The organism is Bradyrhizobium paxllaeri, assembly GCF_001693515.2.
Classification (GTDB): Bacteria; Pseudomonadota; Alphaproteobacteria; order Rhizobiales; family Xanthobacteraceae; genus Bradyrhizobium; species Bradyrhizobium paxllaeri.
Genome location: NZ_CP042968.1, coordinates 2,152,452 through 2,267,451, shown reverse-complemented (window position 1 = coordinate 2,267,451; position 115,000 = coordinate 2,152,452). Strand labels below are relative to the sequence as shown.

At 63.3% G+C, this 115,000-nt stretch carries 103 protein-coding genes (2 of these 103 only partly in view); 40 read left to right on the top strand and 63 right to left on the bottom strand.

Annotation, left to right across the window (positions count from 1 at the left end; genetic code table 11):
- From LMTR21_RS10690 to LMTR21_RS10670, 5 genes are all read left to right on the top strand, one after another.
- On the top strand, nt 1-163 hold the 3' portion of the coding sequence (locus LMTR21_RS10690) for a Zn-dependent hydrolase (protein ID WP_065756537.1). Its footprint begins 1,088 nt before the window's first position; 163 of the gene's 1,251 nt are visible here — the last part of the coding sequence; its start codon lies beyond the left edge, outside the window; the stop codon is at nt 161-163.
- Nucleotides 164-192: 29 nt separating this feature from the next.
- Nucleotides 193-1,107, top strand: coding sequence for an NAD(P)-dependent oxidoreductase (locus LMTR21_RS10685; protein ID WP_065756685.1), 915 nt, complete (start codon nt 193-195; stop codon nt 1,105-1,107).
- A 314-nt stretch (nt 1,108-1,421) separates the two neighbouring features.
- A complete protein-coding gene (locus tag LMTR21_RS10680; RefSeq protein WP_065756686.1) occupies nt 1,422-3,143 on the top strand; it encodes a PHA/PHB synthase family protein in 1,722 nt (573 codons plus the stop codon).
- Between the two features lie 46 nt (nt 3,144-3,189).
- Nucleotides 3,190-3,669: a CBS domain-containing protein gene (locus LMTR21_RS10675; protein WP_187399338.1), complete on the top strand. Its 480-nt coding sequence runs from the start codon at nt 3,190-3,192 to the stop codon at nt 3,667-3,669.
- Between the two features lie 46 nt (nt 3,670-3,715).
- A complete protein-coding gene (locus LMTR21_RS10670) occupies nt 3,716-5,101 on the top strand; it encodes a GntP family permease (protein WP_065756539.1) in 1,386 nt (461 codons plus the stop codon).
- Between the two features lie 290 nt (nt 5,102-5,391).
- On the opposite strand, the gene LMTR21_RS10665 is transcribed toward LMTR21_RS10670, so the two are convergent.
- Nucleotides 5,392-6,471, bottom strand: coding sequence for a tartrate dehydrogenase (locus LMTR21_RS10665; protein WP_065756540.1), 1,080 nt, complete (start codon nt 6,469-6,471; stop codon nt 5,392-5,394).
- Between the two features lie 178 nt (nt 6,472-6,649).
- Between LMTR21_RS10665 and LMTR21_RS10660 the strand changes: the two genes are divergently transcribed.
- Nucleotides 6,650-7,426 (top strand): SDR family oxidoreductase, encoded by a 777-nt coding sequence (locus LMTR21_RS10660; protein WP_065756541.1) that lies wholly within the window; start codon nt 6,650-6,652, stop codon nt 7,424-7,426.
- A gap of 106 nt (nt 7,427-7,532) precedes the next feature.
- Here LMTR21_RS10660 and LMTR21_RS10655 read toward each other — a convergent pair whose 3' ends face one another.
- Entirely contained in the window at nt 7,533-8,384 is an 852-nt protein-coding gene (locus LMTR21_RS10655; protein ID WP_065756542.1) for an alpha/beta hydrolase, read from the bottom strand.
- A 104-nt stretch (nt 8,385-8,488) separates the two neighbouring features.
- On the opposite strand from LMTR21_RS10655, the gene LMTR21_RS10650 reads away from it, so the two are divergent.
- From LMTR21_RS10650 to LMTR21_RS10635, 4 genes are all read left to right on the top strand, one after another.
- The gene (locus LMTR21_RS10650; protein WP_065756543.1) at nt 8,489-9,910 is read left to right on the top strand and encodes an amidase; all 1,422 of its coding nucleotides are present in this window, start codon (nt 8,489-8,491) and stop codon (nt 9,908-9,910) included.
- A 149-nt stretch (nt 9,911-10,059) separates the two neighbouring features.
- Nucleotides 10,060-11,382 (top strand): MFS transporter, encoded by a 1,323-nt coding sequence (locus LMTR21_RS10645; protein WP_065756544.1) that lies wholly within the window; start codon nt 10,060-10,062, stop codon nt 11,380-11,382.
- 24 nt (nt 11,383-11,406) lie between these two features.
- Nucleotides 11,407-12,072 carry a sulfite oxidase-like oxidoreductase gene (locus LMTR21_RS10640; protein ID WP_065756545.1) on the top strand — a complete coding sequence of 222 codons (666 nt, stop codon included), beginning with the start codon at nt 11,407-11,409 and terminating at the stop codon, nt 12,070-12,072.
- A gap of 28 nt (nt 12,073-12,100) precedes the next feature.
- Complete coding sequence (locus LMTR21_RS10635) at nt 12,101-13,324, top strand: bifunctional alpha/beta hydrolase/OsmC family protein (protein ID WP_065756546.1); 1,224 nt, start codon at nt 12,101-12,103, stop codon at nt 13,322-13,324.
- Here LMTR21_RS10635 and LMTR21_RS10630 read toward each other — a convergent pair.
- The 18 genes from LMTR21_RS10630 to LMTR21_RS10550 form a co-directional block, all read right to left on the bottom strand.
- Nucleotides 13,321-14,379, bottom strand: a complete 1,059-nt coding sequence (locus tag LMTR21_RS10630; protein WP_187399337.1) for a YeeE/YedE family protein — start codon at nt 14,377-14,379, stop codon at nt 13,321-13,323. The genes LMTR21_RS10635 and LMTR21_RS10630 overlap by 4 nt on opposite strands.
- 236 nt (nt 14,380-14,615) lie before the next feature.
- Nucleotides 14,616-15,635 carry a quinone oxidoreductase family protein gene (locus tag LMTR21_RS10625; RefSeq protein ID WP_065756547.1) on the bottom strand — a complete coding sequence of 340 codons (1,020 nt, stop codon included), beginning with the start codon at nt 15,633-15,635 and terminating at the stop codon, nt 14,616-14,618.
- Between the two features lie 33 nt (nt 15,636-15,668).
- On the bottom strand, nt 15,669-17,000 hold the full coding sequence (gene paaK / locus LMTR21_RS10620; RefSeq protein ID WP_065756548.1) for a phenylacetate--CoA ligase PaaK: 1,332 nt from the start codon (nt 16,998-17,000) through the stop codon (nt 15,669-15,671).
- Between the two features lie 25 nt (nt 17,001-17,025).
- Nucleotides 17,026-17,478 carry a hydroxyphenylacetyl-CoA thioesterase PaaI gene (paaI, locus tag LMTR21_RS10615; protein ID WP_065756549.1) on the bottom strand — a complete coding sequence of 151 codons (453 nt, stop codon included), beginning with the start codon at nt 17,476-17,478 and terminating at the stop codon, nt 17,026-17,028.
- 222 nt (nt 17,479-17,700) lie between these two features.
- On the bottom strand, nt 17,701-18,780 hold the full coding sequence (paaE, locus tag LMTR21_RS10610; RefSeq protein WP_065756550.1) for a 1,2-phenylacetyl-CoA epoxidase subunit PaaE: 1,080 nt from the start codon (nt 18,778-18,780) through the stop codon (nt 17,701-17,703).
- Nucleotides 18,781-18,922: 142 nt separating this feature from the next.
- Entirely contained in the window at nt 18,923-19,426 is a 504-nt protein-coding gene (gene paaD, locus LMTR21_RS10605; RefSeq protein WP_065756551.1) for a 1,2-phenylacetyl-CoA epoxidase subunit PaaD, read from the bottom strand.
- Entirely contained in the window at nt 19,420-20,196 is a 777-nt protein-coding gene (gene paaC, locus LMTR21_RS10600; protein ID WP_065756552.1) for a 1,2-phenylacetyl-CoA epoxidase subunit PaaC, read from the bottom strand. The genes paaD and paaC overlap by 7 nt, the downstream gene beginning before the upstream one ends.
- A gap of 137 nt (nt 20,197-20,333) precedes the next feature.
- Nucleotides 20,334-20,621 (bottom strand): 1,2-phenylacetyl-CoA epoxidase subunit PaaB, encoded by a 288-nt coding sequence (gene paaB, locus LMTR21_RS10595; protein ID WP_065756553.1) that lies wholly within the window; start codon nt 20,619-20,621, stop codon nt 20,334-20,336.
- Nucleotides 20,622-20,632: 11 nt separating this feature from the next.
- Nucleotides 20,633-21,625: a 1,2-phenylacetyl-CoA epoxidase subunit PaaA gene (paaA, locus tag LMTR21_RS10590; RefSeq protein WP_065756554.1), complete on the bottom strand. Its 993-nt coding sequence runs from the start codon at nt 21,623-21,625 to the stop codon at nt 20,633-20,635.
- Nucleotides 21,626-21,700: 75 nt separating this feature from the next.
- Nucleotides 21,701-22,570, bottom strand: coding sequence for a phenylacetic acid degradation operon negative regulatory protein PaaX (gene paaX / locus LMTR21_RS10585; protein WP_065756555.1), 870 nt, complete (start codon nt 22,568-22,570; stop codon nt 21,701-21,703).
- A gap of 199 nt (nt 22,571-22,769) precedes the next feature.
- Nucleotides 22,770-22,934 carry a hypothetical protein gene (locus LMTR21_RS39980; protein WP_187399336.1) on the bottom strand — a complete coding sequence of 55 codons (165 nt, stop codon included), beginning with the start codon at nt 22,932-22,934 and terminating at the stop codon, nt 22,770-22,772.
- Between the two features lie 45 nt (nt 22,935-22,979).
- Complete coding sequence (locus LMTR21_RS10580) at nt 22,980-23,489, bottom strand: hypothetical protein (RefSeq protein ID WP_065756556.1); 510 nt, start codon at nt 23,487-23,489, stop codon at nt 22,980-22,982.
- A gap of 180 nt (nt 23,490-23,669) precedes the next feature.
- The gene (locus tag LMTR21_RS10575) at nt 23,670-24,440 is read right to left on the bottom strand and encodes an esterase/lipase family protein (RefSeq protein ID WP_065756557.1); all 771 of its coding nucleotides are present in this window, start codon (nt 24,438-24,440) and stop codon (nt 23,670-23,672) included.
- Nucleotides 24,441-24,624: 184 nt separating this feature from the next.
- Nucleotides 24,625-25,911, bottom strand: a complete 1,287-nt coding sequence (locus LMTR21_RS10570) for a DUF445 domain-containing protein (protein ID WP_065756558.1) — start codon at nt 25,909-25,911, stop codon at nt 24,625-24,627.
- 224 nt (nt 25,912-26,135) lie between these two features.
- Nucleotides 26,136-26,612: a phasin gene (locus LMTR21_RS10565; protein WP_065756559.1), complete on the bottom strand. Its 477-nt coding sequence runs from the start codon at nt 26,610-26,612 to the stop codon at nt 26,136-26,138.
- 258 nt (nt 26,613-26,870) lie between these two features.
- The gene (locus tag LMTR21_RS10560; protein WP_065756560.1) at nt 26,871-27,464 is read right to left on the bottom strand and encodes a GNAT family N-acetyltransferase; all 594 of its coding nucleotides are present in this window, start codon (nt 27,462-27,464) and stop codon (nt 26,871-26,873) included.
- Nucleotides 27,461-28,543: an alpha/beta fold hydrolase gene (locus tag LMTR21_RS10555; protein WP_057839519.1), complete on the bottom strand. Its 1,083-nt coding sequence runs from the start codon at nt 28,541-28,543 to the stop codon at nt 27,461-27,463. The genes LMTR21_RS10560 and LMTR21_RS10555 overlap by 4 nt, the downstream gene beginning before the upstream one ends.
- A complete protein-coding gene (locus LMTR21_RS10550; RefSeq protein WP_065756561.1) occupies nt 28,540-28,920 on the bottom strand; it encodes a hypothetical protein in 381 nt (126 codons plus the stop codon). The genes LMTR21_RS10555 and LMTR21_RS10550 overlap by 4 nt, the downstream gene beginning before the upstream one ends.
- A 166-nt stretch (nt 28,921-29,086) precedes the next feature.
- Here LMTR21_RS10550 and LMTR21_RS10545 point away from each other — a divergent pair, with 166 nt between their 5' ends.
- Nucleotides 29,087-30,001: an alpha/beta fold hydrolase gene (locus tag LMTR21_RS10545; RefSeq protein WP_065756562.1), complete on the top strand. Its 915-nt coding sequence runs from the start codon at nt 29,087-29,089 to the stop codon at nt 29,999-30,001.
- Nucleotides 30,002-30,144: 143 nt separating this feature from the next.
- On the opposite strand, the gene LMTR21_RS10540 is transcribed toward LMTR21_RS10545, so the two are convergent.
- From LMTR21_RS10540 to LMTR21_RS10505, 7 genes are all read right to left on the bottom strand, one after another.
- On the bottom strand, nt 30,145-30,819 hold the full coding sequence (locus LMTR21_RS10540; RefSeq protein WP_065756563.1) for a spermidine synthase: 675 nt from the start codon (nt 30,817-30,819) through the stop codon (nt 30,145-30,147).
- 120 nt (nt 30,820-30,939) lie between these two features.
- Complete coding sequence (locus LMTR21_RS10530; protein WP_065756564.1) at nt 30,940-34,179, bottom strand: bifunctional cytochrome P450/NADPH--P450 reductase; 3,240 nt, start codon at nt 34,177-34,179, stop codon at nt 30,940-30,942.
- Nucleotides 34,180-34,307: 128 nt separating this feature from the next.
- Nucleotides 34,308-35,303, bottom strand: a complete 996-nt coding sequence (locus tag LMTR21_RS10525) for an alpha/beta fold hydrolase (RefSeq protein WP_065756565.1) — start codon at nt 35,301-35,303, stop codon at nt 34,308-34,310.
- A 9-nt stretch (nt 35,304-35,312) separates the two neighbouring features.
- Entirely contained in the window at nt 35,313-36,857 is a 1,545-nt protein-coding gene (locus tag LMTR21_RS10520; protein WP_065756566.1) for a WS/DGAT/MGAT family O-acyltransferase, read from the bottom strand.
- 157 nt (nt 36,858-37,014) lie between these two features.
- A complete protein-coding gene (locus tag LMTR21_RS10515) occupies nt 37,015-37,749 on the bottom strand; it encodes an esterase/lipase family protein (protein ID WP_246175693.1) in 735 nt (244 codons plus the stop codon).
- A gap of 66 nt (nt 37,750-37,815) precedes the next feature.
- Complete coding sequence (locus LMTR21_RS10510) at nt 37,816-38,067, bottom strand: DUF6489 family protein (protein WP_057839511.1); 252 nt, start codon at nt 38,065-38,067, stop codon at nt 37,816-37,818.
- 97 nt (nt 38,068-38,164) lie between these two features.
- Entirely contained in the window at nt 38,165-39,418 is a 1,254-nt protein-coding gene (locus LMTR21_RS10505) for an NAD(P)/FAD-dependent oxidoreductase (RefSeq protein WP_065756568.1), read from the bottom strand.
- A gap of 196 nt (nt 39,419-39,614) precedes the next feature.
- Here LMTR21_RS10505 and LMTR21_RS10500 point away from each other — a divergent pair, with 196 nt between their 5' ends.
- The 12 genes from LMTR21_RS10500 (at nt 39,615) to LMTR21_RS10445 (ending at nt 53,380) form a co-directional block, all read left to right on the top strand.
- A complete protein-coding gene (locus LMTR21_RS10500) occupies nt 39,615-41,210 on the top strand; it encodes an ABC transporter substrate-binding protein (protein ID WP_065756569.1) in 1,596 nt (531 codons plus the stop codon).
- A 102-nt stretch (nt 41,211-41,312) separates the two neighbouring features.
- Nucleotides 41,313-42,293 carry an ABC transporter permease gene (locus LMTR21_RS10495; RefSeq protein WP_057854029.1) on the top strand — a complete coding sequence of 327 codons (981 nt, stop codon included), beginning with the start codon at nt 41,313-41,315 and terminating at the stop codon, nt 42,291-42,293.
- 12 nt (nt 42,294-42,305) lie between these two features.
- Nucleotides 42,306-43,277 carry an ABC transporter permease gene (locus tag LMTR21_RS10490; RefSeq protein WP_065756570.1) on the top strand — a complete coding sequence of 324 codons (972 nt, stop codon included), beginning with the start codon at nt 42,306-42,308 and terminating at the stop codon, nt 43,275-43,277.
- Nucleotides 43,274-44,272 (top strand): ABC transporter ATP-binding protein, encoded by a 999-nt coding sequence (locus LMTR21_RS10485; RefSeq protein ID WP_057863415.1) that lies wholly within the window; start codon nt 43,274-43,276, stop codon nt 44,270-44,272. The genes LMTR21_RS10490 and LMTR21_RS10485 overlap by 4 nt, the downstream gene beginning before the upstream one ends.
- The gene (locus LMTR21_RS10480; RefSeq protein ID WP_065756571.1) at nt 44,269-45,267 is read left to right on the top strand and encodes an ABC transporter ATP-binding protein; all 999 of its coding nucleotides are present in this window, start codon (nt 44,269-44,271) and stop codon (nt 45,265-45,267) included. Before LMTR21_RS10485 ends, LMTR21_RS10480 begins: the two co-directional genes overlap by 4 nt.
- A gap of 103 nt (nt 45,268-45,370) precedes the next feature.
- The gene (locus tag LMTR21_RS10475) at nt 45,371-47,176 is read left to right on the top strand and encodes a gamma-glutamyltransferase family protein (RefSeq protein WP_065756572.1); all 1,806 of its coding nucleotides are present in this window, start codon (nt 45,371-45,373) and stop codon (nt 47,174-47,176) included.
- A gap of 16 nt (nt 47,177-47,192) precedes the next feature.
- Nucleotides 47,193-47,903: a DUF1028 domain-containing protein gene (locus LMTR21_RS10470; RefSeq protein ID WP_065756573.1), complete on the top strand. Its 711-nt coding sequence runs from the start codon at nt 47,193-47,195 to the stop codon at nt 47,901-47,903.
- Complete coding sequence (locus LMTR21_RS10465) at nt 47,900-48,889, top strand: ABC transporter ATP-binding protein (RefSeq protein WP_065756574.1); 990 nt, start codon at nt 47,900-47,902, stop codon at nt 48,887-48,889. Before LMTR21_RS10470 ends, LMTR21_RS10465 begins: the two co-directional genes overlap by 4 nt.
- Nucleotides 48,886-49,980 carry an ABC transporter ATP-binding protein gene (locus LMTR21_RS10460; protein WP_148635951.1) on the top strand — a complete coding sequence of 365 codons (1,095 nt, stop codon included), beginning with the start codon at nt 48,886-48,888 and terminating at the stop codon, nt 49,978-49,980. The genes LMTR21_RS10465 and LMTR21_RS10460 overlap by 4 nt, the downstream gene beginning before the upstream one ends.
- Before the next feature lie 30 nt (nt 49,981-50,010).
- On the top strand, nt 50,011-51,522 hold the full coding sequence (locus LMTR21_RS10455) for an ABC transporter substrate-binding protein (RefSeq protein WP_065756576.1): 1,512 nt from the start codon (nt 50,011-50,013) through the stop codon (nt 51,520-51,522).
- Nucleotides 51,523-51,547: 25 nt separating this feature from the next.
- Nucleotides 51,548-52,489 carry an ABC transporter permease gene (locus LMTR21_RS10450; protein ID WP_057839499.1) on the top strand — a complete coding sequence of 314 codons (942 nt, stop codon included), beginning with the start codon at nt 51,548-51,550 and terminating at the stop codon, nt 52,487-52,489.
- Between the two features lie 3 nt (nt 52,490-52,492).
- Nucleotides 52,493-53,380 (top strand): ABC transporter permease, encoded by an 888-nt coding sequence (locus LMTR21_RS10445; protein ID WP_065756577.1) that lies wholly within the window; start codon nt 52,493-52,495, stop codon nt 53,378-53,380.
- Between the two features lie 102 nt (nt 53,381-53,482).
- On the opposite strand, the gene cnbZ is transcribed toward LMTR21_RS10445, so the two are convergent.
- The 4 genes from cnbZ to LMTR21_RS10425 all read right to left on the bottom strand — a co-directional run bounded on the left by cnbZ (nt 53,483) and on the right by LMTR21_RS10425 (nt 59,467).
- A complete protein-coding gene (gene cnbZ / locus LMTR21_RS10440) occupies nt 53,483-54,226 on the bottom strand; it encodes a 2-amino-5-chloromuconate deaminase CnbZ (protein WP_065756578.1) in 744 nt (247 codons plus the stop codon).
- Nucleotides 54,227-54,357: 131 nt separating this feature from the next.
- A complete protein-coding gene (locus tag LMTR21_RS10435; protein WP_065756579.1) occupies nt 54,358-57,453 on the bottom strand; it encodes a MexW/MexI family multidrug efflux RND transporter permease subunit in 3,096 nt (1,031 codons plus the stop codon).
- Nucleotides 57,454-57,570: 117 nt separating this feature from the next.
- Complete coding sequence (locus LMTR21_RS10430; RefSeq protein ID WP_065756580.1) at nt 57,571-58,764, bottom strand: efflux RND transporter periplasmic adaptor subunit; 1,194 nt, start codon at nt 58,762-58,764, stop codon at nt 57,571-57,573.
- A gap of 1 nt (nt 58,765) precedes the next feature.
- On the bottom strand, nt 58,766-59,467 hold the full coding sequence (locus LMTR21_RS10425) for a TetR/AcrR family transcriptional regulator (protein ID WP_065756581.1): 702 nt from the start codon (nt 59,465-59,467) through the stop codon (nt 58,766-58,768).
- 301 nt (nt 59,468-59,768) lie between these two features.
- On the opposite strand from LMTR21_RS10425, the gene LMTR21_RS10420 reads away from it, so the two are divergent.
- From LMTR21_RS10420 to LMTR21_RS10410, 3 genes are all read left to right on the top strand, one after another.
- Complete coding sequence (locus LMTR21_RS10420; RefSeq protein ID WP_065756582.1) at nt 59,769-60,989, top strand: cytochrome P450; 1,221 nt, start codon at nt 59,769-59,771, stop codon at nt 60,987-60,989.
- 573 nt (nt 60,990-61,562) lie between these two features.
- Nucleotides 61,563-62,972 carry a Spy/CpxP family protein refolding chaperone gene (locus LMTR21_RS10415; RefSeq protein ID WP_246175429.1) on the top strand — a complete coding sequence of 470 codons (1,410 nt, stop codon included), beginning with the start codon at nt 61,563-61,565 and terminating at the stop codon, nt 62,970-62,972.
- Nucleotides 62,973-63,130: 158 nt separating this feature from the next.
- Complete coding sequence (locus LMTR21_RS10410; protein WP_246175692.1) at nt 63,131-63,481, top strand: c-type cytochrome; 351 nt, start codon at nt 63,131-63,133, stop codon at nt 63,479-63,481.
- Nucleotides 63,482-63,532: 51 nt separating this feature from the next.
- Here LMTR21_RS10410 and LMTR21_RS10405 read toward each other — a convergent pair whose 3' ends face one another.
- The 12 genes from LMTR21_RS10405 to LMTR21_RS10350 form a co-directional block, all read right to left on the bottom strand.
- Entirely contained in the window at nt 63,533-63,886 is a 354-nt protein-coding gene (locus LMTR21_RS10405; RefSeq protein ID WP_065756584.1) for a hypothetical protein, read from the bottom strand.
- 196 nt (nt 63,887-64,082) lie between these two features.
- Nucleotides 64,083-64,373, bottom strand: coding sequence for a hypothetical protein (locus LMTR21_RS10400; RefSeq protein WP_141688652.1), 291 nt, complete (start codon nt 64,371-64,373; stop codon nt 64,083-64,085).
- A 234-nt stretch (nt 64,374-64,607) separates the two neighbouring features.
- Nucleotides 64,608-65,471, bottom strand: a complete 864-nt coding sequence (locus LMTR21_RS10395; RefSeq protein ID WP_065756586.1) for a sugar phosphate isomerase/epimerase family protein — start codon at nt 65,469-65,471, stop codon at nt 64,608-64,610.
- Complete coding sequence (locus LMTR21_RS10390) at nt 65,471-66,664, bottom strand: dihydrodipicolinate synthase family protein (protein ID WP_065756587.1); 1,194 nt, start codon at nt 66,662-66,664, stop codon at nt 65,471-65,473. Before LMTR21_RS10390 ends, LMTR21_RS10395 begins: the two co-directional genes overlap by 1 nt.
- 12 nt (nt 66,665-66,676) lie before the next feature.
- Nucleotides 66,677-67,828: a Gfo/Idh/MocA family protein gene (locus LMTR21_RS10385; RefSeq protein ID WP_065756588.1), complete on the bottom strand. Its 1,152-nt coding sequence runs from the start codon at nt 67,826-67,828 to the stop codon at nt 66,677-66,679.
- Complete coding sequence (locus LMTR21_RS10380) at nt 67,825-69,228, bottom strand: hypothetical protein (RefSeq protein ID WP_065756589.1); 1,404 nt, start codon at nt 69,226-69,228, stop codon at nt 67,825-67,827. The genes LMTR21_RS10385 and LMTR21_RS10380 overlap by 4 nt, the downstream gene beginning before the upstream one ends.
- 12 nt (nt 69,229-69,240) lie before the next feature.
- On the bottom strand, nt 69,241-70,089 hold the full coding sequence (locus tag LMTR21_RS10375) for an ABC transporter ATP-binding protein (RefSeq protein ID WP_148635950.1): 849 nt from the start codon (nt 70,087-70,089) through the stop codon (nt 69,241-69,243).
- Between the two features lie 168 nt (nt 70,090-70,257).
- On the bottom strand, nt 70,258-71,256 hold the full coding sequence (locus LMTR21_RS10370; protein WP_065756689.1) for an ABC transporter substrate-binding protein: 999 nt from the start codon (nt 71,254-71,256) through the stop codon (nt 70,258-70,260).
- A 57-nt stretch (nt 71,257-71,313) separates the two neighbouring features.
- A complete protein-coding gene (locus LMTR21_RS10365) occupies nt 71,314-72,123 on the bottom strand; it encodes an ABC transporter permease (RefSeq protein WP_065756591.1) in 810 nt (269 codons plus the stop codon).
- A 240-nt stretch (nt 72,124-72,363) separates the two neighbouring features.
- Nucleotides 72,364-73,023 carry a TetR/AcrR family transcriptional regulator gene (locus tag LMTR21_RS10360; protein ID WP_065756592.1) on the bottom strand — a complete coding sequence of 220 codons (660 nt, stop codon included), beginning with the start codon at nt 73,021-73,023 and terminating at the stop codon, nt 72,364-72,366.
- Nucleotides 73,024-73,242: 219 nt separating this feature from the next.
- Complete coding sequence (locus LMTR21_RS10355; protein WP_065756593.1) at nt 73,243-74,100, bottom strand: VOC family protein; 858 nt, start codon at nt 74,098-74,100, stop codon at nt 73,243-73,245.
- The gene (locus LMTR21_RS10350; protein ID WP_065756690.1) at nt 74,097-75,356 is read right to left on the bottom strand and encodes a Glu/Leu/Phe/Val family dehydrogenase; all 1,260 of its coding nucleotides are present in this window, start codon (nt 75,354-75,356) and stop codon (nt 74,097-74,099) included. Before LMTR21_RS10350 ends, LMTR21_RS10355 begins: the two co-directional genes overlap by 4 nt.
- A gap of 221 nt (nt 75,357-75,577) precedes the next feature.
- On the opposite strand from LMTR21_RS10350, the gene LMTR21_RS10345 reads away from it, so the two are divergent.
- Together LMTR21_RS10345 and LMTR21_RS10340 are read left to right on the top strand one after the other, a co-directional pair.
- Complete coding sequence (locus LMTR21_RS10345) at nt 75,578-76,489, top strand: sugar kinase (protein ID WP_065756594.1); 912 nt, start codon at nt 75,578-75,580, stop codon at nt 76,487-76,489.
- Nucleotides 76,490-76,508: 19 nt separating this feature from the next.
- Nucleotides 76,509-77,429, top strand: coding sequence for a ribokinase (locus tag LMTR21_RS10340; RefSeq protein WP_065756595.1), 921 nt, complete (start codon nt 76,509-76,511; stop codon nt 77,427-77,429).
- A 101-nt stretch (nt 77,430-77,530) separates the two neighbouring features.
- Here the strand turns inward: LMTR21_RS10340 and LMTR21_RS10335 are convergent, their stop codons facing one another.
- Nucleotides 77,531-78,751, bottom strand: a complete 1,221-nt coding sequence (locus LMTR21_RS10335; RefSeq protein ID WP_065756596.1) for an NAD(P)/FAD-dependent oxidoreductase — start codon at nt 78,749-78,751, stop codon at nt 77,531-77,533.
- 273 nt (nt 78,752-79,024) lie between these two features.
- On the opposite strand from LMTR21_RS10335, the gene LMTR21_RS10330 reads away from it, so the two are divergent.
- Entirely contained in the window at nt 79,025-79,816 is a 792-nt protein-coding gene (locus tag LMTR21_RS10330; protein ID WP_065756597.1) for an enoyl-CoA hydratase/isomerase family protein, read from the top strand.
- 175 nt (nt 79,817-79,991) lie between these two features.
- Here LMTR21_RS10330 and LMTR21_RS10325 read toward each other — a convergent pair whose 3' ends face one another.
- Complete coding sequence (locus LMTR21_RS10325; RefSeq protein WP_065756598.1) at nt 79,992-81,698, bottom strand: IlvD/Edd family dehydratase; 1,707 nt, start codon at nt 81,696-81,698, stop codon at nt 79,992-79,994.
- A gap of 164 nt (nt 81,699-81,862) precedes the next feature.
- Between LMTR21_RS10325 and LMTR21_RS10320 the strand changes: the two genes are divergently transcribed.
- Both LMTR21_RS10320 and LMTR21_RS10315 read left to right on the top strand, forming a co-directional pair.
- Nucleotides 81,863-82,120: a Gfo/Idh/MocA family oxidoreductase gene (locus tag LMTR21_RS10320; RefSeq protein WP_065756599.1), complete on the top strand. Its 258-nt coding sequence runs from the start codon at nt 81,863-81,865 to the stop codon at nt 82,118-82,120.
- The gene (locus LMTR21_RS10315; RefSeq protein ID WP_065756600.1) at nt 82,117-82,809 is read left to right on the top strand and encodes a GntR family transcriptional regulator; all 693 of its coding nucleotides are present in this window, start codon (nt 82,117-82,119) and stop codon (nt 82,807-82,809) included. Before LMTR21_RS10320 ends, LMTR21_RS10315 begins: the two co-directional genes overlap by 4 nt.
- A gap of 128 nt (nt 82,810-82,937) precedes the next feature.
- Here LMTR21_RS10315 and LMTR21_RS10305 read toward each other — a convergent pair whose 3' ends face one another.
- Entirely contained in the window at nt 82,938-83,759 is an 822-nt protein-coding gene (locus LMTR21_RS10305) for an NAD-dependent epimerase/dehydratase family protein (RefSeq protein ID WP_065756601.1), read from the bottom strand.
- Between the two features lie 94 nt (nt 83,760-83,853).
- Between LMTR21_RS10305 and LMTR21_RS10300 the strand changes: the two genes are divergently transcribed.
- Nucleotides 83,854-84,822 carry an SMP-30/gluconolactonase/LRE family protein gene (locus LMTR21_RS10300; RefSeq protein WP_065756602.1) on the top strand — a complete coding sequence of 323 codons (969 nt, stop codon included), beginning with the start codon at nt 83,854-83,856 and terminating at the stop codon, nt 84,820-84,822.
- 24 nt (nt 84,823-84,846) lie between these two features.
- Here the strand turns inward: LMTR21_RS10300 and bla are convergent, their stop codons facing one another.
- The 3 genes from bla to LMTR21_RS10285 form a co-directional block, all read right to left on the bottom strand.
- Complete coding sequence (gene bla / locus LMTR21_RS10295) at nt 84,847-85,734, bottom strand: subclass B3 metallo-beta-lactamase (protein WP_065756691.1); 888 nt, start codon at nt 85,732-85,734, stop codon at nt 84,847-84,849.
- A 150-nt stretch (nt 85,735-85,884) separates the two neighbouring features.
- Nucleotides 85,885-87,315 (bottom strand): aldehyde dehydrogenase family protein, encoded by a 1,431-nt coding sequence (locus LMTR21_RS10290; RefSeq protein WP_065756603.1) that lies wholly within the window; start codon nt 87,313-87,315, stop codon nt 85,885-85,887.
- Nucleotides 87,316-87,599: 284 nt separating this feature from the next.
- Entirely contained in the window at nt 87,600-89,966 is a 2,367-nt protein-coding gene (locus tag LMTR21_RS10285; RefSeq protein ID WP_065756692.1) for a transketolase, read from the bottom strand.
- A 137-nt stretch (nt 89,967-90,103) separates the two neighbouring features.
- Between LMTR21_RS10285 and LMTR21_RS10280 the strand changes: the two genes are divergently transcribed.
- Together LMTR21_RS10280 and LMTR21_RS10275 are read left to right on the top strand one after the other, a co-directional pair.
- Nucleotides 90,104-90,565, top strand: coding sequence for an Lrp/AsnC family transcriptional regulator (locus tag LMTR21_RS10280; RefSeq protein WP_065756604.1), 462 nt, complete (start codon nt 90,104-90,106; stop codon nt 90,563-90,565).
- Nucleotides 90,566-91,544: 979 nt separating this feature from the next.
- The gene (locus tag LMTR21_RS10275; protein WP_065756693.1) at nt 91,545-92,684 is read left to right on the top strand and encodes a DJ-1/PfpI family protein; all 1,140 of its coding nucleotides are present in this window, start codon (nt 91,545-91,547) and stop codon (nt 92,682-92,684) included.
- Nucleotides 92,685-92,783: 99 nt separating this feature from the next.
- Here LMTR21_RS10275 and LMTR21_RS10270 read toward each other — a convergent pair whose 3' ends face one another.
- The 5 genes from LMTR21_RS10270 to LMTR21_RS10250 all read right to left on the bottom strand — a co-directional run bounded on the left by LMTR21_RS10270 (nt 92,784) and on the right by LMTR21_RS10250 (nt 99,458).
- The gene (locus LMTR21_RS10270) at nt 92,784-93,866 is read right to left on the bottom strand and encodes a zinc-binding dehydrogenase (protein WP_065756605.1); all 1,083 of its coding nucleotides are present in this window, start codon (nt 93,864-93,866) and stop codon (nt 92,784-92,786) included.
- Nucleotides 93,867-93,947: 81 nt separating this feature from the next.
- Nucleotides 93,948-96,599 carry an autotransporter outer membrane beta-barrel domain-containing protein gene (locus LMTR21_RS10265; protein ID WP_246175428.1) on the bottom strand — a complete coding sequence of 884 codons (2,652 nt, stop codon included), beginning with the start codon at nt 96,597-96,599 and terminating at the stop codon, nt 93,948-93,950.
- Between the two features lie 253 nt (nt 96,600-96,852).
- A complete protein-coding gene (locus LMTR21_RS10260) occupies nt 96,853-97,797 on the bottom strand; it encodes a DMT family transporter (RefSeq protein WP_065756694.1) in 945 nt (314 codons plus the stop codon).
- A 184-nt stretch (nt 97,798-97,981) separates the two neighbouring features.
- Nucleotides 97,982-98,824, bottom strand: coding sequence for an aldo/keto reductase (locus LMTR21_RS10255; protein ID WP_065756695.1), 843 nt, complete (start codon nt 98,822-98,824; stop codon nt 97,982-97,984).
- 7 nt (nt 98,825-98,831) lie between these two features.
- Nucleotides 98,832-99,458, bottom strand: coding sequence for a LysR family transcriptional regulator (locus tag LMTR21_RS10250; protein WP_065756696.1), 627 nt, complete (start codon nt 99,456-99,458; stop codon nt 98,832-98,834).
- A 140-nt stretch (nt 99,459-99,598) separates the two neighbouring features.
- Between LMTR21_RS10250 and LMTR21_RS10245 the strand changes: the two genes are divergently transcribed.
- Both LMTR21_RS10245 and LMTR21_RS10240 read left to right on the top strand, forming a co-directional pair.
- Nucleotides 99,599-100,279 carry an L-2-amino-thiazoline-4-carboxylic acid hydrolase gene (locus LMTR21_RS10245; RefSeq protein WP_148635949.1) on the top strand — a complete coding sequence of 227 codons (681 nt, stop codon included), beginning with the start codon at nt 99,599-99,601 and terminating at the stop codon, nt 100,277-100,279.
- A 1-nt stretch (nt 100,280) separates the two neighbouring features.
- On the top strand, nt 100,281-100,667 hold the full coding sequence (locus LMTR21_RS10240) for a RidA family protein (protein WP_065756608.1): 387 nt from the start codon (nt 100,281-100,283) through the stop codon (nt 100,665-100,667).
- An 8-nt stretch (nt 100,668-100,675) separates the two neighbouring features.
- On the opposite strand, the gene LMTR21_RS10235 is transcribed toward LMTR21_RS10240, so the two are convergent.
- The 4 genes from LMTR21_RS10235 to LMTR21_RS10220 all read right to left on the bottom strand — a co-directional run bounded on the left by LMTR21_RS10235 (nt 100,676) and on the right by LMTR21_RS10220 (nt 105,036).
- Nucleotides 100,676-101,470 carry an ABC transporter ATP-binding protein gene (locus LMTR21_RS10235; protein ID WP_065756609.1) on the bottom strand — a complete coding sequence of 265 codons (795 nt, stop codon included), beginning with the start codon at nt 101,468-101,470 and terminating at the stop codon, nt 100,676-100,678.
- 11 nt (nt 101,471-101,481) lie between these two features.
- Entirely contained in the window at nt 101,482-102,390 is a 909-nt protein-coding gene (gene ntrB / locus LMTR21_RS10230; protein ID WP_065756610.1) for a nitrate ABC transporter permease, read from the bottom strand.
- Nucleotides 102,391-102,453: 63 nt separating this feature from the next.
- Complete coding sequence (locus tag LMTR21_RS10225) at nt 102,454-103,773, bottom strand: CmpA/NrtA family ABC transporter substrate-binding protein (RefSeq protein ID WP_057833573.1); 1,320 nt, start codon at nt 103,771-103,773, stop codon at nt 102,454-102,456.
- 348 nt (nt 103,774-104,121) lie between these two features.
- Nucleotides 104,122-105,036, bottom strand: a complete 915-nt coding sequence (locus LMTR21_RS10220; protein ID WP_065756611.1) for an intradiol ring-cleavage dioxygenase — start codon at nt 105,034-105,036, stop codon at nt 104,122-104,124.
- A 137-nt stretch (nt 105,037-105,173) separates the two neighbouring features.
- Between LMTR21_RS10220 and LMTR21_RS10215 the strand changes: the two genes are divergently transcribed.
- Both LMTR21_RS10215 and LMTR21_RS10210 read left to right on the top strand, forming a co-directional pair.
- On the top strand, nt 105,174-106,448 hold the full coding sequence (locus LMTR21_RS10215; protein ID WP_065756612.1) for a serine hydrolase domain-containing protein: 1,275 nt from the start codon (nt 105,174-105,176) through the stop codon (nt 106,446-106,448).
- A gap of 159 nt (nt 106,449-106,607) precedes the next feature.
- Nucleotides 106,608-108,116 (top strand): sensor histidine kinase, encoded by a 1,509-nt coding sequence (locus LMTR21_RS10210; protein ID WP_065756697.1) that lies wholly within the window; start codon nt 106,608-106,610, stop codon nt 108,114-108,116.
- Between the two features lie 4 nt (nt 108,117-108,120).
- Here the strand turns inward: LMTR21_RS10210 and LMTR21_RS10205 are convergent, their stop codons facing one another.
- The 3 genes from LMTR21_RS10205 to LMTR21_RS10195 form a co-directional block, all read right to left on the bottom strand.
- Nucleotides 108,121-109,440, bottom strand: a complete 1,320-nt coding sequence (locus tag LMTR21_RS10205) for a TRAP transporter large permease (protein WP_065756613.1) — start codon at nt 109,438-109,440, stop codon at nt 108,121-108,123.
- A complete protein-coding gene (locus tag LMTR21_RS10200; protein WP_065756614.1) occupies nt 109,437-109,952 on the bottom strand; it encodes a TRAP transporter small permease in 516 nt (171 codons plus the stop codon). Before LMTR21_RS10200 ends, LMTR21_RS10205 begins: the two co-directional genes overlap by 4 nt.
- A gap of 151 nt (nt 109,953-110,103) precedes the next feature.
- The gene (locus tag LMTR21_RS10195; protein WP_065756615.1) at nt 110,104-111,102 is read right to left on the bottom strand and encodes a TRAP transporter substrate-binding protein; all 999 of its coding nucleotides are present in this window, start codon (nt 111,100-111,102) and stop codon (nt 110,104-110,106) included.
- 944 nt (nt 111,103-112,046) lie between these two features.
- Between LMTR21_RS10195 and LMTR21_RS10190 the strand changes: the two genes are divergently transcribed.
- Nucleotides 112,047-112,418, top strand: coding sequence for a helix-turn-helix domain-containing protein (locus LMTR21_RS10190; protein WP_065756698.1), 372 nt, complete (start codon nt 112,047-112,049; stop codon nt 112,416-112,418).
- Nucleotides 112,419-112,795: 377 nt separating this feature from the next.
- On the top strand, nt 112,796-113,617 hold the full coding sequence (locus tag LMTR21_RS10185) for an enoyl-CoA hydratase (RefSeq protein ID WP_065756616.1): 822 nt from the start codon (nt 112,796-112,798) through the stop codon (nt 113,615-113,617).
- 78 nt (nt 113,618-113,695) lie between these two features.
- Here LMTR21_RS10185 and LMTR21_RS10180 read toward each other — a convergent pair whose 3' ends face one another.
- Nucleotides 113,696-114,778 (bottom strand): isocitrate/isopropylmalate dehydrogenase family protein, encoded by a 1,083-nt coding sequence (locus LMTR21_RS10180; protein WP_065756617.1) that lies wholly within the window; start codon nt 114,776-114,778, stop codon nt 113,696-113,698.
- A gap of 147 nt (nt 114,779-114,925) precedes the next feature.
- Nucleotides 114,926-115,000 carry the 3' portion of an alcohol dehydrogenase gene (locus tag LMTR21_RS10175; protein WP_065756618.1) on the bottom strand. 996 nt of this gene lie beyond the right edge of the window, so the window shows 75 of its 1,071 coding nt (coding positions 997-1,071); its start codon lies off the right edge, out of view — the gene reads right to left on this strand; the stop codon is at nt 114,926-114,928.

Here is a 115,000-nt window from a genome sequence, read left to right as displayed (position 1 = left end):
TGCCTGTAACCTGAATACCGTCATGCCGGCGGCGATGGTGTTCGTGCCCTGCAAGGACGGCATCAGCCACAACGAACTCGAAGACGCCACCCAGCCCGATTGCGCGGCGGGCGCCAACGTGCTGATGCATACCGTGCTGGCGCTGGCCGGCGTCGCGTCCTGATATCAAAACAAGAAATGGGGGGAATGCCCATGCGCGGAGTTTTTGTCGACGCCAATGAATCGCTGGCCGTGATCTTCGAGCGGCTGGAACAACCCGGCGATCCCAAGGTCCGGATCAACCGCGATCCTGATATCCGCCCCGAGCAATATCCTGAGGTCCTCGACGGCGCCGAAATCGCCATTGTCGATCATACGGCGCTACCGACCGATATCGCGAAGAAATGCGCGGGCCTGAAGCACGTCGTTTTTCTCGGCACCGGCGCGCGCAGCTACATGAATCCCGACGAACTCGCCGAGACCGGCATCCACGTGCACCTGATCAAGGGCTACGGTGACACGGCGGTGGCCGAATGCGCCATCGCGCTGATGTGGGAAGGCGCGCGCGGCCTCGCCAAGATGGATCGCGGCATCCGCGCCGGCAACTGGCTGCGCGACGACGGCATGCAGCTCACCGGCAAGACGCTCGGCCTGATCGGCTTTGGCGGCATCGCCGCCGAAGTCGCGCGGATCGCGCTCGGCGCAGGCATGCGCGTCATTGCCTGGAACCGGTCGCCGAAGAAATATCCGAAGGTCGAGTTCCTCGATTTCGACGAAGTGCTGACCGAGAGCGACGTGGTCTCGATCCATCTGCTCCTGAACGACGAGACGCGCGGCATGATCTCGCGCGCCTGCATCGAGGGGATGAAGCCCGGCGCGATCCTGGTCAATACCGCCCGCGGTGCGATCGTCGACGAGGAAGCGATGATCGACGCGCTGAAATCGGGCCATATCCGCCACGCCGGGCTCGACGTCTTCAACATCGAGCCGCTGCCGGCGGATCATCCGCTGACGACGCTGCCCAACGTGACGCTGTCGGCGCATTCGGCCTTCCGCACGCCCGAGGCGAGCGAGAATTTGATGAGCGCGGCCTGGGAGCATTGCCGGCGGATTGCGCAGGGAAAATAGCCGCAAGCCCCCTGCGGGGTTGAACCGGATCGCGCGCCTTCGCGACCACAGGGAGCGGTCGCCCTGCCGGTGCGCGCAGCCGAGGTTCACATGCTGTCACGTTTCATGAATTCGCGCCCGCAAACTCCATTGATCTAAGTCAAGCCTGAGCAACTTGACCTGCTAGAGCGTAGGTATCAGGGGAAGCAACTAACGCGAGCGACAACGCCAACGTTAGCCAGCACCCTTGCCGTGCTACCGGAAATTTGCTGATCGCATCGCTCATTCTATCGCTCTGGGAACAGGACGATGTGGATGCGTCGCAGGAGGTTCAGATGAGCAGCCCGTCATCGCCGAACAACCCCCTGGCTCCCATTGAAGAACTGATGAGGGCCGGCCAGCAATCGATGAAGCAGTTTGATGATGCGATTGCCGCGGCCATGGGCGTAGGCGCCAGCCGTCCGACGAGTCAGGGAATGTCGCCGTTTGCGATGTATCCCGATTATGTGACACAGGCCTGGCGGCTCTGGAATGCCAGTATCGTCAATGCGTTCGCAGCAGGCATGATGCCAAGCGTTCAACCCTCGCGAGGCGACAAACGTTTCAAGGACGACGCCTGGCAGCACTCACCTTATTACGATCTTCTCAAGCAATCCTACCTGCTCACCTCGAAACAACTGTCCGACCTGGTCGATCAGGCCCAGGTCGATGACAAATCCAGGTTACAACTTCGCTTCTATGCGCGGCAATTCATCGATGCGATGAGCCCGTCCAATTTCCCCGCGACGAACCCGGAGGTCATTCGAACCGCAATCCAGACGCGCGCGGCGAGCCTGGCGACCGGGATGCAGAACCTGATCGAGGATCTCAAAAAAGGGCGCATCACCCGGGTTGACGAATCCGCCTTTGAGGTCGGGCGAAACCTTGCAGCAACGCCCGGATCGGTGGTTTTTGAAAACGAGTTGATCCAGCTCATCGAATATGCGCCGCAGACAGCGGAGATCGAGATGACACCGCTTCTCATCGTGCCGCCCTGCATCAACAAATACTACCTGCTGGATCTCGGCGCGGGAAATTCGTTCGTTGAATATGCCGTCGCTCAAGGCCATCGCGTCTTCCTGATCTCATGGCGGAGCGCGGTTTCCGAAACGCAGTATCTGACCTGGGACGACTATCTGAATCTTGGGCCGCTCAAGGCCATCGACGTCGTGCGCGACATCGCCTCCGCCGACAAGATTCATGTGCTGGGCTTTTGCGTCGGAGGCACGATTCTGAGCTGCGCGGCCGGAGTACTGGCCGCTCGCGGAGAGCACAAGCTTGCCACCATGACGCTGCTGACCACGATGGTCGACTTTGCCGATACCGGCGAGATTGGCCTCCTGATCGACGAGAATGCAATCGCCTTGCGGGAGGCAATGATCGGAAGAGGCGGCATCCTGCCGGGCAAGGAACTCGCCTTTACCTTCGGGACCCTCCGCGCCAATGACCTGATCTGGCGCTATGTCGTCGAAAGCTACCTGAAAGGTGCGACGCCTGAGGCGTTCGACCTGCTGTACTGGGATTCCGATAGTGTCAGCCTGCCTGGCCCGATGTACTGCTGGTACACGCGCAACACCTATCTCGAAAACAAAATCAAGGAGCCGGGCAAGACGACGCAATGTGGCTTGCCGATCGATCTCTCGCAGGTAAGCGTGCCACTGTATCTGCTGGCTTCTCGCGAGGATCATATTGTGCCCTGGCAGAGCGCATACCGATCGAAGGATCTAATGGGAAAAGATCCTCGTTTCGTGCTGGCGGCCAGTGGTCACGTTGCTGGCGTAATCAATCCACCCGCCCGCAAGAAACGCAGCTATTGGCTTAATGACAACATCAATCGCGATGCAACGACCTGGCTGGAGGAAGCCCAGGAGAAGCCGGGAAGCTGGTGGCCCGATTGGGATGATTGGCTGAAGCGTCATTCGAGTGGCAAGAAGCGCGCGCCGGCTCAGCCGGGAAACGCCAACTTCAAGGTCATTGAGCCCGCGCCTGGAAGATACGTGAAGCAAAAGTCGAATTGACGATCTCGTCCTGCCGTTAATGTCCTCAAAGCAAAGGCGACGCACGATGGACCATCCGCTCAGACGCCCGGAAGAAATTCTGGCTTATCGGTCGATGAAACAGATGCTCAAGCCGAGAGCCCTTTGGAGTGTGGGCCCGGCAGACACCATCCTGTCAGCGGCGCAGCTAATGGCCGAAAAGAACATCGGCTTTCTGGTGGTTCTGGAAAATGGAAAGATTGTCGGCGTTCTTTCCGAACGCGATTGCATGCGGCGCGTTGTACTGGCCCGCAAATATCCTGAAGTGACGCTGGTGGTGGACGTCATGGTTCGAGATGTCGTCACAGCCAATCTCGAGAGTACGTTTGCTGACTGTTTGAGATTGATGCACACGCACGGCATTCGTCACCTGCCGGTTGTCGATAACGAGAAGGCGGTGGGCGTCATCTCGGTCCGCGACCTGCTGCGCGAGGCGGTAGAACACCACACCAAGGTCATCAGCGAGCTTGAGCGCGAACGAATGACGATGCTGACGTCAACAGCTTGAGAATAGCCGGGTCCGCTGACCTGCGGCTTTGAAGTGGAGTGTCGCCATGAATCTCCTGATCGTGCTGGCCGCTCTTTTCTTCCTGATGTTTGTCGCCTATCGCGGCTACAGCGTGATCCTGTTTGCTCCGGTCGCCGCTTTGGGCGCCGTGTTGCTGACCGATCCCTCACTGGTCCCGCCGATGTTCTCCAGCGTTTTCATGGAGAAGATGGTCGGCTTCATTAAAAACTACTTTCCTGTGTTTATGCTCGGCGCCGTCTTTGGCAAAGTCATCGAACTCTCGGGTTTCTCGAAGTCGATCGTGGCCGCGGTGATCGGGGTACTTGGCCGAGAGCGCGCTATCCTGTCCATCGTCGTGGTCTGCGCGATCCTGACCTATGGCGGCGTGTCGCTGTTCGTCGTGGTGTTCGCAGTCTATCCGTTCGCAGCCGAGATGTTCCGCCAGGGCGATATTCCCAAGCGGCTCATTCCGTGCACGATTGCGCTCGGCGCTTTCAGCTTCACGATGGACGCCCTGCCGGGAACGCCGCAGATCCAGAACATCATTCCGACCACGTTTTTCAACACGACGACGTGGGCAGCACCCATACTTGGGCTGGTCGGCAGTGTTTTCGTTTTCGGCGTCGGTCTTGCCTATATCGAAAACCGCCGCCGTGCCGCGCAAAAACGCGGAGAAGGCTACGGCACCGAGCTGGTGAACGAGCCCGAGCCGTTCGAAGAAAAGGAGCTGCCGAACCCGTGGATCGCCCTTACGCCGCTGGTCGTGGTGGGCGTCATGAACTTCGTATTCACGCAGTTGGTGCCTCGCGCCTATGGCGCAGTTCATGAGGTCACGCTCGGCGGCCACGCGATCGTGACGAAGGTCGGTCCGCTGGCGGCCATCTGGGCCGTCGAGGGCGCGCTGCTGCTCGGCATCCTGACGGTGTTCATCTTTGCCTGGCGTCCCGTGTTGGCGAAGTTCGCCGATGGCAGCAAGGCTGCGGTCGCCGGCGCCCTGCTGGCCGCGCTCAATACTGCCTCCGAATACGGGTTCGGCGGCGTGATCGCGCTGTTGCCGGGCTTCGAGATGGTGGCCGCCGCGCTCCGGGCAATTCCCAATCCGCTCGTGAACGAGGCCGTTACGGTCACGGTGCTCGCCGGCATCACCGGCTCGGCATCCGGAGGCATGAGCATTGCCCTCGCCGCAATGTCCGATGAATTCATTGCCGCCGCGCAGGCCGCCAACATCCCCCTCGAAGTTTTCCATCGGATCGCGGCGATGGCGAGCGGTGGCATGGACACGTTGCCCCATAATGGCGCCGTCATCACGCTACTTGCCGTGACGGGTCTTACCCACAGGCAGGCCTACGGAGACGTGTTCGTGATCACGATGACGAAAACCGTCGCGGTGTTTGTTGCGATCGGGTTCTTTTATCTTACCGGGTTGTATTGAACTTGCCACAAGCACTGACCTCATCCTGAGAGATTGTGAAGCTATCTCCCCGTCATTGCGAGCGCAGCGAAGCAATCCATCTATCCCTGCGCCGAGATGTGGATTGCTTCGCTTCGCTCGCAATGACGAGGAGGAGCTAGCTTCACTCTCCCCCGTCATCCTGAGGAGACCGCGCAGCGGTCGTCTCGAAGGATGGCCGCGGGTGAGATCGAGGCCTCATGGTTCTCCGAGCGATGCGAAGCATCGTCCGGAGACGCGCGAAGACGCGCTCCTCACCATGAAGGTTTCAGTCAATCCACCATATCAGCCACAGCCTTGCCGCAGGCGGTGGTGTCCGCGTTGCCGCCGAGATCGCGCGTGCGGAGCGTTCGTTCGCCGAGGGTGCGCTCGATGGCGCCGACGATGGATTCGGCTGCAGCCTTCTCGCCGAGATGTTCCATCATCATCGCACCCGACCAGATCATGCCGATCGGATTGGCGATGCCCTGCCCCGCAATGTCAGGCGCCGAGCCGTGCACCGGCTCGAACACGGAAGGGAAATTGCCTTCCGGATTGATGTTGCCCGACGGCGCGATGCCGATGGTGCCGGTGCAGGCCGGCCCGAGATCGGAAAGGATGTCCCCGAACAAATTGGAGCCGACCACGACGTCGAACCAGTCCGGATGCAGCACGAAGTTCGCGGTGAGGATGTCGATGTGGTACTTGTCCCACTTCACGCCCGGATACTTCTTCGCCATCGCCTCCACGCGCTCGTCCCAATAGGGCATCGTGATCGAGATGCCGTTGGACTTGGTCGCCGAGGTCAGGTGCTTCTTCGGCCGCGACTGTGCGAGCTCAAATGCGAATTTCAGGATGCGATCGACGCCGGTGCGCGTCATCACCGTTTGCTGCGTGACGAATTCGCGGTCGGTATCGGGGAACATGCGGCCACCGACGGAGGAATACTCGCCTTCGGTATTCTCGCGCACCACCCAGAAATCGATATCGCCGGGCTTGCGGTTGGCGAGCGGCGACGGCACGCCGGGCATCAGCCGCACCGGGCGCAAATTGACGTATTGGTCGAACTCGCGGCGGAACTTGATCAAGGAGCCCCACAGCGAGACGTGATCGGGAATTTTCGCCGGCCAGCCGACCGCACCGAAATAGATCGCGTCGTGCTTGCCGATCTGTGCCTTCCAGTCCTCCGGCATCATCTCGCCGTGCTTTTCGTAATAGTCCCAGGAGGCGAAATCGAAATGATCGAATTGCACGGAGACGCCGTGCTTTTTCCCCGCCGCCTCCAGCACGCGCAGCCCCTCCGGCATCACTTCCTTGCCGATGCCGTCGCCGGGAATGACGGCGATCCGATATTGCTTTTTGGCGCTGCTCATCGAGAGTTTCCTTGTTACCTTTGCTGAGCCGGCTAATGCCGCTTATTTGATCGTCTTGCAATGGACCAATCCCGCCGCCTGCGCAACGCTGCACTGCAATGTTGACCGTCATGGCGCCCCAAGCCTAACAATTTACCGACCCCCTCTTCCTCCCTCCCTCACCGAAGCGAGAATTCCTATGGATCTGCACCTGCTCGGCAAGCGCGTCCTGATCACCGGCGCCTCCAAGGGCATTGGCGCGGCCGCGGCCGAAGCCTTTGCCGAGGAAGGGGCCGACGTCATGCTGGCCGCCCGCAACGGCGATGCCTTGAAAGCACTGGCCGAACGGCTGCGCTCGGCGCACCAGATCGGCGCAACCGCCCATGTCGTCGACCTGCGCAAGGGCGAGGACATTGCAAGGCTCGCCAAGGAAGCCGCCGATATCGACATCCTCGTCAACAATGCCGGCGACATTCCCGGCGGCTCGATCGACAAGATCGACGAGGCGACCTGGCGGCACGCCTGGGAGTTGAAGGTGTTCGGCTACATCAACCTTACCCGGGCGATCTACGCGCAGATGAAGGCGCGCGGGCACGGCGTCATCGTCAACGACATCGGCGCCGCCGGCGAAAAGTTCGATGCCAATTATATCTGCGGCAGCGCCGGCAATGCCGCACTGATGGCATTCACCCGCGCACTCGGGGGCAAAAGCCTCGCCGACAACATCCGCGTGGTCGGCATCAATCCCGGCCCGGTCGGCACCGACCGCCATGTGACGCTGCTGAAGACGCGGGCCAGGAACCAGTTCGGCGACGAAAACCGCTACCGGGAATTCCAGAAGGGCATGCCGCTCGGCCGTCCTGCCCATGCGCGCGAGATCGGCGATCTCATGGCGTTTTTGGCGTCGGACCGGTCGGGGTATACGTCAGGGGTGATCTTTACCGTCGACGGTGGGCATACGTCGGGCTGGAGTTAGGCGCAGCAGCCTCCACCGTCATTGCGAGCGAAGCGAAGCAATCCATAGCGCCGCAAGTGCGACATGGATTGCTTCGTCGCTTCGCTCCTCGCAATGACGGGGTCCGCTAACCCGTCGTCCGCTCGAACAGTTGCCTTATCAGCGTCGTGATCCTGCCCTTCGGCGACATCATCTCGTACATGATGGTGAAATGATCAGCGCCAGGGATTTCCTCATACGTCACCGGCAAGCCATATCTCGCGCGGTGACCGGCGAAGTCGGCGGTCTGCTTGCGCAGCAGCGGCAATTCGGCGCTGCCCACCACCAGTGACAGCGGCTTTGGTGAGCCGCCCTCCTGCATCATCGGCGAGTTGCGACGCGAGGTCGCCTCGTCGGCGCGCAGTTTCTCGTTGAGATAGGAATGACGGATCGGTTCGAGGTCGTAGATCCCTGATATGGCCATGCCCGCCCTCACCTTCGGGTGCGACAACACCATCGAGGTCAGGTGGCCGCCGGCAGACCACCCCGATACCACGATGCTTCCAGCAGCGGCGCCGAGCGTCGGCAATTGCCCGGTAAGGTAATCGATACCGGCGTGGATTTCGGCGACGATCTCGTCGAGCGCAGCCTCCGGCGCCAGCGTGTAGCCGATCAGCGCGACATTGATGCCATGCGCCATCGGCCCTTCCGCCACGACAGTGAAGACTTCCTTCGCCCGCGCCTGCCAATAGCCGCCATGAATGAACAACAGCGTCGGCGCGTTGTCGGCGGCTTTCAGGAAATCGATCCGGTTGCGCTCGCGCGGACCATATCGCAGGTCGATATGCCCGGGAAAACGCTTGCGCATGTCGGCAGAGCGCTGCTCCCAGCCGGCCACCATCTCGACGCTGCCGGATACCGCGACGCCGTTATTGAGGCCGAGATCCCGCGCCTCCTGGCTCATCGCGCGCCAGTCCGTGTCAGAAAACAGTGTCGTCATGCAATATCTCCGGTCGGCCACAACGTGGGTGCGATTCCACTTTGCCGGAAAATGTTCTACAGCACCATCTGCGGTCAAGAGAAACCGAAACGGGAGATATCGAAGTGGCAGATCAGGGGCTGGTGCGAGAAACGGCGGTTGCCATTGTCGGCAAATTGAAATCGGGTGAGGTCACGCCCCTCGACCTGCTCGACGTGCTGGAAAAGCGGATTGCCGAAGTCGACGGCAAGGTCAACGCGCTGCCGACACTGTGCTTCGATCGCGCCCGCAAGCACGCCACCGCGCTGATGCAAAAGCCGGCGGCCGACCGTGGCCTGCTCGCTGGGCTTCCGATCCCGATCAAGGACCTGACCAATGTCGCTGGCGTGCTGACCACGCAGGGCTCGCCGATCTACAAGGATGCGATCCCCACCAAGTCGGACATTCTGGTCGAGCATCTCGAAAATAGCGGCGGGGTGATCTACGCCAAGTCGAACACGCCGGAATTCGGCGCCGGCGCCAACACCTTCAACGAAGTGTTCGGCGCAACCCGCAATCCCTGGGACACGTCGCGCTCCGCCGCCGGCTCATCGGGCGGCGCGGCGGCGGCGCTTGCGACCGGCACGGCTTGGCTGGCACATGGTTCCGACATGGGCGGCAGCTTGCGCAACCCCGCGAGCTTCTGCGGCATCGTCGGGCTGCGCCCGAGCATCGGCCGCGTCGCGCATAGCCTGGCGGCCGCGGTCGACCGCAATCTCGGCGTTCAGGGCCCGATGGCGCGCAATGTCGAAGACCTCGCGCTGCTGCTCGATGCCATGAGCGGCGAGCATCGCGCCGATCCGCTGTCGCTGCCGGTGCTGCCGACCTCGTTTCTCTCCGCCGCGCGCTCCGGCAGCAAGCCGAAGCGCATCGCCTATTCGCCTGACCTCGGCATCACGCCGGTCGATCCTGAGGTCGCCGCCGTCACCCGCAAGGCGGCGCAGCGCTTTGCGGAAGCCGGCGTCATCGTCGAGGAGGCCCATCCGGACCTGCGCGAGGCCCATGAGTGCTTCCACGTGCTGCGGGCGTTCGACTTCGCGCTCTCCAAGGCGGCGCTCTTGCGCTCGAAGCGCGACCTGCTCAAGCCGGAAGTGATCTGGAATATCGAGGAAGGCCTCAAGCTGACCGTCGAGCAGCTCGAACGCGCCGAAGCGCAGCGCGTCGCCATGACCGCGCGCACGCTGGAATTTTTCGACAAATACGATCTGTTGCTGGCGCCCGCGACCATCGTGCCGCCCTTCCCGGTCGAGAACCGCTACGTCGCCGAATGCGCCGGCAAGAAGTTCGACAATTATGTCGAATGGCTCGGCATCGTCTATGCGATCACTTTGGTGTGTTGTCCCGCGCTGTCGCTGCCCTGCGGCTTCACCGCCTCCGGCCTGCCGATCGGTTTGCAGGTGGTGGCGCCGCCACGCGGCGAAGCGCAATTGCTCGCGGGCAGCAAGGTGCTGGAGGATATTCTGGGCGTGCGCGGCACGACGCCGATCGATCCAAGGGCGCCGAAGTAAGCGCGATCGTCAAAACAACGTCTCCATGCGGCCCAACGCTCGCCGTTTCGTGATCGGGGAACCCGGCATAGCTCGTCGTCGTTTCCCGCCATTGTGCGGCGAATTGATCCGGGACAAAGGGATCGTCCATCGCCCTTTGGAGACGGATCATGACCGATCAAGCCATCAAATCCGCCGACGATCATTTCGACCTCCAGGATGTGGAGCGGCGGATCAAGGCGATCTTCATCGGCTCGATCGGCAATCTCGTCGAGTGGTACGACTTCTACGCCTACACGGCGTTCGCGCTGTATTTCGCGCCGGCCTTCTTTCCGAACAGCGATCCTGTTGTGCAGCAGCTCAATGCCGCGGTGCTGTTCGCGGCGACTTTCCTGATGCGGCCGCTCGGTGGCTGGCTGTTCGGCTTCATCGCCGACCGCTATGGCCGCCGGCTGTCGCTGACGCTTTCCGTCGTCTGCATGTGTTTTGGCTCGCTGATCATCGCGGTGACGCCGACCTACGCCACCATCGGCTTCGCCGCCCCCGCCATTCTGGCGCTGGCGCGCATCATTGAGGGCTTGAGCCTCGGCGGCGAGTACGGCGCCAGCGCGACTTACCTGACCGAGGTTGCCAATCCCAGGCACCGCGGATTCTATTCGAGCTTTCAGTATGTGACGCTGATCGGCGGGCAACTCACCGCAATCATGGTGCTGTTGCTGCTGCAGAAGGTGTTCCTCACGCCGGAGCAATTGAAGGACTGGGGCTGGCGGATCCCCTTCGTGATCGGCGCGCTGCTTGCGATCTTTGCTGCCGTCATGCGCCGCAATCTGCACGAGACCGAGGCATTCGAGGAGGCGAAGAAGCTGACAAAACCAACGGGCTCGATCCGTGGACTTCTGAAATACCCGCGCGAGCTGTTGCTGGTGGTCGGCCTTACCGCCGGCGGCACGGCCGCGTTCTATACCTTCACCACCTACATGCAGACTTTTGTAAAACTCTCGGTCGGCCTCACCGAGGACCAGACCACGACTGTTATCTTCGGCTCGCTGATCTTCGCGACCCTGCTGCAGCCGATCTATGGCGCCCTCTCCGATCGCATCGGCCGCAAGCCGCTGCTGATCTTCTTCGGGGCGGCCGGCACGCTGGCGACAGTCCCCATTCTGACCACGCTGAAAGAGACAAAATCGCCGTTCACCGCCTTCCTGCTGATCTGCGCCGCCTGGATCTTCGTTGCCGGCTATACCTCGATCAACGCGGTGGTGAAGGCCGAACTATTCCCGACCAACGTCCGCGCACTCGGCGTCGGCCTTCCCTATGCCATCACGGTGTCGCTGTTCGGCGGCACCGCGCCCGCGGTTGCGCTTTATTTCAAGACAATAGGGCATGAGGACTGGTTCTATTATTATCTCAGCGGCATGATCTTCCTCTCGCTCCTCATCTATGCGACCATGCGCGACACCAAACATGCGTCCGCAATGCATCGCCACGAGTGACTGTTTCAGGTGACTGTTTCAGATATGGACGACGAGAACGAACCACCGCCGGAAAGCAAGCTGACGCGCAGCAAGGCGCGCTGGGCGCGCGAGGGCAAATTTCTCACGGGCAGGATTTCGCGGCCTGAGGAAATGCGTCTGCCGCCGGGCCAGCACCTGACCCGAGACTGGCCGACGCTCGATCTGGGGCTGACGCCGAACATCTCGCGCCAGCGCTGGCGGCTCGATGTCTACGGCGCGGTCGAACATCCGATCTTCTGGGATTTTGCCCAGTTCACCGCGCAGCCGCAGAGCAACTTCGTATCCGACATTCACTGCGTCACGACCTGGTCGCGCTACGACAATCAATGGGAGGGATTGGCGACGCGCGATCTCCTCGAGGCCTGCCGGCCGCGCCAGGAAGCCCATTTCGTCGTGCTGCACTCGCATGACGGCTACACCACCAATCTGCCGCTGGAAGATTTCGCCGCCGAGGACGCGCTGCTGGCCCATAGCTGGTCCGGCGCGCCGCTGGAGCAGGAGCATGGCGGCCCGGTGCGTCTTGTCGTGCCGCATCTTTATTTCTGGAAGAGCGCAAAGTGGCTGCAGAGCATCGAGTTTCTCGAATACGACGCGCCCGGCTATTGGGAAGTCCGCGGCTATCACAACCGCGGCGACCCGTGGCAGGAACAGCGATATTCCAGCGACTGACGCAACAACACCAAGCGAGGAGGACGCCGTGCCGACGGAACGCTTCCAATTCACCGGCGAAGGTGGTCATCAGCTTGCCGCCGCGCTGGATACGCCGGATGGACCGGTGCACGCCTACGCGCTGTTCGCGCATTGCTTCACCTGCGGCAAGGATGTTCTGGCTGCAAAACGCATTGCGACGGCGCTGGCCGCAAAAGGAATTGCGGTGCTGCGGTTTGATTTCACGGGCCTCGGCTCCAGCGAGGGCGATTTCGCCAACTCGACCTTCTCTTCGAACGTCGCCGACCTCGTCCGCGCCGCCGCCCATCTGCGGGAAACCCGTGGCGCCGCCACGCTGCTGATCGGCCACAGTCTGGGCGGCGCGGCGATCCTCGCCGCTGCGGGGCAAATCCCGGAGGCAAAAGCGGTCGTGACGATCGCCGCGCCTTCCGATCCCGTGCACGTCACGCATCTGTTCAGGGATCGCATCGAGGACATCCGCGCGCATGGCAAGGTGGAAGTTCAGCTCGCCGGGCGACCGTTTCACATCAAGCGCGAATTCCTCGATGACATCGCCGAACATAGCCTGGCGGCGCATGTCGCCAAGCTGCACAAGGCGCTGCTGGTGATGCATTCACCCACCGACGATACGGTCGGCATCGACAACGCCACCAAGATTTTCGTCACCGCCAAACATCCCAAGAGCTTTGTCTCGCTGTCGGGCTCCGATCATCTGTTGAGCGGCAAGCGCGACGGCGCCTATGTTGCCGGCATCATCGCTGCCTGGGCCGAGCGCTATATTGAGCCCATTGCCGCTCAGCCTGCGGCGGCCGCAAGCGAGGCGCCGCGCCACGTCGTGGTGCGGGAAACCCGAAACAGCAAACTCCAGCAGATCGTCACCACAGGTCCGCATGAGATGCTGGCGGACGAGCCCGTTGCCCTCGGCGGTCAGGATAGCGGACCGGGACCCTATGACTTCCTGCTCACCGGCCTTGGCGCCTGCACGTCGATGACCATGCGGATGTATGCCGACCGCAAATCGCTGCCGCTGGAGCGCGTCACCGTGACGCTGAAGCACAGCAAGATCCACGCAAGGGATTGCGAGGAATGCGAAACGCGGGAGGGCATGCTGGATCAGATCGACCGCGTAATTTCGATCGAAGGCGCGCTCGACGCCGACCAGCGCGCGCGGCTGATGGAGATCGCCGACAAGTGCCCGGTGCACCGGACGCTGACATCGGAAATCCGGATCGTGACGAAGGCGGCGGATTAAGCCGCCGCCAGCGGGCGGACACGCAGTGCGCCGCGCAAGCCCGCGGCAGTGCCGACGAGGATGCCGGCGAAGGCAATCAGCGAGGCCAGCGCCAGCGTCGAAAATCCCGTCAGGCCCTGCCCGATCGAGCAGCCGAACGCCATCACGCCGCCTGCGCCCATCAGCGCGGCACCGCCGCCCGAACGCAGCATGTGGCGCGGCGACTGAAAGCCTTCGAGCTGGAAGCGACCAGTCAGCAGCGCGGTCGCGAGACTGCCGGCGAACACGCCGAACACCGTGACAATGCCGAAATTGAGCGTCGAGCCCGTCGACAGCATGACATATTGCAAGGCGTCCGCGATCGGCGCGATGAAGGTGAGCGAGGTCACCGGCACCGGGTTGAAATCGTCGGCGCCGAGATAGCCGGTGGCGAACCAGCCCGCGGCCACCAGCAGGCCGATCACGAGGCCCGCGGCGATCTGTCCCGGCGACCGCCGGAACGCCGGATGCGCAAAGGCAAAGATGATCAACGCCGCGGAGATGATCGACGCGGCCAGCATGCGCGCGGCTGTGGCACTCAGGCCTGCACCGGCGAGCAAGGCAGGCACCGAATTCTCGGTGGTCGTGGTCTGTGACGCGCCGACCATCGCGATGCGCGACGGTGCGATCAGCCCCTTCAGCGTCATCTGGGCGAAAATCGCCAGCACGACCACCACCACGAAGGAACGGAGATTGCCGCGCCCGAGCAGCACCAGCGCGCGCGAGCCGCAGCCGTTCGACAGCACCATGCCGTAGCCGAACAGCAGCCCGCCGAAGAACATCACCGGCGCGGAGAAGGAAGACTGCAGATAGATCGATTTGCCGATATCGACAAACCCGCCCGCGGCCAGCAACTGCGTCAGGGCAACCGCCACGCCGATCGCCAGCGCATAGCTGCGCACCAATCGTCCGTCGCCTTCGGCCCAGAAACCCCTGAGGCTGCTGAGCAGGCAGAACCCGCTCAACAATCCCACCGATCCATAGACGAGGCCGATCAGCAATCCGCTGATCACGACGATATTGGCACTGTCCAGCACTGGCGTTTCCCGTTCCCTCGCGGCCGATCCAGCCGTCACCGCTCACATAGGACGCAATTTCAGCAGTTGCTAATATGTTGGAAAGATACGCGCGTCCACGGACTAACGATCTGGAGAATGAATTGATCATCGGGATCGCCGATGGCAGAACAAAACCATTGCGCTCAACTTGAGCACGGCAGGTTTATTCCCCATGAAAAAATGGCGGAATCCCACGCTTGCAGCGAATGCCTGCCTTAAGGCCGCAGGATGACCCGGTCCCGTGACGAGCCAGCCACCGCGATGAAGGCCGCCTTCGCCTGTTCCAGCGGATAGATCGCACTCGGCTTGATCGGGAACGGCTTGAGATGGCCGCCGGCGAAGCCGGGCGCGAGTTCGCGCAACACCGCACCCGTCGCGACCGACGACAGACCGAGCGTATCGATGCCGACATAGGTGTGCTGGCCGCGATAGAACTCCAGGATGTTGAACTGCACGATGCGATCGACCGCCGCGATCAGAATCTGCCGGCCGCGCAACGCCAGCGATTGGTGCGCGGCCTGGAAGTAGGGATCGCCCACCGTATTGAACACGATGTCGGCGCCCTTGCCGCCGCTGAGTTCACGCACGCGCGCCGCGACATCGGTCGCGGAGGCGTCGATGACTTCCACCTTCGAATTGGCGTGGCCTTCGTAAGCCTCTGCCCTGCGCACGACGCCGATCACCCGCGCGCCGTGCCAGGTCGCGATCTGCACCGCCGCCTGCCCGACCTTGCCGTTGACGCCCATCACCAGCACGGTCTCACCCGCTTTCGGGATGCCGGCACGACGCAAGCCTTCCATCGCGGTGACAAAGGGCACGCCGATGCCGGCGGCCTCCTCCCATGAAATGCTTTTGGGTTTCTCCACCACGGCGTCGGCTTCGACCACGAGATGCAATGCATGCGTGCCGTCCCGGCGAATGCCGAGATCGCCGGAAGAGCCGAACACCTCGCGGCCAATCCACCCCTGCGGCCCATCGATCACGACACCGGCATAGTCGCGGCCAGACGTGCGCGGAAAGACGGCGTAAGGCATCAGCCCGGTCGCCGCCTTTACGTCCGATGGGTTGACGGCCGCGGCTTTGATCTCGATCAGCAGATCGTTTTCGCCGCGGGACAATGCCCTCGTTTCGATCACGGGCGCGAGCGACGCGGCGTCGGCGGCTTTCGCCGGCAGGCGGACGCAGCGGGCCTGAACCGAGACAGGTCGAGCATCGGACTTTTCGGTAGCAGACATCAGGCGTTCCCGCTGGCTTCCAGGCAGCAGGAGTTACCCTTTCGGCCGCTTGTCGTAAACCCGTTTCGCCTTGCCGAGCGAACGCTCCAGGGTGTTGGGCGCCACGGCCTTGATGCGGGCGGTGATGCCGATGGTGTTCTTGATGAAGAGCGCGACCTTTTCGGCGTGCGGCAGCAGCCCGCTGCCGTCCCAGCTTTCGGGGCGGGCTTCGGCGAGCACGGTCATCTCGTCCATCCGCCCCTCGCGCGTCAGCTCGATGATGAAATGGCCGCCGCACCAGTCGGTGGCGAGCAGCGCTTCCTCGATCTGGGTCGGGAACACGTTGACGCCGCGCAGGATGATCATGTCGTCGGAGCGCCCGGTCACCTTTTCCATGCGCCGCATGCCGGGGCGCGCGGTGCCCGGCAGCAATCGCGTCAGGTCGCGGGTGCGGTAGCGGATGATCGGGAAGCCCTGCTTGGTGAGTGAGGTGAAAACCAGTTCGCCCTTCTCGCCGTCCGGCAGCACGGCGCCGGTCTCGGGATCGATGATTTCAGGGTAGAAGTGATCCTCCCAGATATGCAGGCCGTCCTTGGTCTCCACGCATTCCTGCGCGACGCCTGGGCCGATCACTTCCGACAGCCCGTAGATGTCGGTCGCGTCCATGTCAAAAGTCTGTTCGATCTCGGCGCGCATCGCATTGGTCCAGGGCTCGGCGCCGAAGATGCCGAACTTCAGCGACGATTTTCGGGGGTCGAGGCCCTGCCGCTTGAACTCATCTGATATGGCCAGCATGTAGCTCGGCGTCACCGTGATGATGTCGGGCCTGAAATCGTTGATGAGTTGCACCTGACGCTCGGTCATGCCGCCGGAAACCGGCACCACGGTGCAGCCGAGCTTTTCAGCGCCGTAATGCGCGCCAAGGCCACCAGTGAACAGGCCATAGCCGTAGGCATTGTGGATGATCATGCCGGTGCGGCCGCCGGCGGCGCGGATCGAGCGCGCCATCACCTCCGACCAGATGTCGATGTCGCCCTGCGTGTAGCCGACCACGATCGGCTTGCCGGTCGTGCCGGAGGACGCGTGAACGCGGACCAGTTTTTCCCGAGGCACCGCGAACATGTTGAAGGGATAGTTATCGCGCAGATCGGTCTTCACCGTGAACGGGAATTTGGCGAGATCGGAAAGCTCTCTGAAATCGGATGGATGCACGCCGGCGGCATCGAATGCCTTCCTGTAATGCGCAACATTGTCGTAGGCGTGCTGGAGCGACCAGGCGAGGCGCCTGGTCTGCAGCGCCATGATCTCATCGCGCGAAGCGCGCTCGGCCTCGTCCAGTTCAGCGCTGTAACCGCTTCCGCTCGACTTCAATCTTGCCATGGCCATGGTGCGTTCCCCTTGGTCTGTGTTCTCAGCCGGCCTCGTTGCCCGCCACCGGCAGCCATGTGCCGGCGATCGTGCGGGAATGGCCGCGGAATTCGGCGATCACGACATCGCCAGCGGTGACGCGAACGTCGTAGATGCCGGACCGGCCGTTGCGCGAGATTTCGCGTGCGGTGGCGACCAGCACGTCGCCGAGCTTGCCCGGCCGGATGAAGGCGATGTCGCATTGCGCGGCGACGGCGCGCTCATTGCGCGAGTTGCAGGCAAAGGCGAAGGTGGAATCGGCCAGCAGGAAGATGAAGCCGCCATGGGCAATGCGCTGGCCGTTGACCATGTGCGGCTGCACCGTCATCGTCAGCGTCGCGAAGCCGGGTTTTACCTCGACAATCTTCATGCCGAGGCCCTTGCTGGCGTCGTCTTCCCTCCACATCGCATCCGCGCAGGCGCGGGCGATCTCGTCGGGCGAAAGCGCGACGTTCATAGCGGGATACCCGCGCGAGACGGTTTCACGACGTTCTCTCCCTGTTGCCGGGCTTGTTATCAAGCCTCGTTACATAGTCCTTCAGTCTGGGGACGAAGCACCCGAGGTGTCAACGATCCCCCAATTCACCCGCTCCGTCATTCCGGGGCGCGCACAGCGCGAACCCGGAATCTCGAGATTCCGGGTTCGATGCTGCGCATCGCCCCGGAATGACGACTTCACTCACACATGGTCGTAGTCCACCACGACCTTGTCCGAACACGGCCGCGCCTGACAGGTCAGGATGAAGCCTGCCTTCAGCTCCCATGGTTCCAGCGAATAATTGAGCTCCATCTGCGCATCGCCCTCGACCAGCTTGGCGCGGCAGGTCGAGCACATGCCGCCCTTGCAGGCGAACGGCAGATCCATGCCGGCGCGCAGCGCGGCATCGAGGATGGATTCTTCCTCGGCGACCGGCACCTCGCGGCGCTTGCCGTCGATAATCAGCGACGCCATCGCCTTGGGCGGCGCTGATGCTTCGATCACCTTCTTCGGACGCGGCTTGCCGCCGAACTCCGAGACGAAGCGCTCGACGTGAATGCGCTCCTCAGCGATCCCGATCTCGCGGCAGGTCGCCTCGATGTCCTCGCTCATGCCCAAGGGGCCACAGATGAAGACGTGATCGACGCTTGCGGCCGGCACCAGCGAGCGCAGCAGCACGCGTACCTTCTCGCCGTCGAGTCGGCCGTGCAGGATCGGGATGTCCTGCTCCTCGCCCGAAATGACGTGGAACAGCGACAGCCGCTGCATGAAGCGGTCCTTCAATTCCTCCAGCTCTTCGAGAAACAGCATGCTCGTCGTCGAACGGTTGCCATAGAACAGGAAGAACCGGCTGTTCGGCTCGCGCGCCAGCACGCCCTTGACGATCGACAGGATCGGCGTGATGCCGCTTCCTGCAGCGAAGCCGACATACACCCGCGCCTCCTCGGGCGCATGCGCGATGCCGAAACGGCCGGTCGGGGTCATGACGTCGAGCTCGTCGCCGGCCTTCAATTCGTCCGCCGCCCTGTTCGAGAACGCGCCGCCATCGACCTTCTTCACGGCGATGCGGAGCTCGCCGTCGTCGGGGCCGGAGCAGATCGAATAGGAACGGCGCACTTCCTCGCCGTCCATCGTCGTGCGCAGGGTGAGGTATTGGCCGGGGGTGAAGCTGTAGTCGCCCTCCAGTTCTTTCGGAATGACGAATGTCATCGATACGGCGTCAGCGGCTTCGCGGCGCAGATCGTTGACAGCGAGACGATGAAAACGCGGGGCGTGGGACATCAGTTGTCTCCACCGTCATTGCGAGGAGCGAAGCGACGAAGCAATCCATCTCTCGTCACGCGGCGGCATGGATTGCTTCCGCCTTCGCTCGTTGAGCTACGGCGGACAGGTCGCTTCGCTCGCAATGACGGCATAGAGGGCCTCAATGGCACTTGAAATAATCAAAGGGTTCACGGCAGGCCTTGCAACGCCACAGCGCCTTGCAGGAGGTCGAGCCGAATTCGGACAGCAGCTCCGTATTCCCGGAACCGCATTGCGGGCACGCCACCTGCTGCTCCCCAAACAGCGCGCGGCGCGAATTCGACGCGTGCGGCGGCGCGATGCCGTAGGCGCGCAGCTTGTTGCGGCCGTCCTCGCTCATCCAGTCGGTGGTCCAGGCCGGCGACAGCACGGTGCGAATGATCGGCCGCGCGAGGCCGGCGCGCTCCAGCGCCAGTTCGATTTCCAGCGCAATCATGTTCATGGCGGGACAGCCGGAATAGGTCGGCGTTATCGCGACCTCGACGCGGCCGTCACGAACCTCGACATCGCGCAGCACGCCGAGATCGGCGATGGTGAGCACAGGGATTTCGGGATCGACGACCTGCGCAGCCGCCTCCCAGGCGCGGCGGCGCAAATCGGTATCGTTGAGAACCGCCGTCACCATGTCGCCCCCGGAAAGGTTCGCTGCATCGATTGCAGCTCGCTGAGGAGATGGCCGAGATGCTCGCTGTGCCGGCCGCTGCGGCCGCCCTGCTGCATCCAGTCGTTCTTCGGCAAGGCGAGCGTCGCTTCGCCGACGACGCCGGTGATTGTCTCCAGCCATTGCGCGCGCAGCGGCGCCGGATCGATCGCGATGCCGGCATCTATCAGACCGCGCTCGCTGTCGTCGACGGCGAACATCTCGCCGGTGAAGGCCCAGAGTTCGTCGATGGCCGCTTGCGCCCGTCGGTGGCTTTCCTCGGTGCCGTCGCCGAGGCGGACGATCCATTCCGAGGAATGGCGGACGTGATAGGCGCTTTCCTTTTCCGATTTCGCCGCGATCGCCGCCAGCGTCGGATCGCTGGAGCGCATCATCGCGCGCCAGTAGAGGTCGGCGAAAGTGGCGTAGAAGAACTGACGCACCATGGTGCGCGCGAAATCACCGTTCGGCTGTTCCAGCAGCAACAGATTGCGATACTGCCGGACGTCGCGGAGATACGCGAACTTGTCCTCGTCGTTGTCCCTGCCCTCGACCTTGGCCGCATAGGAATAGAGTTCGCGGGCCTGTCCCAGCAAATCGAGGCCCATATTGGCGAGCGCCATGTCCTCTTCCAGCATCGGCGCGTGGCCGCACCATTCCGACAGGCGGTGGCCGAGGATCAACGCATCGTCAGCGCGGCGCAAGGTGTAGAGCACCAGCGGCGTTTCGGAGACGGAGATGTTGGCGACGGTCATTTCAATCACCTGCTAGATCGTCATTGCGAAAAATGATGCGACGACTTGTCCGCCGTAGCTCGAAGAGCGAAGGCGGAAGCAATCCATTCTTCCGTTGCGGCGCGATGGATTGCTTCGCTGCGCTCGCAATGACGGCGTCACATATGCCCGACTTCCTCGGGCACGTCGTAGAACGTCGGATGCCGGTAGATCTTCGATTCCGCCGGCTCGAACATCATGCCCTTCTCGGATGGATCGGACGCCGTGATCGCATTCGATGGCACCACCCAGATCGAGAGACCCTCGCCGCGGCGGGTGTAGATGTCGCGCGCAGCCTGCAGCGCCAGCGTGGCGTCGGTGGCGTGCAGCGAGCCGACATGCTTGTGCGCCAGTCCGTTGCGGCTGCGAATGAAAACTTCCCAGAGCGGAATGTTCGGCGTTGCCATTGATTGCCTCCCTACTCTGCGGCCTGCAAGGCGGCGCGCCGCTTGCGCTTCTCCGCATAAGCCATCGCAGCCTCGCGCACCCAGGCGCCGTCGTCGTGCGCCTTGCGCCGCGCCGCGAGGCGGTCGCGATTGCAGGGACCATTGCCGGCCAGCACCTGCTTGAATTCCTCCCAGTCGATCGCACTGTATTCCCAATTGCCGGCTTCGTTCTGCTTCATGCCTGGATCGGGAAAGGTCAGCCCCAGGAATTGCGCCTGCGGCACCGTGGCATCGACGAATTTCTGGCGCAGCTCGTCATTGGAGAAGCGCTTGATCTTCCATTTGGTCGAGGTGTCCGAGTGCTGGCTGACCTGGTCGGGCGGACCGAACATCATCAGCACCGGCCACCACCAGCGGTTCAGCGCATCCTGCGCCATCGCCTTCTGCTCGGCGGTGCCGCGGCACAGCGTCAGCATGATCTCAAAGCCCTGGCGCTGGTGGAAGGATTCCTCCTTGCAGACGCGGATCATCGCGCGTGCATAGGGGCCATAGGAGCAGCGGCACAGCGGGATCTGGTTCATGATCGCCGCGCCGTCGACCAGCCAGCCGATGGTGCCGATATCGGCCCAGGTCAGCGTCGGATAGTTGAAGATCGAGGAATATTTTGCCTTGCCCGCCAGCATCGCATCGACCAGCTCTTCGCGCGAGGAGCCGAGGGTTTCGGCGGCGGCATAGAGATAGAGGCCGTGGCCGCATTCGTCCTGCACTTTTGCGAGCAGCGCCGCCTTGCGGCGCAGCGACGGCGCGCGCGTGATCCAGTTGCCCTCGGGCAGCATGCCGACGATTTCGGAATGGGCGTGCTGGGAAATCTGCCGCGTCAGCGTCTTGCGATAGGCCGCCGGCATCCAGTCGTTCGGCTCGATGCGCTCGTCGGCGTCGATGCGCGCCTGAAACTGCGTGGCCCGTTCGGCGTCCTCAATGTGGCGATCGTCGCCGTCGGACGTATTGAGCGCCTGCGTGTACATGGCGGACCTCCCGGTATTTGTTGGGAAGCAATATATAACATAAATTACGATATGCAATATAATTCTGTAACATATTTATGGATCGCCGAAACGCCTCGAAAGTTCCGCGCCGGGCTTCGGCAAGGGACCGCTTTCATTGGTGGCATGCCGGTCAAGCCATTGTTCGGACGCCGGAAGCAGCGCGCGATAGATCTCGCCGCAGAGCGTGCGGGCGGCCCTGCCCGGCCAGTCCGCGGGCAGCAGCGCGGTCGGCAATAGCGGATCGCGCAGCACGACGCGGCGGTAATGGTGGATCAGCAGCACGCGCGCGGTGAAGGCATCGGCTTCCGCCAGCCGCTCGCCACGGCCGATCCACTCCCGCAGCGGTGCGAAGGTCTTCATGAATTTCTGATAGGCGTCCGCGGTGCGATCGAGCGGCCAGCTTTCGCTGAGCAGGCGCCGGCCGCTGTCGTCTTCAGCAGACACTTCGAGACGGATGGCGCCCGCGGCTTCTTCCGGCACCGGCACGCCCGACGGTGCGACCCACACGCCCGGCAGCGGACTGCCGAAGCCAGCGTTCTTCAGCGCGTCGCGGGAAGCGTCGCGGTCTTCGCCATTGCCAATCAGCAGCAGTTCAAACCGCCCGGTCCAGTCAGAGGCCGGCGGGCCGTAGATGTGTTTCGTTGCGATATCAAAAGTTTGCCGCCCACTCTGCACCAGGCGATAGAAGCTGTTGCGACCGATTTTATTGCGCTCGAACCAGCCATCGGCAGTGAGCCGCGACATCGCGGTGCGCACCACGCTGGCGTCGATGTCCAGTTGCTCGAAGAATTCCAGCAGTGTGCCGAGCCAGACCGAACCGCCGCGCGGCACGATGGCATCCCCGAATACCGTGATGACGATGGAGCCGGTGCGCGACGGTTCGCGCTTTAGCTGCTGGATGATGCGGGTAAGCGGCGGCGGCATGCGTCAAGGCATAGCGCGTTTTTCGGCAGAGCGACAATGGCGGCCGTTACTCTCTCTCTCCCTTCCTTCACGGGGAGAGGGGCAGCCTCGGCAAATTCGATAGACAGGAGTATGCGGCGGAGACTCTTCTCACCCGCATAAAAAAGGTTGCGCGCAGGCAGCCTCTATCGTCCCCCCCGATTTAAATAAACAGGCGACCTCAGGCCCTCTTACGCTCCCGATCGATCGGGGCGGATTTGGCTTTTGCACGCTTCAGTTCAGCCAGGCGCTGCATGTGCTTGACACTCACCGGCTTGCCTGACTTTGGGTCGGCCGCCTTGCGAGCACCTTCTTTGCTGACCTTCTTGATCTGGTCACGCGTCATAGCATCAACTCCTGCTACCATAGATATAGCACGCTTCCGGTGGTCTTAAACCCGCTTTGTAAACAACCAGTAGTCCTTTTGTGACTCCTCGTCGCGAAACTGATCTCCGAGGAGATACCCACATCCGTACACGGTAGTACAGATAAGGGCATATTTGTGCAGGGCCTTTTGCTCCAGACCGGCGTAGTAGGTCTCCATGGTTATGTTGTCTGGCTTAACCTTATCAACCAGCGTCCGTACGGCTCGTCGAACCTGCATGAGGACGAAAGCGCGCCATTCCTGGGGAATGTACTTTTCGACGCATTCCTTGGTGTAGTCCAAACCGCCCACTTTCCACTCCTTGGACAGGCTGTTTTCGCGAATGCCGAACCTCAAATCGTGCGCTTCGGGGTCGTGTACGGGCACGAGCATCACCAACATGACGACAACGACGTCGGCATCCACGTCGTAACCCAGCGCGAACTCCACTATTTCCAAACCCAGATTGTCGGTGAACGGCGGGTCGGGGTCGACCTCGATATCGAATTCGTATGCCATGAGGAGGGCATACTGCATTCCAGCACGAAAGCGAAGTATGACTGCGCCACAACCTAAGGGTTGGCACCACCACCAGAGATTCTGGCCGGACAAGTACCTAAAGTACTAGCAAAGCCATTCGAAAGTCCCCGACAGGATCTACAAGCCGCCATACGCTCTCCCCGCAGGAGGGCAAGTCTGTCGGAGTTTGCCGCGTCCTCAGCGATGCGGATTCGGATAAACCACGCTTCGCCAGCCGCTCCGATCGAACGGCGCCCACTCGCCTTCCGGCTGCGCCAGGCGATCGGCGACTGCGTAGACGACGGCGGGGTGATGGCCCATGCCGCAATGGCTGCTCTCGACTTCGATGCTTTCGGAAGTCGCCGAGGTCTTCTCCATGCAGCCCTGCCAGGCGCAGATGCCGTCGGTGCGGCTGAAGATGGCGGTGGTCGGCACCGGTGGCGTCGAAGACAGCGCGCCGCCGAAACGGGCGTCCTCTTCATCGGCGCGGCGGCCGCTCGCGATCTCGTAGACGCGCCAGGCGTTGGTCGCCTTCGGGCCCGACGCAAACGGGCTGCCGAGCGTGATCACCGAGCGCACGCGCTCCGGCATCATCTTGGCGAGCTGGCGCGCATAGAGGCCGCCAAGGCTCCAGCCGACCAGCGAGACCTTGCGGCCATGCGTGTCGTTCAGCTCCTGCACCAGATCGACCATCGCGTCCTGCACGCCATGACGCAGACCGAGATTGCGGCCCTGCCGCCAGCCGCTGACGGCGTAGCCGCGATTGCGCAGGAAGGTTCGCAGCGGCCGTGTCGATGTATCGGAAGCAACGAGCCCGGGCAGCACCAGCACCGGATGGCCGTCACCGCGCGGCGCGAGGCTCAGCAGCGGCAGCGCGCCGAGAAACGCGCCCAATTCGGAAATGGCACGGCCCTCCAGAAACATCAGGGTCCTGGACGGCGGCGCAAGCGTCTGTGTAGCAACGGACATCGTGTCTCCTCTCGGGCTGGCCCCTTACGTCTCGGCAGCCAAGCCGCTGGTTCAGTTAGACGCAACGCAGCAGAATCGTTCGCTACGCAACATTATTCCATAAAAAGCTAGGGAACCGGTTTTCCTCTTGCAAGCGGCCCAGATCACACTTGGGAAAAGTAAAAGCGTTGACGTGATGAATTAGTCACAGCAGCCGCAGCAGATATTCGAGGGTGTAGAGCGCCAGCCCTGCAAGCCCGCCGATCAGCGAGCCGTTGAATCGGATGTATTGCAGGTCGCGGCCGATATTGATCTCGATGAGCGAGATTAACTGCCCCATGTCCCACGACTTGACCTGATCGGAGATGAAGGTCGAGACGCCGCTCTTCTGTTCGGCGACGACGGTTCGCAGCACCGCCACGAGACCCTGGTTGATTTCGGCGCGCAGTTCGGCGTCACCCGCCAAGGCCTCGCCTGCGGTTACGAACATGCGCACGAGATACTGCTCCAGCACCTGCGTCTCGCCTGAGGCGCTGCGCTCGAAGAAGGAGCGCACGTTCGCCCAGATGTGGCGCGCAAGGCCGGCCAGTTCGGGCCGCGCCAGCAGATCGCGCTTCAGGCCGGCGATCTTCTCGGCATACACCGGATCGGTGCCGAGACGATCGACGAAGGTCAGCACCATCCGGTCGAACTCGCCGCGGAACGGATGCGCAGGATCGCTGCGGACTTCCTCGAAGAACGCGGTGGCGGAAGCCACGATCTTGTTCACCAGAAACTTGTCGGCGCGATAGAGTTTCAAGAGCGTCGGCAATTCGGCGCGGATCTTCTCCCGGATCATCGCCATGGTCTCGGCCTGCGTCATCGTCTCGTGCACGCCGCGCAGGAGATCGTCGAGCAGGCCCTGGTGGCGGCCTTCCTTCACGAACGTACGCAAGGTGCCGGCGGCGAGCGGCGCCAGATCGATCGCCATCAGTTGCGCCGTGATGCGGCGGCTGACGAAGGTCATCAGGCCGGAATTCTCGGTCGCCGCCACCGCCTCGGGCAACAGCCGCAGCGCAAAGCGCGCGAGATCCTCGCTGCGTTTGCGGTCGCGGAGCCAGTCGGCAATGAACGAGCCGAAATCGATCTGCCGCAGTTTTGCTTCGACGGGCGCGGCTTCGAGGAAATGCTGTTCGATGAATTCGCCGAGCTTGTCGGCGATGCGGTGCTGGTTGCTCTGGATGATCGCGGTGTGCGGGATCGGCAGGCCCAGCGGCCGTTTGAACAGCGCGACCACGGCGTACCAGTCGGCGAGACCGCCGATGGTAGCGGCCTCGGCAAAGGCCGCGATGAAGCCGAATACCGGATGTACCGGCACCAGCGCCTTCGCGCCAAGGAAAACGACAAACGTCGCCGCCAACACTCCTGTCGCCAGCAACTTCACGCGCCGCAACTCGGCGGCGCGCGCGGCGTCGCCGGGCGTGTCGATGACGAAGGTGGCGGGAAGCGTCATGACGGCTTTCGAAGAGATACACCCACTTCGATCATAGCGCGATGCACCCACTGCCGTCATTCCGGGGCGTGCGAAGCACGAACTATGGGGCGCCCCTTGCGCCCCTGAGAATCTCGAGATTCCGGATCGCCGCTTCGCGTCGTCCGGAATGACAGCGCATACCCGACAAAAAGAAGGCCCGCCTAAGCGGGCCTTCGAATTGGGCAGTTGTCAGGCGATCGCGATCAGGCGGTCTTGGAATAGACCTTGGAGAAATTGTCCTGCGCGGTCTTGGCACCGTCGGCGACGAGCTTGCCGAGATACTCGCTGGAGGCCTTCGCCCGCGAGACGAGCACTTCGCCGCGCGCACGGACCAGGTCCGACTGGATCTGGGCGGCTTCGCTCAGCGACTTGGCCGAAGCGAGCTTGTCGATGCCGGCGAAGAACGCTTCCGCGTCCTGGTACAGCGCCTGCTGGATGTTGCGGCTGATCTTGGCGGCCTCGGTGACCGAACCGGCAACGGCGGTCTCGATCGCGGCGGTGACCTTCTCGGAACCGGCATGGAAGTCGGCAGCGCGAACCTTCGCGGTCTCGGCCTGCTTCTTCACGAACTCACGGGCGGCTTCCGGAACTTCCAGGTTCTGGAGCTTGGTGAACGCCTCGGTGACGGGCGCGAAGGCTTCCTTGACGGTGTTCAGCACGGAATTGGTTTCGGCGGTCATTGGGGGTCTCTCCATCCTCAGGTTTGAGCAACGGGGCTCACCCCGTCCGGTTTGGCCCGGGGCATGAGTGTTGTGCCACAGTTAATGGTGCGCCGCAACATCAATGTTGCATCGCGACATCACGAAATCGTGAGGAGCCCGCCAAATGAGCGCTTTGCCGAGCGAACCGGCAAAAGCTCCACTTTAGTCTAATGCCGGGCCCGCCCCGGCCTACTTTGCATGGGGTTGTTTTGCGAGTTTTTGTTCGGGCTCTGACGCCTAGTGCTGGACCGCCCCGGGGACCCCATAGGCCTCGAGCTGTGCCCGGACCTGCGCCACATTGTGCCCGAGCACGACGATGTCGTGCTTCTTGCCGTCGACGTCCCGGACGTGGTCCCGCAGCAGGGCCTCGGCCTTGAAGCCCAGGCTCTCGAACAGGGCGATCGCCGCCTGCTGGTCGACCGTCATCTGTACCGTCAGCCTTTCCAGCCCGGCCCCAAGCGCCAGCGCAAAGGTCTCCTGGGAGAGCGCCCGGCCGACCCCCTGCCCGCGGACATCCAGCGACACCACCATCCGGATGCCGCCGACATGGGGCGACCAGGAATGCGGGTCGCAAACTAGCGTGCCGCAGCCGACCACCGTTCCATCCTTCACCGCCAGCAGGCTCGTGATGGCGCCGCGCTCGATCTCGTTGACCCAGGCCGACAGCACCTTTGGCTGGCTGATATTGCGCGGCAGGAACAGCAGATCATGCGTCGGCAGCTTTTGCGCAAACGCCAGCACCGCGGGCTCGTCGGCGCGGGCCATCAGTCGAAATTCGATGTCGCCCCCGTCGGTCTTGACGTGGCGGGGATAGGAACGTGTCTCGCTCATGTTGATCTCTTACCTAGCCAGGAATCCAGTTTCGGCCACAGCCGCTTGATGGCGTTGGCGCCGGCGACGACGCTGACGTGACCGCCCTTCAGCACCACCTCTTCCTTGTCCGATGAGCCGATCTTGGCGATCAGATGCTTTGCGGCGTCATAGGGCACGATGTGATCGTGCTCGGCGACCGCATGCAGGATCGGAACCTTGATGTTCGCAAGCTTCGCCTCGCGCCCGCCGACCGTCATGGTGTCGTTGTAGAGCTTGTTGTCCCACATCAGGTCCTTGGTGATGGCGCGAAAGTACTCGCCGGCCAGCGGCAAGGTGTCGGTGCCCCAGCGATCCATCATCCGGTAGGCTTTGACGTATTCGTCATTCCAGATGTTGTCCCAGAGCTGTACCTGGCTCGCGACGCGCGAGCCAGGCCGCAGCATCTCGAACGACTGCAGGATCAGTTCGGGCGGCATGTTGCCGGTGGTGTCGATCAGGCGGTCGACATCGAAATAGCGGCGGTCGGAGAAGTTCGAGAACAGCTTCATCTCGCGGAAGTCGATCGGCGTGGTGAAGCAGATCAGATTCTTCATCGGCCCGTCGTGGAAGATCGAGCCATACAGAAGCGACAGCACGCCGCCGAAGCAATAGCCGATGATGCTGACGTCCTTTTCGCCGGAATCCTGCTGCACGCGGCGAATGCAGTCCGGAATGAAGTCGAGGACGTAGTCCTCCATCCGCAGGGATTTCTCTTCCGGCTTCGGCGCGGTCCAGTCCAGCATGTAGACGTCGTAGCCGCGCTTCAGGAGAAACTCGATGAAGCTCTGGCCCGGCACCATGTCGAGGATGTAGCCGCGGTTGGTGGTGGCCATCACGATCAGGATCGGCACGCGGTAGATTTCATCCGCAACCGGCCGGTAGTGGTAGAGGTTCATGGTGCCGCGGACGGCCAGGATGTCCTTTGGCGTCGAGCCGAGCGAAGGACCGGACGAGGAAAAATATTCGACGCCCTTGATGCTGCGCTGGATCGCGCGCTGCACCTCGGACTGGACCCGCTCCGAGATGGAGGCGAAATCGAGACCGGTGGGAGCGTTCATTTTTGCTCTCCCTCCGATGGCGGACGCTTGGTGCGCGGCGGCCGCGGCGTGCCAAAACCGCTCTCGGGCGCCAGCGAATTATGATGCACCTGCTGCAGCAGCGCCTTGATCTCGTTGAGCTGGCCCTCGATCGCCTGGATGCGTTCGGCCATGCCGACCATCTGCGCCCGGCTCGGCAAATTCATCGCCAGCAGATATTTCTCCATCAGCTCGCCGAGCTGCTTCTGCGCGCCCGCCGTCGCGCCGCCGACCTGATTCATCACCTTGGAAAATTCCGGCGACGTCATCGCCTGGTTGGCAAAGGAGTTGAACCCCTTTTCCATCTCCCCGATCATGGTCTGCCAGATCACGGCAGGATCGTTGCCTTTGTCGGCCATAGGCGCCCTCTCCCTCACGGTTACGAGCGCTTGCCACGCTTCGTTTGTATTTGGCCCATACCACACCGTTGCAACGGGGCGGTCAACCGCTGCCAAGCCTTCTGCGGTGCGGGAAACCGTGCCATAGTTACTCAACACGGTATCACTTGAGGGGAAGACAAACACGATGCTCGCCCATCAGCCGCCACAGATCGCCCACGCCAATGGCATCGACATCTGCTACGAGATCTTCGGCGATCCGGCCGCGGAACCCCTGTTCTTGATCATGGGCCTCGGCGCCCAGATGATCCATTGGGATGACGATTTCTGCCGCCAGCTCGCCGCGCGCGGCTTTCGCGTCATCCGCTTCGACAACCGCGACATCGGCAAATCCTCGCATTTTACTGGCGGCAAGCGGCTGACGCCGTTCGAACTCCTGAAGCAGCGCTTCCTGAAGATCCCGGTGGCCTCGACCTACAGACTGATCGACATGGCCAAGGACACGGTCGGCCTGATGGACGCGCTCGGCATCCAGTCGGCGCACCTCGTCGGCGCCTCGATGGGCGGCATGATCGCGCAGGAGGTCGCGCTGTCGTTTCCGCAGCGGGCGCGTTCGCTGACCTCGATCATGTCCACCACGGGCAACCCCAAGATTCCGCCGCCGACGCGCGAGGCTGCCGCCGTGCTGATGGCGCCGCCGCCGGCATCGAAAGAGGAATATTTCGCGCGCTTCGCCAAGACCTGGAAAGTGCTGCGCGTCGGCTCCTTCCCTGAAGACGAGGCGCTCGATCCGGCGCGCGCCGCCCGCACCTATGAGCGCGGCCTCAACCCGGCCGGCGTCGGCCGGCAGTTGCGGGCGGTGCTCGCCTCCGGCAGCCGCAAGGAGCGCCTCGCCCAGGTGAAGACGCCGACGCTGGTCATCCATGGCACCGTCGATCCGCTGGTGCGGCCCGAAGGCGGCAAGGACACGGCGGCATCGATCCCCGGGGCAAAGCTCCTGATGATCGAAGGCATGGGGCACGCGCTGCCGATCCCGATGTGGCCGCAGATCATCGACGCGATCGCCGAGCACGCGCACGGTGCGGCAGCGAAGGCGGCGTAAGCCACTACGGCCGTAGAGTGGGCAAAGGCGCACTTGCGCCGTGCCCACCATGCATCCGAACAATCAGTGGAAGTGGTGGGCACGCGGAGCCTGTCATCGGGCGCGCATTCGCGCGACCCGTTGGCTTTGCCCACCCTACCTTTCTAACTTTTCGTCGCGATCCAGATGATGTGACGCACGCCGCGGCCTTTGCCGGTGGCGCGGATGTTGACTTCGTTGACGTCGAAGCGTGCGCTGCGTAAGCGCTTTGCGAATGCCGCGTTAGGCCCCGAAGACCACACCGCCAGCACGCCGCCCGGCCGCAGCGCCGCGCGCGTTGCGTTCAGCCCGGTTGAATCGTAGAGCGCATCATTGGCTTTGCGGGTCAGCCCTTCGGGGCCGTTGTCGACATCGAGCAAAATGGCGTCGAACGCGCCGCGATGCGATCGGATGATCTCGGCGACATCGCCCTCCCGAATGTTCACGCGGGGATCGGCGAGGCTGTCGCCGAAAATGTCCAGCATCGGACCTCGGGCCCACGCAACGACCGCCGGAACAAGCTCGGCCTGCACGATCTGCGCCTTGGCTCCGAACACGGCAAGCGCGGCACGCAGCGTAAAGCCCATGCCCAATCCGCCGATGAGCACCCGCGGACTGGCGACTTTCTCGATCTTCTTCGCCGCGAGCGTGGCGAGCGCCTCCTCCGAGCCCGACAGGCGGCTGTTCATCAGTTCGTTGGAGCCGAGCTTGATGGAAAACTCCTTGCCGCGGCGCATCAGGCGGAGTTCGTCGTCGGTGCCGGGAATGCGGGCGGTGTCGATTTTTTCCCAGGGAATCATGCGGGGCTTTTAGCATGAGCAGAGCCGTAGGGTGGGCAAAGGCGCGCAAGCGCCGTGCCCACCATTCTGTCGTCTGGTGCAAGTGATGGTGGGCACGCTTCGCTTTGCCCACCCTACGATTCATCCGCCCGCCCACACGTCCAGCACGTAGCGGTTCTTCGTGCCGAGATCGTCGATCCAGCGCAAGCCGGCCTCGGCATCCGCGCCGGACTTTTCGCGATAGATATCAACCAGCGCGGCCTTGACGTCAGGCTCCATCTTGCCGCCATCGCCGCAGACATAGACGATCGCGCCCTGCTCGATCAGGTTCCAGACGCGGTCCTTCTGCGCGGCTATCTGATGCTGAACATAGGTCTTCGGTCCGTCGGCGCGCGAGAAGGCGGTGTGCAGCTCGGTGGTGCCGTCGGCGGCGAACGTCTTCAAATCATCCGCATAGAGGAAATCCTGTTCGGGATGGCGGCAGCCGAAGAACAGCATCGCCGGGCCCAGCTTGGCGCCCTGCGCCTTGCGATGCGCGCGCTCCTGCAGGAAGCCGCGGAACGGCGCCAGCCCCGTGCCGGGGCCGATCATGATCACAGGCACCGAAGGATCATCGGGCAGACGGAAGCCGGCCTTGGTCTCGCGCACGGTGGCATGAACGGTATCGCCGACGCGGCGGCCGGAGAGATAGTTCGAGCAGACGCCCTTGTAGACGCCGCGCCCCGAACTCGCCGGCGCTTCCACCACGGCGACGGTGACGCTGCAGCGCGCAGGATCGAGCGAAGGCGACGATGAGATCGAGTAATAACGCGGCGCCAGCAGCGACAGCATTTCGAGATAGCCGTGGAACGGCAGTTCGCAGGCCGGATGTTCCTCCAGGAGGTCGAACACCGATTTGCGCTTGGCGAGGACATCAGCGCGGTAACGCTCGGTGGACGCCTCGTCGTCGCCGACATAGGCCAGCAGCTTCGGCTTGGTGACGGGGCAGCGCGTGTGCTCCGACATGATCTGGATCTGCTTGCGGGTCGCGATCTGCTGCAGCTCCACGAATTCGGTGAGCAGCCGCCCCACCGAAACGGCATCGCCGACCGGCAATTGCGCGCGGCGGCCCTCGGCGACATGAAGCCTGACCTGATCGGCCGGCAGGAAGCCGAAACGGCGCGCCACCGAATCCACCAGCGCCGGATCGTTGCGCGGCACCACGCTGAGATGGTCGCCGACGCGGTAGGTGACGCCGGGCGGCAATTCCACCTCGATATGCCGGGTCGAGCGGTCGGAAGGATTGGCGCCGGCCTTGTTCTGCAGCTCGGAATTGACCAGCACCTTCATCGGCGCGATGCCGCCCTGGGTGACGATGGTGTTGACGGCGGACGGCGCCACCGGCTCGATCGCGTAGAGCGGCGCGTCGTCAGCGCTGCGGGCGAAACTGGAATCGACACCCAGCTCCTTCATCGCCGCAGGCGCTGCCGCTGCGAACCATTTTTCGAACTGGCCGTCGAGATCGCTGCGGGCATCGCCCTCCCCGCGGCCATAGAGGCTGCGCGCGCCATGCGCTGCCAACTGCTCGTCGATGATGCGCGGCACGGATTGATAGGTCGCGGCCCAGTCGCTGTTGCCGCAGCCGAACACGGCATAGCGCACCTTGGCGAACGCATCCTTCGGCAGGCCGCTGTCCAGCCATTTGACGAACTGCGTGGCGTTATCGGGGGCTGCGCCGTTGTAGGAAGCGCAGAAGACCATCAGCGCGCCCTCTTCCGGCAGCTTGCCAATGTAATCGTCGAGCGCGCCGAGCCGGGTCGAGAAACCGTTGACCTCGGCGAGGTCGGCCACCCGTGTTGCCAGTTCTTCCGCCGTGCCGAGGTTGGAGCCGTAAAGCACGAGCAGCGGCGTGTTGTGCCCGGGGCGGGTTCGCGCCTTCGGCGCCGCCGTACTCGAGGCGGTCGCCGCAACGACAGCCCGGCCGGCGAAGGCGCCGCGATCCTTGTCGGCGCGCGGACGCACCTTGATCTTGAAACCATCCGGCTTGACGGTGAGCGTCTCCTTCAGGTGCATCTGGTAGCGGTGGTGGTCGATCAGCTTGAAGCGTTGCAGGATCATGCCGATCGCCAGCGCCGCCTCATGCATCGCAAAGCCGCGGCCGATACACGCGCGCTGGCCGTTGCCGAACGGTTTCCAGGCGTTGATGGGGCGCTTGGCTTCGGCCTCGCGGCTGAAATTCTCGGGATCAAACACGTCCGGGTTCGGACCCCAGACGCTGGGGTCGCGGTGCAGCGCCATTACCAAGACCGTAATGAACGTGTTCTTCTTCAGCTTGTATTTGCCGCCGCCGATGGTCTCGTCGTTCAGCGGCGTGATGCCGTAGGCCGGTGCCGGCGGCCACATCCGCAGCGCTTCCTTCAACACCTGCGTGATGTAGGTGAGCTGGGTGACCTGCTGATAGGTCGGCTTCGCGTTGATATCGGGCCCGAGCACCCGGTCGACTTCCTCATAGGCCTTCTTGAGGATTTCCGGATGCTTGAGCAGCGCATAGATCGTGCATGACAACAGGCCGCTGGTCGTCTCGTGGCCCGCGATCAGAAACGTGTTGATCTGGTAGCGGATGTTGACGTCGTCGAGCTGCTCGCCGGTTGAGCGGTCGACGCCGGTCATCATGGCGCCGAGCATGTCTTTCTTGCCTTCGGCCGCTTCCGCATTGCCACGGCGCTCGGCGATGATCTCGTCGACCATCTTGTTCATGAAGTGGACATCCTGGGCCAGCGTCTTGCGTCGCTTCTGCATCCAGAGATTTTCCAGCGGCAGGCCGCGGGTCATCATGATGGTCTCGAGCGAGCGCACCAGCGATTCCACGAACGGGTGATAGTCGCGGCGGTAGAACGAGTTGAAGCGATAGTCGAAGCCGCAGAGACCAATGGTGTCGAGCGTCAGCGCCGTCATGTCCTGCACGACGTCGATTTCGTCGTCGGGATTGAGCCGCTCCCATTTCTTGACGAGCTGCTCGGCGATATCGACCATGCTCGGGTGATAGGACTGCATCGCACGATTGCCGAACGGCTGCAGCAGGATGTTGTGTGCCTTGCTCCAGTTCGGCTCGGTGGTATCGGCGGTGAACAGCCCGTCGCCGCCGACGGCGCGGACCCGGCGCAGCGAGCCGCGCACGGTCTTGTCGAAGCGCTTCTCGTCGGAAAGTTCGTCGACCAGATCATGGCCGGAGGCGATGACGATCGGTGCGCCCATCATGTCGAGCCAGAAGATCGGCCCGAGCTCCTTGGAAAGCTTGACCAGGTGCTGCACCGGCGCGTTGGGATCCAGCGACAGCATGTTGCCGACGACGGGTTTTTTGGGCGGATGCGGGATCGGGTTCAGTTTATTGCCGGACGCCATTGTCGAAGTTCTCCTGCCTGCCTCAACCGTCATTGCGAGGAGCGCAGCGACGAAGCAATCCATTCTTTCTTTTCGCCGAGCGATGGATTGCTTCGCTTCGCTCGCAATGACGTCTTGGTATGCGGGACCTAACCAAATCTTTTCTTACGCCACTCGATCAGCTTGCTGCTGACCTCGTCCGGCTTTTCCTGCTGCGTCCAATGGCCGCTGTCGCGCACGAGATACTTCTCGAGATCGGGCACCAGCTTTTCCATGCCCTCGGTCGCCGAGGGCGGCAGCACCCCGTCATTCTCGGCCATGATCATCAGCGAGGGCACGCGCACCGTATGGTCGAGCCCTTCCGAGCGCTGCCAGTTGCGCGAAAAATTGCGATACCAGTTGATGCCGCCGGTGAAGCCGGTTCTGGTGAAGGTGTCGACGAACACTTTTTTCTCTTCCGCCGACAGGATCGGCGTGCGCGGATCGTGCTTGGCATCGTAATTCGCGATCATCTGCGGAAACGCCAGATTGAGCCGCGCCGATGCACCGACGCCGGCAATCGGCTGCTCCTCCGGCGTACCGGGGGGCCGCGCCACCGGCTTGCGCATGAACGCGTCAAAGGTCTGCTCGACCCGGCTGCCGAAGATCCTGTCCGGCTCGCGGGCGGGATCCTGAAACTGCACGATATACATGCTGTCGCCGAAACGCTTTCGAAACAGCTCGATCGGATCGGCCGGCGCGCGATCCCAGTGCGGGGTATTGACGCCGACCACGCCGGCAACGCGATCGAGATGGCGCAGCGGCATCTGCCAGACGATGAAGCCGCCCCAGTCGTGGCCGACGAAGATCGCCTTGTCGATCTTGAGATGGTCGAGCAGACCGACGAGGTCGCCGGTCAGGTGCTCCATATCGTAGTCTTCGACCGGCTCGGGACGGTCGGTCGCGCCATAACCACGCTGGTCCGGCGCGATCACCCGGATGCCGGCCTCGCTCAGCGCCTTGATCTGGTGACGCCAGGAGAAAGCGATTTCCGGCCAGCCGTGGCAGAGGACGACCGGCGGCTTGTCGGATGCGGGCCCTGCCTCGTAGAAGCCCATGCGAATGCCGTTCACCTCGGCGAACTGCAGCGGCGGCATTTCAATCATGACGACGTCCTATTCAGCCGCGCTGGTCATGTTCGGCGGCGGTGCGTATGCCGCCTCCAGCGCTTCAAATTCGGCCGGAAGCATGTCGCAGAGGATCTGGACGTGCGGAATGATGTTGGCGCCGGCGATGAAGCCGAAATCGAGTTGGTCGCGGTAGCTCTGCACGGTGATGTTGAGCGCGATGCCATGCGTCGAGATCGACACCGGGAAGATGTGCAGGAGTTCGGCGCCGGCGGCATACAGCGTCTGCCGCGGCCCCGGCACGTTGGATACGGTGATGTTGGCGGCCGGCGGCAGCACGTCGGACAGGTTGGAGCGGCTGTAGAGCAGCGCCAGTATCTGGGTCACGATCGGCGCGCCCAGCATCGAGAGGTTGGAGACCTGCGGCATCAGCGCCCGCAGCGGATGCGACATCTCCTTCGACTTGGTGGACTGCGCGATGATGGTTTCCAACCGTCCCTTCGGATCCTCGATATTGGTAGCGATCGAGCAGATCATGCCGAACACCTGGTTGTTGGCGTCGGCATTGCCCTCCTCGCGCAGCGAGATCGGCACCGCCGCCGTCAGCGATTTGTTCGGCAGCCCGCCCTGGCTGAGCAGGTAGCGCCGCACCACGCCCGAAGACAGCGCCAGCACGACGTCGTTGAGCTTGCCGCCGGACGCCTTCGCCAGCGCCTTGGCGCGCGACAGCGAGATCGAGACGCCGGCGAAACTGCGCTCCGACGAGATCGTCTTGTTGAGAATGGTCGGCGGCGAGGCCATGCTGGCCAGGCTGTCGCGCGATTTGGGATCGGCAACCTTGCCGACGACGTCGGAGAGGCTCTTCAGCACCGTCGGCACGCTGCTGGCGAACTTCACTGCGGATTCGATCTGGAACATGGCGTTGTCGAACAGGATCGAGCCGAGATCGCTCTTTCCGGTGCGCGGCAGCTCGAGAGTCTTTGGCGCCGCCTTGACGTCGAACGGCTGCGTCCAGAGCTGCTGGTAGGAATCGATCAGGTTGGCGGCGATGTCGCGCGGCTCTTGCGCCACCTTGCGCGCGGTCGGCGGTTCGACTTCACGCGGCACCGGCGTGATGTCGTAGATCATGCTGGTGAGGGCGGCGCCGGCGCCGCCATCGATGCAGGCATGGTGCATCTTGGAATAAAGCCCGATCTCGTTGTCCTTCATGCCTTCGAAGACGTAGAACTCCCAGAGCGGACGGGCGCGGTTGAGCAGTTTTGCATGCATCCAGCCGACGATGCGTTCCAGCGTCGCGCGATCGCGCGGCGCCGGCAGGCTGGCGCGAAAGATGTGGCGGTCGATGTCGAACTGGTCGTCTTCGACCCAGGAGGGATGATCGATGTCGAGCGGCGCCTTCTCCAGGCGCGCTTTCAGGATCGGCGCAATGTGCAATCGCGAGGCGATCATCGCCTTGAACTCTTCGAAGAAGTCGCCCTTGTAGCCGTCGGGCAGGCGGAAGATCGCCATGCTGCCGACATGCATCGGCATTTCCGGCGTTTCCAGATACAGAAACGACGCGTCCAGCGAAGACAGCTTCTTGGCGTCCGCCATGTTTTTCCTCCCGCAGTAGATAACGCGGCGCCTTGGCGGCGCTTCTGGCGTCAGGAATGTCTTTATTATTGGAGCATATCCGAAAACCGCTAGCTATCCCGCATCAATTGCAGGGCGGGATGTTTCGGGATCATGCCCTTTGGCTCAGGGCGTTTACTTACGATTGTGCATTTTCAGGGGGGCCGTAGGCAATGGCAAATGGTCCTGATCTGTCAAAATGCTTAAATTCGCCCTCGGCCTGCGCGAGGCGGTCGGCCACCGCCCATAAGGCCGCGGGATTGACGCCGAGCCCGATATGGCTGGCGAAGTATACCTCGATGTTTTCGGCTGTTACGGAGGGACGCAACAGGCTGGTGTGCCAGTTCACGATGCCGTCGGTCTTCGAATAGATCGAGGTCGCCGGTACCGGCAGGTCACCGGCGATCGCCTGGCGGATTTCCGGATTGTCGTCGACCGTCTCCCCCGACAGCGCCTCATACAGACGCGTGGCGTTGGTTGCCCGGATGTCGTTGGCAAACGGGCTGCCGAGCGTGATCACGGAGTGCACCATGTCCGGCATCTGCAGCGCAAGATCGCGCGCATAGACGCCGCCGAGACTCCAGCCGACCAGACTGACCTTGCGCCCGGTCTGGTCATGAATGCGCTGCAGGAGCTCGCGCAACGCACCGCGCTTGGAAGCGACGCCGCCGAAGTTGCGGCCCATGTTCCACGCATAGGCATCATAGCCGAGTTCTTTTAGGTAGCGCCGCATCGGCGCCATCGAAAGATCGCTGGCCAGAAAGCCCGGCAGCGTCAGCACCGGATGTCCGTCGCCCCGCGGCGCTCGCATCAACAGCGGCGACAGCAACAGGCTCGAGTTCAGTTCGAACAGCGCCCTCGTCTCGGCCAGCATCAGAAACAGGCTGGGTGGCCGAAGCCTTTGCTCCTCCGTCGCAGCCGCGCTCTCCGCGACCGTCACTTACTTGTCCTTCTTGGTCATGCCGCCAAGACCGGCCATGGTCACGAACATATCCTGGAATCGCTCGGCGATCTTGGGATCGAACGTGAACCAACTCTGGATCAGCGACTCCGGTGAGACCTTTTCGATGTTGGCCATCACCTGCTGCTGCATCTTGTCCATCACGGCGGTCTGCATCGGCGAGACGTCGGGCAATCCGAAGAACTGCCGGGCCTCCAGCGGCGTGCAATCGATTTCGACGTTAACTTTCATGACCGCTCCTCTTGCTGGCTTCTTGCAGTATCGCCACGATGACCCTGATGACGCAAGGAAAAGACCCGGGCGCCCGGCCCCTCCATTCCCGATATGGTCAACCAAACCGTTCGATGGCAAACGGCCTGACATCGGCAAACGGGGTCTCGCCGGTCATCATTTCGGCCAGCAGGCGGCCGGTCGCGGGGCCGAGCGTCAGGCCATGGTGCTGGTGGCCGAAATCGAACCACAGCCCGTCATGGCGGGGGGCCTTGCCGATCACCGGCAGCATATCGGGCAGACAAGGGCGCGCGCCCATCCAGGGCTTGGCGTCGACCGGCTCACCCAGCGGGAACAATCTGTGCGCCCGCGGCAGCGCCCGCTCGACCTGGACCGGCGTCGGCGGTCGATCGCGGTGGGCAAACTCGGCACCCGTGGTCAGGCGAATGCCGCGATTCATCGGCGCCAGCAGATAGCCGAGATCGGTATCCAGCACGGGGTGATGCAAAACCGCGTTGCCGCGCGGCTTGAGATGAAGGTGATAACCGCGCTTGACCTGCAGCGGGATCGAGTAGCCGAGCGGCCGGAGGATCTGGTCCGACCACGGCCCCATCGCCACCACGACCTCGCGCGCCGTAATGGAGCCTTCCAGCGTCGCCACCCGCCACCTTCCGCCCGATGGTTCGAGGGTTCGGGCGTCGCCGACCAGATATCGCCCGCCCTTGCGGCCGAACAGTGCGGCATAGGCCTTGGCCAGCCCGCCGGGATCGGGCACGAATCCCGGCGTGGGAAAATGGATGGCGCCTGAGAAGTCACCGGTCAGATGCGGCTCGCGCGCGATAATCGCAGGCCCGTCCAGCACCTCGCCGGTGACGCCATGCTGTCCGGCGCGCTTGAGATCCTGCACAGCACCCGCAAACGTCACCTCGGAACGAAACAGCTTGATCCAGCCGGTTCGCCGCAACAGTTCCGGCACATTGGCTTCCGTAATCAGCGCCTCATGCTCGATCAGGCTGCGCTGGATCAGCGGCAATTCTGCCATCGCACTGTGCAGTGCACGCTTGGGCGACGAAGCGAGGAAATATCGCGTCAGCCACGGCAGGAAGGCCGGCAAATCCCTGAAATGGTAGCTCACCTGCGGCGCGCGAAGGAATGCGTAGCGCAGGATCTGGCCCACGTCCCGCGGAAACATATAAGGAAAAACCGAGGCGCACTCGATCAAACCGCCATTGCCGTAACTGGTCTCCTCGCCGGAGGTGTCGTGCCGGTCGATCAGAACCACGTTCCGGCCGCGCTTCTGCAGGTGCAAAGCGGCGCTGACGCCGACCATGCCCGCACCCAGGACGAGAACGTCGGCCTTCAGTTCCGCCATCTGCACTCCGAAAGTTCAATGTAACGTGCTTACACGCACGTCTTAAGGTGAAACTAGTCAATGCCGCACCGCCGCGCAAATCGGCACGCAGTGCGGGGAAATCGTGCTTTGCGCGGTGGCTGGACTTTGGCAACATGGGTCGGCAATATCCGCCGCTAATTGCGGAAATTGCTGATCAATGCGGGGGAATCGAACAATGTCGGTACGTCAGACTTTGCTTGCAGCGGCCACGGCTTCAGTCCTTGCCCTGGCGATGGCGCCTGCATCGGCCCAGACCCTGCGCTATGCCAACCAGGGCGACCTCAAGTCGCTCGACCCCTACACGCTGAACGAGAGCACCACCCACGCCCATCTCGGGCACGTCTTTGAAGGCCTCGTCGCTCGCGACAGAGACCTGAAGATCATTCCGGCGCTGGCGGAAAAATGGGAAACGCCGGAGCCGACCCGCTGGCGGTTCCACTTGCGCAAGGGCGTGAAATTCCACAATGGCGACCCCTTCACCGCCGACGACGTGGTTTTCTCGGCGGATCGCGTTCGCAAGAAGGGCTCGAACCTGCAGACTCGCATTCCGGCCGACGCCAAGGTCGTCAAGGTCGATGACTACACGGTGGATTTCATCCTGACCTCGCCCAATCCCATTCTCAATTCGCAATGGGATACCTGGTACATCATGGACAAGAAGTGGGCGGAGGCGAACAACGCCGTCGAGCCCACGCCGGCCGCGGCCACGACACCGAGCTTCGCCTCGCTCAATGCCAACGGCACCGGCCCCTTCACGGTCGAAAGCCATCAGCCGGGCGTCAAGACCGTGTACAAGGCCAATCCGAACTGGTGGCGCAAGCCGGAGCATAACCTCAAGGAAATCGTCTTCACCCCGATCGGCTCGGACGCCACGCGCGTAGCCGCACTGCTGTCGGGCGAAGTCGACGTCATCGAGCCGGTTCCGATCCAGGATATCACGCGGGTCGATTCCAGCCCCAATGCCCAGGTGCTGAAGGGGCCGGAACTTCGCACGATCTTCCTCGGCATGGATCAGACGCGCGACGAACTGCTCTACTCCAACGTCAAGGGCAAGAACCCGTTCAAGGACGTCAAGGTGCGCGAGGCCTTCTTCAAGGCCGTCGACATCGAACTGATCAAGACCCGCGTCATGCGCGGCCTGTCGACGCCGTCGGCGCTGATGATCGCACCGCAACTGTTCAAGCTGTCCGGCGACTTCACGCGCCCGAAATTCGATCCTGACGGCGCCAAGAAGCTCCTGACCGAAGCCGGCTACCCCGACGGTTTCGAAGTCACGATGGACTGCCCGAACGACCGCTATGTCAACGACGCCGCGATCTGTCAGGCGGTTGTCGGCATGCTGGCCCGCATCGGCGTCAAGGTGACGCTGCTGGCCCAGCCCAAGGCGCAGTATTTCGCCAAGGTGCTGAAGCCCGGCGGTTACCAGACCTCGTTCTATCTGCTCGGCTGGACGCCCGGCACGCTCGACTCCCACAACGTCCTGTTCGACATCATGGGGTGCCGCGACGATCCGAAATCGGCCCGCGGCGAGGCCAATCTCGGCGGCTACTGCAACAAGAAGCTCGACGAGCTTACCGACAAGGTGCTGCAGGAATCCGACATGAACAAGCGCGACCTCCTGATCAAGGACGCCTACACGATCGGCGCCAAGGACTTCGGATACATCCCGCTGCATCAGCAGGCGCTGGCGTGGGGCGTGTCGAAAAAGGTCAAGCTGAGCCAGCGCGCCGACAACCAGGTCCTGCTCTACTGGGCAACCAAACAGGACTAGTTGGGCTTCAACACAGGTCCCGGTGGCTTATGGCTTCCGGGACCTTTCTTTATCAAGGCGACAGCGACGTCCGCCGCATCTAAAGAGCAGTGAAAGGAATTCATGCTCGCTTTCACTCTTCGCCGCGCTATCCAGGCCATCGGCGTCATGATCGCGGTCGGCGTCATCGCGTTCTCGATGTTCCGTTTCGCCGGCGACCCCGTCAACCAGATCGTCTCGCTGGATACGCCGGCCGCCGAACGCGAGGCGGTGCGCAAGTCGCTCGGGCTCGACGACCCCGTGCCGGTGCAGTTCGCGCGCTACTTCGGCAATGCCGTGCAGTTCAAGTTCGGGGTCTCCTATCAATTTCGCCAACCGGTTTCGAACCTGCTGATGGAGCGGATGCCGGCAACGCTGGAACTTGCCGCCTGCGCCACCGTTCTCGCCATGGTGTTCGGCATCCTGATGGGCGTCTATTCCGCGCTGCGGCGCGATACGATTCTCACGAAGTTTTTCCAGGCGGTGTCATTGATCGGAATCTCGCTGCCGACCTTCCTGATCGGCATTCTCTTGATCTATCTGTTCTCGGTGACGCTGGGCTGGCTGCCTTCATTCGGCCGCGGCGATGTGGTGCGGATCGGCTGGTGGACCACCGGCCTGCTCACGCTGTCCGGACTGAAGGCGCTGATCATGCCCTCGATCACGCTGGGTCTGTTTCAGATGACCCTGATCATGCGGCTGGTGCGCGCCGAAATGCTTGAAGTTCTCCGTACCGATTATATCCGCTTCGCCCGCGCCCGCGGCCTGACGACCCGCGCGATTCATTTCGGCCACGCCCTGAAAAACACGCTGGTTCCGGTCATCACCGTTGCGGGGCTGCAGTTTGGCTCGGTTATTGCATTTGCCATCATCACCGAAACCGTCTTCCAGTGGCCGGGTATGGGATTGCTGTTCGTGCAGGCCGTGCAAAATGTCGATATCCCGATCATGGCGGCCTACCTGCTGATGGTGTCGCTGATCTTCGTCACCATCAATCTGGTGGTCGACATCCTCTACACCATCGTCGATCCGCGCCTGCGTTCGACCATCAGCCGTCCGGCATAAGCGAGCGATCCGATGTCCGACGCCGTCGTCCCACACCGAGTCGAGCCGAACGCAGCAGCGGCGCGTTCCGGGACGAACTGGCTGAAGCGCGCGCTGGACAGCGACATCTTTTATTCGTTCCGCCGTTCCCGCATGACGATGGTCGCGGCCGCCATCACCGTCCTGTTCTTCCTGCTGGCGATCTTTGCTTCGCAATTATCGGTGCAGAACCCGTTCGATCCGGCGCAACTGCAATTGATGAACTCCCGGATCTCGCCACTGTGGACCGCCGACGGCCAGAGCCCGTTCCTGCTCGGCACCGACGAACAGGGCCGCGACGTATTTTCGGCCATTCTCTACGGCTTGCGGATCTCGCTCGTGGTCGGCGTGCTCGGCGTCATCCTGGCCGGCACGCTCGGCATCACCCTTGGCCTCATCGCGGGCTATGTCGGCGGCGCGGTCGACGGGTTGATCATGCGCATCGCCGACGTGCAGCTCACCTTCCCCGCCATCCTGATTGCGCTGCTCGTCAACGGCGTTGCCAAATCCGTGCTCGGCAACCGGCTGGATGCCATGAGTACGCTGGGCGTGCTGGTGGTGGCGATCGGCCTGAGTTTCTGGGTGCAATATGCCCGCACCGTGCGCGGCTCGGTCATGGTCGAGAAGAGCAAGGACTATGTCGCGGCGGCGCAGCTGATCGGCCTGCCCGCGCCCAAGATCATGCTGCGGCACGTGCTGCCGAACACGATGGGACCGATCCTCGTGATCGCGACCATCAATCTGGCGCTTGCCATCATCACCGAGGCGACGCTGTCGTTCCTGGGCGCCGGCATGCCCGACACCATGCCCTCGCTCGGCACGCTGATTCGGATCGGCAACAATTACCTGTTCGCCGGCGAATGGTGGATCGTCGCCTTCCCCGGCATTGCGCTGGCGGGGCTGATACTCTCCATCAACCTGCTGGGCGACTGGCTGCGCGACGCGCTCAATCCAAAACTCCGATGACCGTTCCTGTCCTCTCCGTGCGTAACCTCGAGGTGGAATTCCTCACCCGCCGCAGCACGCTGCGCGCGATCAACGGCGTCTCCTTCGATATCGCCAAGGGCGAAGTGCTCGGTGTGGTCGGCGAGTCCGGAGCCGGCAAATCGGTCACGGGACTAGCCGTGATCGGACTGATCGATCCGCCGGGCCGCATCGCCGGCGGTGAGATCTATCTGTCGGGAACGCGGATCGACCACCTGCCGACCGAAGAAATCCGCCGCATCCGGGGAAAACGGATCGGGATGATCTTTCAGGATCCGCTGACCAGCCTCAATCCGCTGTACCGGGTCGGCGACCAGATCGTTGAGACGATCAGGACCCACATGAACCTTACGGAGACCGCGGCGCGCAAGCGCGCGATCGATCTTTTGGCCGAGGTCGGAATTCCCGCACCGGAAAAGCGCATCGACGCCTATCCGCACGAATTCTCCGGCGGCATGCGCCAGCGCGTCGTAATTGCGCTTGCAATCTGCGCTGAACCGGAACTGATCATTGCCGACGAGCCGACCACTGCGCTCGACGTCTCCGTGCAGGCGCAGATCATCTCGCTGATCAAGCGCCTCGGGCGCGATCACGGCACGGCCGTGATGCTGGTGACCCACGACATGGGCGTGATCGCCGAAACCTCGGACCGCGTCGCGGTGATGTATTCGGGCCGGATCGCCGAGATCGGCCCGGTGCAGGATGTGGTGCAGAACCCGCTGCATCCCTACGCCAAGGGCCTGATGGGCGCGATCCCGACGCTCGCCGGCGAAGAGAAGCGGCTGGTGCAAATTCCCGGCTCGATGCCGCGGCTGTCGGCGATCCCGCCGGGCTGCTCGTTCAATCCGCGCTGCGCCTTTGCGTTCGATCGCTGCCGCGTCGAGCGGCCGGAGCCGCTCAAGCAGGGCTCGCATGCCGTGGCCTGCCATCTCTACGATCCGGCGCCCAACGAAGCCGCGAAGGAGACCGCGGCATGACGGTCTCCTATGTCGATGTGAGAAGTCTGCGCCGCGTGTTCGACGTCTCCAAGCCGTGGCTCAACCGCGTGCTGGAAGGCGGCCATCTGGAATTTCTGAAAGCCGTCGACGGCGTGACCTTCGACATCAGGAAGGGCGAAACATTCGCGCTCGTCGGCGAGTCCGGTTCGGGCAAGACCACCGTGGCGCGGATGGTGGTGGGATTGCTGCCGCCGAGCTCGGGCGAAGTCGTCATCGACGGCGTCTCGATGACAAATCCGAGGCAGGCCCAGGCGCGGCAGCGGCTGCGCCGCCGCATCCAGATGATTTTTCAGGATCCTTATGCGAGCCTCAATCCGCGCTTTCGGGTCGACGCCATCGTCTCCGAGCCGATCCGCGCCTTCGACCTGATCCAGGGCGAGCGCGACATTCGTTCGCGCGTCGGCGAATTATTGAATCTGGTCGGCCTGCATCCGGACGACGGATTGAAATATCCCCACGAGTTCTCCGGCGGCCAGCGCCAGCGCATCGCGATTGCGCGCGCGCTGGCGTCGGATGCCGAGTTCATCGTCTGCGACGAGCCGACCTCGGCGCTCGACGTCTCCGTGCAGGCACAGATCCTCAATCTGATGCGCGACCTGCAGGACAAGTTCGGCCTGACCTATCTTCTCATCAGCCACAATCTCGCCGTGGTCCGCCACATGGCGACCCGCATCGGCGTGATGTATCTCGGCCGTATCGTTGAAATCGCCGAGGGCCGCGAATTGTTCGCCAATCCGCGAATGCCCTACACCAAGATGCTGCTCGGCGCCGTCCCTGATCTCGCGATGTCCGGCCGCCAGCGGATTCCGGTGAAGGGCGAAATCCCCAATCCGATCGACCCGCCGCCGGGATGCGCCTTCAACCCGCGCTGCCCGTTGGCGTTCGATCTCTGCCGGAAGGAAGCGCCCGCCCTGATCAACGGCGTCGCCTGCCACGCCGTCAACCATCCGGTTGAGACTGCCACGGCGGTATGATCACGAGTATGGGTGCAATGCGTGGCATCCCAGCGGTTGGCATCCAGCCTCGCCTGTGGTCAAGTGTTTCAGCATCAAGATACCAGCACCGCATTGGACGCCCATGAGCAACATCAACCCCGATCCGTTCACGACCCGCCCGGAAATCGAAGGCACCTTTGGCGTGGTCACCTCCACCCACTGGATCGCGACCGCCGTCGGCATGAGCGTCCTGGAGAAGGGTGGCAACGCGTTCGATGCCGGGGTCGCCACCGCTTTTACGCTGCAGGTCGTGGAGCCGCATCTGAACGGTCCCGGCGGCGACGTCCCGATCATCGTGCACGACGTCAAGCGCGGCCGTACCGAAGTGATCTGCGGCCAGGGCCCTGCGCCTGCCAAAGCCACCATCGCGCATTACAAGAGCGAAGGGCTGGAGATGGTGCCCGGCACCGGCCTTCTGGCGGCCTGCGTGCCCGGCACGTTCGAATCCTGGATGCTGCTCTTGCGCGATTACGGCACGATGCGGCTGCGCGACGTGCTGGAGCCCGCGATCGCCTATGCCGGCAACGGCTATCCGCTGGTCGAGCGCGCATCGGCAACCATTCAAGTCGTCGAGAACTTGTTCCGCAAACACTGGACGACGTCAGCAGCGGTCTACCTGCCGAACAATGAAGTTCCGAGGCCCGGCACGCTGTTCACCAACACGAAACTCTCGGAAACCTATGCCCGCATCCTGAAAGAAGCCGAGAGCGCGGGCGGCGACCGTGTCGCGCAGATCGAGCGCGCGCGGAAATCCTGGTCGCAGGGTTTTGTCGCGGAAGCGATCGACAAATTCTGCCGCACGCAGGAAGTGATGGACGTCTCCGGCTCGCCGCATCGTGGCGTGCTAAGCGCCGACGACATGGCGCGCTGGCAGCCGACCGTCGAAGCGCCGCTCACTTATGACTACGGCCGCTACACCGTCTGCAAGCCCGGCGTCTGGAGCCAGGGTCCGGTGATGCTGCAACAGCTCGCGCTGTTGAAGGGCTTTGAGCTCGACGGGCTCGATCCCGCCGGCCCGGAATTCATTCATCTGCAGATCGAATGCGCCAAACTCGCCTTCGCCGACCGCGAGAAGTTTTATGGCGATCCCAAATTCACCGACATCCCGATCACGACGCTGCTGTCGGACGCCTACAATGACGAGCGTCGCAAGCTGATTTCGAAAGACAAGGCCTCGCTCGATTTCATCCCCGGCTCGGTCGAGGGCTTTGGCTCGGTTGTCAAGCTGCGCCGGGCGGAGGGTCATCGCGAGGCGGTCGGCGCCATGGGCGCGGGCGAGCCGACCGTCGGCCGCTTCGGCGAGGTGCGCGGCGACACCGTGCATTTCGACATCATCGACCAGGCCGGCAACATGGTCTCGGCAACGCCGTCTGGCGGCTGGCTGCAATCTTCGCCGGTCATTCCCGAACTCGGCTTCTGCCTCGGCAGCCGCGCGCAGATGTTCTGGCTGGAGGAAGACCACCCGGCGGCGCTGGCGCCCGGCAAACGCCCGCGCACGACGCTCTCGCCGACCATGTGCTATCGCGACGGCGAGCCCTACATGGCCTGGGGATCGCCCGGCGGCGACCAGCAGGACCAATGGACCACGCAATTCTTCCTGCGCCACGTCCATGCCAAACTGAACCTGCAGGAAGCGATCGATGCGCCGGCCTGGCATTCCGAACATTTCCCGATCTCGTTCTGGCCGCGCACCGCGCGCCCCGGCGTGCTCGTGCTCGAAAGCCGCGTGCCGAAGGCGACGGTCGATACGCTGAAGAGCCGCGGCCATGTCGTCGAGATCGGTCCCGAATGGTCGGAAGGCCGCCTCACCGCAGCTTCGAGGGTCGGCCGCCGCCGCCGCGCCGCCGCCAATCCCCGGGGCATGCAGGGCTACGCGGCTGGACGATAACTAGAGAAGAGACAAGATGACCTGGTCGATCATCGCCCGCGATCCCCTTACCGGCCAGATCGGCATCGCGGTAGCGACCCGGTTTTTCGCGGTCGGCGCGCGCGTGCCGCATATCGCCCCCGGCATCGGCGGCATCGCAACGCAAGCGCTGGTCAATCCCTATTACGGCATCGACGGCGTCAAGCTGCTCCGCGAAGGGCGCAGCCCGCGCGAGGTGATCGATGCGCTGATTGCGGGGGATGACGGCCGCGAAGCCCGCCAGCTCCATGTCATGGATATCAAGGGCCGCATCGCCGCGCATACCGGCCGCGAATGCATCGACTGGTGCGGACATATCCAGGGCGACGGCTTTTCCCTCGCCGGCAATATGCTGGCCGGCGCCGCCGTGCTCGACGACACCGCGAAAGCCTATGCCGCCAACGCCACACTTCCCTTTGCGCAACGGCTGATCGTCGCGATGAAGGCGGGCGAAGCCGCCGGCGGCGACAAGCGCGGCAAGCAATCGGCGGCACTATTGATCCATAGCGAGGAGGAATGGTCCGATCTCGACCTGCGCGTCGACGACCACACCGATCCGCTGGCCGAACTCGAACGTCTCGAACAGGTCAGCCGCGAGCGCTGGGTGCATTTCCGCCCCTTCCTGCCGACGCGGAAGAACCCGGCCGGGATCACCGACCGTGCGGTCATTGACGCCAGCGTTCAAGCCGCGACCACGGGCAAGGCATGACCGCGGGTCCGCTGATCGAGATCGAGAAACTGCGCGTCGTCTTCCATGGCGATGACGGCCGCACCACCCACGCAGTGGACAGTGTCGATCTCAGCGTCGCCAATGGCGCGACGCTCGGCCTCGTCGGCGAATCCGGTTGCGGCAAGAGCGTGACCTCGCTTGCCATCATGGGGCTGTTGTCAAAGCGCTCCGCCGAGGTCTCGGGCTCGATCCGCTTCGACGGTTTTGACCTGCTCGACGTTCCCGACGACACGCTGCGCGATCTGCGCGGCAACCGGCTGGCGATGATCTTCCAGGAGCCGATGACCTCGCTCAATCCGAGTTTTACGATCGGCGACCAGATCATAGAGACCATCCTGCGCCATCGCGGCGGGTCGCGACGGCAGGCGCGTGAGCGCGCCATCGAGCTGTTGCGGCGCGTGCACATCCCCTCGCCCGAGAAACGTATCGACGAATATCCGCACAAGCTCTCCGGCGGCATGCGCCAGCGCGTGATGATCGCGATGGCGCTGGCCTGCGACCCCCGCCTTCTGATCGCGGACGAACCGACCACCGCTCTCGACGTCACCCTGCAGGCGCAGATCCTCGATCTGATGCGCGAGCTGAAGGCCGCCAGCGGCGCCGCGATCATCCTGATCACCCACGATCTCGGCGTGGTCGCGGAGGTCTGCGACGAGGTGGCGGTGATGTATGCCGGCGAGATCGTCGAGCGTGCGCCGGTCGACGAGCTCTTTGCCAATCCGCAGCATCCCTACACGGTCGGCCTGCTCGGCTCGATCCCACGGCTCGATCGCCGCGCCTCGCATCTGGCGACGATCGAGGGCATGGTGCCGAACATGGCAAACCCGCCGCCCGGCTGCCGCTTCGCCGCGCGCTGTCCGTTTGTCGTCGAGCCCTGCACCGCCGCGCCGCCACCGCTCGCGATAGTCAATCCCGGCCACGCCTCGCGCTGCATCCGCGCGCCACTGGAGCGGCTGGTGTCATGACGGCCCTGCTCGAAGTCGAAGGCCTGGTGAAACATTTCGTCGCCGCGCGATCGGTGTTCGGCCGGCCCACCGCCCATGTGAAGGCGGTCGACGGCGTCAGTTTCACCGTCGAGGCCGGCAAGACGCTGGCGCTGGTCGGCGAGTCCGGGTGCGGCAAATCCACCGTGAGCCGGCTGGTGCTGCGGCTGATCGAACCGGATGCGGGCACCGTTCGCTTTGAAGGCCGCGACCTCGGCGCACTAAACGCCAATGAATTGCGTGCCTTCCGCCGCGATGCGCAGATTATCTTTCAAGATCCTTATGCATCGCTCAATCCGCGTATGACCGTCAGCCAGATCCTGAGCGAGCCACTGGCGCTGCATGATCTGGTGCCCGCCGCGCGGCGGCGCGAGCGAGTTGGCGAGTTGCTGCGGCTGGTCGGACTCGAGCCGCGCTTCGCCCGCCGCTATCCGCATGAATTTTCCGGCGGCCAGCGCCAGCGCATCGCGATTGCACGGGCGCTCGCCGTGGAGCCGAAACTGATCATCTGCGACGAGCCGGTATCGGCGCTTGACGTCTCGATCCGTTCGCAGATCCTCAATCTGCTGCGCGACCTGCAGGACCGGCTTGGCCTCGCCTACATCTTTGTCTCCCACGATCTTGCGGTGGTGAAGCACATCGCCGACCGCGTCGCCGTGATGAACCTCGGCGGCATCGTCGAGACCGCGCAGGCTGATGCGCTGTTCGCGGCGCCCCGGCACCCCTATAGCCGAGCGTTGCTGTCGGCGATCCCCGTACCCAAGCCGCAGGCCAAGCGCAGCCGCATCGTGCTGGAGGGCGAGATGCCGAGCGCGCTTCATCCGCCTTCCGGCTGCCGCTTCCATACCCGCTGCCCCTATGTCATCGCGCGCTGCCGGACCGAAGTTCCGCCGCTGCTCGCGGACGGCACGGGACACGCCACGGCATGCCATCGCACGGCCGAGCTGCCGGCATCCGAATCCATCGTTCCGGCCGATGGCGACTTTTCGCCGGTGCTGGAAAGATTGGTCGCCGCCTTCAGCGGCGGCACGGAAGGCGCAGGCCGCGCCGGGGTTGATCTATCAGGGACATAGCCAATTAGTCGTGGATAAGGGGATGGCAGCATGAAAATCATTCGTTACGCAGTCACTGCGGCAGCCCTGCTGCTGTCGCTTCCGGCAAATGTTCAGGCCCAGACGACGCTGCGGATCGGGCTCGCCGAGGATCCCGATATTCTCGACCCGACCATGGCCCGCACTTACGTGGGCCGGATCGTGTTCGCCTCGTTTTGCGACAAGCTGTTCGACATCGACGACAAACTCAACATCGTGCCGCAGCTCGCGCTGAGCCACGAGACATCAGCCGACGGCAAGGAAGTCACCATCAAGCTCAGGCCCGGCGTCAAGTTTCACGATGGCGAGGAATTCAACGCGGAAGCCGCCAAGTTTTCGCTGGAGCGTTATCTGACATTTCCCGGCTCGTTCCGGAAGCCGGAGCTGGCGGCGGTCGAACGCATCGACGTGGTCGATCCCCTCACCATCAAGCTGGCATTGAAGGCGCCCTATTCGCCGCTGGTCGCGCAGCTCACCGACCGTGCGGGAATGATGGTGTCGCCCAAGGCGGCGAAAGAAGCCGGCGACAAGTTCGGGCTGCGCCCCGTGTGCGCCGGCCCCTACAAATTCGTCGAGCGCGTGCAGCAGGACCGCATGGTGTTCGAAAAATTCGCCGACTACTGGAACAAGGACAACATCCATATCGACCGCATCGTCTATCTGCCCCTGGTGGACGCAACGGTTCGCCTTGCCAATCTGAAGTCCGGAGGCCTTGACCTGATCGAGCGCCTGCTTGCGACCGACATCAAGGAAGTCAAGGGAGACGCAAAACTCAAACTGTCGAGCGCCATCGAGCTCGGCTATCAGGGCGTGACGCTGAACGTCGGCAAGGACAAGGCCAAGGGGCCGCTCAGCCAGTCCGCCAAGGTGCGGCAGGCGCTCGACCTCTCGCTCGACCGCGACGCGATCAGCGAGGTGGTGTCCAATGGCGAGTTCAAGCCAGGAAACCAGTGGGTCAATCCGGATCATCCCTATTATCAAAAGGCCTTTCCGGTGCCGAAGCGCGACGTCGCCAAGGCCAAAGCGCTGTTGAAGGAAGCGGGCGTCACGACGCCGGTCAGCGTCGACTTCATGGTGTCGAAGGGCGCGGAAACCGAGGCGGCCGCGCAGGTGATCCAGTCGATGGCGGCGGAGACCGGCTTCGACATGAAGCTCAGGGTCACTGAGTTCGCGACCTCGCTGAAGCAGGCCGAGGCCGGAGAATACCAGGCCTATCTGCTGGCCTGGAGCGGCCGGATCGACCCGGACGGCAATTCCTACATCTTCCAGAAGACCGACGCGCCGCAGAACTACAGCGCCTGGTCCAACAAGGACGCCGACAAGGCGCTCGATGAGGGCCGCCTCGTCACCGATCAGGCGCAGCGCAAGGCGATCTATGAGAAGCTGGCGAAGATCGTGCTGGAGGAGAAGCCGCTGCTCTACATCTATCACCGCCGCATCCTGATCGCGCATACGACGAAGCTCGAAGGCTACAAGCAGATGCCGGACGGGCTGGTGCGAGTGGTCGGGTTGAAACTGAAGTGAGCGAAGGACTGACACGGATAGCGCCATGCTGAACTTCCTCGCGCGGCGTCTCGTCCAGCTGATCCCGACGCTGTTCTTCGTATCGGTTCTGATCTTCTCGCTGCAGCAATTGCTGCCCGGCGATCCAGCGCTTGTCATGGCAGGCGAGGAGCGCGACCCCGATGTCATCGCGCAGATCCGCGCGCAGTACCGGCTCGATCAGCCGGTCCCCGTCCAGTACGTCTACTGGGTCAAGGGCGTACTGTCCGGCGATTTCGGCGAATCCCTGCGCAACAAGGTCCCGGTGCGCGAACTGATCGCGCAGAAACTTCCGGTGACGATGCAACTGGCGTCGATGGCGATCGTCATTGCCTTCCTGATCGGTATTCCCGCCGGCATCGTCTCGGCGGTGAAGAAAGGCACGGCCTGGGACTATGGCGCCAATTTCTTCGCGCTGTGGGGAATCTCGACGCCGAACTTCTGGCTCGGCATCATGCTGATCTTCCTGTTCTCGATCCAGCTCGGCTGGCTGCCGGCGTCGGGCTATGTACCACTGACGGAGAACTGGCGCGCCAGCATCGCCTCCACCATCATGCCGGCCTTCGTGCTGGGCAACGCGATCGCCGCGATCCTGATGCGCCATACCCGCAGCGCCATGCTGCAGGTGCTGGAAAGCGACTACGTCCGCACCGCCCGCGCCAAGGGACTTCTGGAACGTTCCGTCATCCTCAAGCACGCCATGCGCAACGCGCTGACGCCGGTGATTACGCTCGGTGCGCTCGAACTGGGTACGCTGCTGTCCGGTGCCGTGCTGACCGAGCAGATCTTTTCGATTCCCGGCTTCGGCAAGCTGATCGTCGACGCCGTATTCAACCGCGACTACGCCGTCGTGCAGGGCGTGGTGCTGACGACGGCGACGATCTACATCACCCTCAACCTCATTGCCGATATCGCCTATGTCCTCGTCAATCCACGGCTGAGGGCCTAGGCCATGACCGACGCTGCCCTCGGCACGATGAAGTTGGCCGCTTCCGACGAGTTGGAGAGCCCGGCACGGCGCGCGCTGCGCCGCCTGTTCAAGCGCAGGGGCGCGATGGCCGGCCTCGTCGTGATCGGCGCTTTCGTATTGCTCGCGCTGTTTGCGCCGCTGATCTCGCCTTATGAGCCGATCGCGACGAGCTGGTCGCTGGTGCGGAAGCCACCCTCCGCCCTGCACTGGTTCGGGACCGACGAGCTCGGCCGCGACATTCTTGCCCGTGTGATCTATGGCGCGCGGGCTTCGCTGCTGGCCGGCGCGATCTCGGTCGGCATCGCGCTGTCGATCGGCGTGCCGCTCGGCCTGCTGTCGGGCTATCGCGGCGGCTTCATCGACGCCCTGATCAGCCGCATCACGGACGCGATGCTGGCCTGCCCGTTCCTGATCCTTGCGATTGCGCTGGCGGCGTTCCTGGGTCCAAGCCTCGGCAACGCCATGATCGCGATCGGCATATCGGCGACGCCGATCTTCGTGCGGCTGACCCGCGGCCAGGTGATGAGCGTCAAGGTCGAGGATTATGTCGAGGCCGCGCGCGCCATGGGCAATCCGCGCTGGCGGATTGCGCTGTTTCACATCCTGCCGAACATCATGCCGGCGCTGCTGGTGCAGGCGACGCTGTCGATCGCCGCCGCCATCATAGCGGAAGCCGCGTTGTCCTTCCTCGGCCTCGGCCAGCAGCCGCCCGCCCCTTCCTGGGGCAGCATGCTCAACGCCGCGCAGCGCTTCCTCACCAACGCGCCGTGGATGGCGATTTGGCCGGGGCTGGCGATCTTCCTCGTCGTGCTGTCGTTCAACCTGGTCGGCGACGGCCTGCGCGATGCGCTGGATCCGCGAGAGCGGTAGGCGGGAAATCGTCATTGCGAGCGGAGCGAAGCAATCCATAGCGCCACAAGCGGAGAAATGGATTGCTTCGTCGCTTTCGCTCCTCGCAATGACGACAGTGCCTCAGATCACCACCTCCCGCAGCACCCTCCGGCAATCCATCTCATATTCGAGATCGATTACCGGCGGCCGGGCGAAATGCCATGTCAGCCCCGACCGCGCGGCGCCGCGGCGAACGAGCGCATCGGCGAAGACGTGGTGGAAGTCGTGGATGGTGTAGGTCTGCACCGCAGTCGCGTCCTTCCAGCTGACGCCGAACTCGCCCATGCGCCGCTCCATCACGCCGGCGACGTAGCGGACCTTCTCGGCAATGCCCTCGGGGCTGATATCGCGGTAACGGACCGTACGCTCGGCGTAGCTGGCGTTGCCCTCCTGCGATTCGCCACTGCCCGCGATCACGAAGCTCGGCGCCGTGCCCTGGCTCGGCCGCGTGAATGAAAAGGCATGGAAAGACGGCTCGGCCGGCGGATCGATCTCCGGGCAGACATTGCTGCGCGCCACCGGATTGGTCGTGCCATCGTATATGCCCCACTCTGCCAGCGTCTTGACGTAGTGCAGGTTGAAATTGCGAAAACCCTCGTCGGTGAAGGCGGCGGGCGAGCGCAATTCGCAGGCGCAGAATGAGGTCAGCGGCCGTCCCGCCGCCTGAATGTATTTTGCAATCTGCGCAAATCCCTCGGCGAGCGGCACCCATTTGTCGAAGCGCACCCGCTCGATTTCATACCCGGGATTGGCTGCTGCCCCGCCGGAATACTGAAACACGGCCGGGATGAAGCGGTAGTTTCCGGCTGCAAAGTTGCTGGTCATGCTGGCTCCCTTTTTCTTGTTTCCTAGCATGGCGAGCCGACGGCGTCGCCGGGGACGCATCCCGCGGACATAAAAAAGCGACGGCAGCGATTTCCGCTGCCGTCGCCCGTGATCATTCCCGGCGAAGAAGCTCAGGTCGGCTTGAGCCCCTGCGCGCCGAGGTCGAAATCGGCGATCTCCTTGTTTCGCTGCGAGTCGGCACTCGCCTGGTGGTCTGTGGCCATCCAGACATAGACCGCCGGCAGCACGAACAGCGTGAACAGCGTGCCGATCGACATGCCGGATACGACGACAAGGCCGATCGAGAAACGGCTGGCGGCGCCAGCGCCGGTTGCCGTCAAGAGCGGGATCAGGCCGGTGACCATCGCCGCCGTCGTCATCAGGATCGGACGCAGCCGGATCCGGGCCGCCATCTCGATCGCCGAACGCTTGTCGAGGCCTTCCTTGAGCTGCAGTTCGTTGGCGAACTCCACCATCAGGATGCCGTGCTTGGTAATCAGCCCGACCAGCGTCAGCAGTCCGACCTGGGTGTAGATGTTGATGGTCGCGGCACCGAAGAACAGCGGAATCAGCGCACCGACGATCGCCATGGGCACGCTGATCATGATCACCAGCGGATCCCGCAGGCTTTCGAACTGCGCCGCCAGCACCAGGAAGATGATGATCAGCGCGAAGCCGAAGGTGATCGCGAGCTGGTTGCCCTCCTGCACATATTGGCGGGAGTCGGCCAGATAGTCGTGACTAAAGCCGGCGGGCAGCTTCTTGGCTTCGCCTTCCAGGAAGTCCACCGCCTGCCCGACCGTCACGCCCGGCATCGGCACCGCCTGGAAGGTCGCGGAATTGAGCTGGTTGTAATGCGTCAGCGAGTTCGGATCGGTCGCCGTCTCGATCGACACGATGGTCGACAGCGGCACCAACTGCCCGGTGTTGGTCGGGACATAGTAACCGCCAAGCGATTCCGGCGACAGCCGCATGCCGCGCGGCACCTGCGGGATCACCTGATAGGACCGTCCCTCGAGGTTGAAGCGGTTGACGTAGTTGCCGCCCAGCAGCGTCTGCAGCGTGCTGCCGACCTGCGCCATGTTGATGCCGAGGTCGCTCGCCTTGGAACGATCGATGGAGACGCGCACCACCGGCTGGTTGAACTCGAGGTCGCTGTCGGAGACGATGAACATGCCGCTCTTGCGCGCGGCCTCCTTCAGCTTCGCCATCTGCTCATAGACGGCCTGGAACCCGGCGGTCGAATTGATCACCATCTGGATCGGCAGGCCGCCCGGTCCGCCCGGCAGCGGCGGCAGGTTGAACGCGAAGGCCTGGACGCCTTCGATCTTGCCGATTTCAGCCTGCACCAGCGGCTTCAGCTTGATCGAGGAACGCTCACGCTCATCCCACGGCTTGAGCAGCATGCCGGCAATGCCGCCCTGTGGCCCGTTGATACCGTTCAGCACGAAAGTCAGGTCGGTCTCGGGAAACTTCTGGAACGCCTTGTCGAGCTTGTCGCCATAGAAGTCGACATAGTCGATGTTGGCGTATTTCGGCGCCTTGGTCACCGAGAACACGATGCCCTGATCCTCTTCCGGCGCCAGTTCCTTGGAGGTGTTCATATAGAGGAAGCCGACCAGACCGAGGATCGTCAGCGCGAACAGTCCGGTGATCGGACGATAGTCGAGCGACCGGTCGAGCTGACGGCCGTACCAGCGCGTCATCGCACCGAACACCCGGTTGACGAGCCTGGCGAACCGTCCCTCATCCGCGCTCTTGAGAAGCACCGAGCACATCATCGGCGACAGCGTCAGCGCGATCACGCCCGACACGATCACCGAGCCCGCCAGCGTGAAGGCAAATTCGCGGAACAGCGAACCGGTGAGGCCGCCGAGGAAGCCGATCGGCGCGTACACTGCCGCCAGCGTGATCGTCATCGAGATCACGGGACCGACGATTTCGCGCGCGCCCTGCAGCGACGCCTGCACCGGCGTTTTGCCTTCCTCCAGATGTCGATGGATGTTCTCCACCACCACGATGGCGTCGTCGACCACCAGCCCGATCGCCAGCACCATCGCCAGCAGCGTCAGAAGATTGAAGCTGAAGCCGAGCGCCAGCATCAGGCTGCAGACGCCGATCAGCGACAGCGGAATCGTGACCACCGGAATGATGACCGAGCGGAACGAGGCCAGGAACAGGAAGATCACGACCACGACGATCAGCACCGCCTCGATCAGCGTGTGCTGCACCTCGTCGATCGACGACTGAATGAACTTGGTGGAGTCATAGGCCACCTTCATCTTCATCGAAGGCGGCAGGTTGCGTTCGATCTCCGGCATCAGCGCGCGCACGCCCTTGACCAGCGTCAGCGGGTTGCCTTGCGGCGTCGCCTGCACGCCGATAAAGATCGCGCGCTCGCCGCTGAAGGCGACGCTCGCATCCGAGCTCTGGGCGGCAAGCTCGACGGTTGCGACATCCTCGATGCGCACGAAGCCGCCGTCCTTGGATTTGACGATCATCTTCTTGAACTGCTCGAGGTTCCGCAGGTCCGTATTCGTCTGAACGTTCGAGACGATGAAGTAGCCCTTGGCTTGCCCCGCCGCGGCCTGGAAGTTGTTGGCGGAGATCGCCGCCGAGACATCGCTCGGCGAGACGCCGCGACCCGCCATCTTGACCGGATCGAGCCATAGCCGCATCGCGAATGTCTGCCCGCCGAGAATGTCGGCCGACGCCACGCCGTCGACCGTCGACAGCACCGGCTGCACCACGCGCGTCAGGTAGTCCGAGATCGCCGAGCCGGAGAGTTCATCGCTGGAGAAGCCGAGATACATCACCGCCGTGGTCTGGCCGGTGGTCTTGGTCACGATCGGGTCGTTGGATTCCTTCGGGATCAGATATTTGACCGAGTTCACCTTGGCGAGGACTTCGGTCAGCGCCTGGTTCGGATCGAAATTCAGCTTGATGTAGACCTGGATCGTGCTGGTGCCCTGCACCGACGACGAGGTGATGTAGTCGACGCCCTCGGCGGAGGCGACCGCCTGCTCGATCGGTGTGGTGATGAAGCCCTGGATCAGGTTGGCCGACGCGCCCGGATAGACGGTGGTGATGTTGACCACCGTGTTCGACAGCTTCGGATACTGCCGGATCGGCAATACGCTGGCGGCCCGCAAACCGATCAGGAGGATCAGCAGGCTGACAACGACCGACAGGATCGGACGCTTGATGAAAATATCGGTGAAGGCCATCTGTAGATCATCCCGCTGAGTTCAGCATTTCGGGCGCGGCCTCTTCCGAGAGCACCGCTGCCCGTCTTTTGTCAGCGCGCCCCCCTTGGGCCGCGCGATCGTCGGTTATCAGGCGCGTCAGTAGCGCGGCGGCTTCGCCGGAATTGGCGGCACCGGATCGTTCGAGACCGTCACCGCCGATCCCGATTGCAGCTTGAGCTGGCCTACCGCCACGACGCGGTCGCCGTCCTTCAACCCTTTCAGGATTTCGGCGCGCCCTTCGATGCGGTTGCCGGTCTGCACGAAGGTCCGCGTCACCGTGAGGCTGGTCTTGCCATCCTCCTCCTTCTTCTCGCTGACGAGGTAGACCGAGTCGCCATAGAGCGTGTAGTCGACCGCGGTTTCGGGCACGGTGACCACCGGCGGCTTGTCCGGCAACACTACGGTGGTGGTCGCGAACATGCCGGGCTTGAGGATCTTGTCCGGATTCTGGATCGTCGCCTGCACGCGAATGTTGCGCGTTTCGGTCGCGATCTGCGGCTCGATGGTGGTGATCTTGCCCTCGAAGGTGCGGCCCGGATAGGCATCGACCGCGATACGGACGATCTGGCCGACCTTGAGCTGGCCGGAATCCTTTTCCGTCACGGTGAAGTTCGCAAACAGCACCGACAGATCGGTCAACGAGACGATCTGCGTCCCGGCGGTCAGATATTGTCCGACCTCGACCTTGCGAACGCCGAGTTCGCCGTCGAAGGGAGCGCGCACCAGCTTCTGCGAGATGATGGCTTCCGTCTTGGCAATGCCGGCGCTGGCCTGATCGAACACAGCCTGGGCGTTGTCCACCGTCGCTTGCGGTCCGACCTGGCGCTCGGCCAGTTGCTTGGCGCGCTCCAGCGATATCTGCGCCACGCGCTGCTGTGCCTTGAAGTTCGCGAGGTCGCCCTGCTCGGGACCGTCGAACAGTTGCACCAGCGGCGTCCCCGCCTTCACGCTGGCGCCTGCCTTGAACTGGATGTCGGTGATGCGACCGTTCACGTCGGAGGTCACGTTGACCTGATGCACGGCGGCGAGATCGCCGACCGCGGTCAGGAGGTTCGGAATGATCTCGGACTTCGCCGTGGCAACGTTGACGCTGGTCGGGGGCGGCTTCATGCTGGCGAAGAACTGCGCGATCATCTTGCCGCGGAAGTAGTTGAACCAGACCAGGCCGCCGGCCAGCAGCGCCAGCAGCGTTCCGACGATGATGAACCAGCGCACCATCCGGACCGGCCGCTTGTGCGGCTTGTCGGTGAACGGCTTGCCCGAAAGTTTGGGTTCAGTCGCGATATTCATGTCATGCACTTTCCGCAGTTACCGATTGTCCCGAATTCGGTGACAGCTCGCCGTCCAGATGAGAAGCAATTGCGGCCTCGGTAAGTCCGATGCCGCGGAGGATAAATTGAGAGAGCTGCCGCTCCAGATCGGGAGCGTTGCCGTAGGAGAGACACGGAACGGCCGGAAGCCGCGTCAGCGCTGCCATCAGCACGGTGTGATGCGCGAACCAGAACAGGTTGAGCGGATCGCTGCCGATCCGCGCGGCGTCGCCAGACGCGATCGCGCTTTCGATCGATGCCGTGAACACCGGCCCGATCAGGCCGCCGATCTTGTCGTAGAGCAGCCGCGCGAACTCGCCATCGTCCAAGTGGCTCGTCGTCATAAACCGCAGCCGCTGCGCTTCTTCCTGATCCGATCCGTTGGACACTTCCATGAAATGATCAACCATGCACTTGACCAGTTCAACCAGTGTGGCAGTTGACGGCTCCTGACCGAGCAGGTGCACGAAGTCTGGATCGGCCTCGCACTCCTCGGCGAGAATTTCGGCATAGAGCGCGGCCTTGGACGGGAAGTGCTTGAACAACAGCCCTTCCGAAATGGCAGCGGCCGCCGCCACGCTCTTGGTCGTGGTGCCGGCAAAGCCGTTACGGGCGAAGCATCGCTTGGCAGCGCTCAGGATCAATTGGCGCCGCAAGTCACTGGTCATACGCAAGCTGGACATGAGGGCGTGAGTAATCACTCACCTTGACGAAGTCAAGGATCTATTGCAGCGCACCAAGCGGATTATGTCCCGGGGTGGCGTCAAAGACACAACCTCATCGCCTTGTTTAGTCACGATTTTTTCCTGAAGCCCGCCCCGCATCCTTCCGGCTCATTCCGGATGGGCCGCAACCCCAGCGGGCTGAGGAGACGCGCTATTGGAAGCAGCACGCCCGCTTGACGCCTCCGGGACGGCAACTAAGATAGTTGCATACGCGACTAATTTGCCGACTTATCCCGACTCCCAACGAGCACGGCGAGCCATGAACCTGAATGCGCGCGAGCTGGCGGCGACCTTCGACCTCGAAAAGCTGACGCCGGAGTTCTACGCGGACCCCTACCCGACCTATCGCGCGCTGCGCGAGAACGAGCCGGTCAAGCGGATGCCGAACGGCTCGTATTTCCTGACCCGCTACGACGATCTGGTCACGGCCTACAAGAACACCAAGGCATTCTCGTCGGACAAGAAGAAGGAGTTCTCGCCGAAATACGGCGACTCCTTGCTCTATGAGCACCACACCACCAGCCTCGTGTTCAACGATCCCCCTGCCCACACCCGGGTTCGGCGGCTGATCATGGGCGCGCTGTCGCCGCGCGCGATTGCCGGCATGGAGCCCGATCTGGTCAGGCTGGTGGACCGGCTACTCGACGCCATCGCGACCAAAGGCAAGGTCGATCTGATCGAGGATTTTGCGACCGCTATCCCGATCGAGGTGATCGGCAATCTGCTCGACGTTCCGCAGGAGGAGCGCGGTCCCTTGCGTGACTGGTCGCTTGCCATCCTTGGCGCACTGGAGCCGGTGATCGGCCCGGACGTTTTCGCCCGCGGCAACAAGGCGGTGAAGGATTTCCTCGCCTACCTGGAAGTGCTGGTGGCGCGGCGGCGGGAAAAGCCCGGCAATCCCGACCGCGACGTGCTGACCCGGCTCATCCAGGGCGAAGACAATGGCGAGCGGCTCACCGAAAAGGAGCTGCTGCACAACTGTATCTTCCTGCTCAATGCCGGCCACGAAACCACCACCAACCTGATCGGCAACGGACTGGTGGCGCTGCTGCACCACGGCGGCGAGAAACGGCGGCTGATCGAGGACCCTACGCTGATCAAGACCGCAGTCGAGGAAATGCTGCGGTTCGAGAGCTCCAACCAGCTCGGCAACCGCATGACCGTCGAGCCGTTCGAGCTCGGCGGCATCGCGATGCCGGCAGGCACGCCGGTGACGCTGTGCATCGGCGCGGCCAACCGTGATCCCGCGCAATTCGCCGATCCCGAACGTCTTGATGTCAGCCGCACGCCAAACCGGCATCTCGCCTTCGGCACCGGCGCGCATCAATGCGCCGGGATGGCGCTGGCGCGGCTCGAGGGCGCGATTGCGATCGCGCGCTTCCTCGCGCGCTTTCCGGATTATGCGCTCGACGGCGAACCGGTCCGCGGCGGCCGCGTGCGATTCCGCGGATTTCTGAGCGTTCCCTGCACGGTCGGCTAGGGCTGCAGGCGAATCGCGGCAGTCCCGCGTCACAAGACCGCAACGCAAGTCATGGATCCCGAGCGAACGATTCTTGCGCTGGCGCGTTGAGATTTCCGGGCGACGAAGCACGAGGGAGTTGCGATCATGCTTCCGCTCGGCGTTCGCGTTGCAGTATTTCTTGTTGGTGTCTCCGCGATCACGCTGAGCACCGGCTCGTTCGCCCAACATGGAAGAGGTCATGGCCCGGGTGGCGTGCCAGGCGGCGGGGCTGCGCCCGCGGCCCGACCGGCGGGACCACCGCCGGCGATGGCTCGGCCTGCGGCACCTCCTCCGGCTATGGCCCGGCCTTCGGCTCCTCCGGCAATGGCGCGGCCTGCCGCGCCGGCCTTCCGTGCGGCTCCCCCGCCGCAGCGCCCAGCCATGGCGCCACATCGTGCTGCACCGCATATCGCCGCCCCGCCGCGACCGGCCGCACCGCGCGTTGCAGGGCCACGCCCCGAGATGCAACGTGCGGCGCCGCCGCAGCGACCGGCCATAACGAGAACCCCCGAGCCGCGCATCGCCGCGCCATCGCGCCCGAGCACTCCCACAGTGGAAGCGCGGCCGTCGCGAAAGGAACAGATCGAAACGCGCGCGCAGCAACGTGAGCAGCGCATCCAGCAGCGACAGCAAATGGTGCAGGAGCGGCAGCGTGAGGTGCTGTCGCGGCAGAGCACGGAGCGCCAGGGCCGCATCGATCGCCTGCAGCAGCGTGTGCAGCAATTGCAGTCGCAAAAGCCGGAAGGCCGGCGGGCGCAACGCGCGCAGGAGCGGTTGCTGCAGACACAGAACCGCCTGCTCCAGCGCGAACAGCGCATGCAGCAAAGCGATCAGGCGCGCCTGCAGCGGCTGGGACCGCAGCCTTCGGCTGAACAGCGATCCGCCTCGGCAGCCGCCGCGCAGGCGGCAGCCCGCGGGCGATTTTCCGCGCACTTCCGCAGCAATGATGCCCTGCAGGCCCGAGCGGCGCTCACCGCCCGGGAGCGCGGCTGGGCACCGCGCCACGCCTGGCGGCACGGCCACCGCGCAGCGTTTGTGGCCTGGCTCGGCCCGGTGTTCTGGCCCTACGCCTATTCCGACATTTTTGAATATACGTTCTGGCCCACCGCCTACGACCCCGGCTATTGGGCCTATGCTTACGACGACTTCGTCGACACGGTGTTCTGGGGTACGAACAGCCCCTATTCCGCTTACGCCCGGTATCCGGAACCAAGTGCGGCGGTCACCGATTCTCGAGCGCGCGGACGCGCGAGCGCGAGCCCACAGGCCCTCCGGCAATTGTGCGGTAGTCCCGACAAGGGCGTTACCGCCTGGCCGATTGCGGAGATCACGCGCGCGGTGCGGCCGACACCCGAGCAGCGTGCCCTGCTCGATGAATTGAAGACTGCCGCGGCAAAGGCTGCCGAGGAGTTCAAGAATTCCTGCGTCGATTCCTATGCGATGACGCCCCCCGCTCGCTTGCGGGCGATGACGAACCGCGTCAGCGCAACGCTCAACGCTGTGAAGGTCGTACGGCCGGCACTCGAGCAATTCTATAATTCACTGAACGACGAGCAAAAGGCGCGCTTCAACGCGCTCGGCCCCGACGTCGGCGGGCGCTCGCAACAACGGTCGCAGCAGGAAGCCAGTGCTCAAGCCGAGGCCTGCGGCGACCCGAAATCCAGCCTCACGCAGCTACCGATCGATCGGATCGAAGCCGTGATACATCCGGCGGGCAAGCAAAAGGAAGCGCTCGACCGCTTGAGCAAAGCGACGAAGGATGCGGTTGAAGGATTGCAGGCCGCCTGCCCCGACGACGTACCGCTCACACCGCTTGGACGGCTGGAGGCCATGCAGAAGCGGCTCGAAGCCATGCTGCAGGCAGCCGCGCTGGTGCAGCCGGCATTGGACGAGTTCTATGCCACGCTGGGCAACGAGCAGAAGGCGAGGTTCAATACGCTGCAACAGACCGCAAGCCCCTGATCGCAACTTTGACCTAATCCCTTGCCTGACGAGGTGATCGAATGAGGCGATGGCACTCCATTATTGCGTTCGCACGGCCAATTTCGAGCCGGCAAGACAAACATGCGCGGCACCGGAGACGATTGCTCCAGATCATGGCATTGAGCGGAACGGCGTACATGCTTGCACCGCCTCCTGCCCTGCCTCAGGCACAGCAAGGCACAGAGGACGTCTCAGGCCAGCAGGCGTTCAACAATGCCTGCCGGACGTGCCACATCGTGAGGGAGGGCGACAATCGTCTCGGCCCCAACCTGTACAAGATCGTCGGACGGAAAGCAGGGTCGCTGCCGGACTACGCGTTTTCCGGCGCCATGAAGGAGGCCGGCTTTGTCTGGGACGAGGAGAAGCTCGATCGCTTCATTGCAAACCCCGATGAGGTCGTACCCGGCAACAGCATGAAGCCGTACGGCGGTCTCTCATCGAGCGACGATAGAAAGAAAATTGTCGCCTTCCTTGCTCAACCCCGATAACGCGCAGCGCTCAGCCAGCGCACCGGTCAATTCCGACCTCTCGCGCAGCCGCTAATTGCCGGCGGTGTTGAAGCGAGAGAGATCGCAATCCCGTTCGGCATATCTTACGCGCCGCAGCCCGTCGCGGTCTTCGACCACGATCGGCCGGCAGCGTTCCTGCCATGCCGCTTGACCCGCTTCATCGGCTTTCAAGTCTTCCGCCGTCCGGGGCGTGATCTTCAAGGTGCCGCTGCCGCCGACGTGAAAATTGCTTTTCAGTCTGTACGGCGTGGCGTAGGCATTGGCCGCAGCCCGGGCGGCCGCTGCAGCCCATGCCGCTTCGGCAGCCCGGGCGGCATCCGCCGTCTGCGCGGACGCCGACGATACCGAAGCGACGACAATCGAGATTGCGATGAACACGCGCATTGATACTGCCTCTTGAAAAAGTGCCGTGCGTCAGCAATGGCCGACAAGCATTGAGGCGTCGTAAAGCGGCGTACCTAACCGGATCGCAATTTGGTCGATAAAGATTTAGCTGTCTTTCGGGCGCAGCAAGGCCACGGCATCACCGAGCGAAAGCCCGGGATGCTCCTCGCTGATTGCGAGGAGCGGAAGCAGACAATTATTCGCTGCGCCCGAACTCGCAACCCTTGCGGGCGTAAACCAGGCGGACTACGCCTTCATTGTCGTAGGTGCGCTTCGGCTTGCAGAACGCTTCCCACTTCTCGATGCTGGCGCGCCTTGCCTTTTCGTCTTCCAGCTCCTGCGCCGGGCTGCGCACGGGATCGTCGACATAAGACCTCGTGCACACACTGCCAAAGTACCTGCTGTGAGTGCAGCGATCCACGATCTGCCAGGCTTGCGCCGACGTCGAAAGCAGGGCGAGGGTCGCAATTGCGTAAAGGATTTTCATGTTGTCGCTCATCGTTCGCGGAGAAATTCTCCTTACCGATTAGCTAACGCCGCAGCGCGCACAGGCGCAACGGTAACCCTTTGTTAATCTAAATAGCCGCGCAAAAGGTTAAATCTGGAACCGCGCGCTGTCTCCTGGTGCGACACTATCACAACCAGAAGGCGTGTCAGTTCACATACGAGACAACACCGTCCGTCATTGAGACAGCGAACGAGCGACCTCGATCGACCGCCGCTAGACCACCGTCCGATGCCGCTCGATGCAAGTCCTCAAAACCTCGTCCATCGGCCTCGCCCACCAGTCGTTGGAGAAGATTTCGATCTCGGAATAGCCGGCGAAGCCTTGCGCCTCGACCGCCGCTCGCGCGGATTTGATGTCGATGACGCCATCGCCCATCATGCCGCGATCGTTGAGGATATCTTTTGTCGGCACCAGCCAGTCGCAGACGTGAAATGCGAGCAGGCGATCTTTTCCGGCGCGCGCGATCTGCGGCATCAATTCCGGATCCCACCAGATGTGATAGACATCGAGCGCAACACCGACCGCACCGGTGCGCCGCGGATCGAGCTGATCGCAAATATCCAGCGCCTGCTTCGTCGTGTTCACGCAAGCGCGGTCGGCAGCGTATGCCGGATGTAGCGGTTCAATGGCAAGCGGCATGTTCGCCTGCCTGGCATATTCCAGCATCTCGGCAATGGCGTCATGGACCTGCGTGCGCGCTGCGACGATGTCCTTCGAAATAGCGCTTCCCGGCCGCGAATATTGCGGCAGGCCGCCGACGACAAGCACGATGCAGGGCGCGCCCAGCGCCTTGGCCTCATCGACGGCGCGGCGATTGTCGTCGCGCGCCTCGATGCGATGCGCCGCGTCCGCCGTGAACATGCCGCCGCGGCAATAGCCCGAGAGTTCAAGGCCCGCGTCGCGCACCGCACGCACCGCGCGGTCGATGCCGATGGCAGCGACCTGGTCGCGCCAGGGGTCGATGGCGCGGATGCCGTGCCGCGCGCAGGCGTCGATGATGGCGACGAGATCGCCCTGCTTGCGGACCGTCGCCGTGTTCAGCGACAGCCAGCGATGATCGGAAGAAAAATCACGCATCAGGGTTCGATGCCGCGGGTTGCCAGCACCGTCTTCATGCGCCGCGTCGCCAGTTCAGGGTTGGAGAGGAGGCCAGCTTTGTCGGCAAGCCGGAACAGTTCGGCCAGATGCAGCGTCGAGCGCGTGCTCTCCTGCCCGCCGACCATGGTGAAATGATCCTGATGGCCGTTGAGATAGGCCATGAACACGATGCCGGTCTTGTAGAACCGCGTCGGCGCACGGAAGATATGGCGTGACAGCGGCACCGTCGGCCCGAGCACGTCGTGGAAACCGGCCTCGTCGCCGACAGCGAGCCGCGACAGCGCATAGGACGCCGCCGGCGCGATGGCGTCGAAGATGCCGAGCAGCGCATGGGAAAAGCCCTGCGCGTCGCCCGCGATCAGCTCGGCATAATTGAAATCGTCGCCGGTATACATCTTGACGTTCTTGTCGAGACGCCGGCGCATGTCGATCTCGCGCTGCTTGTCGAGCAGCGAGACCTTTACGCCGTCGACCTTGGCCGCGTTGGCGTTGATGATGGCGACCGCCGTATCCATCGCCTTGTCGAGATCGGCAGTGCCCCAATAGCCCGCCAGCGCCGGATCGAACATGTCGCCGAGCCAGTGGATGATCACGGGCTCGCGCACCTGCCCCAGCACGCGGTTATAGACCTTGGCGTAATCGTCGGCGCTGCGGCCAAGCTTTGCCAGCGCACGCGAAGCCATGAGGATGATCCGGCCGCCGGCCTTCTCGACCGCGGCGATCTGCTCCTCATAGGCACGAATGACGTCGTCGATCGACTTCGCGTCTTCCACCGCGAGGTGATCGGTGCCGGCGCCGGAGAACACCAGCGCGTTGCCCTTCGCTTTCGCCGCCTTCACCGAACGCTGGATCAGCTCCAGCGAGGTCGGCCAGTCCAGCCCCATGCCGCGCTGCGCTGTGTCCATCGCCTCGGCGACGCCCAGGCCGAGCTCCCAGATATGCTCGCGGAACGCAATGGTGCGATCCCAGTCGATCGTGGCGCTCAGCCAGGGGTCGTTATCGGCAAACGGATCCGCGACTACGTGCGCGGCCGAGAAAGCCACGCGGTTGAGCGTGCCTTCGAGCTTCGCCGGAAACGTTCGCGACGCCGCCAGCCGATAAGTTTCGACGGAACGATCCGCCGTCGGCAGCTTCAGTGACAGCGACGACATCGGCAGGACAGGCTTGTTCATGGTCAGGCCTCCTCACACCTTGATCGGGGCAACGTCGATCCAGCGCCGCTCGCGCCAGCTCTGCAGCGCGCATTCGGCGAGCTGCACGCCCTTGGCGCCTTCCAGCAGCGTGAACTTGTAGGGCGCATCCTCGCAGACGTGGCGGATGAACATCTCCCACTGCTCCTTGAAGCCGTTGTCGTAGACGACATTCTCCGGAACCTTCTGCCAGTCGGCATAGAAATCGTGGGTGCGTTTTTCGTCCGGATTCCACACCGGACGTGGCGTCGCCTGGCGTGCCTGAATCACGCAGTCGGTCAGGCCCGCCACCGCCGAGCCATGGGTGCCGTCGACCTGAAAGGTCACGAGGTCGTCGCGGTAGACGCGCGTCACCCAGCTCATGTTGATATGCGCGATCACCCCGCCCTTGAGACGGAAGGTGGCATAGGCGGAATCATCGGCGGTCGCCGTGTACTTCTTGCCCTTCTCGTCGAACCGCTCGGGGATGTCGGTCGTGCCGAGGCAGGAAATGCTCTCGACCTCGCCGAAGAGATTGTCGAGCACGTAGCGCCAGTGGCAGACCATGTCGAGGATGATGCCGCCGCCGTCCTCGCTGCGGTAGTTCCACGACGGCCGCTGCGCCTCCTGCCAGCCGCCCTCGAACACCCAGTAGCCGAACTCGCCGCGCACCGAGAGCATGCGGCCGAAGAAGCCGGAATCGCGCAGGAAGGCGAGCTTCTTCAGACCCGGCAGGAACAGCTTGTCCTGCACCGTGCCGTGCTTGACGCCCTTGGCGTTGGCAAGCTTCAGCACCGCGATCGCTTCTTCGAGATTGGTCGCGATCGGCTTCTCGCAATAGACGTGCTTGCCGGCATTGATCGCTTTCGTCAGCAGCGACGGACGGGCCTGCGTGGTCGCGGCATCGAAGAAGATCGTATCGTTCTTGTCGGCGAGCGCCTTGTCGAGATCGGTCGACCAACGCTCGACGTTGAACCGCTTGGCGAGCTTCTCCACCTTCTCCGTGTCACGGCCGATCAGGATCGGGTCGGGCAGCATGCGGTCGCCATTGGACAGCAGCACGCCGCCCTGGTCGCGGATCGCGATGATGGAGCGGATCAGATGCTGGTTGAGCCCCATTCGGCCGGTCACGCCGTTCATGATCAGGCCGAGGCGTTTGGTCGTCATACTGCTTTCTCCAGAGAAATTTTTGCTGTGGGCTCCGCGAGCGGAGACATCGCGGACCAGTCCGGATGCACGGCAGTCGCGAAGCCGGGTGTGGTCAGCGATCCCGTCAGGAGATCGCCGTCATGGATCGCGAGCCGGATTTTTCCGCCGTCGCGGGCATAAAGGTCAGGATGGCCGGCGAGAAACCCCTCCGCCTCCGTGGCGGGCGTGTCGCCAAAGCCATCGACATAATGGTGGCCGTTGCGCTCGGCATGGGTGACGCCGATGAGTGCGCCGAGCGCAAGATCCTGCTGCACGGCAAGGCCCGCCTGACAGGTGAGATCTTCGCCGGCGATGAAACATTTTTCGCCGGCAGCGCTCCATTTGGCCGCACGGGTGGCGTTGATGACAGACTTGTAGATGCCCTTGCAGGATTTCGAGGAGATGCCGCGATAGCCGAGCGCCCGCGCCACCGGGAAGGCGTCGTAGGAGTCGTCAGCCTCATCGACGATGAAGTCGCGTCGCGCCAGCGCGCCGAGCGGCGATGCCTTCGTGATGTCGCGCGGCATCGGCTGTTCGATATAGAGGAGCTTTTGCGCGATGGGCCGCAGCGCAGCGTCGCGGTCGAGTCGCTCCATCAGCCCGCTTAAAGCCGCGAGATCGGCATACTGCTCGTTGGCGTCGAGCGTAACACGGTAATCGTACGGCAGCGTAGCGAGTTCCTTGCCGATACGGCTCAGGCGATCCGCATCGTGCGCCGGGTCGCCGTTGAGCTTCAGCTTGAAATAGCGCGCACCAGCATTTTCGCTGCTGTCCGCAACACCGCCCGCACCTTCCACCTTGTCGTCCATGCCGACCGTATGCCGGATCGCCACACGCTCCAGCCGTCTGTGTCCCGCAAGAAACCGCGCCACGTCATCGTCGCCGAGATCGCGCGATAGCCGCGCATCGACACCGGCGATATTAGCCGCCATGCCATCGAAGAAATTGGCATCCGTGCAGCGCAGCAGCGCATCCAGGATCGCCTTGTCGATTTCGGCCGGACCGTACGCTGCGCCCAGCGGCGGGATGTCCTCCCCGGCGCAAGCCTCGATCTGTGCGCCAATACAGGCGGCGTGCAGACCGAACGCTGTCTCAAACGCCGTGTGCGCCAGATAGATATCGCGCGCGATTATCAGCGAACGCCGCAACTCGGTTACGGTCTCTTCCGGCGAGAGATGCGGCCGCTTGTCGAACCATTTCGGCACGAGAAATTCGGCGCTGGCGCCAACTGCCCTGCCCTTGCCTTCAACCTCGATCTCGACGCGCACGAAAGCCTGCGGCGTTGCGTTGATAACGACCGCGCCGAAGCGGAACGGCCGGGCAAACGCCACCTGCCGTTCAAAAAAAGCGATGTCCCTTACGACCAGGCGTGGTGGCATTGAAAGCCCGTTTCAGTCCAGTGCGCTCTGGGTGAAGAAATGCTTGCGAATCCGCTGCACCAGTTCGGTGAAGGCTGGATCGGCCATCGCGTCCAGCGAGCGCGGGCGCGGCAGCGGCACGTCGTAGATCGCGGCGATCGCGCCGGGCCGCTCGGTCATGACCAGCACGCGGTCGGCGAGGAACACGGCTTCGGGAATCGAATGGGTGATCAGCAGCACGGTCTTGCCGGTTTCGCGCTGGATGCGCATCAACTCGACATTCATCTTCTCGCGCGTCATGGCGTCGAGTGCGCCGAACGGCTCGTCCATCAGCATGATCTTGGGATCGTGCACCAGCGCGCGGCAGATCGAGGCGCGCTGCTGCATGCCGCCGGAGAGCTGCCAAGGCAGTTTCTTCTCGAATCCCTCGAGCCCGACCAGCTTCAACAGCGCTTTCGCCCGCGGCAGGTATTCGTCACGCGGCAGCTTCTTCATGTCGATCGGCAACATCACGTTGGACAGGATGTTGCGCCAGGGCAGCAGCAGCGCGTTCTGGAACACGATGCCGACATTGCCGTGCGGCTTCGTCACCTTCTCGCCTTCGACCAGGATTTCGCCGGTCGAGGGCGCCAGCAGTCCGGAGATCATCTTGAGCAGCGTGGACTTGCCGCAGCCGGACGGTCCGACCACGACGAAGAACTCGCCCTCGTTGATGTGGAAATCCAGCGGTCGCAGCGACGGCACATCGCCGTCGCGCGAGCGATAGGTCTTCGAGACGCCGGACAGCGTGATACCCGACGCCGCGCTACCGGCGCGATCGGATACCAGCCGCAGATGCGCGGCTGGTTGGTCGAACTCGGTCGGCTTGGTCGCGGGGTTCATTCAACTAAGTCCACTCAGGAGGTTGCTGTCGTCCCTGCGAAAGCAGGGACCCATACGCCGTGCCCTTTCGTTCGAGCAGGCCGGCAGAGACCTGCTGCAACAACCAAGGCCCGGGGGTTATGGGTCCCCGCGTGCGCGGGGACGACGATAGATTTGTCACAAGCCCGTTCACGAACCGCCCTGCGGCAGGTAGTCGTTAGTATAGAACGCCTTCGGATTGTCCTTGGCCTTGGCATCCAATCCGCCATATTCGACCATCAAATTGACCGTGTCGGTCATGTTCTGATCGGTCACCTGGAACGGCCGCTTGTTCTTGGTTTCGGCCGTGCGGTAGAGCGGGATCGTCAGCTCAAAGCCCTGCGTCAGCGTCTCGATCTTGCCGCCCTTCGGGTTGGCGTCGAGGATCGACTGTGCTGCGCCCTTGGCGTCCTTCTCGGCGGCTTCGACCGCCTTGGTCGTCGCCGACATGAAACGCTTGACGAGATCGGCGTTGGCCTTGACGAACTCGGTGTTGGCGACGACGCCCGAGCAGACCATGTTGATGCCGTAGTCGGCAAACTTGATCGCGTTGACGTCCTTGCCGGTCGCATCCTTGATCTTCATCGACTGGTCCATGACGTAGCCGAGCAGAAGATCGGCCTGGCCGTTGATGACGGCGTTCAGCTTGGTCTGGCCATCGCCAGCAACCGTCTGGAAGTCGCCTTCCTTCAGGCCGGTCTTCTTCAGGAACAGCGGCCAGATCTGCGTCATCGAGTCGGCCGGCGTGATCGCCACCGTCTTGCCCTTGATGTCCTCGGGCTTCTTGATGTTCTTTTCGACAAAGCCCATCGCCGACATCGGGCTGGTCTGCAGCAGCACGCCGGTGGCGACGATCGGCGCGCCCTTTACGGCCGCGCGCATCATGGTGGGCACGTCGACATAGCCGAAATTGGCGGTCTTGGCCGCAACGGCCTGCGTGGTCGCCGCCGAACCGCGACCTTCCTGGATCTCGAGGTCGATGCCCTCGGCGGCATAAATGCCCTTGGCCTTGCCGTAATAGAACGGCGCGTGCTCGCCATAGACATACCAGTTCAGCATCAGCACGACCTTGTCGGCGGCCGATGCCGGCAACACCGAAAGCGCGGTCCAGATCAGGGCGGCGGAGATCGCCGCTATCGTTCGTATCATGGTCATCCTCCCGTTCGTGTTGTGGCGGCCCTTGAGCGGGCCGTTTGTTGGTTTGGCTTACGAAGCAAAAATGATGTCGTCGCGCTGGCTGACATGCCAGGGAATCACGAGGCGTTCGATGCGGTCGACGACCCAGAACAGGACCACGCCGAGCAGCGCCAGGATCACCAGCGCGGCAAACATCGTCGGCAGGTCGAACGTTCCGATCGAGCGCTGCATCACATAGCCGATGCCGGAGTTGGAGCCGACAAACTCGCCGACGACGGCGCCGACCACGGCGAGCGTGATAGAGACCTTCAGCCCGGAGAAGATCGCAGGCATCGCGTGCGGCAGATTGACGGCGCAAAAGACGCGGAAGCGGCTGCCCTGCATGGCGCGCGCAAGATCGACCATGTCAGGGTCGACCGATTTGAAGCCCTGCACCGCCGACACCACCACCGGAAAAAATCCGAGCAGGAACGCCGAGATCACCTTCGGGATGATGCCGAAACCGAACCAGACCACGAACAGCGGCGCGATCGCGATCTTCGGCACCGACTGCGAGAATACCAGCAGCGGATAGATATAGCTTTCGACCGTCTTCGATCCCGCGATCAGCATGGCGACGGGAATGCCGAACACGGCCGACAGCAGGAAGCCGCAGATGGTGGCGTAGGTGGTGGGCCAGGACTGCCGCAACAGTTCCGGCCACTCCGTCCGCAGCACCGCCACGACATCGCCGGGCGCCGGGATCTGGTAGGCCGGAATCTGGAACAGGCGGATGGTGACGTCCCACATCACCACGATGAACAGCAGGAACAGAAACGGCCGCACCCACGCCGCATTCAGCGCTTTCGACAAGCCACTCTCGCGCTTCAGCTCGGCCACGCTCCGCTCCCTGGTGATCGTCTTTTCTGATCCGAAATTAACTCGTTGGATAAATACTGGCAAGCGGGTTTTCGTGCGGCAATTTGCGCGCCCGCCGTCGTTCCTGCGAAATCAGGAACCCATAACCACCGACATCAATTGTTACAGCAGGATCAAGGACTACCGCCTCGAATCGAGGGGCGCGCGGGGTATGGGTCCCTGCTCCGTGCGCAACCGCGCACTAGGCAGGTACGACAAAAGTCACACCGGCTGATGCGCCGGCGACCGCACGCCCTGGCCAACGGTCTTGCCGAAATCCGCCGTCGACTTCCCCGTCAGCGCCGCCAGCACCAGCGACACCATGTGCGCCAGCCGCTCGTCCCTCGCCTCCTTTTTCAGGAGATCGCGGCCGAAGATCACCGAGAGGGTGGCGCTGTTGGACAGATAAAAGAAGCACAGCGCCGCGATCGAGATGTAGAGCTGCACCGGATCGACGGCGACGCGAAAATCGCCGCTTTCGACGCCGCGCGTCACCACGGTGCGGATCATTTCGACGAACGGCGAGTGCATCGATTTGACCTTGGTCGAGCGCTTCAGATGGCGGGCTTTGACGAGGTTTTCGGTGTTGAGCAGCGCCAGGAATTCCGGGTTGCGTAGGAAATAGTTCCACGTGAAGTCGATCAGCCGCTCGATCGCCTCGGGCGGATCGAGATGTTCGAGATCGAGTTCGCGTTCTTCGGAACGGATCTTCTCATAGGCGCCTTCGAGCACCGTGAGGTAGAGGTCTTCCTTGTTGCCGACGTGGTAGTACAGCATGCGCTTGTTGGCGCCGGCATTGGCCGCAATGCGGTCGACCCGCGCGCCGGCGAGGCCATGGGCGGCGAATTCCTGCTTGGCGGCCTCGAGAATGCGAAGCCGCATCCCTTCCGGGTCCCGCTGCCATTTCTGAACGCGTTTTGCCTTTGCCAAATCAGTCGCCCGATGGTGGTGCAAACAAGCTGTAGCATGCAGTGAGGGGTTTGAGAATGTGGGACGCTCGTTCCCCACCGCCGTCATTGCGAGCGAAGCGAAGCAATCCATGCTGCCACGGAGGAGGCATGGATTGCTTCGTCGCTGACGCTCCTCGCAATGACGGTTGGATCAGTCGGCAGCGGCCGCCTTCCCCGCCGATGGCTGCACCAGCAGCGTGGGCACGCCGCATGTGCCCTTCCGCACCGTCATCACCCGCGTTCCCGGCTTGCGGCCGGTGCGGACTTCCGAGACGTCGACGCCGGCCTGGACGAGCCGCGCATGGGTGGCGTCGATGTCGGCGACGCGCCAGCAGATTCCGCCGAGCTTGTCCTTCGTCGTGTCGGCGTGTTTCCCCGGCCGGTGCGTCACCTCGACGATGAGGTCGCCGCAGCGGAAGAACATCAGCCGGCCCCAATCGGGGTGCGAGCGGTCGAGCGCCATGTCGAGGCCGAGCCGCGCGCCATAGAGGGCGGCGGCCCGTTCGGGTTCCGAGGTCGAGATCACGACATGGTCCATCGCCGTGATCGAGGCGGTCGTGGTTCGCACCGAGAGCGGTCGCTCCTTGTCGCGCTCGAGGAAGAACAGGCGGATACCGCGCGTGGCCTCGGTTGCGGTCCGGGTGCGCTTCCACGATAGCGTCTCACCGGATATCGCGTCGCGGCTTTCGACCTCGGCGATGGGGTCCGGCTTCAGCGTCAGCCGATCGAGCCTGCGATGCATCCTGGCAATGTCGCTGGTTCGAAAGCAGATACTCGCGAGCCCCTCGCCCTGTGCGTTGAGCACTGCGCGTATCCGGTCCGCGTTCGCGCCCTCGCCGTTCGGCGCCACCAATTCCAGCGTGGTATTGTCGAGCGTGAACAGGACACGGTCGGCACCGTCGCCGCCGTACTGCCAGCCCGGCGACCGCGCAAACAAGGTCTGGTAGGCCGTGCTGGCGGCAGTGATGTCGTCGGTGAGAACGACGACGTGATCGAGACCAGTAATCACGGGAAAAGCCCTCGCGTGTTCTTGGCGGCGCGGACCTTCTCCACGCCGATCGCCATCGCAGCCGTGCGGTGCGGTATGTTGTCCGCCTTCGCGCGCTGCAGCATGGTGTCGAAGGCGCGATCGAGGATGGCATATTCGCGCCGCGTCACTTCCTCTTCCTCCCAGAACAATTGCTGCAGGTCCTGCACCCATTCGAAATAGCTGACCACCACGCCGCCGGAATTGCAGAGAATGTCGGGGATCAGGAATACTTCGCCCTGGCGTTTTTCCAGCACCAGATCGGCCTCCGGCGTGGTCGGGCCGTTGGCGCCTTCGGCCAGCACGCGGCATTTCAGATTCTCTGCGACCTGCGCATCGATCACCCGCTCCATCGCCGCCGGCACCAGCACGTCGCAGGGCAGCGTGAGGATTGCTTCGGGATCGAAAGCGAGCTGATTGGAGAAGCCGGCGATGCTGCCATGCGTGCCGGCGTGCCGCATCAGCGTGGGGATATCGAGCCCGGTCGGATCGTGCAGCCCGCCGGTGTGATCGCTGACGGCGATGATCTTGAGGCCGTAATTGTGCAACTCTAGCGCAGCGTATGACCCGACATTGCCGAAGCCCTGGATGACGGCGGTCGCAGTGCCCGGATTGATCGACAGTTCCTTCAGCACGCGCCTGGCGAGATAGGCGACGCCGCGCCCGGTTGCCTCGCGCCGGCCGAGCGTGCCGCCCGACGATACCGGCTTGCCGGTGACGATCTCGGTCACGGTCTGGCCCTGATACATCGAATAGGTGTCCATGAACCAGGCCATCACCTGCTCGTTGGTGCCCATGTCAGGCGCCATCACATCGGTGTGCGGACCGACGAAGGGAATCATCTCCTGCATGTAGCGCCGCGACAGCGCTTCCAGTTCGCGTTTGGAAATGGTGGAGAGATCGACATTGACGCCGCCCTTGGCGCCGCCATAGGGCAACCCGACCAGCGCGCATTTCCAGCTCATCCAGATCGCAAGGGCTGCGACCTCGCCGATATCGACAGAAGGCGCGAATCGCGTGCCTCCTTTGGTCGGGCCGAGGGTGAGATGATGCTGCACCCGGTAGCCTTCGAACACCGCGACCGTGCCGTCGTCGCGGTGAATCGGACAGGAGACGGTGATGGCCCGCTTCGGCATCAGGATCCGGCCGCGTTCGTCCATCGGGATTTCGAGATGGTTGGCGATGACGCCAAACTGGTTAACCGCCATATCGAACACGGGACCGGAATAAACGGTCATCATTCCCTCCACTTTTGTATGCCAGCCGGGAAACCCGAGCAGCCGTCAGCCGTTATACCGCACTATCCCGAGGTTTAAGGACGGTCGTATTCTCCTCACACTCCCATCTCAAGCTGCAAAGACGGCACGGTTGCGAATAATTTCAGCGAATGCATCCGATAACCGGTGCTAATGTCTGTACGCCGGGCCGGGACCACCCCTCAGCTCATGACGGAAAACGAATGCAGGCTCTCTTCATCGGACAGACCTATATCGACGTCACCTTCATCACCGACCACATGCCGACCGGCGACGAAAAACATGTGGCCTCCGCCTACGCGGTGTCGTTTGGCGGCAATGCCGTCACCGCGGCGTTCTGTTGCGCCAAGCTCGGCATCGTACCCGACCTGATCGCCACCGTCGCGAACGACTGGCTCGGCCGGATGTTTCAGGACATGAGCGCGAAATACGGAATCTCGATCCATCCGCGCAAGGTCAACTCCTCATCGCTGTCGTTCATCATGCCCAAGGACGGCAAGCGCGCCATCGTGCGTTGCCGCGACGACGAGCACATCCACCCCTTCCCGATGCTGAACCTGAAGGGTTGCCGCGCGCTGCATGTCGACGGCCATCAGCCGGACGCTGCCATCCACTACGCAAAGCTTTGCCGCGAGGACGGCATCCTCACCTCGCTCGACGGCGGCGGCCTGCGCACCAACACCCATGAGCTCTTGGAATTCATCGATGTCGCCATCGTCGCCGAGCGGCTGTGCGAGCAGATGGACAAGACGCCGGACGGCATGCTCGACTATCTCAAGGGCCGCGGCTGCCGGGTCGGCGGCGTCACTATGGGAGAGCAAGGCCTGCTCTGGTATGACGAGACTGGCGCGGTGCGCAAGCTGCCGGCGCTGCCGATCGCGTCCGATCGCGTCATCGATACCAATGGCGCCGGCGACGTATTTCATGGCGCTTACGTGTTTTCGTATCTCAACAATCCCGCCAAAGGCTGGCACGAGCATTTCGAGTTTGCGCGTGCCGCCTCAACCTATAAGATCCAGCGCCTTGGCAACGAGGCTGGATTGCCGACGCTTGCCGATATCGATGCCGTCAAGCAGGAATTCCAGATCGGGCGCAAGAAAGAATTTTGGGATTAGGCAATCCGTGAGAAGCAATTTGGGGCGCGTCTTCGTTGCCGGCAGCATCAACATGGATGTGGTGGCGACGGCCGACCGGCATCCGAAGGTCGGCGAGACCGTCGCAGGCCAAGCCGTGCATTATTTTCCGGGCGGCAAGGGCGCCAACCAGGCGGTGGCCGCCGCGAAACTCGGTGCCGTAACCGCGATAGTCGGGCGGCTCGGCACGGACGCCTTCGGCCAGCAGTTGCGAACGTTCCTCGCTGCGCAAGGCGTCGACCTCGCTCTGGTCAAGGACACCGCTAACGCGCACACCGGCACTGCCGTCATCACCATCGCCGACACCGACAACACCATCGTCGTCGTGCCCGGCGCCAATGCGCTGGTGAGCGCCGAAGACGTCGCCGCACCTGTGCTCGCCAAGGGCGACATCGCCGTCAGCCAGTTCGAAATTCCGCAAGCCACGATCGGCGAGTTCTTCAAACGGGCGCGCGCGGCCGGGGCGACCACGATCCTCAATCCGGCGCCGGCGCTCGCCTGTGCTCCTGGGCTGCTCGAACTCGTCGATATCCTCATTCTCAATGAAACCGAGCTTGGGCTTCTTGCGCAGACCGCGCTTCACGACACCGACGAGCCTGTCCGCTTCATTGAAGCAGCGCGGCGCCTGCCAACCGGACCGGACACCATCATCTGCGTCACGTTGGGCAAGCGCGGCGTGCTGGCGTTGATCGGCGGCGAGCCTTCGCTGATTGCGGGACGCGCCGTGAAGGCCGTGGACACCACTGGTGCCGGCGACTGCTTCGTCGGCGCGCTTGCCGCGCGGCTTGCCCATGGAACGGCGATCCGCGATGCGCTCGCCTACGCCAATGCCGCCGCGTCGATCTGCGTACAGCGAATGGGCGCCGCGCCGTCGATGCCGACGGCGGCGGAGGTGGATGAGTTGCTCGCAAAGCGAGCCTGACCTCGTAGGGTGGGCAAAGGCGCGCTTGCGCCGTGCCCACCATCTGGTGCTCCGCAAGAACGGTGGGCACGCTTCGCTTTGCCCACCCTACGAGTTCGCGCTTAAGTCAGCGCGCTCTTCAAGTCGAAGCCGGTGTCCGCCGCCTGCTCCGGCGTAATTGATCCGTTGGCGGCAAACAGACGTCGTCCGAACATGTGATCGCCTGCGCGATTAACGGATTCGATGCCGACGAGCCGCCCGTCCTTGTAGCAAAAGGCAGAGAACGCCCCGGCTGCGCGATCGCCGCGCACCACCACGCGATCATAGCCGGTGGTCAGGCCCACCATCTGCAGCTTGTCGGGACCCTGATCGCTCCAGAACCACGGCACGCCATCATAGGGCTTGGCATCGCCAGTGAGGCGGGCCGCGACGCAGCGTGCGTGGTCGGTGGCGTTCTGCACCGACTCCAGCCGCAGCGAGCCGCCGAAGCGCGGGCTTTCATAGAGCGCGCAATCGCCGATCGCCGAAATATTGGGATCGGCGGTGAGCAGACGCTCATCGACGATGATGCCCGACGCGACCGGCAGGCCAGCCTGCGCCGCCAGCTCGACATTGGGCAGCACGCCGACGCCGACCACGATCAGGTCGGCCTTCAGGTGCCGGCCATCGCTGAGGCTGACGCCGGTGACCTTGTGGCCGTCGCTCTCGATGCTGGTGACCTGCACACCCAGATGAATTCGAATGCCGGCCGCGGTATGCCGCGATTGGGAGAACTCCGAGATTTCGGCCGTCACCGCGCGCGCCATCACGCGCGGCGCAAGTTCGACGACATCGACTTCAAGGCCCTTGGCCCGCGCCGTCGCCGCGAACTCCAGCCCGATAAAGCCGGCGCCGATGACGACGACGCGCTGGCCTTCCGTGATGAAATCGCGCAGTGACTGGCTTTCGTCCAGCGTCCGCAAATAGCGCACGCTGTCGAGATTGGCGTTGGGGATATCGAGCAGTCGATTGCGGGCGCCGGTCGCCAGCACCAGATGGCCATAGTCGAGCGATGCGCCAGAGGCGAGCGCCACCTTGCGCGCCGCGCGGTCGATCGATACTGCGCGATCGGAGATTAGCTCGATGTTCTGGTCATGATAAAATTTTTCCGGCCGGAACATCAGGCTGTCGGGGCCGCCGGTTCCCTTCAGATAGGCCTTGGACAGCGGCGGCCGCTGGTATGGCAGATGGCCTTCATCGTTCACGAGCGCGATGCGTTCGGAAAAGCCGTGCTGGCGCAGCGAGGCCGCAAGCTGATAGCCGGCATGGCCGGCGCCAATGATGACAACTGTTCCTGCCGTCATAGGGACATCCTACGTTCGAGCACACGGGAATGACCCATGTCGTTTCCTCTCCAGTGATTTTGGCTTGCCTGTCTCGTCCCCTGGGCGCGGCGCTCGTGTCCGTCCCGAACGATGACGGGCGCTATCTGACCTCATGGCACGCGGAGACGCAAGGGTGTCAGTAGCCCTGAGGGCGGTCTTCGCCGAATTTTTGCAGGTTCGACCCCGGGGATTGTCACCTCCCGCCTTCTCTATTTAAATGCCCGGCCCTCCCTCGCGCCCCGAGGCCTTGCCATGTCGACCTCCGATGATACCGCCGCCCCTGCTTTGCTCAGGATCGAGGGTCCGATTGCGACCATTACCCTCAATCGGCCTGCGGCCTTCAACTCAATCAATCTCTCGATCGCGCAAAAACTCGAGCAGCTCGGCGCCGAGGTCGAGGGCAACGCCGATGTCCGGGTGCTGGTCATCGAGGGCGAAGGCCGGGCCTTCTCGGCCGGCGGCGATCTGCAGACCATCGGCGCTGCTGCCGCCAGCGATACGGTGGCGCCCGTGGTCGGCGAGCTATTGAAGCACTACCACGCCTTCATCGAGACGCTGCGGCGGATGCCCAAGATTGTTCTCTCCAGCGTCAACGGCTCCGCCGCCGGCGCCGGCATGGGGCTCGCCTTCGTCACCGACCTCTGCATCGCCGCTGACGACGCCCGCTTCACGCCGGCCTATGCCAAGATCGGCGTCTCACCGGATGGCGGCAGCACGGTCGGCATGGTCGGCACCGTCGGCACCCGCCGCGCGCTGCAGATCTTTCTGGCCGAGGACAGCTTTACCGCGCAGCAGGCCTATGAATGGGGCCTGGTCGCCCGCGTCGTCCCGGCGGCAGAGCTGAAGGCGGAGACGCGCAAATTCGCCGAGCGGCTGGCACAGAACCCGCCAGCGGCCATCGCCGGCACCAAATCTCTGGTCTATCAGGCCGCGGTGACGCCGACCAAGCAGCAGCTCGATGCCGAGGAAGCGAAGATCATCGACGCCATGCTCACCGAAGATTTTCGCGTTGCCGTGAAGAAGTTCACCAGCAAGGGGAGGTGAGGCGGCTGACGGCACCACTGCGTCGTCCCTGCGAACGCAGGGACCCATAGCCACCGGCGGTCGTTGCTTAGGAAGGCGTCAGCCATCTCGATCTAATCGAGAGCACAACGCGGTATGGGTCCCTGCGTTCGCAGGGACGACGGGATAGTTCGGCCTGATGTGTGCGGCGGGTAAGCTAATCGCTGCCGTGCCCGCGCATGAAGTCGAAATCACAGCCCTCGTCGGCCTGCAGGATGGTCTCGTTGAACAAATGCGCATAGCCGCGCCTGGCCCAATCGGGCGTGGCGGCCAGCGCGAGCGCCGCGCGACGCCTCTCAAGTTCGGCGTCATCCACCAGCAGGTCGATGCTGCGTTTCGCAACGTCGAGCCGGATCATGTCGCCGTTCTTCACCAGCGCCAGCGGCCCGCCCACGGCGGATTCCGGCGTGATATGCAGCACGATGGTGCCGAACGCCGTGCCGCTCATGCGCGCGTCCGATATCCGCACCATGTCCTTGGTGCCGCCGCGCGCGAGTTTCTTCGGGATCGGCAGATAGCCGGCTTCCGGCATGCCCGGCGCACCCTTGGGGCCGGCATTGCGCAGCACCAGCACATCGTCGGCGTTGACGTCGAGATCGGGATCGTCGACCCGCAGCGTCATGTCCTCGACGGATTCGAACACCACGGCGCGGCCGGTATGCTGCAGCAGTTTCGGGCTCGCCGCCGACTGCTTGATGACGGCCCCACGCGGCGCGAGGTTGCCGTGCAGTACCGCCATCGCGCCTTCGCTCTTGATCGGATTGTCGCGCGGACGGATGGCGTCCTGTCCCGGAACATCTTCCGCTTCAGCCACGACCTCGCGCAGCGTCTGTCCCGTAATGGTCTTGGCGTCGAGATCGATGAGATCGCCGAGTTGCGCCATCAATTTCGGCACGCCGCCAGCGTGATGGAAGTGCTCCATGTAATGCTCGCCTGACGGCTTCAGATCGACGAGCACGGGCACCTCGCGGCCGAGCCTGTCGAATGTTTCGAGATCGATCTTGTGCGGCGAGCGGTGCGCGATGGCGGTGAGATGGATCAGACCATTGGTCGAGCCGCCGATCGCCTGCAGCACCACCTGCGCGTTGCGGAACGACGCCGGCGTCAACAATTCGCTGGGCTTTGGCCCCTTCGCCTTGGCCAGCGCGGCCGCCACCCTGCCGCTCGCTTCCGCCGAACGAAACCGTTCGGCATGCGGCGCCGGGATCGTTGCGCTCATCGGCAGCGACAGCCCGAGCGCCTCGGTGATGCAGGCCATGGTGCTGGCGGTGCCCATCACCATGCAGGTGCCGACCGATGGCGCCAGCCGGCTGTTGACGTCTTCGATCTCGATATCATCAATTTCGCCGGCCCGATATTTTGCCCACAGTCGCCGGCAGTCGGTGCAGGCGCCCAGCACCTCACCCTTGTGATGCCCGACCACCATCGGCCCTACGGGAATCACGACGGTTGGCAGATCGGCGGAGACCGCGGCCATGATCTGCGCCGGCAGGGTCTTGTCGCAACCGCCGATCACTACCACCGCGTCCATCGGCTGGGCGCGGATCATCTCCTCGGTATCCATCGCCATCAGATTGCGCAGGTACATCGAGGTCGGATGGGCAAAACTCTCGGCGATCGAAATGGTGGGGAACACCATCGGCATCGCACCCGACAACATCACGCCGCGCTTCACGGCTTCAATGATCTGCGGAACGTTGCCGTGACAGGGATTGTAGTCGCTGTAGGTATTGGTGATGCCGACGATCGGCCGATTGAGCGCATCGTCGGAATAGCCCATGGCCTTGATGAAGGCCTTGCGCAGGAACAGCGAGAAGCCAGCGTCGCCATAACTCGTCAGTCCCTTGCGAAGTCCGTCGGCCATTTTTTTGTTCCTGTCGTCATGGGTGGGCACTTAAGGAGCCCGGCAGATTATTGTCAATATCGATCATCCTATGCCAAATGGCAGGATTAACCGCCAACATAGCACCTCATTATTGACAATTATGCGTTTGCGTGCTGACTTCCGGTCCAAATGGAAACGCGCCCATGAACCGACCGTTGCGCATTGGCCTTATCGGCGCCGGCATGGTGAGCCGCCATCATCTCATCGCTTGGGCCAGCCTATCAGATCAAGCCCGCGTCGTGGCGATCGTCGATCCCCTTGCGGAAAATGCCGCGCGGCGTGCGACCGAGTTCGGGATCTCGCAGACCTTCGCGGACGCCGAGGCGATGCTCTCCGCGACGGAACTCGACGCCATCGATATCGCAGCGCTCCGGCTGTCGGGCTGGGAGGCCTCGCGATGAAGCCCCAGGAATCGTTGACGGATACTTCCGTGCCGACGCGCGAGGAGGAACAGGCGGAGGTCATCCGCCGGCTCGAAGAGGACATCATCTTCGGCCGCTTCGCGCCGGGCTTGCGGCTGGTCGAGGACACGCTGATGCAGCGCTACGGCGCCAGCCGGCATTTCGTCCGCCAGGCGCTGTTCCAGCTCGAACGCCAGGGCATCGTACTGCGCGAGAAAAACATCGGCGCCACGGTGCGGTTCTATTCGGCCGAGGAGGTTCGTCAGATCTACGAGGTGCGGGAGATGCTGACGCGGCAAGCGGCGCTGATGATAGCTCTCCCCGCCCCCGCCGGCCTGATCGAACACTTGAACGAGCTGCAGCGGCAGTATTGCGCCAAGGCCGACGCACAGGATCTGCGCGGCATCCACGAGGCCAATGACGCCTTTCACGTCGCGCTGTTTTCCGCTTGCGGCAACCCGTATCTGGTGCGCTCACTGCAGGACTACATGAATCTGACGCTGCCGATGCGCGCCAAGAATCTCGCCGACCGCGAAGGGCTGGCGCTGTCGCGACGCCAGCACGAATTGATGATCGAACTATTGAAGGGCCGCGATAGCTGGGCGCTGGCGCAGCTCTGCGTCGATCACATGCAATTCAGCAAATCGGATTATCTCGGGCGGATCGCCGAGGATGATCGGACGAAGTAGAAGCCGTTATTCCGGGGCACGCAAAGCGTGAACTATGGTGCGCAATTGCGCACCTGAGAATCTCGAGATTCTCGGGTGCGCGAGGGCGCACCCTAGTTCGATGCTTCGGATCGCCCCGGAATGACGTCTCACCTCTTCCAGTCCACGATCCTGCTTTTGTCGCCGTCGAACTCCATGCTGCAGAACGTGCCGCCCTGATAGTAATCGCCGACCGGGTCCGGCTTCAGCTTGGCCTGCTCGGTCATGGCGTGCTCGCGAAAATCCTCAGCCCTGCCGGTCGGGCGGTAGCCGAGTTCATAGGCGCGATGGTTGTCCCACCAGGCGCGCTCATTGTAGGAGGCGCCGTAGAAGATCTCGAAGTGAATATCGGGATGGTCGAGACCGATGCGGCAGAGTTGCACGAGGTCTTCCGGCTTCAGCCAGATCGACAGCCGACGATGGTCGAGCGGAATCTCGCCGAAATTGCCGATACGCAAGCAGGTCACGCCAAGCCCATGCTTGTCGGCATAGAGCGCCCCCACCGCCTCGCCAAACACCTTGCTGACGCCGTAACGGCTATCCGGGCGCGCGGTGACGTCGGCGCCGATACGGTGATGGCGCGGGTAGAAGCCGACCGCATGGTTCGACGAGGCGAACACAATGCGCTTGACGCCCTTCTTGCGTGCGGCCTCGAACAGGTTGTAGCCGCCGATGATGTTGGATTGCAGAATGGAATCCCAGGGGCCTTCGACCGAATAGCCGCCGAAATGCAGGACGCCGTCGATGCCCTCGCAGATCGCCTCGACCTGCGCGAGATCGGCGAGATCGGCCGCCTTGAACTTTTCGTCCTTGCCGAGATCGGCCGGCGCCTTCAGATCGCTCAGCAGCAGATCCGGATAGATCGGCGGCAACAGCTTGCGCAGCGATGTGCCGATCCCGCCGGCAGCGCCGGTCATCAATATGCGTGGCATTTGTTTCCTCTTGGTCTGGCGACTGATTTGCGGTCATTAGCCGACAATGATAGCAAATCCAACTACTGGGGAAACGCAACAACGAGAACAGCAAATGTCCGATGCAGCATCGCATTCCGCCGGCTGGCGCCCGGCGACCTATTATCCCGATCCGGCCATCCGTGCACTCGATCCGCGCTTTGAAAAATACTGGCTCAAGCTCTCGGCCGTGGAGCGGCTGACCACCGGCCTGCGCTGGGCCGAGGGGCCGGTGTGGTTCGGCGACGGGCGGTATCTGCTCTGCAGCGACATCCCGAACCAGCGCATCATCAAGTGGGAGGAGGAGACCGGCGCGGTCAGCACCTTCCGCAAGCCGTCGAACTTCGCCAACGGCAATACCCGCGACCGTCAGGGACGGCTCGTCACCTGCGAGCATGGCGGCCGGCGGGTGACGCGCACCGAATATGACGGTTCGATCACGGTGCTGATCGATTCCTTCGACGGCAAGCGGCTGAACTCGCCCAACGATGTCGTCGTGAAGTCCGACGGCTCGATCTGGTTCACCGATCCGACGTTCGGCCTGCTCGGCAATTACGAAGGCTACAAGGCCGAGCCCGAGATCGACGCCAATGTCTATCGGCTTGATGCCGCGACCGGCAAAGCCACCATCGTCGCCGAGGGCGTGCTGGGGCCGAACGGGCTCGCCTTCTCGCCGGATGAAAAAATCCTCTATGTCATCGAATCACGCGGCGTGCCCAACCGCAAGATCCTCGCCTATGACGTCTCGCCTTCCGGCGACAAGCTTTCCAATAAGCGCGTGTTTGTCGATGCCGGCCCTGGCACGCCGGACGGTTTCCGGGTCGACATCGACGGCAATCTCTGGTGCGGCTGGGGCATGGGCGATCCCGAACTCGACGGCGTGGTCGTGTTCGCGCCCGACGGCGTCATGATCGGCCGCATTGCGCTGCCCGAGCGCTGCGCCAATCTCTGCTTTGGCGGTGTGAAGCGCAACCGCCTGTTCATGGCCGCGAGCCAGTCGATCTACGCGCTCTATGTGAACACGCAGGGCGCACCGGGCGGCTAGGTCCCGGCGCGCCTCAGCGCCAATTCACCCCTTCTTCTCCGCGGCGGCGGTCTGCTTGGCGAGCGCGTCTTCAAACGTCTTCTCCAGTGTCGCCGCGTATTCGTTGAACTCGCCGGGATTGACGAACGGATTGGGTCCGCCTTCGCTGAGCTTGGCGCGCTTCTCCGCCATCTTGTACATTTCCGGATGCGGCGCGAGCAGCACATCCACCTTCATGTCCCTGGCCCGCGCGAACGTCTTGCGGTAATCGGCGACGATCCCGGAATAGGTCGGGTTGGGGACGAGGCGGTTCAGCGCCACGGTGCCGCTGCAGAAGATGAGGACCGAGCGCGTGGCATCGCCGTCCTTCACCGAGAATTCCCAGCTCGTGCAGCCCGGCGAATGTCCTGGCGTTTCGCGCGCAGTCAGCGTGACATCGCCCACCGTAACCTTATCGCCCTCGCGTACGGTGCGGTCGACCTTCACCGGCGGGAACTTGAGCGCCTCGTCCTCCTGCGCGCCCGGGTAGTAGCCGCCCTCGAGCAGCGGCTTGTCGGCTTCGCCGGCGACCATCTGGGCGCCGCTGGCCTGCTTCATTTCGGCAAGGCCACCGGTGTGATCAATATGCGCGTGGGTGTTGACGAGGTATTTGATGTCGGTGAGCTTGAAGCCGAGTTTTTCGATGTTCGCCTTGATCTGCGAGGTTGCTTCCGGCATCACCATATCGACGAGGATATGGCCCTGCGGCGACGTGATCAGGTAGGACGCCAGGCCGTTGGTTCCGACATAATAGACGTTGCCGATCATCTTGAACGGCTCGGTCGGCGTGTTCCACTTCGCCCTGAGGGTCTCGAGCAGATCCTTGACGGTCTGGGCCTGCACCGTCCCGGCAAGCGACAACAGCGCGACAAGCGCAACGGCGATCTTCTTCACGGGCATCCTCCACCTTTTCTTATTTGCGTCGTCGCCATGTCGGCTCGCACATTGACGCAAGCTTAGCCTGACGGCGATTCTGGTCAAAAAAATGCCGGCTGCGGTTCCGCAGCCGGCATCCTTCACGGACGGCGCGAGCGCCGCATCGATTTACGCCGCGTTGTAGCCGGCGACCGCCTTCACCTCGAGATACTCCTCGAGGCCGTACTTGCCCCACTCGCGGCCGTTGCCGGACTGCTTGTAGCCGCCGAACGGCGCGGTGCGATCGTTCGGCACGCCCTGCAGGTTGACGTTGCCGGCGCGAATCTGGCGGGCGACGCGGCGCGCGCTTTCCACCGTATCGCCCGAGACGTAGCCGGCGAGACCATAGGGCGTGTCGTTGGCGATCTTCACCGCATCGGCTTCATCCTTGGCGCCGATGATCGTCAGCACCGGTCCGAAGATTTCTTCGCGGGCAATCGTCATTTCGTTGGTGACGTCGGCGAAGATGGTCGGGCGGACATAGAAGCCCTTGTTGACGCCCTCGGGGAGACCGGGACCGCCGGCGACGAGGGTTGCGCCTTCGTCGATGCCCTTCTTGATCAGCGCCTGGATCTTGTCCCACTGGATGCGCGACACGACGGGGCCGATGGTGGTGCCTTCGGCGCGGGGATCGCCGGCCTTGGTCTTGTCGGCGACGCCCTTCGCAATGGCCGCGACTTCCTTCATCTTCGACAGCGGTACGATCATCCGCGACGGCGCGTTGCACGACTGTCCGGAGTTGTTGAACATGTGCATCACGCCGCCGGTGACGGCCTTGGTGAGGTCGGCGCCTTCGAGGATGACGTTCGGCGACTTGCCGCCGAGTTCCTGGCTGACGCGCTTGACGGTCGGCGCGGCGCGCTTGGCGACGTCGACGCCGGCGCGGGTCGAGCCGGTGAACGAGATCATGTCGATGTCGGGATGCTCGGCCATCGCGGCGCCGACTTCGGGGCCAAGGCCGTTGACGAGGTTGAACACGCCCTTCGGCACGCCGGCTTCATGCAGGATTTCGGCGAAGATCAGCGCCGAGCTCGGGGTGAACTCCGACGGCTTCAGGATCATGGTGCAGCCGGCGGCGAGCGCGGGCGCGACCTTGCAGGCGATCTGGTTGAGCGGCCAGTTCCACGGCGTGATCATGCCGATGACGCCGACCGCCTCGCGAACGACGACGGCCGTGCCGATCGTCTCTTCGAAGTGATAGTTTTTGAGGACTTCCAAAGTGGAAGCGATATGGCCGAGGCCGGCGCCGGCCTGCAGGCGTTCGGCCATCGGCAGCGGCGCGCCCATCTCGTCGGAGACGGCGGCGCCGATCTCCTTCATGCGGCCCTTGTAGACCTCGATGATCTTTTCCAGCAGCGCAATGCGCTCTTCACGGCTGGTCTGCGAATAGGTCACGAAGGCGCGCTTGGCGGCGGCAACGGCCTTGTCGAGGTCGGCCTTGGAGCCGAGCGCAACTTCATACATCGCTTCTTCGGTCGCCGGATTGACGACGGGGGTGGACTTCTTGACGGCGGGATCGACCCAGGCGCCATCGATGTAGAATTGCATGCGATTGACCATCGGAAACCTCTTTATCAGGGAGTAATGAGGAGGAACGGTAGCGTTCGGCAGGCATCCTTGCACGAAAGCCCGGGCAGTTGAACCCGCCATATGCGGGGTGCCGCGATGCGGCAGGCGCTGGATATAAGATCAGGGCCGCGACGCTGGCAAGGTGCTCCATTCCCCGTCGTCCCTGAGAACGCAGGGACCCATACGCCGCGGCCTGTTTTTGGGTACGCGGGCAGACGCCTTCCTGGACAACTACTCCCTGTGGTTATGGGTCCCTGCTTTCGCAGGGACGACGGCTACACCGCCGTCTTCCGGTGCCGCACCGGCGCCCCGACCGTGAGGCTTTCCGCCGCATCGATAATGGCGTTGGCGTCGATGCCGTAGTGGCGGTAGAGGTCGCCAATGGTGCCGGTCTGGCCGAACTGCTCGACGCCGAGCGCCTCGAGCCGGTGGCCGCGGACGCTGCCGAGCCAGCCGAGCGCGGCCGGATGGCCGTCGATCACGGTCACGATGCCGCAGTCGCGGCCGAGCGGCGCCAGCAATTTTTCGATGTGGCTGAGATGCTGGATGCCACGGCGGTCACGGCGCAAATTCCGCGCGGCGGACCATCCGGCATGCAGCCGGTCGGCGGAGGTTACCGCCAGTAAACCGACGTCGCGATGGCTTTCGCCGATGAAGCCCACCGCCTCGATCGCCTCGGGCGCTACCGCTCCGGTATAGGCGATCACGATATCGCAGTTCGGGCCCGGCTGGCGCAGCCAGTAGGCGCCCTCGGCGATGTCGCGCTGCAGGTCCGGTGTCATGATCCGCTGCGGCTGGTCGATGGTTCGGGTCGACAGCCGCAGATAGACCGAACCGCCCTCGCCGCCGTCGCGCTGCATATGGCGGAATCCGAAAGCCATGATCGCGGCGAGTTCATCGACGAAGGCCGGCTCGAACGAGGCCAGCCCGTCCTGCGCCATGCCGATCAGGGGCGTCGCAATCGACTGATGCGCGCCGCCTTCCGGCGCCAGCGTGATGCCGGATGGCGTCGCCACCACCATGAAGCGCGCATCCTGGTAGCAGGCATAATTCAGCGCATCGAGGCCGCGCTCGATGAAGGGGTCGTAGAGCGTGCCGACCGGCAGCAGCCGTTCGCCGTTGATCTGGTGCGACAGCCCGAGCGCCGAGAGCATGATGAACAGGTTCATCTCGGCGATGCCGAGTTCGAGGTGCTGTCCCTTCGGCGAGAATTCCCAGGTGAAGGCGGACGGGATTTTCTCCTGCCGGAACAGGTCGTGATTTTCGGCTTTTGCAAACAGCCCGCGGCGGTTCACCCAGGCGCCGAGATTGGTTGACACGGTCACGTCGGGCGACGCAGTGACAATGCGCGAAGCCAGTTCGCTGTCGCCGCGCGCGAGTTCGTTGAGCACCAGCCCAAAGCCCTGCTGCGTCGACATCTGCGCCGCTGGCTTGAAGGTGAGTTGCTGCGGCACCTCGATCACGGGCGCAGTCAATCGGCGGCGGCCTTCCTGGTTGAAGGGCGCTGCCGCCAAAAATGCTTCGAGCTCGACCGGCGCCTGCGACAGGCCTTCGAACTTTTCCCACTCATGGCCGGGACGGATGTTCTGCGCTGCGCGCCACTTCTCCATCTGCGCCACCGTCATCAGGCCCGCGTGGTTGTCCTTGTGGCCCTGCATCGGCAGCCCGACGCCCTTGATGGTGTAGGCGATGAAGCAGACCGGACGGTCGTGATCGATCGCTTCGAACGCCTCGATCATGCTCGCCATGTCGTGGCCGCCGAGATTAGACATCAGCGCCAGCAATTCCTCGTCGCTGCGGCGATCGATCAGTTGCGACACCTGCCCCTGATCGCCGATGTCGTCCTGCAGATGTTTGCGGAACGCCGCGCCGCCCTGGAAGCACAGCGCCGCATACATCTGGTTCGGGCAATTATCGATCCAGCGCCGCAACGCCTCGCCGCCGGGTTCGGCGAACGCCGCCTGCATCAGGCGGCCGTATTTGACGATCACGACCTCCCAGCCGAAATTGCGAAACATCGTCTCGAACTTGGCCCATAACCCTTCGCGCACCACGGCATCGAGACTCTGGCGATTGTAATCGACGATCCACCAGGTGTTGCGCAGCGCGTGCTTCCAGCCCTCCAGCAGCGCCTCGAAAATGTTGCCCTCGTCCATCTCGGCGTCGCCAACCAGCGCGATCATCCGCCCCTCGGGCCGGTCCTTCATCCAGCCATGCGCGGTGACGTAGTCCTGCACCAGCGAGGAGAACAGCGTTTGCGCAACGCCGAGGCCGACCGAGCCGGTGGAGAAATCGACATCGTCGGCATCCTTGGTGCGCGACGGATAGGATTGCGCGCCCTTGTAGCCGCGGAAATTTTCCAGTTTTTCGCGGGTCTGGTGTCCGAACAAATACTGGATGGCGTGAAACACCGGGCTCGCATGCGGCTTCACCGCGACGCGATCCTGCGGGCGCAGCACGGAGAAGTACAGCGCCGACATGATGTTCGCGAGCGAGGCGGACGAGGCCTGATGGCCGCCGACCTTCAACCCGTCGCTATTGGGCCTGACGTGGTTGGCGTGATGGATGGTCCACGACGACAGCCACAACACCTTGCGCGCCAGCGCGGTCAGCGTTTCCAGGCGTGCGGGCTCGATCGGCATGGCCATGCTCCGGAGGCGTTCAGTATGCGCCGATTTTAGCGGGCGACAGGACACCAAAATTCTCAATTTGCTGCGACATACCGCCCAATATTGGGATAGTTTACCACAATCGGCCCCAAAACCACGAGTTCATCCCAATGCCCTCCCTCGACGCCATCGACCGCAAGATCCTCAGCCTCCTGCAATCCGACAGCCGCATGACCATGCAGGAGCTCGCCGACAAGGTCGGGCTGTCGGTATCGCCCTGCCATCGCCGCGTGAAACTTCTGGAAGAGCGCGGCGTCATCACCCGCTACATCGCGACCGTCGACCAGAAATCGTTGGGGCTCCATGTCAGCGTCTTCATCTCGATCAAGCTGGCGCGGCAGAAGGAGGAAGACCTCAACCGCTTTGCGAGAGCGATTTCGAAATGGGACGAGGTGCTGGAATGCTATCTGATGACCGGCAACCGCGATTACCTCCTGCGCGTCGTTGCCGCCGACCTCTCCTCCTATGAGGCGTTCCTGAAGAACAAGCTGACGCGACTCGATGGCATCGCCTCGATCGAGTCGAGCTTCGCGCTGAGCCAGGTGAAGTACTCGATCGCGTTGCCGGTGTGATGCGGTTCTCTCCACGTCTTTGCGAGGAGCGCAGCGACGAAGTAATCCATGCATCCGTTATGCCGCGCCCATGGATTGCTTCGCTGCGCTCGCAATGACGGGGGGATAGCGACGCGAACCACCGTTGTCATCCCCGCGAAGGCGAGGATCCAGTACGCCGCGGCCTATCGGTTCAATCATTGACGTCTCTGGAATACTGGGTCGCCCGGTCAAGCCGGGCGATGACAAGTGAATGTGTGTCAGCGATCTCGCGACATGTTTGCCCGAGGTTTGCATCTTCGTTTGCCCTCCTCTCCATTCAGAGGGCGCAGGGAAGACCGGGTGCTTGCTGCACCCGAGGTCTCGTGTGCCGTTGCGCATAAATGGAAACGCACACGAGCATACAGGTACAGCGGAAACACTCCGGCCTTCCCTGCGCAATGGCTTTACGGCTTACTTCGTGCTCTTCCCGGAGAACGGCTCTTTTGCCTCCGTCGCCTGTGAGAAGCTTGCGCTTCTCAGGACTTAACGCCAGCACCGCGGCGCCCGAACCACACGACTTCGCCGTACGCCTCACGTCACGTCCGTCGTCGTGACATCAGCGTCCATCGCATCTCACCGCGCGTTCGTGACGATGGCCAACGCCCCTCATCTGCCGTGAGACAGGCGGAGTTATGCGACTGATTTGGGTGAGAACGAAAGCGGAATATTTTTGATTCCCGGCCTTGACACGATTTCTGAAAATCAGAATTGATTTGCTTGTCGTGCCGGCTCGCCGCGGGTCGCCGGCCGTAGGGTGGGCAAAGGAGCGCTAGCGACGTGCCCACCATCTATCACCGATCGTGTTGCTTGATGGTGGGCACGCTTACGCTTTGCCCAACCTACGAAGCTACGGTTCCTCTTCACCGCATGACCGTTTTCGCGGGATTTGCGTCATTTCTCGCTGGATATAGCGGCGGTAGACTCGGGTTCAAATCAGGGAATGCCGAGCAAGGAAGTCATGACATCGCGACGCCTGTTGTGGAGCGCCCTTGGCGCTGTCGCACTTTTCATCATCATCGGCGGAGGCTGGTTATGGTCGCTGCCGCCGGCGCCATCCCACACAGCGCAGCCGCCAATCGCGCAAGCCGAGCGTGACGCGACGATCGCAGCGTTGAAGCCGCCAAAGCGGCAGCGTCCGCTGATCGCGATCATCGGTATCAACGACGCCACCGAGACCACCGACTATCTGATGCCCTACGGCATCCTGCGGCGGGCCGACGTCGCCGATGTCATGACGCTGGCGACGAGACCGGGGCCGGTGACGCTCTATCCGACGCTCAAGGTCGAACCGCACGCGACGATCGCCGAGTTCGACGCGCAGCATCCCGATGGCGCCGACTACGTGATCGTCCCCGCCATGAGCCGGGATGACGACCCCGAAGCGCTGCAATGGATCAGAGGGCAGTCGGCGAAGGGCGCGATCGTGATCGGCGTCTGCGTCGGCGCCAAGGTGGTCGGCGATGCCGGGCTGTTGCATGACAGGCAGGCGACGACGCACTGGTACTCCGTCAAGGAATTGCGCGGCAAGCATCCGACGATGCGCTATGTCAGGGATCGCCGGCTGGTGGTGGACAAGGACGTGGCGACGACCACGGGCATCACGGCGTCGATGCCGGTGTCGCTGACGCTGATCGAGGCGATCGCCGGCCCCGACAGAGCGCGCGCCGTCGGCCGCGAGATCGGCCTTCCCGAATGGGACGCGCGGCATGACAGCGACGCGTTCAAGTTCACGCGCCCGTTTGCGCTGACGGCCATCCGCAACACGGCCGCGTTCTGGGCGCACGAGCAACTTGGCATCGAACTCAAGGACGGCGTCGACGAGGTGTCGCTGGCGCTGATCACCGACGCCTGGTCGCGCACCTATCGCTCGCAGGCGGTGACGTTTGCCGGTACTACCGGCGCGCAGCAGAGCCGCGGCGGCCTGCGGATCATTCCCGACCAGGTCGCGGCGAACTGGCCGGCGGCGCGATTGCTGCCGGCGAGCGATGCGAAACCGGCGGAAGCGCTGGATAATGCGCTATCGGGTATTGCGGCGCGTTATGGGACTGAGACGGCCGACTTCGTCGCAATGCAGCTTGAGTATCCGAAGCGCCCGTAGGGTGGGCAAAGGAGCGCTAGCGACGTGCCCACCATCTATCACCGATCGCGCTGCTTGATGGTGGGCACGCTTGCGCTTTGCCCACCCTACGGCGCCCCCTCACCGCCACGGCTCGACGATGATCTTGGTGTGCGCCTCGGGGTTGGCGAGATCGGCGAAGGCTTTTGCGACGCCGTCGATGCCGACGCTGGCGGTGACCATCGAGGCGGCGTCGACCTGCCCTTCCGCGATCAGGCGGAGCGAATAGGCAAATTCCTCCGGCGTGTAGCCCAGCACGTATTGAACATTGAGTTCCTTCAAAATGCCGAGCATCGGCTCGGCGCGGTCGGTTTCCATGCAGACGCCGACCACGACGATGCGCGCATCGCGCGGCGCGCCCTCGAACACCTGCTGGATCAGGCCGGGCACGCCGACGCATTCGAAGATCAGCGCAGGCTTGAGCGCCGGCAGCAGCGCCTGCAGCGGTGGGCGCGCGGCCTTTTCCTCCGGCGACATCTGGGCGTGCTCGGCCCAGGTCGCGTAAGGATGCGAGCGCGCGGGATCGACGACGATATCGGCACCGAGCTTTTCGGCGAGCGCGCGGCGGGCCGGCGAATAATCGGCGGCGACGATCGGATGCAATCCCCTGATCTTCAGCGCCGCGATGACGGCGAGCCCGACCGGACCGCAGCCGATCACGAGCGGCACCTCCCCGCCCTTGATGTTGGCTTTTGCTACCGCGTGCACGCCGACTGCGAGCGGCTCGGTCAGTGCGGCATGCTCGGCGGCGAGGCCGTTCGGGACCTCCAGCAGCAAGGCTTCGCTGAGCAGCATGCGCTCGGCGTAGGCGCCGACATTGTCGTTGGAATAGCCGATGCCTTGCGGGCCTTCCGGCGTCAGCAGCGCGGGCAGCGAACAGACCTTCGTGCCGGGCTTGAACTTGCCTGTGGTGCCGGGACCATAGTCCAGCACCTCGCAGCAGAATTCATGGCCGAACACGACGTCGCGCGAAAGATCCATCGGCTTGCGGCCGGGAAAATGCCTGGCGAGTTCGACCATGCGGTGCGCGTGCTTGCGCGCGTGCAGATCGGAGCCGCAGATGCCGCAAGCAAGCGACTTCACCAGCATCTGCCCGGCGCCGGGTTTCGGCTCCGGCATCTCGTCGACAACAATTTCCCCGTTGCGGAAAATGGCTGCGCGCATCGAAGGATCCTCCCGGTGATTTTTTTCACCTTAGATCATGATGCGATGAGATGAAATCGCTCCCGCATCATGCGCGGAGGGTCACCACGAATAGCGCACCACACCCTTGCCGGCGTAGGAGTTGGTGACGTCCGAGAACTGGCCTTCGAAGATCGCCGCGGCGGACCAGCCGTTCAGCCATTTCATCTCGGCGGCGCCGGTCAGAAGCGCAGAGTCATGCGCCTGCGCCGCGCCATTGACGACAAAGGCCACGCCCGGCAGCGTCTGGAACAGCGCCGTGACATTGCGGTCGGTGTTGAAATCATGCGCCCAGGCGGTGCGGCCGCGGAGCGTCAGAATGCCGTTCTGCACGGCCCAGGACTTGTCGGTGCGAATGCCGAGCTCGGTGCGCGACGCGGTGACGTCCTTGGCCGCATAATTCAGCGCGAAGGTGCCGGCGCCCGCCAGCACCTGCTCGGCATAGGCCGGCAGGCTGTAGGTGGTGAACTGGCCGGCGGCATAGGGTGTGATGCCCATCCACGGCGTCACGTAGCGGTAACCGCTCTCGATGCGACCGGACCAGGCATTGGCGTTGAACTGGGCGCGCAGGCGCTCGAAGCCGGCCACCGTGACGGTGCGCTCCGTGGTCACGTCCTGCCAGCCATAGGCGGCAGCGGCGGTGATGTAGGCCGCTCCCATGTTGTGACGCACGAAGGCGCCGGCCTGGAACAGATCCGAGCGGCCCGAGCCGAAACCCGAAACGCTGAAATTGGTGCCGCCGCCGGCGAGCGCGAAGCCGGCCAGCGTGTCGGGCGAGAGACGATAGTCGGCCCCGACCGCAAAGCCGAACACGCGCGCGGTGGCGTCGTTCGATCCAAGTGCGGCATTGCCTGACGTGTTGCTGCCGCCGCCGTAAGCGGAGCCCCAGACGCTCCAGCGCTGATCGAATAGATCGTTGCGCGCGATATCCGCCTTGATCGGGAACTTGGCGAAGGCATCGCGCGCGGCGCCGCGCTTCTTCGCGGCATAGCCAAGCGCGCTCTCTTCGGCGAACGGGACAGCGCTGGCATTACCACCGAAGCCGCCGCCGCGGCCCGCCACGAACGGATCCGAGATCAGCGAGAGGAACAGGTTCATGGCGTCGAAGGTCGCCTGCTGCGATCCGGTCGCCAGTTCGCCGGAGACCTGGGTCAGGCCGGCCGGCGAGAGCGAGGCGAACGAAGCCGGAAGGCCGCCGGTCGTGTTGAAGAAATTGGTCAGGGTGTTGGCGACGTTCTGCTGGTTGACGTTGAGGCCGCCGCCGTAGCTCAGCGCGATATTCAGGTAGACGTTATTGAGGTCGTAACTGAGGCTTGCGTTGAGATTGGGCGAAGCGCTCGACACGACCGGGTTAAACGTGCCGGCTACACCGCCGGTCGCGGTCAGGATCGTGTACTGCTTCGTCACCGTACCGGCTGGAATGACAACAACAGTCGCGCCGCCAAGCGTGGCTACGCCGGCGACCACGGTCAGGTCGCTGCTCGCGCCCGAAATCTCGACCATATAGCTCGACGCCGCCGTGAACGTCAGGCTGCCCGCCACGTTGATGGTGCCGATCGAATTGCCCGGCGCCAGCGTGCCGCCATTGACGACGACGTCGTCGATGATGCCGGTGCCGCCGAGCGTGCCGCCGGCGTTCACGGTCACGAGACCGTTGATGACGCCATTCACCGCGAGCGTGCCGCCGAGCACGTTCCAGTCCTGCGTGCCGGTGCCGGTTACGGTCCAGTTCGAGCTGCCGACCTTGTTGAAGGTCGAGAAGCCGTCATATTGCTGGCCGGCGCCGATCAGGCTGAGGTTGAACGTATCCTTGCCGGTGCCGCCGAGTTCGAGCGTATCCGTGCCATTGCCGAGCACGAGCCCGTTGATGACGCTGCCGGGCCCGAGCGTCAGCGTGCTGCTGCCGCAGCCGCAGAGTTCAATCGCCGCGAATCCTGCTGCGGCGTTGATGGTGCCAGAATTGAAGACCGTACCGGTGCCGCTCAGCAGTATGCCGATGCCGAACCCGCCCGCGCCGACGTTGATCGTTCCGGTGTTGATGACGGTATTGCTGCCGACGAAACTGCTGACGTCTATGCCGGCGGCGAAGCCACTTCCGACGGTGATGGTGCCGCTGTTGGTGATGGTGGCGGAATCGGCGAAGGCGAAGATGCCCCTGGCATCATCGCCGAGAAGGATGCTGCCGCTGTTGTTGATCGTAGCGGACACGCCGTTATAGGCGATGCCCACGCTGGCAACGGTGCCGTTGATGGTGCCGGAATGGGTGATCAGGGCGCGGTCGCCCTGCGCGGCAATCCCGGCCGCGCTGTCCTGCACGTTGATCGTCCCGCTGCTCGTAATCTTTGCGTCGTTGCCAAACACATCGATGCCGGCGCCAAAATCGCCCACGTTGATCGTGCCGGCGTTACTGACGGTCCCGTGCTCGCCCTGCACCGAGACGCCCGCGGAATTGGGGCCAACGGTGATGGTACCGCCGGCGAGATTGTTGACCGTGCTGAAATCCAGGACACCGATCGCGACACCGCCGCCGCCATCGCTAACCGTCGCCCCGGACACGACGTTGACGGTGAGAGTGTCGACGCCGAAGCCGGCCTGAAATCCGGCCGGCGTGTTGCCGCTGCAGGTGACGGTGTCGCCGCTCGATGCCGGATCGGGCGCGCAGGCCGCGCGGGCTTGAGTCGTCGAAAGGCACAGCCCAACCAGAACCGCCGGCATTGTGACTGCCCATGCAGCCATATCCCGGCGTCGGCCCTGCGCCGACGATAGCAAATGAAAAAACAACGCCCTGAACCCCATTCCCCGGCGCTCTCCGGCGCCATTCAATGGAAGTCAGATTAGCATGCGGATACCGCCGCCAGATTGCGGCGGTTCCGGAATCTGTTGGTTTGGCGTCGAGAACCGGCGTTTTCCGGCCGCACTGTGGCACTCGCGCCACGATTTTGTGGCGTGCATCTCAATCAGTGCGCGATCAGGCGTTCGGGGACGGCTCGCCCGAAACAGCCAGAAGCTGCGAGCGCCTGACCCGCTCGCGATGGGCGGTGTAGAGGCCGCTGGCGACGATGAAGGCCGCGCCGGTGATGGTGTAGACGTCAGGCACTTCGCCGAAGATGAAGAAGCCGAGAATGCTCACCCACAGCAATTGCGTGTAGGAGAACGGCGCCAGCACGGAAGCGTCGGCATAGCGGAACGCCAGCACCACGATCCACTGCCCCGCGGTCGAGGCAATGCCGATAAAAATGCCGAAGGCGATGTCGTGCCAGGTCGGCGTCACCCAGACGAACGGCACCAGCGCGGAAAGAATGCACAGACCCACGATCGACGAATAGGCCATCACGGTGACGGCGCGCTCGGTGCCGCTCATCATCCGCGTGATGATCAGCGTGCAGGCCCAGGCCAGCGCCGAGACCAGCGGAAAGAACGCCGCGGGATGAAACGCGCTGGTGCCCGGACGCAGGATGATGATGACGCCGACGAGGCCAACGCCGGTCGCGATCCAGCGGCGCAGGCCGACCTTCTCGCTGAGGAAGATGATCGACAGCGCGGTGACGAGCAGCGGCGCAACGAAGCCGGTGGCGGAGGCCTCCGCAATCGGCAGGTAGCGCAGGCCGGAGATGAAGAACAGCGACGAGCCCAGGATCGTCAGGCCGCGCAGGAGATGCAGGCCTAGCCGGCCCGTCTGCATCGCAAACAGCGGCGAGCCCGGCATCATCGCCGGCGTCATGATCATCGCGAACACGAGAAAGCGGATCCAGGCGATCTCGATCGAGGGCAGTGTCGCCGAGAGATATTTCGCCGTCACGTCGGAGGCGCCGAGAAATACCGTCGAGGCCAGCACCAGCGCGATGCCCTTGAACGGCCGGTCGGCGCGCGCGGGCGCCTTGCGGATCGTCGACCTCTTTTCGGGCAAAGGCAGATGAACGCTGTCCAGCCTGGCGGCTGCGGCGGGGGGCGGTGTCACGGCAATCTCGAAGGCGGTAATTTCGAATCGGGCGAGGTTGTAAAAAACACCAATTCGCCCGATGCGACTAGGTCCGAAAGCGGGATGCGGATATGCGCTGAGGGCGCGATTGCAACACTTTGTTAAGGACGGTGAGCCGTCAGAGCATCGGCAAGCCGCGCGGCTTGGGCCCGCGCGGAAAGGCCTTGTCGAGCGCGGCGATCTCCTGCTCGCTGAGTTTCAGATCCCCTGCCCCTGCATTGTCAGCGGCATGTTCCGCGCTTGAGGCCTTGGGAATCGCGAGCACCGTAGCTGCACGCGTGAGAAACGCCAGCGCGACCTGGCGCGGCGTTGCCTTGTGCGCATCCGCGATGGCCTGCAGCACCTCGCCGCCCTTGCTGCGCGGCGAGGGAAACTCGTCATGCCCGAACGGCGAATAGGCGACGACGGCGACGCCATGCTTCTCGCACCACGGGATCACCGCGTGCTCGATCGCGCGTTCCTGCAGATGGTAGAGCACCTGATTGCAGGCGATCTTGCCCTCGCCTGCGACGTCGAGCAATTCGTCGAGATCGTCCTCGTCGAAATTGCTGACGCCCCAGGAGCGGATTTTTCCGCTTCTCACCAGTTCGTCGAACGCCGCCACCGTCTCCTCGAACGGATAGGAGCCGCGCCAGTGCAGGAGATAGCAGTCGAGATAATCGGTCTTCAGCCGCTTCAGCGAACGCTCGCAGGCGGTGATGGTGCCGCGACGCGAGGCGTTGCTCGGCAGCACCTTTGAAACGAGGAAAAGTTTTTCGCGCGAGAGCCCTGCGATGGCATCCGCGATCACAGGCTCGGCATCGCCGTACATCTCGGCGGTGTCGATATGCGTCATGCCGGCCTCGACGCCGCGGCGGAGCGCCGCGATCGCCGCCTTGCGGTCGCCGCGGTCGAGATACCAGGTGCCCTGCCCGATCACGGAAACGTTCGCGCCACCAGCACCGAATTTTTTCTGCTTCACGATCACCTCAGTTTCTGACGATGCCGACCACGCGACGACGCTGCGGCGCGAGTGAATTCTCGGCGGGCAAACCGCGCAGCCAATCGCGGAAGCTTGCGATTTCCGGACAATCCGCGGTGCCGGCTGGCGCAATCAACCAGTCGCCGAGCCCGGATCCTTCGCTCACGCGATCGCAGCGGTAGCCTGGATGATTGCCGAGCCCGCGCGCGATCAGCACATCGATCTTGCCCTCGATCAGCTCGGCCAGGCCGGCGGGCTGCAGCACCCGCAAGCCGATTTCTTCGTGGCTGCTTCGAAACTCCGCCAGCCCCAGGCGTCGCAGATCGAAGCTGCCGTGCACGCCGAGTTGCAGCAGCACCGCGCCCACCGGCTTCAATTTCGCGGTCGCGCTGGCGATGCGGCGAAAGCCGCCGGAAATTTCCGGCAGATAGGCCTGGCCGGCCTCGGTCAGCACAAGCTGCTTATGCAGCCGTTCGAACAGGCGGACGCCCAGCCGCGCCTCCAGCGATTTGACCTGCTGCCCCACGGCGGCAGGCGTCACATGCAACTCATGCGCCGCGAGCTTGAAGCTGAGATGCCGCGCCGCGGCTTCGAACGCGCGGAGCGCATTGAGCGGTGGAAGGATGTAGGTCATCGCCAGCCAGTTTGTCACCGATAGGTGCAAGCCTTGCAATAGATTTTCTTGCGCTGAACCGCAGCAACAATGCTTTGCGGAGGCCGGATACCGCCGGTTACGGTCGGGTTCGGATCGACCCTTGCCAGCCAGGATAACCCATGACTCAAATTCATCCCTTCTACGAGGCGCATCGTGGTGCAATGGAGACCGTCATGCGCGAGCGTCTCGACCTTGCCGAAGCGATGTTGCGCGACCGCGCGAACCTTGTTGACGTGGACAGGATCAGCCAGGAGGTGATGGACGAGTTCGAGATCGTGCTCAGCCAGATGCCTTATGTCGGCGGCCCAGCCAGCCGCATGAGCGATTTCTTCATGCGTCTACTGGGTTTTATGGCCATCGGCCGCGTGCTCCGGCGACACGGCGTGTCGCTGCCCGTGATCGGCGACATCGAGCGAGAGAGCTATAAGGCGCAGTTGCTCATGGTGCCCGAGGCCGAACGGCTCGCCTCAGGGCGTCAGTTCATGTCTTCCGAGAACCAGGCACTGCTGCGTGAGCAGGCGGCAAAAAGCCAGGCGGAAGAATATCCAGAAGATTTCGTCTACGATTTCGTCGAGCCCGGCGCCGACGACAACTTCGATTTCGGTATCAACTACAATGGCTGCGGTTTCTGCAAATTCGCATCACGTCACGGAGATCGGGAAATCCTGCCGCACATTTGCGGGCTCGATTTTGTGGCTTACGCCGCGCGCGGGATTCGTTTGGAGCGGACGCAAACGCTGGCGGGCGGCGCGAGCCACTGCAATTTTCGCTTCTCGCGGATCGAACAGGAGACAAACTGACATGGCTCAAATTATCAGGCACAATCCCGAAGCGGTTCACGCGCCTTCCAGCGGCTACAGCATGGGGCTGGAGCTTTCTCAGCACCGCCGGCTGCTGTTCGTCAGCGGCCAGGTGCCGGAAAATTCCGACGGCAGCGTGCCTGAGGGTTTCGAGGCGCAATGCGAGCAGGCCTGGCACAACGTCATCGCGGTGCTCGCCGCTGCCGGCCTCGGCGTCGAGCATCTGGTCAAGATCAATACGTTTCTGACCGACAAAAGCCAGGTCATGCCCAACCGCGCCATTCGCCGCAAGATGCTGCAGGGGCATGAACCGGCGTCGACGGTGATGATCGCCGAAACGGTCGACAGCAAATGGCTGCTGGAGATCGAGGCGATCGCCGCGGAATGAAAGGGTGCCTACGCCGCCTCGACGAAGCGATGCCGCTCGTAGAGGAACTCGAGCACGCGCTGCCGGCACTTGAGGTAGCCGGGGCTGGTCGCGAGTTCGAGCCGCTTGCGCGGACGCGCCAGCGGCACCTCCAGCACCTCACCGACCCGCGCGCTCGGGCCGTTGGTCATCATCACGATGCGGTCCGACAGCAGTACGGCCTCGTCGACGTCGTGGGTGATCATCAGGATGGTGTTGCCGAGCTTCTGATGCAGCGCCATCACCGAGTCCTGCAGATGCGCGCGGGTCAGTGCATCCAGCGCGCCAAAGGGCTCGTCGAGCAGAAGCACCTTCGGCTCCATCGCAAGCGCGCGCGCGATGCCGACGCGCTGCTTCATGCCGCCGGAGATTTCCGATGGACGCTTGTCCTTGGCGTGGGCCATCTGGACCAGGTTGAGATTGTGCATCACCCAGGCATCGCGCTCGGCACGGGTCTTGGTTGAGGCAAACACCTTGTCGACGCCGAGCCGGACGTTCTCATAGACCGTTAGCCAAGGCAGCAGGCTGTGGTTCTGGAACACCACCGCGCGATCCGGCCCCGGCGAATTGACCTCGCGGTTCTCCAGCAGCACACCGCCATTAGTGGCGCCGGTGAGGCCGGCCACGATGTTGAGCAGCGTGGACTTGCCGCAGCCGGAATGGCCGATGATCGAGACGTATTCGCCCTTCCCGATCGTCAGGTTGATGTCCTTCAGCACCTCGGTGGTGGCGTTGCCGCGGGTGAAGGTCTTGTCGATGTGGTCGAGCTTCAGATAGGCCTGCATGATTTTTTCCTTCAGTTCAGTGCGGTGCCGCGGGTCACGAACTTGGCCAGCCCTGCAATCAGGCGATCGAGCACGAAGCCGATGATGCCGACATAGAACAGCGCCAGGATGATTTCGCTGATGTGCGAGGAGTTCCAGGCGTCCCAGATGAAGAAGCCGATGCCAACGCCGCCGATCAGCATCTCTGCTGCGACGATCGCAAGCCACGACAGGCCGATGCCGATGCGCAGGCCCGTGAAGATGTAGGGCGCGGCGGCCGGGATCATGATCTTGGAGAAGAACTCCAGCGGATTGAGCTGCACGACGGCTGCGACGTTGCGGTAATCCTGCGGGATGTTGCGGATGCCGACCGCGGTGTTGATGATGATCGGCCATACCGAGGTGATGAAGATGACGAAGATCGCCGAGGGCTGACCGTCGCGGAACGCGGCGAGCGACAGCGGCAGCCAGGCCAGCGGCGGGATGGTGCGCAACACCTGGAACAGCGGATCGAGCCCGCGCATCGCCCACACCGACTGCCCGACCAGTGTACCGAGCGCGATGCCGACAATGGCGGCAATCGAATAACCATAGGCAACGCGCTGGAGCGAGGCGGACAAATGCCAGAACAGTCCCTTGTCGATGCCGCCATTATCGAAGAACGGATCGAAGATCAGTTCCCTGGTGTCCTTGAAGACTTTCGACGGCGGCGGGAGCGTCGAGCCGGTGCGGCGGCAGACCAGCTCCCAGAACAGCATCAACAGCGCAAGCACGATCAGCGGCGGCACGACGCGCACCGCGGCCTCCTTCGCCATCTTGACGTACTTCTCGGCACGAGGCGCCTGCTTCGGCGTCATCGTCACCACGGGCGCCGCCGTGGCCGGCGAGGTGGTCGGAATGGCCACCGCGGTGGCTTCGGCTTTGATCGCAGGCATTGTCATTGAAAATGCATCTCCGTGTTCAAAAGGCGGGCCGCACGCGTCCAGCGCGCGGCCCGGTTTGGATCAGACATCAACACGCTTGATCGAAAGGGACTTCAGATAGGCGGCGGGGTTTTCCGGATCGAACACCTTGCCGTCGAAGAAGGTCTCCTTGCCGCGCGAGGTGGAGGTAGGGATTTCGGACGCAGGAACGCCCATTTCCTTGGCCGCCTCGCGCCACATGTCCTCACGGTTGACCTTGGCAACCAGTGCCTTGCTGTCGAAGCCGGCTTCGTATTTGCCCCAGCGGATGTCCTCCGTCATGAACCACAGATCGTGGCTCTGGAACGGATAGGAGGCGAAGTCGCGCCAATACTTCATGATGTGCGGCGAGTTCTCGACCACCTTGCCGGGAATGCCGTAGTCGAACTTGCCGGCCGAACGGTCGTAGACGTCTTCGACCGGGCAGTTCATCCACTGCCGCTTGCCCATGATGGTGGCGAGCTCTTTCTTGTTCTCGGCCTTGTCGGCCCATTGCTGCGCCTCCATCACCGCCTTCAGGATCGCCTTGGCGGCCTTCGGATATTTGTCGACGAAGGCGGCGCGCATGCCGAGCGACTTCTCCGGATGCTTGTTCCAGAGTTCGCCGGTGTTAACAGCGGTGTAGCCGATGCCCTGGTTGATGAGCTGCAGATTCCAGGGCTCGCCGACGCAGAAGCAATCCATGGTGCCGACCTTCATGTTGGCCACCATCTGCGGCGGCGGCACCACGATGGTCTCGATATCCTTGTCAGGATCGATGCCGCCGGCCGCGAGCCAATAGCGGATCCAGAGATCATGGGTGCCGCCGGGGAAGGTCATTGCAGCCTTTACCGCCTTGCCCGATGCCTTCTTCTTTTCCAGGGCCGCCTTGAAGGGCGAAGCGTCGACGCCGAGTTTCAGGTCGGCATATTCCTTCGCGACCGAAATGCACTGGCTGTCGAGATTGAGCCGCGCCAGGATGTACATCGGCGTCGGAACGTTGTTCTGCGTCACCTTGCCGGCCGAGATCAGATACGGCATCGGCGTCAGGATGTGCGCGCCATCGATGCCGTTGCCTTCCGAGCCGAGCACGAGGTTGTCGCGCGTCGTGCCCCACGAGGCCTGCTTGGCAACCTCGACGTCGGGCATGCCGTATTTGGCGAACAGCCCCTTGTCCTTGGCGACGAACAGCGGCCCGGCGTCGCTGAGCGCGATGAACCCGAGCGTCGCCTTGGTCACTTCCGGACCCGCGCCTTGCGCAAACGCGCCGGCCGGGAAATTCAGCTTGGCCGCGGCGAGCAATGCCGCCGTGCCACCGGCCGCCTTCAGAAGCTGGCGGCGGCTCAGACCACGGCGTGAGGTCGGGAGGGTGGGTTTCGTCATGGGTATCGCTGTCCTTTGCTGCTTTGGTCAGGGGCGTTTGAACGAGACCGTCCGTTTGGGGTCACCGCGCGAGGCGCAGGAGGGCGCGTTCCAGGGATGGCCCCGGAATGGCGTCGACACATTCGGATCAGTAGTCTCGAGGGACGGCATCAATGGCGTCGGCACATGCTATTCAAGCGCCGTGCCAAGCCTCTTGCGATACAAAAATATCAATTACATCAGTACATTATATGAAATCCGCCAAAATAATAGGCAGCGGTCAGGAACCAAGCAGCGCATGCCAAACTTGCGATTCGCTCAATCCTTGCGCGGCGCACAAGGATTGAGCAAGCGGTACAACGCCCTGCGTTACGCGTCTTCAGCGGCCTTCGCCATCATCGGCTTCGGCGCGTTTCCGTCGCCCGGCTTCATCCGGAATTCGTAGGTCATCAGGTGCCATGGCGCGCTGGCCGGCTTGCCGTCCGGCATTTTCGAATCCGTGCGTTTTTCAATCCGGGCGACCAACTCGTCCTTGACGCCAAACACCACGTCGGAATCGAGATATTTGTCGCCGTCGATGAAGACGTGGGTGATCAGCGGCTGATGGCCGGGCGCATTGACCAGGAAATGCACATGCGCCGGCCGCATCGGATGGCGACTCGTCTGCACAATCATCTCGCCGACCGGGCCGTCGGTCGGAATCGGATAGCTGCACGGCAGGATGGTGCGGAAGAAGAACCTTCCGTCCGCGTCGGTGATGAAGCGCGCCCGCGACGACGGGCCCTGCGTCGCATAGGCCGGCTTCTGGGAATCATAGAAGCCGTCGCCATCGGCATGCCAGATGTCGACCGGCACATTCGCCAGCGGCTTGCCCTCGAGGTCGGTGACACGGCTCTGCACGAACATCCGCTCGCCGGGCAGATCGGCGGAGATGTCCGTGCCATGCGGCGTGACCTTGTGCTCGCCGACATAGAACGGGCCGAGCACCGTGGTCTCGGTGGCGCCCTCGCGTTCCCTGTGGTTCACGGCATCGACCAGCATCGATACGCCGAGCACGTCGGACAGCAGGATGAATTCCTGCCGGATCGGGGTGCATTTCTGGCCCGTCCGCGTCAGGAAATCGATCGCATATTCCCATTCCTCGAAAGTGAGGTCGGTGTTGCGGACATAGTCGTGCAGCGACTTCACGAGTTCCTGCAGCAGGAATTTGGCGCGCGGATCAGGCGTATTGTCGAAGCTGCGGATCACGGCGGCGGTCAGTTCGGTTTCGCTGAATTGGCGCATTTTTGCTGTCCTGCGGAATAGACGAAGGCTGGCGCGACCCTACACCACCGTTCCACCTCGGATAAGCACGGCCGGTTGGAACGGGGGACACTTTTCGGCTATCAAGGCTCAACCTCGCCAGCCGGAGATTAGCGCCGATGTTAGCTCCTACCCCCGCCTCGCCCGAGCAAGCCGGAATGTCCCAGGCGGCGCTCGATCGCCTCGAGAACCACCTGAAGCAACGCTATATCGATGCCGGTCGCTTTCCGGGAACGCAACTCCTGATCTATCGTCGCGGCAAGGTCGTGCACTCGACCTCGCAGGGCTTTGCCGACGTCGCGCGCAAGGTGCCGGTCAAGGACGACACCATCTTCCGCATCTATTCGATGACCAAGCCGCTCACATCCGTCGCCTTCATGATGCTGGTCGAGGAAGGCCGCGTCGCCATCGACGAGCCCGTGCACAAATACATTCCGCAATGGAAGAATCTCGGCGTGTTCGTGGCCGGCAACCATCCCGCCTTCCTTACTCGGCCGCCGACGCGGCCAATGCTGATCGTGGACCTGCTGCGGCACACCTCGGGCCTGACGTACGGCTTCCAGCAGCGCAGCAATGTCGATGCCGCCTATCGCGAGAACAAGATCGGCGAAGTCATCAAGGCCGGTACGCTCCAGGGCATGATCGACGACCTTGCGAAGATCCCGCTGGAATTTTCACCTGGAGAGGCCTGGAACTACTCCGTCGCCACCGACGTGCTCGGCTATCTGATCGGCGTGATCAGCGGCAAGCCGTTCGAGCAGTTCCTGAAGGAGCGCATCCTCGATCCGCTCGGCATGAACGACACCGATTTCTTCGTGCCCAAGGACAAGGCGCATCGTTTCGCCGCGTGCTATTCGGCCGATCCGGACGGCGGCATGACGTTCCATGCCACCGAGCGCAAGGGCACGCTGACGCTGCAGGACGATCCGACGACGAGTTCATTCCTCGAGCCGCCATCCTTCATCTCCGGCGGCGGCGGACTGTGCTCGACGACGGCCGATTATCTCACCTTCTGCCGGGCGCTGCTCAATGGCGGCGAGCTCGGCGGCGTCCGCCTGCTGGGTCCGAAGACCTTGAAGCTGATGACCTCGAACCACCTGCCCGGCGGCCTCGATTTGCCGGGCCTGTCGCGCTCGCTGTTCTCGGAGGCGACCTATAACGGCATCGGCTTCGGCCTCGGCTTTGCCGTCACCATGAATCCGGTGCAGACGCTGATCCCCGGCAGCCCCGGTGAATACAATTGGGGCGGCGCGGCGACGACCTCGTTCTTCATCGATCCGGCGGAAGAGCTGATCACGATCTTCATGACGCAGGTGCTGCCGTCGAGCGCCTACCCGCTGCGGCGCGAGCTGCGCACCATGGTGTACACCGCCATCACCGACAGCAATATCTGAGATCAGGAAGCCCGGGCTTCGGAGCGCATGGCAGGCGCTTCCGGAACCCGGCGCTTTGCCAAGCCCTGATTTATACCCCCCAACATCCCTTTTATATCCTTGGCGAAATTCGGCGGCTTCTCTTATGCTGCCTCGTTGGGGGCCGATCCGGGGCTTGCGTTGCCGAAACCGTCACTGCCAGTGCGTCTCGCCCTCCTGGTTGCGGGAACCACGCTGCCGCTGATCGTTTTCGCGGCCGGCATCGTTTTCAACCATTACAAGCAGGACCGCCAGATCGCGACGCAGCGGGTGCTTGAGACAAGTCGCAGCATTCGCCTCGTACTTGATGCGGAGGTGCAGCGCATCACCGGCGCGCTCCAGGTATTGTCGCTGACAAACGCGCTGCGTGACGGGGATTTCGAGAGCTTCCGCCGCATCTGCCAGGGCTTCCTCGACCAATATGGCGAAGGCGGGGTCGTGCTCGTAGCCAACCGCGAAGGCCGCCAGATGTTCTCCTCTCTCACCCCTGACACGGCAAACCTGCCGCTTCGCAACAACCTGCCGATGGTCGAGAAGGTCTTCACGGAGAAGCGGCCGGTTTATTCCAACCTGTTCTACGGGTCAGTCAAGCGACGGCTGATCGTGACGGTCGAGGTGCCCGTCATGCGGGACAACGAGGTGCTTTACGACATCTCCTTCAGTCCGCCGATCGAAATATTCCAGGCCATGATCGAGCAGCAGCAGCCGAGCAAGGACTGGACGATCTCGATCTTCGACGCCGAAGGCACCAATTTCGCGCGCGTGCCCAACCCGCAGGAGACCGTCGGCAAGCGTGCATCGCCCTCGCTCTATGCGGAAATGTCCAGCAATCCGGAAGCCACGGTGCCGACTGTCTCGCTCGAGGGCGTGCCGCTGATCACGAGCTTTGCCCGCTCCTCGCTCACCGGCTGGACGGTCGCCGCCGGCGTCGCCGAAAGCTCGCTTGTTGCGCCGCTCTGGCGCAACCTTGCGCTCACCAGCGTGATGGGCGCCATCCTTTTGATGGTCGGCCTCGCCTTTGCGGTGCGGATGGCAACCCAGATCGCCCGCGGCGAGATGCTGCACAATCTCCTGATCGAGGAGCTCAACCATCGCGTCAAGAATACACTCGCGGTCCTGCAATCGATCGCCACCCAGACCTTCCGCAGTGCGAGCCGCACCGAGCGCGAGAAATTCGAAGGGAGGCTCGGCGCGCTGGCGGAGGCGCACAATCTCCTGAGCGAGGAGAAGTGGCAGGGCGCAGAATTGCGGGAAGTGATCGCGCGGGTGCTGCAACCCTATCTGCTGAATAATCCGGAGCGGGTGCGGATGTTCGGACCGCAGGTCCCGCTGTCGCCGCGGCTCGCCGTGGTGCTGTCGATGATCGTGCACGAGATCGGAACCAATGCCGCCAAATACGGCGCGCTATCGAACGACACGGGGACCGTCGCGGTGGATTGGGAGATCCTCGAAGAGGCCGACGGGCGCAAATTGCGGCTGATCTGGACCGAGGCCGGCGGCCCGCCGGTCACGGCGCCGGTGCAGCGCGGTTTCGGCTCGCGGCTGGTCGAGCGCAGCGCACGCGACCAGCTCGGCGGCGAAGCCACCGTCGACTTCCTGCCGCGCGGCGTCGTCTACACGATAAGCTGCGCGCTGAACCGGGATGAATGAATGGCTATTTGAGCATCTCCGGCACGATCAGACGCGGCAGGAACAGCGAAACGCTGGGCCAGATGATGACGGCAGCCAGCACCAGCAGCATCGGTATCAGCATGATCACCGTGTCCTTCAGCGCGTACCGCAGCCGCACCCCCGCAATCGAACAGGCTATCATCAGGCAGAGGCCATAGGGCGGCGTCACCAGACCGAACGCCAGCGAGACGATCGAGATGATCGCAAACTGGACGGGGTGCAGATCGACTGATTTCGCCAGCGGCTCGAGCACGGTGCCGACGATCACGATCGCCGGAATGGCGTCGAGGAAACAGCCGACCACCAGGAAGCAGAACGAGATGAAGAAGCCTGCCGCGATTGCGCCCATGCCCCAGGTCGAGACATTGGCCAGCAGCTCCTGCGGAATCCTGTAGTACGCGAGCAGCCAGCCGAAGACACTCGCGGTGCCGACACAGAACAGCGCCACACCGGCGAGCCGCCCGGTGTCGAGCAGCGCCTTGTAGAGGTCGCGCCACCCGGTCTCGCGATAGAAGAATGCCGACAACACGATGGAGTAGAGCACCGCGACGCAGGCAGATTCGGTAGCGGTGAACCATCCGAGCAGGATGCCGCCGACGATGATGAACGGCGTCATCATCGCCGGTATCGAGCGCCAGATGGCGTAACCAATATCGGTCCAGCTGGATTTCGGATAGGTCGGATAGCCGCGGCGCACGGCGTAGACATGCACCGTCGCCATCTGTGCGCCCGCGATCAAAAGCCCCGGTACGATGCCGGCCAGATACATCGCCGCGATCGAGGTCGAGATCAGTCCGCCCCAGACGATCATCAGGATCGAGGGCGGGATGATAACGGCGAGCACGGCGGAGACCGCGGTGATGGCGATCGAAAACGAGAGGTCGTAGCCCTCCTTGGTCTGTGCATCGATGAAGATCTTGGACTGGCTCGCCGCGTCCGCAGTGGAGGAACCGGAGATGCCGGCGAAGAACACCGACAGCACGACATTGATCTGCGCCAGCGACCCCGGCCAGTGCCCGACCATCGAGCGCGACAACGCAACCAGGCGGTCGGTGATGCCGCCGATGCCCATGAGGTTGGCGGTGAGCAGGAAGAACGGCACCGCCAGCAGGATGAACGAGTTGTAGGCGTTGAAGGTCTCCTGCGCGAGCGTCATGATCGACAGCCGCGGCTCGATCAGGAGGATCGGCACGCAGGCCAGGCCGAGCGCAAAGGCGACCGGCACGCGGATGATGAGCAGGCCGATGAAGACCCCGAACAGGACCAGTGCGGCCTGTCCGGCAGAAAGAACATTGCCGCTCATTGCTTCGCCCCAAGCAGAATCCGCGTTTCATCGATGATCTGTTCGCCCGCAAACACGATCCACGTCACGCCCGCCACGGGCCAGGCGACATGGATCAGCCAGAGCGGCAGATCGGCCAGTTCGGAGGTCCGGTTCCACGCGAACCGCGTGAACTCGAGCCCGGCCCAGACGAACACCACCGCCATTGCCAGGACGCCGAGCCGGGCGGCGATCCGCACCGCAGCTTCGCTGCGACGCGACAGATTGGGCCAGACATCGACCTCGAAATGCTGGGCTTCGCGGACCCCGACCATGGCGCCGATCATGATCGTCCACACGAACAGGAAGCGCGCCATTTCCTCGGTCCAGATGTAGGAAGGAATGAGCGCCGTGTAGCGCGAGACGATCTGCAGCGTGACCGGGATGACCAGGATGCCGACGCAGGCGGCAAGCAGGAATTCCAGCAGCTTGGCATAGGCCGCCGTCGCTCGGCGCCACAGCGACGGAGTGGACACAACAGGCATTTCAGTCATTTCGGCTCCGTCCCGGATACCAGTCCGCCGATCCGGGCAAGAAGCGGGGCTTGCCCGGAAAGCTGTCAGCGGTCGTTCGATGCGATGTGCGACCACGCAAACGCGTTTTCGCATTTGTCGCGAGAGAAACCGGCCCCCACCGGTTCAGGCCCTAGGCGACGTTGATCTTCTCGAAGATGCTCTCGGCGCCGATTTCCTTGGCATAGGTGGCCATCACGGGATCAGCGAGCTTCTTCATCGCGTCGCGCTCCGCGAAGGGAACACGCTTGAGCTTGCCCGCCTTCTCCAGCGTATCCAGCTTGACGACCTCCTCACTCGACTCGAGCTGGCGGCCATAATCGCCGGCTTCCTTGCCGGCCTTCATGATCGCGTCCTGCAGATCCTTCGGCAGGGTCTTCAGCGTCTTCACCGAGAAACAGATCGGCCGGATCGACACCGCGTGCTGCGTCAGGTTGAGATGGGGCGCGACTTCATAGAACTTCATCGCCTCGACGCCTGCCGCCTCGTTCTCGCCGGCGGCGATCACGCCGTTCTGGATGGCGTTGTAGACTTCGTTATAGGCGATCACGGTCGGGCTCATGCCAACGGCGGCAAAGGTCTTCGACCAGATCGGTGCGCCCTGCACGCGTACCTTGAGGCCCTTGAGATCGGCGAGATTCTTGAGCGGCTTGTTGGCGAAGATGTTGCGCACGCCGCCGCCAGCATAGCCGATCAGAACCACCTCGGCCTTGGCCGCGACTTCATCGGCGATCGGCGCCAGAATGTTGGCCTCGACCACCTTGTTCATGTGCTCGATGCCCTTGAACACGAAGGGCGCGTCGATGAACGGTGCCGCCTTGGCGAAGGTCGACATGTGGGCCGGCGAAACGATGCCGTAGTCGACCGCCTTGCCTTGCGACATGTACTCGAAATACTGCTTTTCGAGGCCGAGCGAGGAGTTGCGGTGGAGCGTGAAGTTGATCGGCTTGCCGTAATATTTCTTCACCAGCTCTTCGAAGCGGAGCAATGCCCGGTTGAAGGCATGATCGTCGTTGAACTGGACGGCGCCGTTGAGCGAGATCGGCGCCTGCGCCTTGAGGATCGATGGAAAGCCCAATGCGCCGGCAGCCGCCGTCGCACCAAGGCCCGCAAGTACGGTTCTTCGCTTCATGGCGTTCCTCCCCTGTCATGCCCGTCCCTTGTAAGCGGGACTTTGGGCTGGGCCGACGATGCGGCCATAGGCGCAAAGCGTATGCAAAACGGTGCGGCTGTGGAAGCCAATTTAAGTCGGTACCCGGCGCCAATCGGCCGCAGCCGGCCATGCCTGTGGTTGCAATCACTTCGGGCAACCCCACGCCGGCGGCTCGCGCAGAATCGATGCCCCCTGCCACCAATAGCCGCAAGCGTTCGCCACGGCTTCGGCCGCATCTGCCGTTGCCGAGCGACGTCGAACGCGCCGGCGGCCTCGTGCACGCAACTGACACGCCGCAAATATTGCACCATGTCGAGTGCGGCCCGGCCCGTCAAAGACGTGCAAGACATTCCCGCTCGGACGACGCTCCCCCATACCGATTTGCAGGATTCCGATAGTCCGCGATCTCGCAGGTTGCCGTAAATTCCCGATACGCTCGGCCCGGAAGCCGGAGCTGAACTCTGCTGGATTTTATCAGGCATCACCGTCCGCAGAAATGTTTGGCAACAAACGCCGATGAACTGGGAACGACTTGCACGAATAGTCGGTAAAGCCCGTAAAAAACCGGTGGTTGAGCGCGGCACAGTAGGTATGCTGGCCAAAATCTGTGTCCTTTGAACTCGCGGTGGTTGTGGTTTGTCGAATATTTTGTCAAATGTAGAGAGCGGGGTTTTGCCAATACGCCCCGGGTGCCGACAGCCTTAGGTGGTTAGAGGTACCGGTATCAGGATGCTGCCAATGCGCGCAGGCGTTTGGCTACCATCCCGCAATATCTCAGGAATTCCGTGGTTCCCGATTCTAACTCACGGTCCGGACTGAACTTTAACACGGTACAAATGGATGAAACCCTGACCCACTTTTGCCAGGGTTTCCCGATTGAAGGACGGTAAACCAGAATGAACAGCAGATCAGCAGCGAAGAAGATGAAACAGCGCAGCGCCGGCAAACCCGATATCGAATTGGGCAAGCGGATTCGCCTGCGGCGTGTGGAACAGAAAATCTCGCAAGCGGAGCTCGGCGACAAGCTCGGCGTCAGCTTCCAGCAGGTTCAGAAGTACGAGAAGGGCGTCAACCGTGTCGGCGCTGCTCGTCTTCAGCAAATCGCTACCGCGCTCGACGTGCCGGTGACGTTCTTCTACGACGGCGACGGCAAGGCGCGTGAAGTCGAGAGCCTGCTCTTCCTGGACAGCGCCTTCAGCCTCAGGCTGCTGCGCGCCTACAGCAAGATCAAGGACCAGTCTGTGCAGCGCCAGTTGGTGTCCCTGATGGAATCGATCGCCGCCAACGAGGGCTAGGCCCTGTCGCGCCTCGATCGCAGCACCGCGGACCCGATCAATCGACGCGAGAAATCGCCGGGTAGCCTGTTGCTGCGCTGGGCCGAATTTTAAAGCTACCGGGACAAGCCCGTGCGACGCCATCGGAATGGGGATGGCGGAGTTCGGATGCGCCACAGCGAAAAGCCGACGACGACCACCGCCGGTTCAACCAGCAACAACGACTGCATTGCTGTCGCGCCCGCCACGCGCAAATGCGCGTGAGCCCGCCTCCGCCCTGACAACCTCACCATTATGCCCAGTGCCCTGAGCTGATCACGCGTGCAAATGCGGCGATTGACCGCTGCGGGAAGCCTGTCCGACAATGGACCAAACTTCTCGACTGAAAGCCGCAATCGATGCTCGACACCCCAAAACCTGCTGAAATCCCGCATGCCGACGGCAAGATCCTGCACAGCGTCAGCGATGGCATCGGCGTCATCACCTTCAACAATCCCGACAAGCGCAACGCGATGTCGCTGGAAATGTGGGAAGGGCTGGGCCACGCGCTGACCGCGCTGCGCGACGATCCCGATGTGCGCGTCGTGATCCTGACAGGCGCCGGCGACAAGGCCTTCGTCTCGGGCGCCGATATCAGCCAGTTCGAGAAGACGCGCCACAATGCGGCGGCGTCGGAGGAATATTCGAAGCGGAGCGAGGCGCAGCGTGCGCTGCTCGCAAGCTACCCGAAGCCGACGATTGCCTGCATCCGCGGCTTCTGCCTCGGCGGCGGCATGCAGGTCGCGATGCTCACCGACATCCGCATCGCCTCCGACAACAGCCGGTTCGGCATTCCCGCCGCCAGGCTCGGCATCGCCTATGGCTATGACGGCCTGCGCCACCTGGTCTCGCTGGTCGGCCCGTCCTGGGCGCGGCTGATCATGTACACAGGGATGCGGATCGAGGCGGCGGAAGCGTTGCGGATCGGGCTGGTCGACCGCGTGCTGCCGGATGCGGAACTATGGGACGCCACCATGGAAATCGCCCGCACCATCTCCGGCAACGCGCCGCTCGCCATCAAGGCCGCCAAGATCACCATTGCCGAGGTGCTGAAGGACGAAAGCAAGCGCGACATGGCGGCGATCAAGGCGATCGGCATGGCCTGCATGGACTCTGAAGATTTCCGTGAGGGGCGAACGGCTTTCATGGAAAAGCGCAAGCCGCAGTTCAAGGGGAAGTAGCCACAGGCACAGTCCCGTAGCCCGATGAGCCAACGGATCGCGCGAATGCGCGCCCCGTTGGCTCATGCGGGCTACAAGCTACAACGCCGCCAGCACCGCCTTCGTCACGTCCGCCGTGCCGTTGCTGCCGCCGAATTCCATCGGCTTGATGCCTCCCGCATAGGCCTTGTCGACCGCGCGCTCGATGCGCTCGCCGGCCTCTGCCGCACTTTCGAGGCCGTGCTTCTCGGCGAGCCAGTCCAGCATCATCGCCGCCGACAGGATCATCGCGGTGGGGTTGGCCTTGCCCAGACCCATGATATCGGGCGCGGTACCGTGGCACGGCTGGAATACGGCGTAGCGGTCGCCGATGTCGGCCGAGGGCGCCATGCCGAGCCCGCCGATCAGGCCGGCGGCGAGGTCGGAGAGAATGTCGCCGAACATGTTTTCCGTCACCATGACGTCGAAGTCCCAGGGCCGTTTCACCAGCATCAGCGAACAGGCATCGACATAGACCCGGTCCGTCTTGACGGTCGGATGGCGTTTTGCGGCTTCATCGAACATCTCGCGAAAGAACGCGAAGGCCCTGAACACGTTCGCCTTGTCGACGCAGGTCAGCCCGCCATTCGCCTTGCCGCGCGCCTTGCGGCGTTCGGCGAGCTTGAAGGAAAACTCGAACAGCCGTTCCGAGGTCTTGCGGGTGATGACGAGCGTCTCGCGCGCCTCCGTATCTGTCACGACGCCCTTCCCCATCGAGGCGAACAGGCCTTCGGTCGATTCCCTGATCAGCACGAGATCGATGCCGCGTTGGTCGGCGCCGACGATTGGGCTCGGCACGCCCGGAACGAGGCGCGCCGGGCGTACGCCGGCATAGAGGTCGAAATGGAAGCGCAGCTCGATCTGCGGCGCGATCTCGGTGTTATCGGGATAGCGCACCGACGGCAGGCCGCAGGCGCCGAGCAGGATGGCGTCGGCCTCCTCGCACAGCCGCACGGTGCTGTCGGGCATTGATTTGCCGGTTGCGAGGTAATTGTTGGCGCCCGCCGGCGCATCGGTGAAGCGAAACTTGAGGTCGCTGGTCGCCTCGATCTTGCGCAGCACTTCGAGCGCCGGCGCCATCACTTCAGGACCGATGCCATCGCCGCCGAGCACGGCGATGTGGAAGGCGTTATTTGCGGACATGTGGGTTCCTTCAGATCTAGCTCGCACGAAACTTTAAGGCTCGTCATGCCCGGGCTTGTCCCGGGCATCCACGTCTTTGCCACGGGTATCGGCAAGAAAGACGTAGATGGCCGGGACAAGCCCGGCCATGACGGAGAACGGCGGGACCTACGGCGTCAGCACCGCGCGGCCAACGAGCTTGCCCTTCTGCAAGTCGGTCAATGCTTCATTCGCCTTCGCGAG

Bases quoted from the DNA above. Each gene is read 5' to 3' on its own strand.
- LMTR21_RS10235 (WP_065756609.1), bottom strand. From the start codon at position 101,470: ATGCAGGCCTATCTGAAGCTCGACCACATCGACAAGACCTTCACCCGC.
- LMTR21_RS10300 (WP_065756602.1), top strand. From the start codon at position 83,854: ATGTCCGATGCAGCATCGCATTCCGCCGGCTGGCGCCCGGCGACCTAT.
- LMTR21_RS10180 (WP_065756617.1), bottom strand. From the start codon at position 114,778: ATGTCCGCAAATAACGCCTTCCACATCGCCGTGCTCGGCGGCGATGGC.
- LMTR21_RS10680 (WP_065756686.1), top strand. From the start codon at position 1,422: ATGAGCAGCCCGTCATCGCCGAACAACCCCCTGGCTCCCATTGAAGAA.
- LMTR21_RS10420 (WP_065756582.1), top strand. From the start codon at position 59,769: ATGAACCTGAATGCGCGCGAGCTGGCGGCGACCTTCGACCTCGAAAAG.
- LMTR21_RS10330 (WP_065756597.1), top strand. From the start codon at position 79,025: ATGTCGACCTCCGATGATACCGCCGCCCCTGCTTTGCTCAGGATCGAG.
- LMTR21_RS10540 (WP_065756563.1), bottom strand. From the start codon at position 30,819: ATGATTCCCTGGGAAAAAATCGACACCGCCCGCATTCCCGGCACCGAC.
- LMTR21_RS10470 (WP_065756573.1), top strand. From the start codon at position 47,193: ATGACCTGGTCGATCATCGCCCGCGATCCCCTTACCGGCCAGATCGGC.
- LMTR21_RS10485 (WP_057863415.1), top strand. From the start codon at position 43,274: ATGACCGTTCCTGTCCTCTCCGTGCGTAACCTCGAGGTGGAATTCCTC.
- LMTR21_RS10305 (WP_065756601.1), bottom strand. From the start codon at position 83,759: ATGCCACGCATATTGATGACCGGCGCTGCCGGCGGGATCGGCACATCG.
- paaX (WP_065756555.1), bottom strand. From the start codon at position 22,570: ATGCCGCCGCCGCTTACCCGCATCATCCAGCAGCTAAAGCGCGAACCG.
- LMTR21_RS10425 (WP_065756581.1), bottom strand. From the start codon at position 59,467: ATGTCCAGCTTGCGTATGACCAGTGACTTGCGGCGCCAATTGATCCTG.
- LMTR21_RS10625 (WP_065756547.1), bottom strand. From the start codon at position 15,635: ATGTCTGCTACCGAAAAGTCCGATGCTCGACCTGTCTCGGTTCAGGCC.
- LMTR21_RS10360 (WP_065756592.1), bottom strand. From the start codon at position 73,023: ATGCGGCTTCGCATTCTCGAGGCCGCCAAGCAGGAATTCGCCGCCCAT.
- LMTR21_RS10380 (WP_065756589.1), bottom strand. From the start codon at position 69,228: ATGCCACCACGCCTGGTCGTAAGGGACATCGCTTTTTTTGAACGGCAG.
- LMTR21_RS10455 (WP_065756576.1), top strand. From the start codon at position 50,011: ATGAAAATCATTCGTTACGCAGTCACTGCGGCAGCCCTGCTGCTGTCG.
- ntrB (WP_065756610.1), bottom strand. From the start codon at position 102,390: ATGACAATGCCTGCGATCAAAGCCGAAGCCACCGCGGTGGCCATTCCG.
- LMTR21_RS10205 (WP_065756613.1), bottom strand. From the start codon at position 109,440: ATGAGCGGCAATGTTCTTTCTGCCGGACAGGCCGCACTGGTCCTGTTC.
- LMTR21_RS10185 (WP_065756616.1), top strand. From the start codon at position 112,796: ATGCTCGACACCCCAAAACCTGCTGAAATCCCGCATGCCGACGGCAAG.
- LMTR21_RS10465 (WP_065756574.1), top strand. From the start codon at position 47,900: ATGACCGCGGGTCCGCTGATCGAGATCGAGAAACTGCGCGTCGTCTTC.
- LMTR21_RS10640 (WP_065756545.1), top strand. From the start codon at position 11,407: ATGGACGACGAGAACGAACCACCGCCGGAAAGCAAGCTGACGCGCAGC.
- LMTR21_RS10580 (WP_065756556.1), bottom strand. From the start codon at position 23,489: ATGCAGTATGCCCTCCTCATGGCATACGAATTCGATATCGAGGTCGAC.
- LMTR21_RS10325 (WP_065756598.1), bottom strand. From the start codon at position 81,698: ATGGCCGACGGACTTCGCAAGGGACTGACGAGTTATGGCGACGCTGGC.
- LMTR21_RS10565 (WP_065756559.1), bottom strand. From the start codon at position 26,612: ATGACCGCCGAAACCAATTCCGTGCTGAACACCGTCAAGGAAGCCTTC.
- LMTR21_RS10495 (WP_057854029.1), top strand. From the start codon at position 41,313: ATGCTCGCTTTCACTCTTCGCCGCGCTATCCAGGCCATCGGCGTCATG.
- LMTR21_RS10500 (WP_065756569.1), top strand. From the start codon at position 39,615: ATGTCGGTACGTCAGACTTTGCTTGCAGCGGCCACGGCTTCAGTCCTT.
- LMTR21_RS10400 (WP_141688652.1), bottom strand. From the start codon at position 64,373: ATGAAAATCCTTTACGCAATTGCGACCCTCGCCCTGCTTTCGACGTCG.
- LMTR21_RS10570 (WP_065756558.1), bottom strand. From the start codon at position 25,911: ATGACGCTTCCCGCCACCTTCGTCATCGACACGCCCGGCGACGCCGCG.
- LMTR21_RS10335 (WP_065756596.1), bottom strand. From the start codon at position 78,751: ATGACGGCAGGAACAGTTGTCATCATTGGCGCCGGCCATGCCGGCTAT.
- LMTR21_RS10575 (WP_065756557.1), bottom strand. From the start codon at position 24,440: ATGTCCGTTGCTACACAGACGCTTGCGCCGCCGTCCAGGACCCTGATG.
- LMTR21_RS10660 (WP_065756541.1), top strand. From the start codon at position 6,650: ATGGATCTGCACCTGCTCGGCAAGCGCGTCCTGATCACCGGCGCCTCC.
- LMTR21_RS10675 (WP_187399338.1), top strand. From the start codon at position 3,190: ATGGACCATCCGCTCAGACGCCCGGAAGAAATTCTGGCTTATCGGTCG.
- LMTR21_RS10265 (WP_246175428.1), bottom strand. From the start codon at position 96,599: ATGCCGGCGGTTCTGGTTGGGCTGTGCCTTTCGACGACTCAAGCCCGC.
- LMTR21_RS10685 (WP_065756685.1), top strand. From the start codon at position 193: ATGCGCGGAGTTTTTGTCGACGCCAATGAATCGCTGGCCGTGATCTTC.
- LMTR21_RS10670 (WP_065756539.1), top strand. From the start codon at position 3,716: ATGAATCTCCTGATCGTGCTGGCCGCTCTTTTCTTCCTGATGTTTGTC.
- LMTR21_RS10450 (WP_057839499.1), top strand. From the start codon at position 51,548: ATGCTGAACTTCCTCGCGCGGCGTCTCGTCCAGCTGATCCCGACGCTG.
- LMTR21_RS10215 (WP_065756612.1), top strand. From the start codon at position 105,174: ATGTTAGCTCCTACCCCCGCCTCGCCCGAGCAAGCCGGAATGTCCCAG.
- paaB (WP_065756553.1), bottom strand. From the start codon at position 20,621: ATGGCAACGCCGAACATTCCGCTCTGGGAAGTTTTCATTCGCAGCCGC.
- LMTR21_RS10395 (WP_065756586.1), bottom strand. From the start codon at position 65,471: ATGCGTGATTTTTCTTCCGATCATCGCTGGCTGTCGCTGAACACGGCG.
- LMTR21_RS10665 (WP_065756540.1), bottom strand. From the start codon at position 6,471: ATGAGCAGCGCCAAAAAGCAATATCGGATCGCCGTCATTCCCGGCGAC.
- LMTR21_RS10270 (WP_065756605.1), bottom strand. From the start codon at position 93,866: ATGCGCGCAGCCATTTTCCGCAACGGGGAAATTGTTGTCGACGAGATG.
- LMTR21_RS10550 (WP_065756561.1), bottom strand. From the start codon at position 28,920: ATGGCCGACAAAGGCAACGATCCTGCCGTGATCTGGCAGACCATGATC.
- cnbZ (WP_065756578.1), bottom strand. From the start codon at position 54,226: ATGACCAGCAACTTTGCAGCCGGAAACTACCGCTTCATCCCGGCCGTG.
- LMTR21_RS10285 (WP_065756692.1), bottom strand. From the start codon at position 89,966: ATGCCGATCGAGCCCGCACGCCTGGAAACGCTGACCGCGCTGGCGCGC.
- LMTR21_RS10475 (WP_065756572.1), top strand. From the start codon at position 45,371: ATGAGCAACATCAACCCCGATCCGTTCACGACCCGCCCGGAAATCGAA.
- LMTR21_RS10190 (WP_065756698.1), top strand. From the start codon at position 112,047: ATGAAACAGCGCAGCGCCGGCAAACCCGATATCGAATTGGGCAAGCGG.
- paaI (WP_065756549.1), bottom strand. From the start codon at position 17,478: ATGAACGTCGCGCTTTCGCCCGACGAGATCGCCCGCGCCTGCGCGGAT.
- paaK (WP_065756548.1), bottom strand. From the start codon at position 17,000: ATGGCCATGGCAAGATTGAAGTCGAGCGGAAGCGGTTACAGCGCTGAA.
- LMTR21_RS10655 (WP_065756542.1), bottom strand. From the start codon at position 8,384: ATGACGACACTGTTTTCTGACACGGACTGGCGCGCGATGAGCCAGGAG.
- LMTR21_RS10410 (WP_246175692.1), top strand. From the start codon at position 63,131: ATGCTTGCACCGCCTCCTGCCCTGCCTCAGGCACAGCAAGGCACAGAG.
- LMTR21_RS10445 (WP_065756577.1), top strand. From the start codon at position 52,493: ATGACCGACGCTGCCCTCGGCACGATGAAGTTGGCCGCTTCCGACGAG.
- LMTR21_RS10200 (WP_065756614.1), bottom strand. From the start codon at position 109,952: ATGACTGAAATGCCTGTTGTGTCCACTCCGTCGCTGTGGCGCCGAGCG.
- LMTR21_RS10345 (WP_065756594.1), top strand. From the start codon at position 75,578: ATGCAGGCTCTCTTCATCGGACAGACCTATATCGACGTCACCTTCATC.
- LMTR21_RS10240 (WP_065756608.1), top strand. From the start codon at position 100,281: ATGGCTCAAATTATCAGGCACAATCCCGAAGCGGTTCACGCGCCTTCC.
- LMTR21_RS10430 (WP_065756580.1), bottom strand. From the start codon at position 58,764: ATGAATATCGCGACTGAACCCAAACTTTCGGGCAAGCCGTTCACCGAC.
- LMTR21_RS10555 (WP_057839519.1), bottom strand. From the start codon at position 28,543: ATGAACGCTCCCACCGGTCTCGATTTCGCCTCCATCTCGGAGCGGGTC.
- LMTR21_RS10280 (WP_065756604.1), top strand. From the start codon at position 90,104: ATGCCCTCCCTCGACGCCATCGACCGCAAGATCCTCAGCCTCCTGCAA.
- LMTR21_RS10505 (WP_065756568.1), bottom strand. From the start codon at position 39,418: ATGGCGGAACTGAAGGCCGACGTTCTCGTCCTGGGTGCGGGCATGGTC.
- LMTR21_RS10350 (WP_065756690.1), bottom strand. From the start codon at position 75,356: ATGACCGTTTATTCCGGTCCCGTGTTCGATATGGCGGTTAACCAGTTT.
- LMTR21_RS10320 (WP_065756599.1), top strand. From the start codon at position 81,863: ATGAACCGACCGTTGCGCATTGGCCTTATCGGCGCCGGCATGGTGAGC.
- paaA (WP_065756554.1), bottom strand. From the start codon at position 21,625: ATGTACACGCAGGCGCTCAATACGTCCGACGGCGACGATCGCCACATT.
- LMTR21_RS10520 (WP_065756566.1), bottom strand. From the start codon at position 36,857: ATGGCGGACGCCAAGAAGCTGTCTTCGCTGGACGCGTCGTTTCTGTAT.
- LMTR21_RS10460 (WP_148635951.1), top strand. From the start codon at position 48,886: ATGACGGCCCTGCTCGAAGTCGAAGGCCTGGTGAAACATTTCGTCGCC.
- paaD (WP_065756551.1), bottom strand. From the start codon at position 19,426: ATGGTGACGGCGGTTCTCAACGATACCGATTTGCGCCGCCGCGCCTGG.
- LMTR21_RS10435 (WP_065756579.1), bottom strand. From the start codon at position 57,453: ATGGCCTTCACCGATATTTTCATCAAGCGTCCGATCCTGTCGGTCGTT.
- LMTR21_RS10530 (WP_065756564.1), bottom strand. From the start codon at position 34,179: ATGGCGTCCGGCAATAAACTGAACCCGATCCCGCATCCGCCCAAAAAA.
- LMTR21_RS10390 (WP_065756587.1), bottom strand. From the start codon at position 66,664: ATGAACAAGCCTGTCCTGCCGATGTCGTCGCTGTCACTGAAGCTGCCG.
- LMTR21_RS10510 (WP_057839511.1), bottom strand. From the start codon at position 38,067: ATGAAAGTTAACGTCGAAATCGATTGCACGCCGCTGGAGGCCCGGCAG.
- LMTR21_RS10560 (WP_065756560.1), bottom strand. From the start codon at position 27,464: ATGAGCGAGACACGTTCCTATCCCCGCCACGTCAAGACCGACGGGGGC.
- paaC (WP_065756552.1), bottom strand. From the start codon at position 20,196: ATGACCGTCGCCAACATCTCCGTCTCCGAAACGCCGCTGGTGCTCTAC.
- LMTR21_RS10370 (WP_065756689.1), bottom strand. From the start codon at position 71,256: ATGATACGAACGATAGCGGCGATCTCCGCCGCCCTGATCTGGACCGCG.
- LMTR21_RS10480 (WP_065756571.1), top strand. From the start codon at position 44,269: ATGACGGTCTCCTATGTCGATGTGAGAAGTCTGCGCCGCGTGTTCGAC.
- LMTR21_RS10525 (WP_065756565.1), bottom strand. From the start codon at position 35,303: ATGATTGAAATGCCGCCGCTGCAGTTCGCCGAGGTGAACGGCATTCGC.
- LMTR21_RS10275 (WP_065756693.1), top strand. From the start codon at position 91,545: ATGACATCGCGACGCCTGTTGTGGAGCGCCCTTGGCGCTGTCGCACTT.
- LMTR21_RS10250 (WP_065756696.1), bottom strand. From the start codon at position 99,458: ATGACCTACATCCTTCCACCGCTCAATGCGCTCCGCGCGTTCGAAGCC.
- LMTR21_RS10545 (WP_065756562.1), top strand. From the start codon at position 29,087: ATGCTCGCCCATCAGCCGCCACAGATCGCCCACGCCAATGGCATCGAC.
- LMTR21_RS10405 (WP_065756584.1), bottom strand. From the start codon at position 63,886: ATGCGCGTGTTCATCGCAATCTCGATTGTCGTCGCTTCGGTATCGTCG.
- LMTR21_RS39980 (WP_187399336.1), bottom strand. From the start codon at position 22,934: ATGACGCGTGACCAGATCAAGAAGGTCAGCAAAGAAGGTGCTCGCAAG.
- LMTR21_RS10515 (WP_246175693.1), bottom strand. From the start codon at position 37,749: ATGCTGGCCGAGACGAGGGCGCTGTTCGAACTGAACTCGAGCCTGTTG.
- paaE (WP_065756550.1), bottom strand. From the start codon at position 18,780: ATGTCCCACGCCCCGCGTTTTCATCGTCTCGCTGTCAACGATCTGCGC.
- LMTR21_RS10220 (WP_065756611.1), bottom strand. From the start codon at position 105,036: ATGCGCCAATTCAGCGAAACCGAACTGACCGCCGCCGTGATCCGCAGC.
- LMTR21_RS10645 (WP_065756544.1), top strand. From the start codon at position 10,060: ATGACCGATCAAGCCATCAAATCCGCCGACGATCATTTCGACCTCCAG.
- LMTR21_RS10385 (WP_065756588.1), bottom strand. From the start codon at position 67,828: ATGACGACCAAACGCCTCGGCCTGATCATGAACGGCGTGACCGGCCGA.
- LMTR21_RS10225 (WP_057833573.1), bottom strand. From the start codon at position 103,773: ATGACGAAACCCACCCTCCCGACCTCACGCCGTGGTCTGAGCCGCCGC.
- LMTR21_RS10375 (WP_148635950.1), bottom strand. From the start codon at position 70,089: ATGAACCCCGCGACCAAGCCGACCGAGTTCGACCAACCAGCCGCGCAT.
- LMTR21_RS10290 (WP_065756603.1), bottom strand. From the start codon at position 87,315: ATGGTCAATCGCATGCAATTCTACATCGATGGCGCCTGGGTCGATCCC.
- LMTR21_RS10195 (WP_065756615.1), bottom strand. From the start codon at position 111,102: ATGAAGCGAAGAACCGTACTTGCGGGCCTTGGTGCGACGGCGGCTGCC.
- LMTR21_RS10490 (WP_065756570.1), top strand. From the start codon at position 42,306: ATGTCCGACGCCGTCGTCCCACACCGAGTCGAGCCGAACGCAGCAGCG.
- LMTR21_RS10245 (WP_148635949.1), top strand. From the start codon at position 99,599: ATGACTCAAATTCATCCCTTCTACGAGGCGCATCGTGGTGCAATGGAG.
- LMTR21_RS10315 (WP_065756600.1), top strand. From the start codon at position 82,117: ATGAAGCCCCAGGAATCGTTGACGGATACTTCCGTGCCGACGCGCGAG.